Source organism: Sphingorhabdus sp. (assembly GCF_044357595.1).
Taxonomy (GTDB): domain Bacteria; phylum Pseudomonadota; class Alphaproteobacteria; order Sphingomonadales; family Sphingomonadaceae; genus Sphingorhabdus_B.
In genome coordinates this window covers 1-98,787 of record NZ_JBIKPH010000002.1, presented here as the reverse complement: position 1 = coordinate 98,787, position 98,787 = coordinate 1, and the positions used below count along the sequence as shown (strand labels likewise).

Genomic DNA, 98,787 nt, shown 5'->3' with positions numbered 1-98,787 from the left:
CTCTATCCTGAGCATCTGCGCAGCACTCAACATCGGTAAGTCACCCATCAAATCCTCCTTCATTACGGAGAGTTTGAATCAGACGTGCCGACCCAATGCAACTAATTTAACGCATCCTGAGCCTAGGTACCAATCGATAATTCTGCTTTGGATATTGGATTGCTGCAACACTGAATAAGCTATTTTACAAAACTTACTTGAATCAGCCGTTCTAGGGTACCATAGTTAAATCAATTTTTTGCAGCTATTTTGACGACACATTGACCGCTGCATTTTTACTGAGAAGAGAAGCGCGATTCCGTTATCGATTAGAAAACAAAGTTCGACAGGCCGTTTAGAAGCAGCCCGCGAACAATCTGTAGACCCCAGCCGACGTGGCCGTCCTTCCCGCAGGGAACAGATAAGACGACAAGATCTTGTTCTGGATGTTGCCTTGGCAGAATTTCTAGCCGAAGGCCTGAACGGCGCAAACATTGAGAGCATCGCGCGAAAAGCTTGCGTCGGAAAGTCCACCATATACCGCAAGTATCTCAGCAAGCAGGGGCTTTTATTAGCGGTAGCGCAGCGGCGGATGAAAGAGCTAGAAGAACGTTGGCAGGAATTTCCTTTTGACATTAAAGACCCCGAAAATACTCTCTATCGGATAGCGTTAATGAGCTACCGTGAATGGTCCGGCAAGTCGCTGCCGATTTACCGGATCATTTATACCGAGGCAGAGCGTATGCCGGAGATTGCGCGGGCAGTTGATGCAATGAGCAAACAGAGTGCCATCCGGCCAGTGCTAGATTATTTTCAGCAACTTCAGGAACACAAAGTTATCGCAGTCCGGAATGTCGCGGAGGCTGCATCCTTGTTCCTTGTCGTCTCTGCCGGAGCCATGCGCTCTTTCCTTATTCCTATCGAACTTGATGAAGAGGCAAGAAGCCAGCTTGCGCGCGACGCGGTGCAATTCTTTCTTTACGGATACGCAAAACGAAATAAGAAATCTTAGAAATTGTCGATCTAAACAAAAATCGTCAGAGGGTTTAAAAGCAAAGCCCGCAGCGCCTTGAGAAACTGCTTCGCTTTCGCTGAGCTCATACCCTGATCTTGAATAATCAGATTAACCTGCCAAAGCCTTGCGTCAACTTTGTCATGTGAGTTTACCTGGCTAAAGGATAGGCTGGCAGAAACTGTCGGGTCAATGCACAGGATCTCGTCCAACCAGTACTCCGAGTTATATGCGACAATTAGTGCAGGCGACTGAATTTCTCCGTTTTCAGTAAAGGCGAGCCGCGGTGCAATAGCTGAGACGCTCAAAGTCTCTGTACCCTCTAACGCTTGAACCGAACCATTGTCGAGCCGGTAACCGATACTGTATCCTTCGGTACCGGAATGCACAGCAGCAAGGGCAGCAGCCTTCACCAGTACGGCTGCGACTGGCGCTGGTTGATCATATACTTCGCCAAGTTCTTCCAGCAACGCAACAAGCGGCAAGGCCTCACAACACATCCGGAGCTGATAAACTAGGCCATGGGAAGCTTTGCTTGCCGCTGCCTGCTTCGATGCTAGGGGTTGAGAAGCCGTTGATAAGAAGAGGATTACATCCTCTTCTACAATCCTACCACCGGGGCCTGTTCCTTGGATGTCAGCCAAATCAATCCTACTAAGGCTAGCTGCTCGCCTTGCGCGAGGTTCTACTTGCAGTCTCTTCCCAGATTGCTCTTTCATCGCTGGATATACGGGCCGCTCTTGGGGAGGGGGAGAAATACTGACTATGGCGACGGGAGCTTCAGATGCTGAAGACAAGCGCGTAATCTCAGCGGGTGCAGCGGCTTCATCCCCGATGATCGCGATAACCGTATTGACCGGAACATTTGTTCCGGCGGAGACCAGAATCTGCTGCAGGATGCCGCTACTAGTCGCCCCAACTTCTACAGTCGTTTTCGCCGCTTCAACGTCACATAGCGTATCGCCCACTTCAACCTTGTCACCTACGGCCTTATGCCAGGCGATGATCGTACCATCGGCCATACCCATTCCGAATTGAGGAAGGACCATCTCGGTCATCTCTTCCTCTCCTCAGGCCAGTGTTTTGCGGATGGCCGCGACTATTCGATCGCGGCTGGGGTAAAGTCCCCTTTCAACCAGAGTGTTGAATGGGATATGGGTGTTCTCAGTACATACTTTCATGATTGGCGCGCGCAAATCCCAGAAACCCTCTTCAGATACCACAGCGGCTATGTGCTCCGCTGCGCTGCACCTTTCCCAAGCCACATCGACAAGGACGAGCCGTCCGGTCTTTGCCACTGATTCAAGAATAGTCGGCATATCAAGAGGCACAAGCGTTCGCGGATCAATCACCTCGACACTTACCCCTTCACCCTCCATCATCGCAGCGGCTTCCATCGCCAGCGGCACCATCGCGCCGATTGCGACCACAGTGCAATGGCTGCCAGACCGCAATGTCGCGGCCACGCCAAAAGGAATGGTGTAATCCTCATCTGGAATGTCTGACTTCATGCTCCAAAGATTAGCATCTTCGAAACTCATCACCGGATTATCGTCGCGGATCGCAGTCTTGAGCAAGCCCTTCACATCATATGGGCTAGAGGGCACCATAATCTTCAAGCCGGGCATGCTCATGAACATCGGATAAGGCCGATCAGAATGCTGTGCAGCACCTCCATTACCATAAATCATGTTTGCTCGCAGAACCAAAGGTACCTTGGCTTGCCCCCCATAAAGATATCGCGATTTTGCAACGATACTGCAAATCTGGTCCATCGCAGGATAGAGGAACGGCGCAATCGTAAAGTCGACAACGGGCCGCATCCCCACCATGGCGGCGCCAGCTGCGACCCCGGTAATCCCCGCTTCCGCAATTGGGCAATCGAGAATGCGGTCCAGCCCATATGCTTCGATGATACCAGAGGTTGTTCCGAAGAAATTGCTTCGCGCATCTTCACCCATGATGAAAACGGCGGGATCGCGACCCATTTCTTCAAAAAGGGCGTCACGAATGGCTTCTAGATAGGTTTTTTCAGCCATGGTCTGAATTCCTCAGGCAAAAACGTCGGTGAAAGCGGACTGTGCAAACGGTGCAGGACTTTTTCGCGCAAAGTCGACGGCATCCTCAACAGCATCAATCGCGGCTCGCTCGATCTTTTCCAAATCTTCTTCGGAAAAATCGAATTCTCCGGACAGGCGAGCACGAAACAGGTGCAACGGATCGCGTTTACGCCACTCGGCAATTTCTTCATCGGAACGATAGCCGAGATTGCGCCCCATGTTTACAGCATGATCCTCGTACCGATATGTCTTAGCCTCAACCAGAGTTGGCCCCTCACCTCGTCGTGCACGCTGCACCGCAGTCATTACTACCTCATAAACTGCTATCACATCTTGCCCGTCAACAATCACCCCGGGGATACCATAAGCGGCGGCTTTATTAGCGATATCGGTCACCAAGGTAACGCTGCTTAGAGCGGTTGTGATGCCGTATCCATTGTTCTCACAAAGGAAAACCACAGGCAAATGCCAAACAGCTGCCATGTTTACGCCCTCGTGAAACGCGCCTTCGCTCGTGGCGCCATCGCCGAAAAAGCAAAGGCTCACCCGGTCCAGCCCCTGCATCCGGGCGCCCAAAGCTGCACCCGCAGCAACGGGTATACCTGAGCCAACAATGCTGGTTTCACCCAGACTACCGACGCTGAAATCAGCCAGATGCATTGACCCCCCCTTGCCGCCACACACGCCTGTCGACTTAGCAAGCAACTCGGCCATTAATCCGCGAAGTGCTGCACCCTTGCCGATTGGATGACCGTGTGAACGGTGATTGCCAACCATGTAGTCATCGAGGCGGAGTGCCATGCATGCACCGACGATTTCGGCTTCCTGCCCGTGTGACGTATGCAACGGCCCCATGATCTCGCCGCTTGCGTGAATAGCCATAGCGGCATCTTCAAATGCGCGAATGCGGGACATTCTAGTATACATTTCGGCCAAATCGGCTCTAGCGACATTAACGTTCATGGCGGCCCCTTTAATAGGTCACAAAATTAAGCGGATGTCCGGGCTCGCTCCAAGGCGTACTGACCAGTTGGCCGCTCATGCTGTAAGTGATAAATGCAGTGCTGCGGTGAGTACCACCGAAGCAGATATTGGTGACATAGAAATCCGAGTGCGGCATAAAACTGCTCTCGCCTTCGGGGGTAAATGTCGTGATGCCACCCCGCACTAATGTTCCGACACAGATATTTCCGGCCGCGGTCACCGCCATGCTATCAAGTGCGGCCGCATCATCGAGGCAACCAACCAGACGAGCGGATGGCAGACCCCGATCATCTCGGGCCACTTCACCTGGTGCCACAATAGGATAAGCCCATAATCGACCACTCTTCGTGTCTGCGACGTATAACGTTTTCTCGTCAGGCGACAGGCCGATACCATTAAAGCTCAACCCATCATAAATAACTTCGCGGATTTCGCTTCCGTCGGGGCGGGCATAATAAACCCCACTCTTATCATGTGCCCGCTCAGTTTCCTTACCCAGATCGGTAAACCAGAAGCCACCCGTTCGGTCGAAGACGATGTCATTGGGACCGCGCAGCATGTGGTCGCCGACATGAGTATACAGCCGTTCGAACTTACCAGTGGCAAGATCCACACGCTCAATCCGTCCACCTTCATAGTCTTTCGGTGCCAGTGGTGTAAGCGTGCGCACCCCAGCCGCATCCACCGACCATGTAAAACCTCCATTATTGCACACATAAGCAGCACCATCCGGCCCCACCGCTGCCCCGTTTGGGCCGCCCCCCAAATCGGCGATAACTTCCGACTTCCCATCCCATACTCGGGTCAGTGTGCCCCGCAGGATTTCTACTAAAACCACAGAACCATCGGCAAAGGCCATCGGCCCTTCAGGAAAAAGCAGCCCCTCAGCTAGCTGATTGACCGGCTGGGTCATGCGCTTCGACCGATCAAAATTTCGTTTATTTGAGCTGCCTGCTCAGTCCATGCTTGCGGAAAAGCCATCATCTTCTTTACTTCCCTCTCAAAACTCCATTGACACGGAGCGTATCATTTCGTCAACAGTATACCTGACGGCAAAGTGAAGCCTCGAATTAAGAGGACAGAACCTTATGCATTGGCATTATACTGGACTTTATCATCTCAATCAGTGCAAGGTTTTCGCCAAGGTTGGAATACCGCATTCAGGGGCTAGAAAATGACGACTTCAAAATGGCAACCGCGCCTATACGCGCTAATCCTTGGGCTTATTGCGGCTCCATTGCTTCTCGGTGGAGGTCAACTCGCGTTGCTGGGTGGAAGCCTTTATTACCTCATTGCGGGCGTCGCACTGGCCGGCGTGGTTATCCTTTTGTGGCTCCAAAGAAGGGAGGCATTACCTCTCTATGCTGCGATTGTTGCGCTAACGATAATCTGGTCACTGTGGGAATCCGGCTTTGATGGCTGGGCTTTGATGCCCAGAATTGTCGCTTGGCTCGTCGTTGGAGCATGGCTCTTAACGCCAATCTTCCGCCGATCATTGAAGCCGACGGAATCTCAAACTTTGTTTGGTTTGGACTTGTTTAAATGGCGCACTCTTACATTTGCTTTCGGCGCTGCTATTTTGCTTGGCACAGCGCTCCATTCTATCAGCCCGGTGAACATCGATCCGCGTTTTCAGACCGGCATTGCGGCGCTACCTGAAAAACGGCTGTCACTTGATACTACAAAATTCTCGTCTGGATGGGCGCATTGGGGCAATGATGAGGGAGGTTCGCGGTTTAGTCCGCTTGAACAGATAACGCCTGCCAACGTCAGCAATCTGAAGCTTGAATGGTCAGCGCCGCTCTCGACCAATGCAGAAGGAAAAACTTCGGGATTACAGGTTACGCCTCTTATGATCGGCGAAACTCTTTACGCATGCAATAATCTCAATGAAACTTTCGCGCTCGACGCTGAAACAGGTGCAAGACGCTGGGTTCACCCTGCAGAAGGCGTGAGTGGTCGAAGCTGCCGAGGCGTCGCTTACTACAAGAATCCCGGCGCTACTGGGGCATGTGCTGAGCGCATTTTAACCGCAACCAACACAGCAAAGCTGGTTGCTCTTGATGCTGCCACGGGCAAGTTGTGCAAAGGATTTGGAGTAAACGGCAGAGTAAACTTACTAGAAGGCATGAGCAAAGCTCCGGAAGGATACTATCACGTTACTTCAGCGCCAGCCATTGTCCGCGGGAATATCGTGATCGGTGGCTGGGTAACCGATGGGCAGTTCTGGGGCGAGCCATCAGGCGTGATCCGAGCATTCGATGCCATCACCGGAAAACTAAGCTGGGCTTGGGATATGGGGCAGCCGGATCAGATCGGTGCACCACCTCCAGGAGAAACTTATACTCCCTCCACACCGAATAGTTGGGCGCCCATCAGTGCAGATGAAAAGCTTGGTTTAGTCTATTTGCCTATCGGAAACGCAACGCCGGACTTTTACGGCGCACAGCGAAGAGAAGTGGATGATCGTTACTCCAGTTCGGTTGTAGCTCTAGATGCGGAGACGGGTCGTTTGCGCTGGTCTTTCCAGACCGCGCGGCATGATATTTGGGATTATGACGTGGCCTCACAACCCAGCTTGGTCGATCTACCTGCGCCGGGTGGAAAAACGCAACCTGCCCTTGTGCAGTTGACGAAGCGTGGCGAGATTTTCGTTCTCAACCGCGAAACCGGCAAACCGATTCACCCCGTTACTGATGTGGCGGTTCCCCAAAGCGGCAAAGTCCCCGAAGAACGACTTGCGGCAACACAGCCATTCTCGAATTCACTGCCTTCCTTCCGCAATCCCGAAGTCCGCGAATCTGACATGTGGGGCATAACGCCGCTCGACCAACTCTGGTGCCGGATCCAATTCCAAAGCATGCGGTTTGAAGGTACCATGACGCCCCCTGGGACGACTGAATTCCTGATGTCGCCGGGCTATGTCGGGGGTATGAATTGGGGAAGCGGCTCTGTCGATCCCGAGCGTGGAGTTATTGTGTTCAATTCCACAAAGCTAGCCTTTAGAGGAAAGCTGATCCCTCGAAAAGAAGCGGATCGTGAAGGAATGAAAGCGTTAGGCGATGGCGCTACAGGCCTTGAGGTGGGCGCACATGCCCCCCAGATGAATACGCCATATGCCATCAAACGCGGCGCGTTTATGTCTCCCTTGCAGTCGCCTTGCCAGGCGCCACCATACGGATATATGAGTGCCGTCGACCTCGTCACAGGAAAATTAGTTTGGTCTCATCCTTTCGGGGAAGCAATGGGGATGACTATGGGGACACCCATTGTCGGGGGATCCGTTACGACGCGATCCGGCCTGGTTTTTATGGGCGGCAGTATCGACAAGATGTTCCGTGCATTGGACCTTAAGACTGGCAAAGAGTTGTGGCGGTCCAGTTTACCTCAGGGTGGCCATGCAGTCCCTGCTACCTATTTTTCGAATAAAAGCGGGCGCCAGTTCGTAGTCATCGCTGCTGGAGGGAGCCAAGGCCTGGGTTCGGCAAATGACGTGCGGTTATTTGCTTATGCTTTGCCTAAGTAGTTCTGCAACCCAGCCTGCCGAACCGGGTTCAAAACATATCGTCAGAGTGTCGCGTTAGCAGCCAGGCCGCGCATGCGATCAATTTCGACGAGTTCGATCGCTAATGCTGCGGCCAACGGTACCCCGCAGATTTGCCGGTTAAGTGAAACAAATATCTGCCGCTTGACAGGATCGAGTGCATTAAAGGTATTCGCCAATTCAAGACAGCGGAGCAAGATATCGCCCGACGGAACTACTTCGTTTATCAAGCCCCATTCGAAGGCGGTCTGTGCCGAGATCCGCTCGCCCGACAATTGCATCTGCGCTGCACGCCGTGCGCCAATTGCATTTGCTAGTAAGGAGACACCGCCCCATCCAGGTAAAATACCAATCTTCAGATGCGTGTCTGCAAAAGAAGAGCGATCCGAGGCTATAATGAAGGTGCAAGAAAGGGCGAGTTCGAGACCACCTGTAATACAAGGGCCGTCGATCATGGCAATCAGAGGCTTTGTCATCGAACGGCTTGCCTCGACAGGGTGCGGGCGAACCATCGGCATATTGGGCACCAGCGGGCGCTCTTTGATATCTACTCCCGCAGAAAAATAACCATGCGCTCCAGTGACGATTACACAATGGATATCGGGATCAGCGTCGGCGCGCGCAAGTTCAGCGGCATAGCTTCGTCGCATGTCCGATGACATCGCATTACGCTTCTCAGAACGATTGAATGCAAGCAGACGGACTGCCTCGCGATCGATCACCACCAACTCTTCGCTGCGACCCGCGACAAGTGCATCGATTGATGTCACCGCTTGTTCAGGCATCTCACCTCACCCCTTTGTTCATTAAGCTTCATGTCAAATCTTTGCCAATTCTAGAGCCTGCTCGGCCAAAAGCGCCGCTGACGCCATCGAAGCCACATCGCAGGCAGCAAGATATTCTTTGCGCAATCGGCTGACCAGTTCGGCAACTGTCGGAATGTCAGAGATCAAATCAATCCCTTGTCCGGCACTCCATATATTGACCCATGGCTTGGCTGTGTTCGGCAGATGGTCATGCCGCATCCCGCGGCCCAGCGGTTGCGGCAGGGCATCGGGATCTAGCCCAGCCATCCGAAGCGATTCGACTATCCAGTTCGCAGCGACCCCTGCAACTTCCGGCGTATATCTCAGCCCGCTCGACGTTTGGCTGACCAGCAGATCCTTGTAGGCCTGAGGCGCATCCGATTCCTGCGTTGCGATAAAGCGGGTCCCCATATAGGCCAGATCCGCCCCCAGAATTTCAGCAGCGCGGATCACAGCGCCGGTAGACACAGCGCCCGCCATCACGATCGGTCCGTCAAAAATGGCCCGAACCTGCGGCACAAAGGCAAGGTGGCTGAGCGTTCCTGAATGGCCGCCTCCACCCGCACCTATGCACGTCAGTCCGTCAGCGCCTGCCGAGATTGCCTTTTCGGCGAAGCGCATACTGGTGACATCGTGGAACACCTTGGCGCCGCGATCATGCACCTGCTTGACCACTTCGGTCGGATCTCCGCCGACTGTAATGAAGATTTCAACGCCATGCGCAACGCATACGTCAAGGTTCTTGCCGAAATCGTCACCGCCGTAGCGCCGCGAAATATTGACCGCAAGCGGAGCTATCCGGGCAGCGGGATTGGCCTCAGCGTGACGGTTAAGATCATCGCGGATCTGCTTCAACCAATCGGTGAATTCCTCAAATGTAAGGGCGTTTTGTTGCGGCAGCCCACCTATGACGCCTGCCTTGCAAGCCTCGGTCACCAATGCTGGCCCGGTTACCATAAACATAGGGGCGCAGATTGCCGGCAAAGTAAGACGGTTGCGAACCGCAGGGTCTAGCGACATAGAAATATCCTCCCTTGTAATCGAGCGCGAAGGTAAGTCAGTCCAACACTGCATCCATCGATCATGTGACGACCGCGGTGAGGACAATTATTGCGGAAGGCCCGGATTTCGTCGGGTGCAGTCCGGACCACAATGATCGAGCCATCAATAATGTCGTGAGTATACAAGCTAACGACAGTGGGTATCTTCTCTTCCCGGCAAGCCATTTGCCACACCCTAGGCCAAAGGTGATTTGCTTCGAGTTCTGCGAATTCTTTCGAGACGTAATCTGCCGCCGGAACATAATCTTTGCGAACTTGACCGCCTTCAGAATCGAGAGATGTTCCTAGCGTTGCCTCGTCCATATAGACTACCCTTTGCGCTGGCGACCAGTCGTCATTTCCGCCATTAATCATCTAACTTGATTATATCTAAAAGCATGTTTAACTCTACTACTGTGCAAGAAACATGTGTCTATCAAAATCGGCGTGGATCCAGTTTTGCATAGAGAAGATGAGTGGAAAACGACCCAGGGAGTTATCAAGCATGCCAATAGAATGTAACGGCTCTTACTCGGTGCAACTCAGCAGAAAAGCGATCGAGTTCGGTTTGGCAACGCGAGATCTTTCCAAGGGCTTAGCAAAACAAAAACGTTGACAATAATTAATGGACCTACATAATTGTAGAACATCCAGAGTTTTTGCGGCGACGCTCCACACGAGGAAAACAATAGAATTTAAAGTTCGCGCTTCAGAACATTGATCGACAGACTGAACGTTAACATAAAAAGTCTTTACAAATTGGCATAAAATGGGAGAGAAAGTATGAAATTGAGATCTTCAAAAATCGGTTTTTTTGTGGCTATCATGGCCTCAACGTCTTCGGCTGCTATCGCGCAGCAAGTGGAGCAGCCTTCTGCGGATACCGCGAATGAAGAAGCTAGCAACCCGAATGACATCATTGTTACGGCTCGCCGTAGTGAGGAACGTCTTCAGGATGTGCCTGTCGCCGTCTCAGTGATCATGCCCGATACTATTGATGCGAAGGGAACCTTTAACCCTATCGATCTAGTTCAGAGCACCCCAGGTCTTGCAGTCTCCGCCTCGATCGCAGACCGTGCCAACCTTACTTACACTATCCGTGGTCAGGGCTTTTCATTTGGAACCTTGTTCCCAGCGGTCATTACCTATTTCAACGAAGCTCCCGTCACCCGGCTAACCCAGGGCAGTTTCTTTGACATCGCCAACATTCAAGTCTTGCGCGGTCCGCAGGGTGTGAACTTCGGACGTGTTACCGATGGCGGAAATGTCATGGTGACAGCACAGGCCCCAAAGAACGATTTTGGCGGCTATGTGTCGACGAAATTAGGCAATTATGGCTTGCGTTCAGCTAGTGGCGCAATCAATATTCCGATAGTGGAAGATAAGGTATTGCTGCGCCTTGCCTTCGAAACCACACGTCGCAATGGTTTCACCGAGAACCTCGCTTCTGGCAAGGATCTCGACAATGTTTCCTATGAGGGATATCGTGGATCGTTAACGCTACGTCCGTTTGATGGACTTGAGAACACCACGACGGTGAATTATCTCACAACCGATGATAACGGAACTTCGACTGTAGCCACAGGGTTCAATCCGGCCGCAACTGGTTTACTTCCAACGGTCGGCCAGTTTTCGTTTGTGCTGTCTGGGGCTTATGGCATCGACAGCCGAGGCAGTGTCGTACCATTCCGTGCCGGAATGACTCCATTTACGGCACCCAATATTGCAGCTTCAATCCAGTCGCAACTCGCCGCTCAACAAGCACGCGGACCTCGGCAGGTTTCTCTGAATGATCCAATCTTCAGCAAACGCAAGAACGTCTATGTGGTTAACTCCACAACGGTTGATTTGTCAGATTCGATCGAACTCAAAAACGTGTTTGGCTACATTCGCGAGAAAGAAGACAATGCCACGACCTTCGCACCCTTTAATGGGAGCATTGTGACGCAGTGCCATTCGGCCTGCCCGTATGGCACTGGTCTGCCATACTACAACAATGAGCAATTTAGCGAGGAGCTGAGACTTTCCGGTAAAGCGATCAACAACCGACTGACCTGGTCAATCGGCGGCTATATGGATGAACAGCGTCCAGCAGGTCCATCTGAGAATGCGGGTATATCAATCGGCGTCATTCAGCGCGTGGGCGTGCTTATTGCTACAACGACCTCGCGCGCGGTGTATGGATCAGCCGAATTCGCGGTTACGGACAAACTCAAACTAAACGGCGGCTTGCGTTACACTCAGGATAAGATCCGTTCAGAACAAAACACATATCTCTCGTTGGTCGACGGCGGTCAGGCAGCGCTGCTCGCGTTTCTGACGGGACCTTTCGGTGGTAGTTTACCAGCACCCGTCGCCAATTTCGTCGTTGCATCCACCTTTGCACCGATCCCGTTCGGCAAGTGCGAACTCTATGGCGTTGGCGGCTTCTTCGGCGGGCCTACTGGCACGCCTTGCCTCACACGCAACGCAACATTTAACTCAACGACATGGCAGGTTGGCGCCAGCTACAAAACCGATGGAGGTCAACTGCTCTATGCCAAGGCCAGCAAGGGCTATCGTCCCGGAGGCGTTAACGGCACTGCCCCTCCTGGGGTCGATCCATCTTACAAACCTGAAACCGACGTTTCGCTAGAACTCGGCTTGAAGGCAGACTGGAACTTAAACGGAGTGTTGTTACGCACCAATTTGGCTGCTTACTCGGATCGCTACAAAAGCATTCAGAAGAACGTCGTGCTGTCCGGTACAGTTCCAGTCTCACTGGTCCAGAATGTCAACAATGGACGTATTAAAGGCATTGAGGCGGAGGTTTCATTGATCCCAGTCGAAGGGCTGACGCTTGGCGGCACATTCGCCTATACTGATGCCAAGTTTGACAAGAAGACGCCGCCAGTTGTAGGCAATCCCTGCGATCCAACGCAAGCTACGACTGTCGGGTTCTGCTCTAACAACCGCTACAATTCGGTTCCCAAAACGCAATTCACCGCCTCAATCGAATACAAGCTGCCGGTGTCTGAGGATATGGGTGAGATGAGCATTGGTGCCCTTCTCTACAATCAATCTTCGGTCGCACTGAATGATACTAGCGCGCTGAACTTTCGCTCTGTCGAAAAAGGCTACGCTACAATCGACTTGACGGCAAATTGGCGCGGAATAATGGGCCATCCAGTCGATCTTGGCTTCTTTGTGACAAACCTCACCGACAAACTTTATCGGATCGGAACCAATGACCTAATGCAGAATTCGTCGGTGGGCACCCTAGGGTCGATTTATGCCGCGCCGCGCATGTGGGGCTTCAACATGAAGTACCGCTTTGGTGGCGACGCCAGCTAATCATTCAAGAGGTGGTCGAAGCAATCCGGCCACCTCCTAATGATTGGAAGAGGCGAATGCCCAGAGCATTTTCACTCTTCAAATGGTCTGCCTTGGAATTTTCCGAAGCAGACCATTTTTTTATCATCGCCCGCCTCTCCCACCAAGTTACCCTGTAAGGGAACGACGATCCGTGACCGAAGATACGATTAGCCAGCCAGGGTTCCACCTTTTCCAATTGGAAGGTTCAACCTACGTCCCGACGACCTTGGCAATTGGGCCGTGGGACAAAAGAATGCAAAATGGCGTAGCGATTAACGCACTGGTCGCTCACGCCGTTGAACAAACGACCTGCCTCACGCCCATGGTTACCTGTCGCCTGGTAACGGATATTCAAAAACCGGCAAAGATGGCGCCAATAGCAGCCAAAGTGGATGTTATCCGCGAAGGTACTAAGCTGCAGCTGTTGCAGGTTGAGTTGCTTCAAGATGACAATGTGGTGGTTCGCGCCTCGGCTCTCAGGGTCCGGATTAGCGGATCCCCTGCCACTCATTTTGCCAAGCATTCTGTCGCCGTTCCCGGGCTTCCTTCGCTCAACACGCGTCGGACTGGCCTCGCACATATCACAGAGACTCGGGTAGAGGCTGGCGGAATCGAAAATATCGGACCCGGATTGCTATGGTCAAGAACGTGGGGCGAAATTCTGCCTTGCGTACCTATCTCTCCGTTTGTACATTGTGCAATGGCGGCTGACTATGGCAGCGGCTTATCAAGCTATGTTGACTGGCGCGATTGGTCTTACGCTAATGTGGACATCAGTCTCCACCTCACCCGCATGCCAGAAGAGGAATGGATCCGGATCTCTGCGGTGACAGAAAGCGCTGGCAACGGTATTGCAATCGTTGATACGCGCCTATCTGATCAACAGGGCGAGTTTGGCCATGCCCATCAGACCTTGTTCATTAACCCCATGGGCGGATGAACCGCTAGCGTTCATCAAATTCAACAGCCCATGTTTTGGCTGACCTAGCGCCAAGTCGTAAATCAACGACGCGCGTTCCGGTCCGAGTTCCACTTGGGTGCCCGCTTTTCGCCAAAGGCGGCCGGCCCTTCATCAAAATCCGGATGTCCCCAATGTAGGCGCAGTAACTGCCAGCCGCTTTCGAGCGCACGGGTATAGCCCTGCTCCATCGCGCCCCAAATTGCCTGCTTCGAATTGCGGATCGCTGCCGGAGAGTTTTCAGCGATCGCAAGCGCCAATTCACGCGAACGGGCCATCGCAGCAGCGGGATCGGGTTCCAGAATGTCGACCAGACCAAGCTGATAAGCACGCTCTGCCTCCATCCGGTAAGCTTTGCCTGCAAATGTGAGCAACATCGCTGTACCCAAAGTAGAGCGCAGTGCCAGGCCCATATTCTCCAGTGCGCCAACTTGTCCTACAGAAGTGTGCGTATCCATAAACTTGGCATTGGCGGATGACACGACGATGTCGCTGTCGACAACGAAATGCAGACCTCCACCGTTCACCAATCCGTTGACGCAGCAGATTACCGGCTTCCAGACTTTGTTCTGATATGGTGAAAGGTGGTTAAGTTCCTCCATTGTGCCCTGCTTCATCGCAGAATCTTCGCCCTCTGTAGACAGACCAGAGACAGAAGCACCGGTGCAAAAATGCCGCTCCCCGGCCCCGGTAATTATCGCCACTTTAACGAGAGGATTTTCATCAACATCACGCCATATCTTGCGCAAGCCTTTATGCATTGCCGGCGTGATCGCATTCCCTTCATGCGGACGGTTGAGGGTAATAAGGGCGATACCTTCGTCGCCAATTTCATAAAGAACGTCGTCTGGCAGGTCCATTTAAAGCTCCAATCAAAATTTCTGTCCAGCTGCGGGCTCGCTCAACTGCGCGGCAACCCGAGTACCCGTTCACCGATAATGTTGCGACGTATTTCTGCCGTGCCGCCTGCAATGGTCTGCATGATCGACAACAGATATCGCGTCGTCCAATCCTCGCCACTGCTATCAAGGTCCAATGCCGCTGGCCCCATCAGGTCAAAGGCGAGCCGGTAGATTTTCTGGATCGATTCAGTGTTGTAAAGTGCAATGATTGACCCTTCCGCTCCGGGAGTGAAATCTCTTTGTGCGCGGCTGATGGTGGCATAGCTCATTGCCTTGAGAGCCGCCACTTCCGCGCGTAGCAAAGCAAGGCGAGCGGCAAACTCGCCGTCCTGAATTGCAGGCCGCACACCATCCGGTCCAGGTCGCAACTTAGCAACGTCAATCAGATTCTCCACCACCCGGCTCATTTCGATCTGTTCGCCAAGTGCTGCAGTGCCGCGCTCGAAACCTAATGTCGCCATAGCGACAGCCCATCCGTCGTTGATCTCGCCGACAACATTTTCAAGTGGGATACGCACATCATCATAGAAAACTTCACAGAAGTCAGGCACGCCATGCATACCGCCAATTGGGCGAATGGTAACACCCGGCAACTCCATATCACCGATAACCCAAGTAATGCCGCCATAACGATTGTTTGCATCTGTGCGAACGAGCAACTCCTGATACTTCGAGTGGTGAGCAAGACTGGTCCAAATCTTCTGTCCGTTCACAACGAGATAATCGCCGTCGACTTCGGCCTTGCACCTAATTCCAGCAAGATCTGACCCCGCTCCGGGTTCAGAAAAGCCCTGACACCAAGGTGTTTCACCATTCAGAATCCGCGGCAAATAAAAGCTTTTTTGATCTTCGGTACCGCGGGCGATAATCGTCGGTCCGGCGTGGCTCAATCCAATGAAGAAGCACCCAAGATATGGCCCGTCGGCAAGTGCATATTCCTCAAACCAGATAAGCTGTTGGATCAGCGACAGCCCTGCCCCTCCGTATTCCTTGGGCCAACTGATACCGGCCCAACCTGCATCAAATTGCTTGCGTTGCCACGCTGTGTCAAAAGCGAGCATCGCATGCCCTTCCGCCGGACGGCGCTCCTTTGGTACGTTAGTCCGCAGCCAATCACGCACTTCGGCGCGGAATTCAGCTTCGTCAGGAGTAAAATCTAGGTTCATGCTGCAAACTCCGTCCCAGGCAATTCGACCTCAGGCAAAGCATCAGCGAGCAACAGCTGCTGCTGCCGGAATGAACCACCCCCAATTAGATCATAAAGATGGGCACGCTTAAGGAAGTGGTGGGCGTCGCACTCCACCGTAAAACCTATCCCGCCGTGCACCTGTATGGTCTCCTTCGCACTTAGAAGCGCATATCGCGCTGTAAGTAACTTGGCTGCAGTAGAAAGATAAGCAGCATCCTTCTGTCCTGCCGTCAATGTTACCGCTGCGAAGTTTACCAGATTAGTCGCTGCATCTGCGCGCAAAGCCATGTCCGAACATTTGTGTTTGATTGCCTGAAACGATCCTATTGGTTTACCGAACTGAACTCTAAACTTTGCATATTCTGTGGAAAGGTCGCGCGTCGCTTCGCACATGCCGGAAAGCATGGCAGCAGCAAGCAAGGACAAGCGCATATACAGGGTTGATCCCTCTCCAACGTAGGCCAACGAGGGCACTGCGTTGCACTTCGCCAATTCGAGGGTTAAACCGTCAACTGAGGAGCGTCGCGAAGAAATTTCGGACACCGCACAGCGTTCCAAAAGAGCTGCTTGACCGGCTTCACCAATCACTAGGATCAAATCTGCTCCTGATCCATCGAAAATCTGGAACGGCCCGGATACCGCATCTTTAATACTGACTTCGCCAACCGAATTGGCAAGCGCTACATGGACGCGGCCTTCTAACAACTTTTGAAGCAGGGAGGCGTTTCCAGCTTCTGCAGCAACGCGCATACCCAAAACGGTAGCAATTGAACTTGGACCAAGCAAATATCGGCCAAACTCACGAAAGATTAACACCTCTTCCGTGATTGACATGCCAAGGCCGCCAAACTTTTCGTCAAGGCCAATCATGAACCAGCCCAAGCTCGCCATTTCGGGCATGGCTTGGGCCTCTTGGCGACTTCCAGCACTGGGGCGGAGACGCCCGACTGGCAGATTTTCGGCAAGGAAGCTGACAACGCTGTCGACAATCTGCCGTTGCTCTGACGTCATTAAAAGGTCGACCATACTCACTTTCTCTTTTAAGCGCTATGCCATCCCGCACCGACACAATAGGAACAACGGCCCTTATCGAAAAGAACCAGTCGTTTATTATTGTTCTACTATATCATCCTACACACTGTGTCTACTGATCACATAGAAACCTTAGCCTCATTCACCCAGTAGCGCGGTCACTTTTGCCAGAAGCTCTGATCGTTTAACTTTACCAGAACCCGTGATCGGAATGTCTGCCTCCGTAAAAATCATTATGTGTTCCGGCACTTTATAAGAAGACAATTGAGACTTCAGCTTAGCTCTCATAGCCTGCTCATCAATCACCGATCCATGTCGCAGTTGTAGGACGGCAACCGAAATACTATCGGTTCGGTTGGCATCACGCGGCACGCCAAGTACGCAGCAGCGTTCAACTTCTTTGAAGCCGTAGAGCGCCGTTTCGACTTCAAGCGGAGCAACATTGGCTCCTTTCACCTTAAAGCCATCCCCCAGCCGACCGATCAGCGTTATATAGCCATTGGCGTCCATAGAAGCGAGATCATCGGTTCGATAATAGCCGTCATCAGTCCAGATTTCGCTGCGTTCGACCCCGTCCATGCCTAGCATCATCGAATAGCCTCGTACTTCCAATTCACCGGGAGTTCCCGCGGGCAAAATCTCATGTGTGACAGGATCGCATATCCTTGCACGGACACCCGGCACTGATCGACCACTTACTCTTGCGCGATCCATCGGCGTGTGCTCGTTCCAGCGGAGAGAGGTGTGTGCGCCTAGAAATTCCGTCATGCCGAATGTCCAAGGAAAACGGTCTGTATCGGCATGTTCGGGCTTTGGAAAACGTTGGGCCAAGTTCTGGCTAATGAACATCAAATCGTCGCGGCTATCACGACGAGCCACGCCGCAAAATTCAACGTTAATTTCAACAAATTCATATCCCGCATCACGCAGTTTCGGAGAATGACGCAACCGCTGAAACCAGGTTTCGTCGCCGGCAAGTAAGTTCATATCTCCCTGCTCTATTGCTCTCAAAAGCGCTTCGTCTGAAGGACTGTCAATTGTGACATGGCAGGCGCCAGCCTGCAGGCAATAGAATAGTTGCGCACCAAGTCCTGCAACCCAGAAAAATGGGCGCAAAGCAACCACCCGGTCGCCCGGCCCCAGTGGTGTAAAGTCCTTAGCCATCTGAAACGTATGCCGAATGAATGGCCCATGCCCGTGAACAACACCCTTGGGATGAGACGTGCTGCCCGACGTATGAATAATGCAGACTGGATCTGATGGATGCACTTGGGCTTCTGCTGCAGAAAGAAAAGCATGATCAAATTCAGGGCGCGCTGCCAGGGCAGCAACCGCATCCTCGAAAAGTGACTTTGCCCATGACCTATCACACGCCCCCACAACTAAGATAGACCGAAGAAATGGTGCATTGGGCGAGGCGATGGCACCTGCGGTTTGACCGACAAGATCGGGCAGCGCCTCCTCAAGACGTGTTAAATAGTCATGATTTCGAAAACTGGCCACCGTGACTAAGCAACGGATTGCCGCGCGTTCTAAAACCCATCGAAGTTCCGCTGCTTGATATAATGTACTTAGCGGTGCAACCACGGCTCCAATGCGCGTTGCGGCCATGAATGCCAACACGAAGTCAGTCCCATTAGGCAAAAGAATGCCGACCCTATCTCCCTTACCGATGCCCATCGCGAGTAATCCGCGCGCTAGTTCCGCAGAGCGATCTTCAAGCGCACGGAAACTAATCGTCTGGCTTGCGTCGGCAACAGCGGCATTTTCGCCAAAGCGCTCCGACACCGCTTTCAACATGCCAGGGATAGTCGCCGGGAAATCCGGTTGGGTATCGGGAACATCGTATTCCATCAAAGCCTCTCCATATAGTCGCTATGGTTATCCGGCATATTCACCTACCCCACAATAACACAAAAGGAGATAAATTTCCGCTTTTTCGTAGCACAATATTGATCTACCATTGTCACCTGTTAACGCAAGGCTGGAAAAGATGGGTCTTCTAAACTAGGCTGACGTCCCGATGCCAATTGGAGAGTATTATGTCCGACAAAGATAAAATTGCTGAACTCCGCGAACTTTATGCTATCTATTTCGACAATCGTGATGCCGAAGCATTTTTGACGATTTTTGCCGATGATGGCGTAATGGTAGTCCCGGGCGGCAAAGAAATTGTAGGCCACGAACGCCTAGCACGACTTGTCTCCAGTATACCCGCAAACGGTGGAAAACATATTCCGATAGATGCTGAAATTTCCGTCAATGGCGATGAAGCGTCCTGTAACGGCCCCTATCGTATGGAACTGGCTGGGGAAGTGCACACCGGACAATATGATGACCAGTTTGTCCGCACTTCGGCGGGATGGCGCTTTTCCAAACGGGTAATTCTGCCGAACGGTTAAACCTCCACCTTATGATTTAAGCGAGAAAAACGACTGCCATTCGGGGCAACTATCGGGCAGCGACGGCACCAATTCATAGTCGCTACCCAGCAGACGCTGGCCATCGATGTCACGGAACCAGAAGCTCAGCTTGCGGCTGGCAAAACGCCACAGTCCATCTTCCAGCACATAGCGATCATCGTAAGACATCATCAGCCGATCCCATTTACCCTCTTCAACCTGTTGTTCGCCGAGGCAGTAGACATGGCCAGTAGCAGAATCTGCACTATTCAGGTTTATTGAATGGTTACTGATCCTGTGCACGCTGCGCCGGAAACGGGACCACGCCCCGGTGTAAAATGCACGGACTCCCTCGCGCCCTTTACCCGCCGCCCCCATCGAGATACGATCTGAGAACAGCGGCAACAGGCCTTCGATGTCCTTGCGGTCCATGCAATTGGCATAACGGATCGGCAACTGCTGTATCTGCTGGTAAGCGCGCAGTTGTGTGATTTCTTCAGCCAAGTCGTTCATCATTTAGCCTTTTCCGAAACAAGAACCCGCGCAGGCGCACAGGCTAGGCCTGCAACAGGTGCGCGCAACCTGTAAACCTGTCCTACGCCATTGCCATCCTTGCCTATACCGCCCGATGTTGTAAGATATATATCTCTCAGATCCGATCCACCAAAGCACAAACTTGTCGGGTGTGAATGCACTTCATAACGGGCAACGCGTTCACCGCCCGCATAGACAGACAGGCTGCCGGGTGAACGGACCGCAACCCACAATGCTCCATTTACATCCACTGCGAGACCATCGGGTTCACCATCCCCAAACTCACCATATGATCGGCGACCATGAAGATCGCCCCGGCTATCGATATCATAGACCCAGATCATGCGTGCTGATGTATCGGCCAGATAAAGCAAGTCACCTGCTGGCGATATCGCAATGCCATTGGGTACTCCCAGGCCGTCGTCCACTTGCCGAACACTAGCATCAAGATCAACAACGAACAGCCTGCCCGGGTTGCGAGGTCTATCGGGTTGTTCCGGATCGTAGTCGAGCGCGCCTGCATAAACACGCCCTGCTGGATCGGTCGTTAAATCATTAAAGCGATTGAGCCCCCATGCGGGGTCGTTGGCAATCAATACTCCGCGATCTTCTCCCCTGCGCCATATCACGTCCTTGCCAGCCATGATGAATCCGCCTTCAGAATGCGCAGCCAGTCCACCTATGCCTTTGCGGTGCGGAACAACGCATTCATTGTTGCAGGTTGTCGGATCAATCCGCCATACGCCACCGCCAGATGCATCGGTATAGATTAGTGTGCCGCTCGTTTGATCCCAAAGTGGTCCTTCAAACAATCCGGGAGCTTCATATAGTAACTCGACATCACCGCGAGCCAGATTCTCAATCATGCATCTGGCCAGGCCAAATCGGCAGCGGCTTCTGCTTGGGCGTGGGCACCACCAATCTCCCCATCAAGCACCCGCAGACGCTGCGTCCAAAAGTGCAGTGAATGCTCAAGCGTAAAGCCAAGTGCCCCGTTGAATTGATGAGTGTCGAAAATGACCGGGATGACTGCTGCTTGCGCATGGAGCAATGCTGTAGTCGCATCGAGCGCAGAACCGCTCCATGCAGCCCGAAGGCCTGTCCAGTATGCACCTTCAGCGCGCGGAACGTCTATCGAGAGACGATGCTGGATCGCCTGAAAACTACCCAGTGGCCGACCGAATACATTTCGTGTCTTTACATAGTCGGCGGTGAAATTGACCGCGGACCGCATCGCGCCGGCTATTTCAAGCGTAAGGCCGACGCGCCATAAACGGCGGAATTCTTCGACTGCAACTCCATCCAATACCTGACCTTTGCTCAAATCCGGGGTCGAGCGATAACGGCCCATTGGATAGGCATACACAGAAAGGGCCTCCTCAACATCGCCGTCAACAATCGGCAGGGCCACAATACGATCGCCGGCATCTACCAGCACTGTTCGGGCGCGATCAAGAAAGCGGACGGCGCGCGTCAAATCTTCCAGTCGGGCGATCGCAATGGGGCGTGGTAAGTTCAAGCCGGGCCAAAGCATTGGCGCAACAAGTGCCGAGCCAACCACTTCCACTGCGTGCGGACTGCGTGCAACCTCTGCAATCATGAGGGCTGCTTCTAGCGGACCGAAGGTTTCTTCGCGCACGATGTCGAAAAAGCCATTCTCTACAAGGTCACGATCTAGGCCGTCTCCATAACTGTAATACATGGGTCGCAGAGTTTCGCCCTTACGTAGATCCGCATGCCGACTAACGACAGAACCCACAGCATCGACAAGAGCCGCCTGATCGGATGAAAGATCAAAATCCATTGCTTCAGACTCCCCGAGGTAGGCCGAGGTAGCGGCCAGAAATCATGTTAAGTTGAACTTCTGCGGCGCCCGCAGCAACACCCGATGTAATCGCGCAACCGAAAAATGCCCGAAACATGCCATCACCCGGATCGGTGAGCAAATCGGGCAGCTGCGAAGATATGAAATTGATGACGCTATGGTCTGCCATGACCATCGCGTAGCGTGCAATGAATGTGTCGGCTCCTGCGTCACGCCCTTTTGCTCGGCCATCGATGACAAGATAGGTCAGCATTCGTGCGGATTCGCATGCGGCCAAGGCACGCGCTGCCTCGCCTTTGACGGCCCCGTGAAATTGTCCACGCTCCTTCAGGTAACCGACCGCTCGGTTGAGGGCACGACGCGAATATTCATAACGCGCGGCACCAACACGCTCGTTATGAATGATCGCCGTAACAATCTCCCAGCCTTTACCTTCGCCACCAAGCCGCGCGCTATCGGGCAGATCCACATCTGTCAGGAAAACTTCGTTGAGGTCGTCCTCCATGTGGATCCCATGGATCGAACGAACTTCTACACCTGCTGTATCAAGCGGCAGCAGAAAGCAGGTTACAGCACCCTTCGAGTTGCCCGCATCGTCGATTTTGGCAAGCATGAAGCAAATGTCAGCATGCTTGGCATAAGACGTCCAGACTTTTGAGCCATTCAATCGATAGCCGGTTTCAGTCCGAACTGCCCGAGTGCTCATCGCAGCTAAATCGGTGCCTGCTGACGGTTCCGAAAACCCTTGGCACCATAATACTTCGCCGCGCGACAAAGTCAGCAGATGTTCCAACTTCTGCTCTTCCGTACCGAACTCCATAATGGCAGGGCCTGCCCAATTTGTCCCCATATAGAGTGAACTGCGGGGCTCGCCGGCGCTCCACATTTCTTCACTCGTAATGATATGCTCCCATGGTTCGGCATCGCGACCACCGTAGCGCTCTGGCCAATGCGGAACGACGAGCCCTTCTGCCGCGAGTTTCAGATTAAAGCCGCGCGCAAATTCCATGAGTTTAGGATGACATGGGCCATCAAAGGCATAATTTTCCCACCAATCCGAAGGCAACTCTCGATCAAGAATGTCAACCAACTGTTGCCGGTAAACGGTTTGCGATTCTGTCCAGCCGAAGTCCATACTAATCCCCTCGTGTCGCTACTTGCGCGATATTTCAACCAGGCTTCGGGCTCACCGTCGGCCTGTGGTCAAGCTCTATGCAATTGCTATCCGCACGCCCTAATGCTTTTGTATAGCACAGGCAGGAATGACAAACGCGTCAGAATTTTTCTGATAGGACGATATCGTAGAACATTCAAGACTACTTGATAAAACTTGCTTGGGATCAATTTTTTATAGACCGTTGGCCAGTCACAATATTATAAATGGCCACCCGATGCCGCAGTCCAATAAAAAATAACAATACAATATGCGAAAAGCGCGCTATCACGCGGTATCGGCGGTTCACCAGCGTTAGGCCAGATGGTAACACTGATGGGGGGAGTAAAAAATTGCCAACGTCATTTGCAGAAAAGAAGTTACCTTCGGCAACGCGGGAAAAAATCTTCCTCGAAATATTACGCGATCTTGAAACTCAAAACATGGTTCCGGGGCAACGGATTGCAGAAAGCGATCTCATGAAGCGATTCGGAGTTGGTCGCAATGCGGTTCGCGAAGGCATCCAATTACTAAGCGAACGCGGCGTGATAGAATTGACACCAAACAAGTCAGCGGTCATTCGTCGATTTACCCGAGAGGAAGCAGATGGCGTGATGGACTTGTGCTCCGTCCTTAATGGGCTGCTAACAAGAACGGCCGCAAAAAATTACAAGCCCAAAAATGCGGTAATACTAGACAAGGTACTTGCTGAACTGGAATCCGCTGAACTGCGCGGAGAACTAGAATTTGCACGGGCGAGACGTCACTTTTCTATTGCATTGCTCGACATATGTCAAAATGCAGAGCTACAAAGAATTTTTCCGATGGCAGGAATCGCGATCTTTAGCGCACAATTTCGTTCGCCAGACATCCATAGAATACAAGTTGGCGTTTGCAAACGCATCCACGCTGCCGTCAAAGCAAATGACACGGTTGCAGCCGCAAAAGCCGGTAAATCACTAATTGAAGATCAGCGCAAAATCATTGCTCGTTTTTTCGAAATGTAGGCGTTGTAAGCCGCAGGTTAACTCAGGAATTAGAACGAGATAAAAAAGCCTGTCATTTTTTTAAGCCGTCAACGACCAATGACCCAAAGCTGAAGGGCACCCCGCCCGCAGGTGTCGGCGGCCGTTCGTTTATCTCCCAAGCACTATAGCCGGTTTCGGACAGGCCATCGACCCGCAAATCGCCACCGCCTACATTTATTTCGCTGCCATGATGCTGGATCAGGTTGATGTTATCAATTTTGGCGCGAAACACATATTCGCGATCGGGGAATTTCATACGAACCACGCCAGCGCGATATGTGACGCTATCGAAGTCCACTTCGACTGTGACGTTTATATCGCTGGTGTGACGCACTTCGCCACGATCAACAACAAACCCCGACTTTATTACCATTCCGTCAGCACGAATCGCTACATAGGCAGAGAAGTTCAGACGATCTCCCACTGACCCCGTCACCCATCGCGATCCGTTCCCTCGTAGTGCCTTATAATCGCGATTTCCCCAAGAATGGCCCCGCTGAGAAAAGGCATCCACATCAAAAAGCTTATCACCTAGTCGCATTGTTCCGCGGACCACGCCTGGAGTTTGTATGTTATAGCTCGACGTTTGGGAGCCCACATGATTTTCTGGATTCGGAAAAACGGTTAGCCAGCGAAGGGACTTGGTTTGCGGGATGAACTCCAGATCAAGGGCAAATCCCTCATCCTTTCCCGATAAGTAAACGCGACCGTCGGTACCTGGTGTGAATATGTATTCTCCTGCGCTAAAGCGGCCCGATGCACGAGCATCTCGGTTCAAGTCATGATCGTCCTTTGCTCGACGGAATGCGAGGCCATCTGCATAACCAAGCGCAAATATATTAGACTTGCCCAGATTAACTTGTTCACCGGTATGGACAACACCGCCCAGCCCCTTTCCATTGCCAAAGTAAATCCAGTAACTCTCCTGCCAGATGCTGTCAGGGCCAGCCGGATGGGTGGTCTCATCTGAAGGTCCAAAGGGAGAGTTTGGAGATTTTAGGACCGTATTTGCGGCGACGTCAGCCGCGACTGCAGGCGCACCTGCGACAGCAGCGATCGTTGCGATGGCAGCTCTTCTTGTCAGACCATCCGCTTTGGTGATGTCTTTGCCTGCCTCTGGCAGATTACCGCTTTTTTTGTCGTCCATCTTATCTCTCCTGAATTCAAATTCTGCTTCACATATCTGGCTATGTTTAATCCGATTACGATTCGCGAATTTTTCACTTTTCAAGCACAGAGTATCTTTTTGAACGACATTCTCAACAGCTTTATCTTCTCATACCACTTTCGTGTTGAATAATAATGTTCTACGATATGTATCAATGGGGAGTTGGGTTTAGCTTTCTTGTGGCAGGATAACGATAGCAATTACCAAAAGGAAACAATTTGGAGCGAGGGCTTACAAGGGTATAACAAGTTATCGGTCCGATCCGGCAAAACTGGTTCAGTTAAGTATGTCTAAGGCAATATAAATCCATCATTTCTAGTAGGTTCTGGTAGAAATTGAGTCCCACCGAGCGAGTTTGAGTTACCAAAGATTGCAAATGCCCAAAGGCCAATCGGAAGATGGGCTTATTGTTAGGAGAACAACAATGAACATCCATCAAAAGTCGATTATCTTGGCTGCAGGGGACGCCGTCCGTCCGGACTATATTCCTGCTTCCAATTACATATCGAAGGAATTTGCCGCAAAGGAAGCTCAGTATCTTTGGCCACGGACATGGCAAATGGCCTGTCGTGAAGAAGAAATACCTACAGTTGGGAGCTTTTTTACCTACGACATTCTCGATGATTCCATCACCGTAGTCCGCACCGCACCCGATGAAATTCGTGCGTATCATAACAGCTGCCCACATCGTGGTCGCCGCCTGACCGAAGGCTGCGGAAAGTCCGCTCGGCTGCACTGTCGGTTTCATGGATGGCAGTGGTCATTAGACGGCCAAAACCTGAAAGTCGTTGATCGCGACGATTGGGGCGATGCTCTGGCTCCCGAAGATACTAACCTCTCTACCGTCAAGGTAGGGCGTTGGGGTGGCTGGATTTATATCAACATGGATCCCAATTGCGAAAGCTTGGAAGATGCCTTGTCGCCTGCAAAAGCGATCCTCGATCCATTTGCAATGGAAGGAATGCGCTATCACTGGCGCAAGTCAACGATCTTGCCCTGCAACTGGAAAGTAGCGCTCGAAGCTTTCAGCGAAGGCTATCATGTGCAGACCACACATCCGCAGATGTTGCAATTTTTCGATGACGTAACGACTAGCTATGCACATGGACGGCACGGCATGTTCGGGTATTGGGATTCTGCGCCAACGGGGCTCCGCTCGCCTCGGCTCGGCGGTCCGCGCGAAGGCGAAGACAATCGTATTGGTATGCTGGCCTATATGGAGGAAACGATCGTTACTCTGAATGCGGTCATGGCTGAACCAGGCCTTGCAGCTGCTAAACGCTTGGTCGACGAGGTGCCGGCAGGCACCGATCCATGGGTTGTCCTCGGAAAATTTAATGAACTCATGCAGGAAGTTCTGATTGACCGCGGCATTAACTGTCCGCCGATCAGCAATGAGCAGGCTATTGCCGCTGGCACCGATTGGCACCTTTTTCCCAATCAGGTCATCTTGCAATCCCCAATTGGTGTGCTTGGTTACCGTGCCCGTCCAAACGGGGATGATCCCAATTCTTGTCTTTGGGATGTCTACTCGCTTATGCGCTACCCCGAAGCTGAAGTGCCAGAGAGCAAATGGGAATGGAATGATGACCTCACCGATCTGAAATTCTGGGGTAAAATCCTTGTTCAGGACTATCAAAACATGGGAGATGTCCAGCAAGGCATGAAATCGCGCGGCTTCAAAGGTTGCAGGCCAAATCCGAAGCAGGAAGTCTCAGTTTCGAACTTTCATCGGGCGTTGTGCGAGTTTATCCACGATGGAGAAACGGCCTGATGCCCTAACACTGGCCGCGGATAAGCAGTTTTGGCCGAGAATTAGGTTTAGTTAAAGAAAAGGCATTTGATATGAACGGGACAATGCCAACAACAATAGAAACCCTTTTTGGCTTATCAGGAAGAACTGCTATCGTAACCGGCGCTGCTGGCGGTATCGGTTGGAATATTGCCAGACTGTTTGCAAATGCTGGCGCAACAGTAATCGCTGCGGACCGAGATGAAGATAGCTTACGCAGGGTTCTGGACGCGGTGCCTGCCGACAATATATCGACCGTAACGTATGATCAATCTGATCCAGATTCAATCGGCACGATGATGGCAAAGGTTATGGCAGCGCATGGCCGGATAGATGTCCTCGTCAATTGCGCCGCCGCCTTTGGTATGCAAAATTTTGACGATTTGAACCCCGAAGAATGGGACAGGATTCAGGCCGTGAATCTGAAAGGCGTCGCCTTTTGTTGCAAAGAGGCGCTAGCGTACATGGTACGTTGCAAGGCCGGGGTTATCATCAACATATCTTCAATTGCGGCAACGCGCTTCGTTTTGTACGACAATATTGCTTACGCTACTTCGAAGGCAGGAAGCATCGCCTTGACGCAATCTTTGGCACGAGAGTACGCTGATCGCGGAATTCGCATCAACGGCGTGATACCCGGTGCCATTCGTAACGAAAATCCTGACCTACACCGTCAGTCCAATATGCAATTGCGTGGTCCGCTTCTCGAACCAAATTTCATCCCGATGGGAGATTTTGGCTATCCGCAAGATATCGCCGCCGCCTGCCTTTATCTCGCTGGGGACGCTGGCCGATATATAACAGGGCAGATGGTGACGGTTGATGGAGGAATTTCCGTCCGCTGATCACTACCTTCCTTGCTTAAGCTGCATTTTGAACCGACGCATTCCCCCAGGCAAGGCGCGATACATCGGCTGCCTGCACCCGATATCCGCCCAGTTCGCCCATCAACCAACGGAGGCGGAATGTCCAAAAATGCAATTTGTGCTCTAACGTCATGCCGAGCGCACCATTGAACTGGTGGGTATCATATATCAATTGGGTGATTGCGCGCTGTGCGTGTAGCGCGGCGAGCGCGGCGTCGATTTCAGTGCCGCTCCAAGCCGCCTTCATGCACAACCAGTATACTGCACGGCATTTTTCGGCGTCCGCAGACAGACGATGCTGCACCGCCTGAAACGTCGCCAGCGGTCGGCTGAACACTTGCCGTTGCTTGACATACTCGGTGGTAAATTCAGTCGCCGCCTGCATTGCAGAGCCGATTTCCAAGGCAAGCCCAAGCCGCCATAACCGCCGCAACTTGGCCGCCGACCCAGCGCCAAGACGCCTCGCATTGGTAAAATCCGGTAACTCAGCAAGCTTTCCCAGCGGGTAAGCGTAGTTGCTGATAATCGGCTGTACGGTCAGCGATGATGCAGGCAGGATAGCAACATCGTCACCCAGATCTACGATCAGCGTTTGGGCGCGATCCAAAAACCGCACGCCGCGGGTCAGGTCTTCAAGTCGCGCGACAGCGATCGGGCGCGGCAGAGCTTCACCAGTCATTAATGGACCGATCAGCGCCGATCCCGCGACTTCCATGACCAGCGGAGAAAACCCCGTTTCGTAAACAAGAAGCGCGGCTTCAAGCGCGGTAAAACTCTCCTCGAGCGCAATCTCAAAAAAGCCGCCCACGTCCAGTTCATGTTCCATTTGCGCAGCATAATGCCAAGCGCATGGTTCAACGACATTGTCCTTGCGGGGCAGTTCCTTGTAGTCATTAACTATGCGAGCAATCGCTTCATGCAATGCACGTTGCTCGTCGGTCAGATCAAGATCCATGTCAGGCTCCCCTTGGCAGCTGCAGATAGCGGCCTGAAATCATATTCAGTTGAACTTCCGCCGCACCCGCAGCAAGGCCCGCAGTGATAGCAGAGTTGAATTGTGCACGAAGATGGCCATCGCCGCCTTGGACCAGCAGGTCCGGCAAATATGTCGATGTGAGGTTCGCCACTGCATGGTCCGCCTGTATCATCGCATAACGCGCGATGTAGGTATTGGCACCGGGATCGCGATCCTTCACTCGGCCATCAATCACCTGATAGGTCAACAGACGCGCTGCCTCAACGGCCGCAAGTGCTATGGCGCAATCCGCCTGTACAACCGGATCGTCGAAATCCCCGCGCTGTTTAAGCAGCTCAACGATGTGGTGCAGGGCACGACCGGCCTTTTCATAACGAGCCGCTCCGATCCGCTCAAAGTGGATGACCGTCTGCACAATTGTCCAGCCATTTCCTTCCTCACCGAGCAGCGCCTCACCTGGCACACGCGCGTCAGTAAAAAATACTTCATGGAAGTCATACAGCGAATGGACACCCGCAATCGGACGGATTTCCATCCCGGGTGTGTCTGTAGGGATCAAAAAGCAGCTTACCCCGCCCTTGCCTTTTCCGCCAACCCGGGCCAGCAGAAACATCATGTCTGCACGGGCGGCATAGGATGTCCACACCTTCGAACCATTGACAACAAAACCACCTTCGCCATCAGGCTCTGCCCGCGTCTTCATATTGCCGAGATCAGTGCCCGCTTCCGGCTCGGAAAAGCCCTGACACCATAATACCCTGCCCTCTGCAATGCCGCGTAAATGCTTTTGCTTCTGTGCCTCCGTACCGAAGCGCATGATCGCTGGTCCCGCCCAGTTCGACCCCATATAGAGCGATGATCGAGGTTCCCCGCTGGACCACATTTCTTCACTAATTATGATCTGCTTCCAAGCGCTGGCGTCCTTCCCGCCATAGCTTTCGGGCCAATGGCGCACAACCAGATCACGCTCAGCAAGCTTGGCGTTAAATCCACGCGCGAAGGTCATTACTTTCGGGCTGGCAGGTCCTTCAGCAGCATATTCGTCCCACCAGTCAGCGGGTAGCTCGTCCAGCATTTCGCGCAACTCTTCGCGATATGCGATGTCGGTTTCATCCCAAGCAAAGTTCATCTGAACATCCTCCATCGTCTAAATTAGTTAGATTTGTCTATGAAACTCGTAAAGGCGGCAGTCAAATCCTCAGAATTCAAAGTTCGTTCCGGTACCTTGTTGCTGACCGCCGATCCACACTCGTCCTGACTAATAGGCTGCTGTAATTCAATTCTGCTTGCGGCCCGTATATCGGTTGCGAACATCATAGGTCAGCGCGTTAGTTACCGCCGGATCGCAAATACCTTCCCATGTCCAGCCACCGGCCATAAACTGATTACGGATGAGCTCAGGTTCCTGCACCAGCGCAATTTGTGAACCGCAGATATAAACTTCACGACCGTTGATATTTTCCGACAATGGCGAGCACAACCATGCCACCGCAGCTGCCACTGAATCCGGACCGAATGGCTCGTTGTGAACAGAAAGCCACTGGTTTGACAAATGCGGAATGCCAAGAGTTTGCGTCTGGTATTCGAGTGTCTCATAAACTTCGGGAATCGCCATGGTCGACGGGCTCGACATGGGTCGCACGGCATTGCAGCGAATACCGAATTCAGCCAACTCTCGGGCGAGCGAACGGGTCATCCCGACTACCCCTTCCTTGGCTGCACTGTAATTGGCCATTCCAAGATGCCCAAAACCTGAGGGTGAACTAAAACTGATGATCGCACCGCCCTGCTTCTTCAAATGTTCAGCGCCAGCCCTGATGACAGCAAAATATCCCTTTAGATTGACGTTGAGAACCTCGTCGAAATCATATTCGCTCATTTCAGTGATCCGGCGCGGACGAATAATACCCGCATTATTGATCAAGAAATCAACCCTGCCAAAATTGTCCATCGCGCAATCAATGACGGCTTGGCCACCTGCCATAGTCGTCACGCTCGAAGTCTCGCCAACTGCGATTCCACCCGCAGCCAGAATTTCGTCCACAACGGCTTTCGCAAGAGTAGGGTCTGCGCCGCCGCCTTGAGGTCCACCACCCAGCTCATTGACGACAACTTTGGCACCTTGTGAGGCCAGAAGATGGGCAGTCGCCCTTCCAATCCCACGTCCAGCACCGGTGATAACGGCGACTTTGCCTTCAAAATAGCTCATGATCTATAATCCTCTCCAAAAATGAACTTGCATACTCGCAAACAAATTGCGGCCTAACCCAATTGGTCGTCTCATCCCTTTGGAAGTCCCAGTATCCGCTCAGAGATAATGTTGCGCATTATTTCATTTGAACCGCCTGCAATGGTCCAGCCATAGCTTTTTAGGAAATCATTGAACCGCAGTCGGCTGCTGTGAGCAGTGCCTGGGATGCCCGGCTGCCACTTCTGCGTATCGAGACCTTCAGCACGCAGCAGGAATTCGGTATATCGTTGCAGAAACGGTCCATAGGTCAACTTTATATAGGTTGGCAGGGTGGGCGAGGCCTTGTCGGGATTCGCCTCCAATTCCATCAATAATTTGCGGATCATTAAGCGAATAGTCTGTAACTCGCCGCAGAGCGCGGCATATTCGCGGCGAAACTGAACATCACGCATCCAGGTATCGCGAGCATCCTGCCCATCAAGCTGGAAAGAACGGGCAAGCCGCTCGACCTCGCCGAAGATCAACAATCCGCGCTCGGTAGATAGCGTCGATTGCGCGATATTCCAGCCATCGCCCTCGGCACCAATCCTATTCTCAACAGGAATTCTGACATCGTCCATGAACATTTCGGCGAAGTGAGCTTCGCCGTTGATCTGACGGATTGGCCGCACCTCAAGGCCCTTTGTTTTCATGTCCATGATAAAATAGGAAATGCCATCATGCTTACGCTTGCCGTTTGGATCGGTGCGCGCAAGCAGCAGGCAATAGTCCGAATTCATCGCCCCCGACGACCAGATTTTCTGGCCGTTGATGACATAATGATCCCCCTCTAGCCGAGCGCTGGTCCGCAAGCTCGCAAGATCAGAACCTGCTCCGGGTTCAGAAAAGCCTTGGCACCAAATGTCAGTGCCATGGGTGATACCACCAATATATTTTTCAATCTGCTCTTTGGTGCCATGTTCAAACAAAGTAGCAGGAGCATGAAACAGCGACATGCTAAACATTTCAAGTTCAGGCGCATCGGCTAGGGCGAGTTCTTCATAAACTACGATCTGGTAAGCGAATGGCAATCCTGGTCCGCCCCATTCCTTCGGCCAGTGAGGGGTGGCCAAACCTACTTCGCGGCGAGATATAAGCCATTTGATTATTTCGGCCTTCAGATCCGGACCGCGAAGATGCTGCCATCTTGCGCGCCAGTTTTCTGGAATTTTCTCAACCAACCATTCGCGCATTTCGTTCCGAAATGCGAGTTCATCACCAACTTTACCGAGAATATCATAAGACCGGCTCATCGCGAAGTCTCCAACCTATCGCTAATGGTTGCCATCAGTAATGCTTTCTTGACTTGAGAGTAGTTTAATCAAGCTAGATTTTTTGATCTTACCCGATCCGGTTTGCGGCATTTCTGCATCTGAAAGTGCCAGAATGCGTTTGGGAACCTTGAACGACGAAAGCTTCCGCTTCAATTCCGCCGTCACTGCCGCCGCATCCAGTTCTCTACCTGGCGCCATCAGTACCGCAGCCGTAAGGACTGTTTCTCCGTTTTCCTCAATGCCAACTACGCCGACCTTTTCAATACCCATCACCCCCAGCATTGCCAACTCGACTTCCATCGGCGCAACATTGGCGCCATGGATCTTGATCATTTCGCCCATTCGGCTCTCAAACTTCATATAGCCTTGTTCGTCGAGCATGCAGAGATCACCGGTGGCATAAAAACCATCGGCATCGAACACATCCCCTCGTTCCATCCCATTGATGCCGAGCATCATCGTGTAGCCCTTGACCATCAACTCTCCGAGTTGCCAGGGCGGCAAAATTTCACGTGTCTTGGGGTCCACAATCCGCAATTCGATACCTGGAATCGCCCTACCCTGCCAACTTGGTCGTTCATCGGGTAGCAATTCGTCCCACCGCACCGAAGTATGCGCACCCAGCGTTTCGGTCATTCCAAAAGAGCGCGCAATGCGAGCCACGGGCGGGTGCCGGGGTGGACCATAACGTTGCTCCACGCCGTCGCTCAGAAAGCGACCGTTACGGGCAAAGCCTGCCTTGTCCATGTTGAGCCGAACGACGTCGATCCCTGCCGCCTTGAACTCCGAAGAATCCCGCAGCACGTCGAACCATCCTGAATCCCCGGCAAGCCCGACACCGCCTTCTACTTCGATCAATTCCAGAACCCGTTTTGCCGAACCGTCGGTCGTTGTGATGACGCAGGCCCCAGCCTGTAAAGCGTAAGACAAAGTCGCGACCAGCCCTGCTACCCAGAACATTGCCCGATTAGAGATGACCCGATCGCCTTTTTGAAAGGGATAAAAATCATACGACATATGATAACTGTGACGAACAAATGCGCCCTGGCTGTGGATAATGCCCTTGGGATTTGCGGTGCTGCCCGAAGTATAGATAATCAACCAAGGATCGGACGGCGTCACCTGTGCTTCTATGCTGCGCAGCATTTCATCGTCAAACGCTTCATCACCGGTTGAAAGCGCGTCGGTCGACCGAGACCATGGTCGGTTATTATCGCCCAACACCCAGATCTTTCGCAGACGGGGAGCCGTATGCAGGCGGAACGGCGGCAACGCCCCAGCCAGACCCGGCAACGCCTCCTCGATCCGGGTCAAATAATCATGATTCATAAAGCTATCTGCAGTAATCAGATAATCAGCTTCGGAGTTCTCCAGCACCCACTGCAATTCGGGAGCCTGGTAGAGCGTGCTTAATGGCAGCGCGATGGCACCAATTCGGCCAATAGCAAAAAGATAGACCACATATTCGGGCCGGGGTGGCAGCAGGAGAGCGATCCGCGACCCTTTACCTGCCCCCGCGGCGAGTAAGGCTTTCGCAACAGTAGCCGAGCGCGTCTCAAGCTGGCGAAATGTTAAACGATCACCATCGCGTGCTACGGCTTCAGCGTCGCCATATTTTTCGGCTATCGCCCGAATCATGCCGACGACGGTCGGATTATAGTCTGGTAAGCGCATAAATCCTCCGACTAAAGAATTCCTGGCGTGGTCATATTGCCCGAACAAATACGCAAATCATACAACCGCCGCAGACTCAATCCTTGATCAAACCAGCCTTCTTGTTAGCGTCTTTCCAGAAATCGCCACCGACGATGCTATCGACTTCGATCACTGCAATTTCGGAAACCCGCACTAGCATCATATAAATGCCTATGACCTGAATAAGCTCAATGATCTGCCGCGCATTATAAAATTCGGCAACTGCATTATAGGCAAAGTCGTCGACTCTTACAGTTTTGACCGTTTGACGGGTGAAGCACAGCAGCGCTTGTTCCCGCTTGCTAAATATCGGATCGTTGAAGCGGTGATCGGCAATCGCTTCGACCTTTTCAGATGCGATACCCATCATTCGCGACACTTCCATATGCTGCGCGATTTCATACTCACCGTGCTCGAGGAACAGCACCGCCAGTACGCAGATCTGTCGCTCAAGCGGTGGTACGGTGATGTCATTTACCATTCCCTTGATCGTAAGACTAAGGCCCGCACCAATTGCGGGGCTATGCGCCAGCACCCGCGACATGTTGCCGCGACCGCCGGGCCGTGTCTCATGCTCTTCGCGCTGTTCGGGGGTCATATCTTCGAAAGCGAGCGGGACAATACGAACCATATCTATCAATCCTTTTTCTGGTTGCTGGCCCTATGGTGCAGACAAGTGCCTTCGGGCGCAACAATCAATTAACTTAGATAGACAATATTTGAAAAAACTGTTCTTGAATTTCCTTGCGTGCGGACGCAACAAATAATGGCATAGCTGGATGGCCACAACCGGCAGCTATGCCATTAAACTACCCAACGAAACGCATACGCTGGCACGAAAGGACACTGAGCCTGCGTAATACAAACGCTGCCCCAAACCTTACCGTAAACCCAAAATCAGCCGGAAATCCGCCAATAGAACCAGCGCCTTTGCTACCGCTGTTATCCTTACAGCTCACTTAACCCAAATTTCCAATATTGTATGCGGCTTAGGTTGAGATAACCCTTCAGCTAACTGTTTCGGCGTCGTGGGCCGCCATCAGCTGCATCACAGTTTCCATACCATGAGCTCGTTCACTGGAATTGCTGAGATCTGAAAGCTCCGGCCAGATGGCTGCTATGTCACCATCCCCAATAGGTTGGCCAGCGCTTTGCACTACAGTCGCGCGATACACCTGCCCACCGCCTGCAACAAGCAGTTCGCCACTAATTGTGCAGGCTTCGCTTGAAAGCCAGCTTACAGCCTTCGCGACATGATCGGGATCAAGCAGCTCCGCATATTTCTTATCGAGATGCTGCTCTGCCATCCGGCTCCATGCCATGGGAGAGATCAGGTTAGCCTTCACCCCAAACGGCGCAGCCTCGCCAGCCAACGCTCGGAACAGGCCTATCAAGGCCGCCTTTGCAGACGCATATGCCGCAGTGCCAGGCGATGCGAAATAGCCTGCTGAGGAAGTTGTTCCGACAATCCTGCCATAACCGGCATCATACATGCTTTGCAGAGCAGCCTGAATGGGATAAAGCGAGCCATAAAAGCTAACGTCGAAAACCTCTGCGAAAGCCTCTTTCGTGGTGTCTTGCAGAAGCTCGCCGCCACTGACACCCGCATTGCAAATCAGCACGTCGAGGCGACCAAAGTTGGCATAAGCAGTGTCAACCATCGCCTTAGCCTGATCCTCAAACTGCACCGAATGGTTATCTATGATTGCTTGACCGCCGCTAGCGACTATTTCATCAACCACAGCCTGGGCCGAGTTTGGCCTACCTGCTTCAAACCGATTATTAACAACAACGCTAGCCCCTTGTTGTGCCAAACTGAGTGCGTATGCCCGCCCCAGTCCAGCACCCGCACCCGTAACCAGCGCTACGCGACCAGAAAACACCTGTTCCGAATTTGCCATGACTTTTGCCTCAAACTGATGGATGTTAATGGGTTATGTTCTCAAATATTGTGGAACGATTTTTGAACCTGAAGTATCGCATAAGAACGATTGTTGTTTTGGTCTACCCCTAAACAATCATCCATTCCGTTGACTGCAGCTTTGGGCAAATTTCAGATAGCATTGCTTTTGCCTGATGCCCTTCAGGAGGAGGCGCGTTTCATTGGAAGTAATAAGTTAGCCGATGCCGAAATTCGCTCTGAACGTGCGAGGCAAGCAAATACCCGAATTTATCTTGACGTTTAGGAGTTCGTTCCACAATATTGTGTATCAATAATTTATTGTATAGTGTTAGAAAGCGAAAACGACGGGAAGTCCGCTTTACTCTCAGGAGATATAGTTATGACATATGCAAATGGCCGCATCTGCCACGATGCCGACGCGCATGTATTCGAAGACCCGGAATTCTATCTTCCTTACGCAGATTCTGTCACGCGCTCGAAGATGTCAGAGTCATGTCTTGTTGGCCTCACTCGTGCTCAGTTCAATGAAGCATTGGAAGCACAGCGGGAAGCAGGCTTTGTTGAACAGGCCGATGCTGAAGTTATGACGCGCAAATTGTGGCAGGCGATGGGTGCCTATCGCAAGCAAGACCGCCCCCGCGCGCTTGATTTGATGGGCTTTTCAAGCCAGATGGTTTTTGATTCTTTTATGCGATTTACACTGCGCGAAGCGGAGGAATCCGCAGACAAGGATCTGGATTTTATCTACAATCTGGCCCGCGCGCACAATCGCGCCATGGTCGACTTCTGTTCGGTTGACCCCCGATTGATGGCGGTCGGTTATGTCCCGATGATCGACATAAGCCGATCCATTGCGCTGGCCCGCGAAGCTATCGAGATGGGTTGCGCGGCCTTGCAAACAACTGCGGGATGCAATGGCACTGAGTCTCCATCACACATCGGGTACGATCCGATGTGGGATGATTTAGCGCAATCAGGTGTACCCTTGGTCTATCATCTAGGAGCCGGCAGGCTTCCTTCCGAGGTTTACACGAATAACGGCTTGCCCAAAGAACCAGCATTTCATGGCGGCGACGGTCGATTGCAGGCACATGATTATGTTGCAACCCCTCATCCAGTAATCGAGACGATCACGCCGCTGATTGTAGATGGCGTGCTGATGCGGCATCCTGAATTGCGGCTCGGGCTGGTCGAATTCGGTGGTTGCTGGCTGCCCGGCTGGCTTAGATTTCTAGACTCCGCGATGAACGCTTTTCGCAGGACGGAAACCCGCCTGCAAAAGCTAGACCTCAAGCTTAGCGAATATGTAACACGGCAGGTGCGTTGCACGATCTTTCCGCATGAAGATCTTGGCTGGTCGATTGCGCAGTCATCGCCTGACATTTTTATGTTTTCTTCCGATTTCCCTCATATGGAAGGCGGGCGCGATCCGATCGCCAAGTTCGAAGCGAGTATGGATGCTGCAGGGATTGCCGCGCCTGCGCGCGAACGTTTTTACCGCAGCAATTTTGAAGATTTCGTCGGCGGCAATGTCCCAGTCAAAGCCTAAGTAAAGGACACCTGCTGGCGATGATTTTATCTAGCAGCCTTTTCCAGCGCCGCGCGAAAACGGATCATGAACTGCTCGGGGTCGCGTGCAAAGTTTTGCAGAGATTTGGCAATTTCGGGATGAGTAAGGATCAGAAAATGCTCTTGCTCCACACCGTCAATCATCATTTGTGCGGCGTGTTCCGGTTCAAGTACGGTGCCCCAAAACTGTTTTTGCGTATTTTCTCCGGGAACGTCCTGCATCATCTGGGTTACGATTGGCCCCGGACAAGTACACGAAACCTTGATCCCGCGTCCGCTATATTCAAGAAAAAGCGACTGCGCGAAGGCCAACGCTGCATGTTTGGTGGCAGCATAAGCCGAAGTGGTTGCGCTTGCAGTCAGCGCGATCGCCGAAGCTGTCGAAACGATCGTCCCTCCACCGCTAGCAAGCATATGGGGAATGGCATATTTCGCGGCATGAACATGCGCCATGAAGTTAATACGCCACATTCGGTCCCACAGCTCGGGGGCCGAATTGAGATCGCAGAGCGGTGCTATGCCAGCGTTCGAAAACATTATATCAATGCCCCCAAAACGTTCAACCGTTCGGTCAATCAAAGCGCTGATCGCATCCTCGCTGCCAACATCACAGGTGAAGCTCTCACCGCCAATCTGTTGCGCAACAAGAGCAGCCACAGTGCCGTCGACATCGGCCACCATGACCTGAGCGCCTCTGGCTGCAAACTCAATGCACAAGGCTTTACCAATACCATTGGCACCTCCTGTAACAATTACCGATTTTCCCGCCAAAGTCATCAAAGCTCCCCCATTTACTTTATGCCACAATTTCGGTCAAAACTTTACGACTAGCGTCAAGATAATGACCAACAAGCAACCTATCTATACATCTTAATCCTATCTAAATTTTATTTAATCCTATCTAAATTTTATAAAAATCATTGGGAAGAAAAACATGACACTGAACGTAGACTCGATTCCTGAGAACGTACCGCCGGAACTGGTGGTGGATTTCGATTTCTATACAATCGACGAACTCGGAAAAGAGGATATCCAACTGGCTTGGTCCACTTTGCATGACGGACCCGACATTGTTTGGTCGCCACATCATGGCGGCCATTGGATCGCTACACGTGGTGAAGATATTGAAGCGATGCAACTCGATTATGAGCATTTTAGCCATCGGCAATTTACCGTGCCACGCAACGATATTGATCAACACGCCCTGCCCCTGGGCCTTGATCCACCCGCACATACGCCGTTCCGAAAGTCGATTATGCCGACTTTCATGCCGCAAAGCATCAAGAAACTGGAAGCCGTTGCCCGCGATACGGCACGCCAGCTAATTTCCGAAATCGCACCGCGAGGAAAGTGTGAATTTATCGGCGATTTCGCTAAAGTTCTGCCAATCAATGTATTCCTTGGCATGGTTAACTTGCCGTTTGAGCACAGCAAATTCCTGCTGCCGTGGGCGGAGGTGATGGTCCGGACATCCGATGCAGCAGCGCGCAACGAAGTGTATGTCAACATGCAAAACTATCTGACGCCTTATATCGACGAACGCATGGCGAACCCCGGCGACGATGTTATAAGCATGGTCATAACCAGCGACATTAATGGACGTCCGCCTTCACGCGAAGAGGTGTTTGGCATGTCCACCCTCTTGCTTTTTGGCGGGCTCGACACGGTCGCCTCGCAGTTGGGTTTCATCGCCCATTTTCTGGCGCGTAATCCCGGCCATCGCCGCGAACTGATTGAGCAGCCAAACCTGCGTGCTCGCGCCACCGAAGAGTTTTTACGGCGCTTCAGCCTGCCCAACACTGCAAGAGTGCTCACTGGGGATTATAGATACAAGGATATCCAGTTCCTTAAGGATGACCTGATCCTCATGCCCAAATGCCTACACGCGATGGATGACCGCAAAAACGCGAACCCCGCGATTGTTGACTTCCACCGCAAGCCGTCTGAGGTAAAGCATGTAGCCTTTGGTGGCGGCCCGCATATTTGCCCCGGCGCCGTGCTCGCTCGCCGCGAAATCATGATATTCATGGATGAGTGGTTAGCGGTCATTCCTGATTTTGAGCTTGATCCAGATAAGTCGACTGTGATGAAATCAGGACCAGTCAACGGCGTTCTGGAATTGCACCTAAAGTGGAGCGTTTAACTTGGCGCCTCGATTGCGTTAAGTGCGATCGTTTCAGATTAGAATAATCATCTCGATATTAGGACAGGAATAAAAACATGATCGTATTGCCAAAGCTTGAGGATTTATCCGATCCGACTTTTGATCCGTTTGAGATGGAAAAGCTGTCTACAGGAGATTGCCCGGACCCCTATCCGCGCATTCACGAGTTGATGGAACAAGGCAGCGTAGTTGAAGGTAGCTATCGTGACCAGTTCACCGAAATCCGTGACGTACAGACCGGCGATCTCGCGCAGGTGATGGTGCTTGGATATGATGCGGTGATGCATGTTTTGACGCATCCCGAGATCTTTACCAATCGCGAAGCCTTCCTGCCTAGCCTTGGCGTGTCTTTCGGCGAATCCATCTCAGTGATGGATGCCCCGGATCACACGCGGTATCGACGGATTTTCCAGAAAGCATTTCTGCCGCAAGTCGTAGCAAAGTGGGGCGAAACCATCGTCGATCCTGTCGTCAACGCGCTGATCGATAAATTCATCGATACCGGCAAAGCCGACCTCGTGCATCAGTTCACCCATCATTATCCGTTCCAGGTGATCTATGCGCAGATTGAGATGGAGCCAGAACAGGGGCCTGTTTTTCACAAGCTTGCAATTGCCCAGTTGCTGTCGCTGATTGGTGCACCGCAGGGCCAGGAAGCCACCCAAAAACTCGGCACATTTTTTGGCGAACTGCTCAGAATCCGACGCGAGAATCCTGGCACTGACCTTGTCAGCGACTTGGCACGAGCGGAGGTTGATGGAGACTATTTGCCGGATGAAGTGCTCATTTCCTTCCTGCGCCAGTTGATCAACGCCGGCGGCGACACAACGTTCCGGGGAACAAGCGCATTGCTAACCGCATTGCTTACACACCCCGATCAACTCGACGCCGTGCGTGCCGACCGCAGCCTGATTTCACAGGCGATTGACGAAGCATTGCGATGGGAAGTGCCTCCGACATCGACATTTCGTTATGTTATCCAGGATACAGAAATTGACGGCGTAAAGATTCCGAAGGGCACTTTTATCAATCTCGTGCTGGCTTCAGCGAACCGCGACCCGCGCAAATTTTCCAACCCCGACAAATTCGACATATTCCGCGAACGCAAACACCGTCACGTTGCTTTCGCAAGCGGGCCCCATTTGTGCATCGGTCAGCATCTTGCAAAAATGGAGATGACGCGCGCTCTGAATCAGTTGTTTGATAGACTGCCCAACCTCCGTCTGGATCCGGATATGCCGCCACCACAGTTGATCGGACATATCCTGCGGTCGCCCGAACATATCTGGGTGAAATTTGATACGTAGAATTTGGATACGGGTAGGATGCTGACATGAAGCAGTGGATGTGTATGGACTGCGGCTGGGTCTATGATCAGGCGCTCGGCGATCCGACAGGCGAGATTGCTCCTGGAACGGCATGGGAGGACGTGCCTGATGATTGGAAATGCCCCGATTGCGGATCACTGAAAGCCGAATTCGAGATGGTAGAGATATGACAACTGCACCCGCATTTTAGAACTTATCGGTCCAGACAATCCTCGATTAGTGAGAAAGCTGAAATTAATGACCTTGAAGACAGATATCCGATCCAGATCCAAAGGCGATAATCTCAGAATCGCCTATCGACACCCGCAGCCTGCAGGGATGGCGCCAGACTTTCTAGTGCCTGGTGCTCTCAATCTCGATTGCGATGAAAAGCTATGGGTTCCGCAAGCAGACGGCGTCTCTTTCCGTCCGCTTAATTTCAATCTTTCAGGTGGCGGCTTCGTCAATTTGTTGCGGGTGCGACGCAGTGGAGTGATTTCACGGCACCGTCATGGCGGAGCGGTTCATGCTTTCACTTTGCGCGGACAGTGGCATTATCTAGAGCATAGCTGGATGGCTACAACCGGCAGCTATGCCTTTGAACCACCAGGCGAAACGCATACGCTAGTCGTACCAGAAGGCGTAGATGAAATGATCACTCTGTTTCATGTTACCGGGAACTATATCTATGTCGATCCCGATGGTCAGGCGTTGGGATATGAGGATGTTTACACCAAGCTCGACGCAGCCCGCGCGCACTACACAGAAATCGGTTTGGGCGCGAGTTTTGTGGACAGCATGATCCGTTGATATAGATTTGTTGAGAAATAACGGGCCGGAAGGCCCGAACATATGGGTCAGTGCCAGTTGAATGGCCAGCGGCCGTGAACATGGGAGGAATGATATGACTAAATGGGATGAAAGCGCAGATTTTGTCATTGTGGGTAGCGGCGGAGGTTCAATGATTGCGGCATTGGCAGTTGCGGACTCCGGAAAAAAGCCCCTTATTCTTGAAAAGACCGACAAGGTGGGTGGGTCTACAGCAATGTCGGGCGGCGTGTTCTGGATCCCAAATCATCCTTTGCAGGCGCGGGACGGCATAATTGACAGCGCGGAAATGGGGCGAACATATCTTGATGAAGCGGTCGGCGATCTTGGCCCCGCAACGTCGCGTGCGCGCAAGGATATGTTCCTCAAACAGGGCCCCGAAATGGTACACTTTCTTGAAGCTAAGGGCATGCCGTTTGTGCGCTGTGACGGCTGGTCCGACTATCATGATGACCTGCCCGGCGGGGTATCCGAGAGCCGGTCCTTAGCGGTTGAGCCATTCAATGCAAAAGAGCTACCCGAACCTTGGCGGGCCAAGCTGCGGCGCGGCCTTTCCGATATTCCACTCAGAGGTTTTGAAGGCCGAGACTTGATGCTCATTAAGCGGACTTGGGCCGGTAAGTTGGCTGCTTTCAAGTTGGCGATGCGCATTATAAAAACAAAAATTCTGAGCCAGGATCTAGTCGGATCAGGCACTGCTATTCAAGGCCGTATGCTGCAGATGGCGCTGCGCCAGAATATAGATATACGCGCCGATTCTGGAGTAACCGAACTGGTTGAAGAAAATGGTCGAATTACGGGCGTGATAACGCAAAAGAATGGCAAGCCATGGCGCGTGCAAGCGCTTGACGGCGTGCTGATCAACGCCGGCGGATTCTCCCACAACGAAGCCATGCGCAAAGAATATGGCCCACAACCATCGTCTGTAGCATGGACAAATGCCAACCCGGGCGACACAGGCGAAATGATCAATATAGCTAAGGCGCATGGCGCGGCGATTGATTTGATGGACGGTGCTGTCTGGATATTGACATCCACGCCGCCCTCTGGGGATCGCTTCATGCATGTGTTCGACCTGCCGAAGCCGCATTGCATCCTAGTAAACCAAAAGGGTCAGCGGTACACCAACGAAGCGCAAAGCTATATGTCCAATGGTCAAGCGGTTTATGCTGGCGGTGATGTACCTGTATGGGCGATAATCGAATCACGGCACCGTGATCGCTATCCGTGGAGCTTCGCCGCTGGAAAAACCCCACAAGCGTGGTTTGACAGTGGTTACATGAAAAAGGCAGACACGATTGAAGGGCTTGCCGCCCAAATCAATGTTCCCGCCGACAATTTGAAAAAGACGATTGAACGCTTCAACGGCTTCGCCCGAAACGGCAAGGATGAGGATTTCGGTCGCGGGTCCAAGGCCTATGACTTGATTTACTCTGACCCGACCCATGGCCCAAATCCTGGTCTTGGGGCAATTGAGAAACCACCTTATTATGCGGTGGCCATTTATCCAGGCGATGTGGGCACTTTTGGCGGTATCTTGACGGACGAATTTGCACGCGTGATCAAGAAAGACGGCAGCATCCTGCAAGGGCTTTACGCAACGGGCAACTCGACTGCTTCCGTGATGGGCAAAACCTATCCCGGTGCGGGTGCCAGCATTTCACCGGCATTCATCTTCGGTTGGGTAGCAGCACGTCACGCGATTGGCCAAGCGCCTAATTAAACAAGAGCAAGGGAATTATATAATGGAACCCAGTTTGGAAACCATGGTTCGTGAATTGTACGACAGGCAGAAAATTCGTGAGGTCGTGACCAATTATTGTCGCGGTGTAGACCGAATGGACCGCGATTTGCTTATGTCCTGCTACCACCCCGATGCGATTGACGATCACGGCTTCTTCGTTGACGGTCGGGAAGATTTTTGGGACTGGGTCCAACATTATCATTGCAATGCGCAATCCGGTCATCAGCATATCATCACTAACCATAGTTGCGACCTTGACGGCGACATCGCCCATACCGAAACCTACTGGATTTTCGCAGGCATGGACGCAAAGGACTATTCTTTTTCCTTTGGTGGTGGTCGCTATATCGACCGGATGGAAAAGCGTGAAGGTGTCTGGCGGATAGCAGCACGAAAATGCGTATCCGAATGGGGCGGAATTCCGTCTGAATCCAAGGTCCCATCTGAATTTTATGCTATGCTCCGTGAAGGCGGGATCATTGCACGTGACCCTTCGGATGTATCCTATGAACGCCCGTTGACCGTTGATCCGAAGCGTATCGGCAGGAACATTAACATCCTGCCACCTGAATATGAACCGGGTTAGCTGAGGCGCCTTTCTTCAATGAAATGAAAAGACACTGCTGCCGCGAACTTCTTTCACGATTCTGGAGAGGCAATTAAAGAAAATGCCAGCGTCTTTGGCAGTCAGCGAATTGACAAATGAAACGACTCGTATCAATATTGATAAATTAACATGGTTGTTTTGCGGGCGACGACATGCAGTTGGCTGAAAAATGCCATAAAAGCTCGCACGGAGAGGCAAACAGAATGTCAACATTGCACACAGAAGTGCCAAAGCACGTACCAAGAGAACTGGTTGTAGATTTCGATTTTTTCGCGCTGGGTGACAGACCTGAGGGCATACAGTTGGCTTTTGCCGAACTCCACAAAGGTCCGGATATTGTTTGGACACCGCATCATGGTGGCCACTGGATTGCCACTCGCTTTGATGACATTGACGCCATTCAGCGTGACTCTGAGCATTTTAGCCACAAGAACTTCACCATACCGCGCCAAGAATATGACGCGACGTCAATTCCTCTGGGTCTTGACCCGCCGCACCACGCGCCATTTCGTAAATTGCTGATGAAGGCCTTCACACCCCAAGCGGTCAAAGTGTTGGGAGAAATCGCCAGAGAGACGGCGCATGATCTGGTGGCGCAACTCGCACCGCGCGGAAAGTGCGAATTTGTTCAGGATTTTGCCAAGGTCCTACCCATCCACGTTTTCCTGGGCATGGTAAACCTTCCCATTGAGGATAAACATTATCTCCTGCCACTAGCCGAAGTTTCGGTACGATCTTCAAATGTTCAAGAGCGGATAGAGGCGCAGGGCAAGATGCAGGCGTACCTTGGGAAATACATTGATGAAAGAATGGCTAACCCCGAAGACGATTTGCTCAGCATGATCGGTCAAGGAGATATCGACGGTCGTCCTATAACCCGCGATGAAACCATGCGTATGGCTTCGCTCGTCATGGGTGGCGGACTTGACACTGTTGCATCTTCGCTCGGGTTCATAGCGCATTTCCTCGCTACACATCCAGAGCATAGAGCTGATCTTGTGGCTAATCCCCAGTTGAACCCGGTCGCTTGCGAAGAGTTGCTCCGCAGATTTGGTCTTCCCAACACATCCCGCGCACTCACAATGGACTATGAATACAAAGGCGTTCAGTTCCGTAAGGATGACCTTATCTTGACCCCTAAATGCCTCGCGGGTCTTGATGATCGTGTGGTTGAAAATCCGGCCGAAGTCAATTTTCGGCGCAAGCCTTCCAGCATTAAGCATAGCGCCTTTGGCTCAGGCCCACATATCTGCCCAGGGGCGGTGCTCGCCCGGCGCGAGATCATGGTTTTTCTAGACGAGTGGTTGCCGGTAATTCCGAATTTTGAGCTCGATCCTGATGACAAGGTTATCATGGCGTCAGGATCGGTAAGCGGTGTCCTGCGGCTGCCTCTGCGTTGGTCGGTCTAAGCAACAATTAGAAGGAGACATTGCATGGCTAGAATCCCGCTCGTTGCACCAGAGGACTTATCGCCGGATCTCGCCGAGATCTATAGGACATCACCTGCTGGCAAACTTAACATCTTCCGCCTGCACGCTCATGCGCCAACAGTCTTTCCAGGCTATAGCGCTATGGCGCAAGCGATTTTTTCCAAACTGGACGTCCCACCGCTTGAGCGGGAACTGGTTGTACTTGTCATCGCTGTGTTGGAAGATTGCGAATATGAATGGGCGCAGCATGAACAGATCGCTTTATCGATGGGCATACCGCAAGTACAGATAGATGCAGTTCAAGCGGGCGCATTTGATAGCGATGTTTTCAATAGTCGCGAGAAGGCCTTGTTCGAATTCACCCAGCAGACCGTAAAGAATGTTAGGGTAAACGACGCTGCATATAATGCAGTCGCCGCCTTTTATTCAGATCGCCAGATCGTTGAATTACTCTTCACAATCGGTTCTTACATGATGCTGGCTCGTATCATGGAGGTTGCCCAGATTGAGCTCGATGCTGTGCATGGAGCAGAAATTGTTCAGCACGCCAATAAAATGGCGGCAGCAGGCGAGTAATTGCGCGCCACGCAATGAGCTATTTTTAGTACGCATGATTTCAGTGCTTTGAACCAAGAATGAGTAAGGAGAGAGAGATATGACTTTGGGACCCCGCCGTGTGGTAAATGGGCTTGATGCCAATGGACGCTCAGCCATCATTATCGACGATCGTCGCGAAATTGATTATCCAGGTGGGCAGTTTGTGTGGCGTTGCAAGACATCGCCTGCTGACAATAACAGCAATGAAGATGCCGGAGCTGGTCCGTTTGAAAATTCATGTATTCACGACCGCGACGGGAGTTCCTTCGCCGTATTCCACTTCAAGCCCGAAGATGGTTTGATGGGTCCGGGTATGCATACAACCGATACTATTGATTATATCGTTGTGCTAAAGGGACGGCTCGAATTCCATGCAGAGACCGGAATTGTCGAACTGGCGGCGGGCGACATTGTGGTGGATCGTGGCGTATCGCACGGTTGGCGAGCGATCGGCGACGAGCCGGCAATGACCGCTGTTGTCATGTTGCCAGCCCACCCGATAGGAAGCGGAGCTACAATTTAACGCGCTTTGAATGTTTTGCCTTCATACTCACGCTGGAATATCGTGGCTCTGAAATGGGAACGAAGATCAGTGGGAGTGCTACACTCATCACATTGCAAACACGGGAACAGTTAGCTCTTGCTAACAGGAGGTTCAAAAACAGAGGTAACGGGGGTAAATCGCGCTAAGCGTTTTTCCCGTTTCGCTGTCATGGACTCTTTGAAATCAGCGCTCTTTAGTGTCTCTTGGGTGAGTGCATGGGCATCGGTCCGGGCTGCCTCAAAATCCTGAAGGTCGGCTTCTCGCAATTGGCGCTTCATAATGGCAAAGCTAGCAGGTGCATTGGTAGCTACCATATGAGCGTACTCCGTAGCAGCAGCAATAAAACCGTCGTTTGGCAGTACCTGCGATACCAACCCTTTTGCATAGGCTTCCTGTGCACCAACACGCCGCGCAGACATAAGCATATCAGCGGCATTACCCGGCCCGATTAACCGCGATAGCGACCAAGCGAGCCCTCCCTCGGCACACAGGCCAAGACCTGCAAATGGTGCAACAAAAAATGCGTCCTCGGCCGCCAGCCTAATGTCGGCTGCGCAGGCCATAGCGAGTCCAATGCCCGCGCAGGGTCCGTGAACAGCCGCAATTACCGGCTTCGGCAGCAGCATCAGCCCGTCATAGCGCAAGCCACCTGACCCGGAGTTTGGCGTCTCCGGGTTCGCCGAAAGTTCATCCAGTACCTGCATGTCAGCGCCTGCGCAAAAACCGCGACCTGTCCCTGAAAGAAGGATTACGCGGGCGTCTGGATCAGCTGCAGCGCAGGAAAAGGCAGCGGTTAATCCACGTGACATATCCGCGTTAGACGCGTTCAACCGGTCAGGCCGGTTCAGGGTAATCCGAGCTACGCCGTCAGCGACAGCATATAGCACCGCACCTGAGGCAGGCTCTGTCACCAGCCCGCCAGATCAGCAGCGCGCAGTCGGTGGCGGGTCGGCGAACCTAACCATGCCCAGTTAATCATCGCCCGCTTCATATAGAGATGGGTATCATGCTCCCATGTAAAACCGATCCCACCATGTGCCTCGACCGTATCACGGGTCACTTGCAGATAGGTGTCGGCTAAGTGGGCCTTAGCTTGCGAGGCGGCGTGGGAGGCCTTGTCCGGAATTGCATTCCAGGCGTGCGCCGCATACCAGTAAAGTCCGCGCGAAGGTTCCGTTGCCAGTGCCATCGCAACCAACTGATAGCGCAGACCCTGAAATCCTGCGATGGGCTGGCCATATTGCTCACGCATTTTGGCATATTCCACCGACATGTTGACGCAATGTTCCGCGCCACCAAACGAGTCAGCCGCAATTAGCACCGCAGCCGCATCTATCAGTCGCGCAGTAGCATCCTTGCCCGATGGCAAAGCCTCGGCTGCAGCGCCATCAAATGTGACGGTATCTAACGGACGAGTCCGGTCCGCGCTATCAATGCGGACCGTGGTGTAATTGGCATCCTTCTCTACCAGTGCCAATCCTTCGGCTGTACCGACCACCATCAGATCGGCTTCATCCGCGTTGGGAACAAGCGATTTGATCCCAGTCAGGTTTGAACCCGTTAAAGTCCATTGGTCCGGCATCCACCCGCTCTTGCCCTCGCATAAAGCAACGGTCCCAAGTACCTCACCCGAAGCCAATAAAGGCAGCCATTTCGCCTTCTGCGTATCCGATCCGCCTATCGAAATCGCAATCGTAGCTAGCGAATGGCCAAGAAATGGTAACGGTGCAACGGCTTTGCCGAGCGCTTCTGCCACTATAGCCAGATCGACCAGTTCAAGACCAAGGCCGCCATGCTCTTCTGGCACGATAATGGCAGGCCCACCCATTTCACAGAACGCAATCCACAGCTCGACATCAAACTGAGCGTCACCGGGCGTATTGAAAATCTTATGGACGCGCAGTGCATCGCATTTGTCACGCAGCAGATTGGATACACTATCAACCAGTGCCATTTGCTCTTCGGAAAGAAGAAAGTTCATGGCGTTACTCCCGGATTTTTATCGCGCGGAAGGCCAAGGCTGCGTTCCGCGATGATGTTGCGTTGAATGTTGGATGTGCCTCCAGCAATAGACATGGACAATGAGATCATGAAGCGTTCAATCCACTTGAGCCGCTCGCCTCCCATGTTGACGAAGTCATTTTCGACAATATCACGCGCCAGTTTTGAAATCCGCCCAGCAAGATCGGTCATATACACTTTCGGCATAGTCTGGAATGCGCCGATATCACGACCGTGGACGTCATGCGACGTGGCACGATAAGTCGAATAGGTCAGGCTCATCAACTGTCCTTCGATCGCGGACAACTCCTCCCGAATGCGGGGGTTTTTGATTGCAGGCAGCCCGTCTAACTCCACTTCTTTGGCCAGCTTGACCAAGTCGCGGAACATCGAAAGGCTCCACGTCATCGACGAAATTCCCGATCTTTCACTCTTCAGTGTTGAACGCGTTACACTCCACCCTTGGCCGCGTTCACCGACAATCATGTCGACGGGCGTTTCAGCATTGTCGAAAAAGACTTCATTGAATTCTTTCTGCCGTGTCATTTGCACCAAAGGACGGACAGTCACTCCGGGTTGACGAATATCAATGAGCAAATAGGAAATCCCGCTGTGCTTGGGTGCGTCTGGTTCGGTCCGGACCAGCATAAACATGTGTGTCGCGTTGTGGGCACCGGTCGTCCATATCTTTTGGCCGTTGATAATCCACTTCGTTCCGTCCTGTGAAAGTTCTCCTTTCGTGCGGAGAGATGCGAGATCGGATCCAGCATTGGGTTCTGAAAATCCCTGAGCCCAGACAATGTCGCCACTCAGTGAGTCGGGAATAAAGCGCTGCTTCTGTTCTTCTGTACCCCATTCCAGCAAAGTGCCGACGACTAGTCCGTTGCCAGGAATACGCGCACTCGGCGCTCTCGCTTTGGAAAGTTCTTCCCGAATGATTTCCGCCTTGGCAATGTCTGAGGGCTGTTCTCCGCCACCATAGATCTTCGGAATATTCCGGTGCATATAGCCTCGCTCGGTCGCTGCGAGCACGAAAGTCCTGGCATTCTCTTGCGACTTTACATCGCCATCAGCGGGCGGCCAATTATCTTTGATGAAAGTGCGCACCTCCTCGCGGAAGGCATCATATTCGCTGCCGAAGGCCAATTCCATTGATTAATCCTCTATACTATTTCAGCTATCTGAAAACCTGTTCGGCAAACGAGTCAAGTCTTAATCCTGTAACTGATTAGTCAAAATAGTTTGTAAGGAGCAAAAATCGAAAAGTGCATCTCTCCATATTGACATATTTTGTTATTTTGTCAGATTACACATTAGGTAGGAGATTATCATGGCAATTACGAATGCTTCGTTTCCAGACAACGTTCCCCCCGAGCTGGTGGTAGATTTTGACTTTTTTGCCCTTGATCAGCTTGGCAAAGACGACATCCAGCTTGCTTGGGCAACTCTCCATGACGGCCCGGATATTGTCTGGACTCCCCACAATGGTGGGCACTGGATTGCGACCCGCGCCGATGACATCGGTGAGATGGAGGTTGACTATGAACATTTTAGCAACAAAAACTTCAACCTGCCACGCAGCGACTATGACCAACATTCGCTTCCGCTTGGCCTCGACCCCCCGTTTCACACGCCATTTCGCAAGGCCATCATGCCGGCTTTTCAGCCGCGAGTAATCAAAACACTTGAGGGCATTGCAAGGGACACAGCGCGCAGCTTGGTCGCTAAAATCGCACCACGCGGTGAATGCGAGTTCGTGGAAGATTTCGCCAAAGTTCTCCCAATAAATGTCTTTCTTGGCATGGTGGATTTGCCACTGGAACATCGTAGTTTCTTGCTCGAATGGGCAGAGATTGCGGTCCGTTCATCAGACGTAGCTTTGCGCGCTGAAGTGCACGCCAAAATGCGCGATTATTTGACGCCGTATATCGATGCGCGGATGCAAAACCCAGGTGATGACGTGCTCAGTATGGTTATCACCAGCGACATCAATGGACGGCCGCCGTCCCGTGATGAAGTGTTTGGAATGTCTACCCTCCTTCTATTTGGCGGCCTTGATACAGTAGCATCCCAGCTCGGCTTTATTGCAATGCATCTGGCGCGTAATCCCCAACAGCGGCGCGCCTTGCTGGAACAACCGCAAATGCGCGCACGCGCCACCGAAGAGCTTTTGCGCCGCTACGGCCTGCCCAATACGGCTCGCGTGCTGACGAAAGACTATCTTTATAAGGGCATTCAGTTACGTGAAGGCGATATGATACAGTTGCCGAAATGTCTGTTCGGTCTGGACGACAGAAAGAACGCCGACCCGCTGACTGTAGATTTTGATCGCAAACCGTCTGACGTCAAACACGCCGCATTTGGAAGCGGGCCGCATGTCTGCCCTGGTGCAGTGCTCGCCCGTCGCGAATTAATGGTTTTCATGGACGAATGGTTGCCAATGATCCCGGATTTCGAAATTGATCCAGACAAGCCGCTGATTATGAAATCAGGACCCGTTAACGGGGTTCTCGCCCTTCCTTTGAAGTGGAAAGTATAAAGCGATGCGCGTCATTGATGACACCCCAGTAAGAACGGCCATACGGGCAGCGATTGACAATGGGCTGGAAGAGGCTGTGCATGCCGTTGCGTACCATAAGGGAAAAATGGTCTTAAGCGTGTGGGATGGTCTAGCTGACCCCGCAAATGGCACGCCTGCCACAGCCGAAACACTTTACAATGTGTATTCGGTTACCAAGGCCGTCGCGGCGACCGCTTTGCATATTCAGGCGGAAAAGGGGTATGTGGACTATGACGCGCCGATTGCTGACTACTGGCCGGAATTTGCGCAAAATGGAAAAGCAAGCGCGACCGTTCGTCACGCATTGACGCACCGCGCGGGTGTTCCATTGATGCCCGAGGGGGTGACTCCTGAACGCATGTGCGACAGCGACTGGATGGCAAACGCTATTGCCGCAATGGAGCCGCTGGCTCCTCCTGGCGAAAAAACACTTTATCAATCCATGACCTTTGGTTGGATCATTGGTGAGATTGTAAAGCGCACGGATCCTAAGCGCCGAGACTTAAACGTTTTTGTTCAGGAAGAGATTGCTGCTCCGCTTGGGTTGACCGACCTGTGGATTGGAATTCCTGATGCGGTTGCGGACCGGGTAGCGGTGATGTCCAACCGCAACGAAAACGATCCCCCTCCCCCTGAGGCAACGCTTTACGCTCGTTCCATGCCACATGCTGTCGATCTGGTACCACGCGTATTTGGTCGTCCCGATGTGCAGCGCGCCTGCATTGCGGGCGTCGGCGGTATTTTTAACGCTCGTGACGAGGCCCGCTTTTGGGCGATGCTCGCAGGTGGCGGTGAATTAGATGGGGTCCGCTTGCTTTCGGCAGACCGTGTTGTGAATTTCTCCAACGTTCGTGACAATGGCGATGAGCCTGATCCTGTCATGTTCGGTATGCCCATTCCAATTAGCGTTGGCGGCTATTGGTTAGGTGGGCACCGAGTCAGCAGCCCGCGTGCCATCTGGCATCCCGGTGCAGGCGGTTCATTAGGCTGGGCCGACCCAGAACAAAACTTGGCCGTCGCCATTTGCCACAACCGCATGTTTAACGCACGCGATCCAAAGGACGACCCGATCCTACCAATATCTAAAGCCATAGTAACTGCACTTGGACTAGATTGGAAATCATGACAATTTTGCCAAAACTTGAAGATCTGACCGATCCAACGTTCAATGCATTCGAAATGGAAAGGATGTCGACTGGGCGCTGTCCAGATCCTTATCCGCGCATCCATGAACTCATGCAGCAAGGTAGCGTGGTTGAAGGCTGTTACCGCGAACAATTCACCGATATCAGGGACCATCAGCATGGCGGCCTTCCTCAGATGATGGTGCTTGGATATGACGCGGTCCTCCATGTTTTGACGCACCCTGAGATCTTCACCAACCGCGAAGCATTCCTGCCAAGTCTGGGGGTATCCTTTGGTGAGTCCGTTTCAGTGATGGATGCACCAGACCACACACGTTATCGCCGAATTTTTCAGAAAGCCTTTTTACCGCAAGTGGTCTCGAAATGGGGCGAAACTGTTGTCGATCCAGTGGTGCACGGTTTGATGGATGCGTTCGTTGGTACCGGCAAAGCGGATCTTATTGAACAGTTTACGCATTACTATCCATTTCAAGTCATCTATGCCCAGCTTGAGCTTGAGCCAGAGCAAGGGCCGATTTTCCATAAGCTCGCTATCGCTCAGCTTCTGTCTTCTATTGGTGCGCCGCAGGGCCGCGAAGCATCAACTAAGCTTGGGAGTTTCTTTACCGAGTTACTAGAGCAGCGTCGCGCGAAGCCTGGAAACGACCTCGTTAGCCACCTAGCCACAGTTGAATCGGATGGCGAGCGTCTTCCCGACATCGTGCTTATTTCCTTTTTGCGTCAGTTGATGAACGCGGGCGGGGACACAACATTTCGTGGCACCAGCGCTCTGTTGACCGGACTGCTAAGCAATACCGATCAACTAGATGCCGTCCGGGCGGACAGAAGTCTGATTGCACAGGCTATTGACGAGGCTCTGCGTTGGGAAGGACCGGTAACATCTACTCTTCGTTATGCAATCCAAGATACAGAAATTGATGGCATCACCATTCCCAAAGGTACATTTATCAATCTTGTTCTAGCATCTGCAAACCGCGATCCGAGCAAGTTCAGGGATCCTGATAAGTTTGATATATTCCGTGACCGTAAACACCGTTCACTTGCATTTGCCAGTGGACCGCATTTGTGCATCGGTCAGCATTTGGCCAAGGTAGAAATGACCCGCGCCCTGAATGCCCTGCTGGATAACTTACCGAATCTTCGGCTTGATCCAGACATGCCGCCGCCGCAAATGATTGGTCACATTTTGCGTTCTCCAGAGCATGTTTATGTTCGGTTCGACAACTGAGGTGCAGATATGAAGCAGTGGATGTGCATGAACTGTGGCTGGGTATATGATCAGGCCTTGGGCGATCCGATGGGCGATATCGCCCCTGGCACGGCGTGGGAAGACGTTTCCGAAGACTGGAAATGCCCTGATTGCGGATCATTGAAAGCAGAATTCGAGATGGTGGAGATTTGACGATCGCCCCATGTTTCTCCACATCTCGCCATTAGGCTCTTTTAAGCGGACAGGGAGAAAGCCGTGATGAAGAAGCGTTCAATCGTTTGTGCGTTGATGATGACAACAATGTTAGCCCTTCCAGCCAATTTGGGGGCAAAACCCGCGACAACGGATCAGCATCCTGCGTGGCCCCAGACACCTGTACCCCCCAAGGGCGCGCCCAATGTCCTCGTCATTCTGACCGACGACATCGGTTTTGCCGCATCTTCAACCTTTGGCGGCCCCATTCCAACGCCCACACTCGAGCGGCTGGCAGATAGAGGCTATCGTTATAACGCTTTCCACACCTCCGCCATTTGCTCAGCGACGCGAGCGGCCTTGCTGACCGGGCGCAATCCAACACGCGTCGGAATGGGCGGGGTTACTAACCTCGCGACATCGCATCCCGGACACACCAGCATCATTCCCGATAGCGCTGCTACCATCGCGCGGATACTTCGCGATAATGGCTACAATACCGCTATGCTTGGCAAGGCTCATCTTACGCCAAAGTGGGAAACCGGGCCAAACGGGCCGTTCAACCGTTGGCCCACCGGGCTTGGTTTCGAATATTTTTATGGTTTCCTTGATGGTGACACGGATCAATTTGCGCCGCAACTCTATCTTGGTACCGATCCGGTTGAGCCGCCCGACGACGATCCAAATTACATCCTTGATAAAGACATGGCTGATCGTGCTACCGGTTGGCTCAAGCGACAAAATGCTGTTCAGCCAGACAAGCCATTTTTCCTCTATTATGCTCCAGGAACAGCGCACTCGCCGCATCAGGCCCCGAAAGAATGGATTGACCGCTTCCGCGGTCGTTTCGACATGGGTTGGGACAAATTGCGCGAGATCACATTCGCAGAGCAGAAGCGGTCTGGCACGATCCCTGCCAACGCGGCGCTCTCTGCGCGGCCAGATGAAATTCCGGCATGGAATTCAGTTAGCCCGGAAAAGCAAAAGCTTTTTGTGCGTATGATGGAGACTTATGCGGGCGCGGTGGCCTATGCCGACGATCAGATTGGTCGGTTGATCGATGAAATCGCGCGCAGCGGCGAGCTCGACAATACACTGGTGATCTTTGTTCAAGGGGATAATGGTTCCAGCGCCGAAGGCAACGAGAACGGCTTGTTCAACGAAATGTCGGGCATCAACGAAGACATCGAGGCCGATTATCCAGCAGCGCAAGCAAACATCGACAACTTGGGCGGGCCTTTGACTTACGGACATTTCCCCGTTGGTTGGGCGCACGCAATGTCTACGCCGTTTCCTTATTTCAAACGGGTCGCCTCACATCTGGGCGCTACCCGCAACGCCATGGTGCTAAGTTGGCCAAGCCGTGCACCCGATGCGAAGGGTGAAGTCCGCCCGCAGTTTCACCATGTGATCGATATTGCCCCTACTATACTCGAAGCCACCGGCATCAAACGCCCAACGTCAGTTGCGGGTGTGAAGCAGATGCCGTTTGACGGGGTCAGCATGATCTATAGCTTGTTTGGGGCGGATAAGCCTGCGCTGCGGAAAACACAATTCTTTGAGATTTCGTCGGACGCAGCTATTTATTCGGATGGCTGGATGGCCAATACTCGGCCAAATGCTATGCCGTGGCAATTCACCGGTGTTACCAACATTCCTTTCGATAAGCGGATCTGGGAGCTCTATGATCTGAAAAATGATTTCAGCCAATCACGCGACTTGGCAGCCGAAAATCCGGAAAAACTGAAGCAGATGCAAAAACTATTCCAGCGGGAAGCCCGCGCAAACAGCGCATTGCCTATCGCCCGGATGCCACCTGGTTTGCCGTCGCCCGACATCAATCAAGGTCGCAGCAGCTTCACTTTCCCAATCGGTGTGCAGCGACTGACGCCCGCGGTGGCGCCTGATGTGCGCAATCGCTCCTTCTCGCTATTGGCAGATGTCATGGTGTCTACAGAGGGAGCGCAAGGCATGCTCGTTACGCAAGGCGGTCGGTTTGGTGGTTATGGTCTTTATCTTCGAGATGGCGTTCCGCGTTTCGTTTATAATAAGTTTGGTACGGAACGGAGCACGATAGACTGGGGTAGCAAGCTAGCCCCGGGTCGGCATCAGGTACGGCTCGACTTTGATTATGACGGTGGCGGCCTTGGGAAAGGAGGCAAGGTGAAGCTATCGGTAGATGGCGCGGATCACAAAGAATCACGGATACCTTCAACGATCCGTTTTATGTTCCCACTTTCGGAAACCTTCGACGTTGGCGAAGATACCGGCACACCCGTGGCCGAGGATTACCGCGTGCCATTTCGCTTTGACGATAAGAATCTTAAAGTGACGGTTATACTGCGCTAACCAATGATCGAGCAGCTTCTCAACCACTGACCATATTGTCATTGCCGAGACATAGCACCTGATCGCGGCAGGGCAAAGCTCGCCAGCAGAGCAAGTCCGCATCCGGCTGTAACCCAGATAAAGGTAAGCAAATACGCATCTGGTCCGGGATATACACCCTGCCCGACTTTGATTGTCGAAGTCGCCAGCGTGATCGCTGCAAGTTGCGCCCCGACCGCCATACCAATCTTGCGGGCGATCTGTGCAAGCCCAGTTGCCTCGCTCGTCCGTCCGGCGGGGGCAGCTTCGACAATGAGATTAGGGGCAGCCGACATCGCTGCGCCTAATGCGAAGCTGTTGAGGAAAAGCCATCCGGTAACGGCCCACAATGATCCATGCGCCAAAGTCAAGCCAACCCAAGCCAGAGTTGCAGATATTGTTGCAAGGATCATGGCATTGCGGCTGCCATAGCGGCTGGCATACCAGCCGCAGAGCGGGCCTGCGATTACGCCGATGATCGACCCGGGGGCATGCAAAGCGCCGGCAAGCGTGGCTGACACACCCAGCCCAATGCCCGTTTCCACCGGCTGCTGCATCATCACCATAACGATCTGACCTATATTCATTGTTCCCAGCGCGAGCAGAATGAATATCAAAGCTGTTAACCCAATCTGACGGTCACCGATCATCCGCACATCGATCATCGGGTTTTCAATACGAAGTTCATGCACTACCCATGCTACAAGCAAGGTAATTCCAACGAGAAACCAAGACATCTGAACCATGCTGCCCCAGCCATGATCTTCGCCGAGGCCAAGCGCATAAAGCAGGAAGCACAGCCCAGGAACGAACAGGATGCCGCCAAGCCAGTCAATGCGTGACGGTGTATACTGGCGGCTGCGCGGTACAAGAAACCAGACCGCGATCATCGCAGTGATTGCAAGCGCTGCCGAAGCAATAAAAATAGCACGCCAAGAACCGTAATCGACCAAAAGCCCGCCGGTCACCAAGCCAAGTCCGGCACCGCCCGAGGCCGTTGCTGAAACTATGCCAATGTTGACGGCGACGCGGACAGAGGGAAAATACTCCCGCACCATACCATAACATAAAGGTAGGATGGCTCCGGCGAAACCCTGACACGCGCGGCCAGCTATAATCCAACCCAAATCGGTGGTGGCCGCGCTGACAAGAGACCCAATCATCGCCATCGCAAGGCAAAAGAGCAACATTCGCTTTCGGCCATATATATCACCCAAACGTGCACAGATCGCAGCAGTCGCCATCGCGACCAGCATATAGCCTGTGACTAGCCATCCAATCGCGATCGGATCTCCATAAATACGGTAAAAGGAGGTGAGCGCCGCATAGATCATGCTAGCTTCGAAGCTGCTTACCAATTCGGCCAAAATCAGCGCGGCCATGATAACCCAGCCAGCCCGATCTTTTCTGTCTGCTTTTTCCCGCAATTGGCTGTTCATTTGTTCTCTCCCATCCAAATGTAGCTATTCCGCATGCTTCTGCGATTCTCCAACCGACAACAGCCCATGGCTGACCCAAAGATTGGCGTTCATGTCTGCCGCATCAGCATCGGGATGATAGTATTGCGTAAAGTCTGTCACCCCGGCATCGCGAAGGATATCATCATCCAGCATGAACCGGCCGGTAAAGCTCCTGGCATCTTGCATCAGCACATGCCAAGCAGCGTCCGCCATGATTTTTGGGCTTCGAGCGCGTGTTGCGCCTTCCTCTCCACGCAAGGCCTGCACCGCTGCCGTCCAGATGGCGGTTCGCGGCCACAACGCATTAAACGCCACTTTGCCCCGAAACTCTTCAGCCCAGGCCATGCTCAACAGGGCCATGTTCATTTTTGAGATCATGTAGGCAGGATAGGGTTTGAACTTTTCAGGATGATCAAAAATCGGCAGCGGAGCGATGGTCAGTACATGCGGGTTCTCCGCCTGCAACAGAAACGGAAGACACTTTCGCGTGACCTGATATGTCCCTCTTGTGTTAATACCGAAAAGTAGATCAAACCGCTTCATATCGGTTTCAAGCGTGGGCTTTCGGAACATAGCACTTGCGTTATTGACAACAATATCGATCCCGCCAAAATGATCGACGGCCTTAGCAATGGCAGCATCGACAGCATCATCATCCCGCAAATCAACCGGTACAGGCAAGGCTTTGCCTCCTGCAGCTTCGATTTCATCTGCTGCAGTGTAGATCGTACCCGGCAATGACGGATGAGGTTCGACAGTTTTGGCAACGATGACGACGTTGGCGCCATCTTGGGCAGCGCGTAACGCAATGGAAAGCCCAATACCTCGGCTCGCTCCGGTCACGAACAACGTTTTTCCAGCTAGATTTGTCATTGTTGTTCCTCCCTGCATAAATTTTGGCGCGTTTCTTGTTCACGGCGTACGCATCTTCACAGATAGGACTTGCCACGACAAGAATAATATCATTTATTTAACTGATTACAGCCCTTTTAAATCAACCCCGAATTTCAGGAGCAGGATATGGAGATTCCAAAGAACCAGTCCGATATTTCAGCCGAGTGGCTGACGCACCTTCTTTCGAAGACTGAACCCGGGTTGATTGTCGATTCGTTATCCATCGTTGATGTCCAGCATGGTGCGTGCACTAAGCTGCGGCTGGCGGCACGCACAAACCGCAACGATTTTCCGTCTAGCCTGATGATGAAAATCGGGTTTGAATCGCATAGCAATGATATGCGCATGATGCATGTAAACGAGTATCACGCTTATGCGGACCTGATGCCTGCGGTCGAACTGAATGCTCCAAAATGTTTAGGAGCAGCCATGGATAGTGAAGGGCACGCGCTGGTAGTGCTGGAGGATTTGTGCCTGCGCGATGTGCAGTTCCTGAAATTGCAGGAGCCCATAGGTTTTGATCTGGCCAAACGTTATCTCGAAGGCTTGGCTAAATTCCATGCGGGGTCTTGGAATGCGCCTGACCTGAATACACGTTTTGGATGGGCGCCAGATACTAGCGAAAAGTGCGTGGCCCATTATTTCCATCTGCTGACTACACCGAGCGAATTTCAGCGTTATGCCAATGCTCCGCGGGGGGCGGTCATGCCAAAAATCCTGCTTGATCCAGCGCGTGTCCGGGCGGCACATCTTGCTATGACGTTAGCGCATAAGTCCGAAAATATGGCTATGGTAGTCAATCATGGCGATATGCACTTGGGTAATCTGTATCTTGATGCAGACGGAACACCTGGATTTCTCGACATGCAACCACGACGTGGGGCATGGTCGATCGATGTTAGCTATTTCTTGATCGCGGGACTTGATGTGGCAGACCGCAGGCGTTGGGACGGCGCACTGTTGCAGCATTATCTGCACTGCTTAGGCCATGAAGGAATAGATATCCCGTCATTCGATAGTGCCTGGCTAGCCTATCGCCGCGACGTCATCTGGGGCTTGTTGATCTGGATGCTCAACAGTTCGCAATTCCAGACGGAGGCCAATAACACCGCTGCAGCATCACGCTTTGCCATGGCAATGCTTGATCTCGATACATTTGGAGTGCTGGGCGTATGACCGGCAGAGACTTTAGCCAGATCACACCCGAACTGATGCAAACGCTGCTATCTAAAAAATTTCCAACCCTAAACGTCAAAGCCGTTCATACTGATGGTTCAATCCATGGCACCGCAACCAAGGTGAAGGTCACGCTTGATGCAGACGGGGACGGCCCACGCACGATGTGGGTGAAAGCGGGGTGGGAAGAATCGAGCGAGATCCTGCGCAAAGTTGGCATTTTCTCCCGTGAGCCACGTGTGTACGCCGAGCTGTTGCCCGAACTTGGACTGGAAGTTCCTGACTTTTATGGCGCGTCCTGGGACGAAGACACATTGGATGGCATTGTCCTGCTCGAGGATTTGGCAGAGCGCAAAGCACATTTCAATAGCCCGCTTGAACACCTGTCACCCCAGGCCTTAGCAACCCTTTTGTCCGCGCTCGCTCGGATGCACAGCTTAACGCGCAGTACCGAATGGCTCGGTGCGCATGACTGGCTTCGTCCGCTCTTCTGGGATTCTGTGGAACCCGATTCCTATCTCACATATGTAAGCGCGATCCCGACGCTGGAGACATTTCTGGCAATGCCCCGCGGTGCCGCCTTGCCAGAGGTTTCGCGCAATGCCGCGAGCATCTCCGCTGCTATTGGGCGTACCGCAGCTTTTGGCCGTGAAGATAATGAGCACTGCATGCTACACGGCGACGCCCATATTGGTAACAGCTACAGCCTGCCTGATGGGAAACTTGGGTTGCTTGACTGGCAGTGCGTCTGGCGCGGAGGTTGGGCGTATGATGTCGCCTATCTTATAGGCTCTTCATTATCCCCCAAGGACCGGCGATCAGAAGAGAAAGCATTGCTACAACACTATCTCGATCAACGCGCGTGTCACGGTTGGCCTGCACCAAGCTTGGCCCATGCGCTTGACCGGTATCGCAAATATCTAGCGTATGGTCTCACCGTCTGGCTCACGAACATGCCATCATTTCAACCGGAGGAATTCAACGCAGCTGTAGCATCCCGTTTTGCCCATGCCATGATCGATCATGGTCTATTTGAGAGCTGAGTATTTTAGAAATGAGTATGTCCCGTACGATTTTGGTAACCGGTTCAGCCAGTGGTATTGGCAAGGCAACGGCGGCACTGCTGCGGGCGCGGGGCTGTAATGTGATCGGTCTGGATATTCAGGATACCGGTCGATCCGACACCGACATTATTGCAGACCTCTCGACCGTTCAAGGTCGCAGGCATGGCATCAGCAAAACACTGCAGATGTCAGGCGGCACACTAGATGGTGTGGTAGCGTGCGCAGGACTGGCAGGGGCGGACGCGAAGGCAATGGTTGCAGTCAACTATTTTGGAACCGTGTCGATAGTCGAAGGACTGCACAACGCCCTGATGTCGTCCAGCGCACCGCGTGTGGCAATTATCTCGTCCTCGGCAATCATCTTGCCCAGCCATCATCCGCTTGTAGATGCCTGCCTTTCCGGTAACGAATCTGCTGCGCTTGATGAGGCAGCGGGCAATGATGTGCTAACTTATGCTTCAACCAAACTGTCGCTTAGTCGCTGGATCCGACGTACCGCAATATTACCGGAATGGGCAGGTAACGGCATCCTGATAAACGGCATAGCCCCTGGGCCGGTTCGCACTCCGATGACGGCGCCGATCCTGGCAACCGCTGAAGGCCGCGCAATGCTTGCAGAGGTTACTCCGATAGCGCTGAACGACTATGCCGAACCGGAACATATCGCGCGGCTCCTTGCCTTTTTGGCAAGTCCAGATTGCTCCTACATGGTTGGCCAGAACATTTTTATTGATGGCGGCACCGATATCATCAGTCGCGGAGAGCAGCAGATTTGATACAACTGCAAAAAGAATTCGAGGAGCGGCGCACCGCCGCCCCTCTTAGATTGAGACTAGCCGATTTCGGCGATTACAGTTCCCACTTCGTAAGTTTCGCCGATTTCACCGATGATTTTTAGAGTACCCGTGGCAGGGCTCTCAACTTCATTGGTAGATTTCTCGCTTTCCATTGAATAGAGCGCCTGCCCTTCGACAACCTGCGCGCCATCTTCGACCAGCCACTCACTCAATACACCCTCACTCATCGAAAAACCGATTTTCGGAACGGTAACCTGAATTGCCATATTTTTAGTCCTTAACTTACCAGATCGGTGATTGCCGCAAGAATTCTGGCGGCATCGGGTGCGAAAGCACTTTCAAGCGGTCGCGAATATGGGACTGCTGAGAAATGGCCGCCCAATCGTTTGACTGGCTTTTTCAACTGGCCAAAAAGTTCCTCACTTATAACCGCAGCGATTTCGGCGCCGACGCCATGCTGCTTAACCGCTTCATGTGCAATAACAACCCGACCGGTTTTGCGTACCGACGTCAGAACCGTTTCGCGATCCCAGGGTGCAATGGTGCGCAGATCAATAACCTCGACGGAAATGCCCTGCTCTGCAGCCATATCGGCCGCCTGACGCGCTTCGATAGCCATCCGAGAATAGCTTACAACGGTGACGTCGCTACCTTCTCTCTGAATAGCGGCCTTACCCAATGGCACCCGATGGCTGCTGTCTGGCATGGCCATTGAAACTGGAGGGAAATAAGACGGCAGGTTCTCGATAAATAGCACCGGATCAGGATCATCAATTGCCGAACGCAAGAGTCCGTAAGCATCCTCAGGTGTAGAGGCCGCGCAAACCTTGATACCTGCGGTATGGGCAAACCATGCCTCAAGGTAATCGGTGTGCTGGCCACCATTACCCATTCCTAGACCGGTCATCGTGCGTATGACGATCGGAACGCTGGTCTGCCCTCCAGACATAAAGCGCAGCTTGGCAGCATGATTTACAATCATATCCATGGCCACGGTCGTGAAGTTCATAAGCATGATTTCAGCCACAGGCTTGTATCCGGCGAGACTTGCACCGATCGCCGCCCCAATAATGGCCTGTTCGGAAATCGGGGTTGAGCGAACACGGTCATCTCCAAAGGTTGTGGATAAGCCCTTTGTAATTTTGACCACACCGCCCCCTTCTGGATCCGCAAGATCTTCACCCAGGGTTATAACCTTGGGATCCTCCGCAAATGCATCTTGATAGGCCTTGGCAATTGCCGCTAGAATGGAAACTGTCGGTTTCATTTCGTTTGCTGTGTCGCTCATGCTGCCAGCTCCTTCTCAAATACGTCGAACCGCAACGAATCCGGATCCGGCCATGGTGATGCCAGAGCAAATTCAACGGCGGCTTCAATTTGGGCTTCAACATCAGCCTCGTGCGATGCCAGTTCTTCTTCGGTCGCAATGCGATCAGCAATAAGGCGAGCACGCAAGCGAGGTACCGGGTCAGCTTCGATCGCGGCTGCCTTTTGCTCGGGCGGAATGTAGCTGTCATCATCCCCCATGGCATGGCCGAAAAAGCGGAAAGTCATGCATTCAAGAAGGGTTGGCCCCTCACCAGCGCGGGCACGCGCTACCGCTTCTGCAAATGCGGAGTACATGGCTTCGGGATCATTGCCATCAACGCGTACGCCGGGCATACCATAGTTTTCAGCTCGATTTGCTATGTTATGACCGCCAGTCATTTTTTCGAAAGTCGTGTGCTCAGCGTAAAGATTGTTCTGGCACACAAAGATTGTCGGAAGTTTCCAAACTGAGGCGAGGTTCATCGCCTCATGAACGGCGCCGATATTGGAGGCACCATCACCAAATGTGCAAACCGAAACGCGATCACTCTTGTCTAGTTGGGCCGCCCAAGAAAGACCGTTCGCAATGGGTGCAGACGAGCCAACGATACCGGTGGTCACCATGATCCCCTTTGGCGGATAGGTAAGGTGCATCGGACCACCTTTTCCCTTACAAGAACCGGTTGTCCGGCCAGCAAGCTCTGCCCACAATTCACGCAAAGGGAACCCTTTACCGAGCATGTCATGGATGCCACGGTAAATCGTACAAAGCGTGTCATCATCGCGCAAAATCTGACCCATCACAGATGGGATGATTTCCTGCCCCCGATAGGAATAATACGTCATCGCAATTTGACCGGTCCGAATCGCTTTGCGTGCTCGCTCATCATTGGCCTTCAACAAAGCTGCCCGCTTGTATACTTCCAGCAAAACAGCAGAATCTGCCACAAATTGTTTATCTGCCATGAGAGGCTTTCCCTTTTCATCAACGAATATCGATAATATCCGTTATATGATTAGAATAAAGCTGTCGAGCAGCAAGATAAGATTCAATCCAGCAGATCGACCAGGCTGCTTGGTCCAATTTGCGATAACCAGACTTGTCCCGCGGCGACCATATGATCCTTCCAATGCGCTTCTGCTGCATCCCCATCCTTCGCTTCGATGAGGTCAACCAATTTGGAATGAGATTTTAATCCGAACCGCACTTGCTTTTGAGAAAATTCGGGATCGGTGACTGGACTTCTGCGCTGCGAGAGGGAGAGATGTCCTTCGACAAGTCCGCGGAGAGCTTGGGAAAACACATTGAGTGTTTTGTTACCTGAAAGCTCCATAAGCAATCTATGAAATGCGGCAATCTTCAGCGTGACTGCAAACCGGTCTGTCATGACGCTCATTTCATCTTCAATGAAATGCCGCAATATCGGAACCGCTTTTTCGCTATTCCTTTCAGCGACCAGACGAGCTGCAGGCGGCTCGATCAAAGTTCGCATCTCATAGAGGTCACCAATTGTGACCCGCTGCGACTGAAGGATAATGCCGGCCGCCCGCTCTATCATTTCGTAATTTGGGGAACTAATGCGGGCGCCGCCCCGGGCACCGCGCGCAACCGTTACCAAACCCTCTGATTCGAGGATGCGCACCGCTTCGCGTATCGTCGGACGCGAAACAGCAAACTCGGCGATAAGATGCGATTCAGCTGGCAGCGTGTCACCATCGCTCAACTCGCCCCGAATGATGGCATTTCGTATCTGCTTGGCAACAAGTTCGGCCGTTTTCGGCACTCGCACGGCAGCTGCATTGCTTTGGCTGCCGACAGGGATAGCTGCAAATCCGTTAGACAATATAAATTCCTTGATAGCTTACTTTACTTCTAGACCCAAAGGTTGCCTTAAAGCAAGTTCCTCTGTTGAGATGAATGCTTGCAAATAGCCATGTTACTTAGTTAGATGATAAAACAGAGCATTCGGTTTTTCGGTTGAGGCCTGGCCTCTTTCGCATCAAGCCGACGATATCAAGCTTAACGAGAGGGATCGATAACATGAGCCAGTGGGACGAGTGCGCAGACTTTATCGTAGTTGGAAGTGGTGGCGGATCGATAGTGGCAGCTCTGGCTGTTTCTGATTCAGGAAAAACGCCGGTTGTACTCGAAAAAACAGATAAGATTGGCGGATCAACTGCTATGTCTGGCGGGGTCTTCTGGATACCCAACCACCCATTGCAGGCGCGTGACGGCATAAACGATAGCGCCGAAAAAGGCCGAACCTATCTTGATGCTGCCGTAGGTGACCTCGGCCCGGCAACTTCACGAAGCCGCAAAGACATGTTCCTTAATCAAGGGCCAAAGCTGGTTGATTACCTTGAGGCGAAAGGTATGCCGTTCATTCGCTGCGATGGATGGTCAGATTATCATGACGATCTTCCCGGCGGCCTAGCCGAGAGCCGCTCATTGGCAGTTGAGCCATTCAACGTTAAGGAACTGCCCGCTGAATGGGCGTCCAAACTAAGGCGTGGTCTTTCAAGCCTCCCTGTCAGAGGTATCGAAGGCCGCAGGCTTATGCTTATAAAAACAACTTTAGACGGTAAACTAGCAGCGCTTTCACTCGGGATGCGTATTATCAAAGCCAAGCTGCTGGGCCGCGAGTATGTTGGCGCGGGCACCGCTATACAGGGTCGCATGCTGCAGATGGCTGTTCGCCAGAATATTGATATTCGTATCAATTCGGGCGTTTCAGAACTTGTTGAGGAAAATGGCAGGATAACGGGTGTCGTTACTCAGAAGGACGGAAAACCGTGGCGCATCGAGGCGCGCGACGGCGTCCTGATAAACGCAGGCGGATTCTCACATAATGAAGCGATGCGCAAACAATATGGACCAAAACCTTCGTCGGTCACATGGACGAATGCCAACCCCGGCGACACCGGTGAAATGATCGAAATTGCGAAGTCGCACGGCGCGGCGCTGGACTTCATGGATAGTGCTGTATGGATTTTGACATCGCTGCCTCCAACAGGCGAACGCTATCTCCATGTTCTGGACATTCCAAAGCCTCATTGCATCATCGTAAACCAAAAGGGTGAACGTTATACCAACGAAGCCCAAAGTTATATGGCCAATGGCCAAGCCCTTTACGCAGGTGGCGATGTCCCTGTTTGGGCAATCATCGAATCACGCCATCGTGACCGATACCCTTGGAGCTTCCATGCCGGCGCAACTCCGCAATCATGGTTCGACAGTGGTTACATGAAGAAGGCGGACACAATTGAAGATCTGGCCGCACTGATCAATGTTCCAGCGGATAATTTGAGGTCCACAATAACACGCTTCAATGGCTTTGCGAAAAACGGCAAAGATGAAGATTTCGGACGTGGATCAAAAGCCTACGATCTAACTTTTGCGGATCCTTCCCATGGCCCTAATCCAGGTCTTGGCGCAATCGAGAAACCCCCATATTATGCGGTAGCGATTTACCCAGGCGATGTGGGAACTTTTGGCGGTATTATGACCGACGAATTCGCGCGCGTCGTGAAAGAAGATGGCAGCATCATGCCGGGTCTCTACGCAACCGGAAACTCAACGGCATCAGTCATGGGCAAAACTTATCCGGGTGCAGGTGCCAGCATCTCTCCAGCTTTCATCTTTGGCTGGGTCGCAGCGCGCCACGCCATCGGCCAAACGCCTAACTGAGCCATGTTTGAGGATGACCGTAATGCGAAGAATGCAGGTCTATCGCCTAAAAGAAGCGGGAGCGCTGACCAATCTCTCGCTGCGCCAAGAAGCTCAACCCATTATTGGGCCAGATGAGGTACTGGTCCGGATCCATGCCGTTTCGTTAAATGCCCGCGACCTGATGATGGTCTATGGTCCACAACCCTATGGGCCAAAGACCGACATCATCCCAACATCCGATGGGGCAGGGGAAATCGTCGCTTGCGGGTCAAGCGTATCTGACGTTCAACCCGGAGAGCGCGTAGTTATACCCTTTCGTCCTGGCTGGATTGATGGGCCTTACGACCCTGTTCAAACAGGAACCGATCTCGGCGGTGCTGTGGATGGCGTGTTGGCTCAATATGTTTCGATCGCCGCCAAAGCGGTAGTCTTGCTTCCCGCAGGCATTTCTTATGAACAAGCCGCCACTTTGCCTTGTGCCGGTGTCACGGCTTGGTCGGCGCTCACTCGCGGCGCCGTTTTGCGGCCGGGATCTAATGTACTCATACTTGGATCTGGCGGCGTTTCTGTCTTCGCACTTCAGATTGCCAAGGCGATGGGTTGTACGGTCATCGCAACGACATCCAGTGATGCAAAAGTCCAAACCCTTCGGTCGCTTGGTGCCGATCATGTAGTTCATTATGCGACGGATTCCAGCTGGGGCGAGCAAATACGAGCATTAACGGGCGGGCGCGGCGTAAACCGAGTGGTTGAAGTCGGCGGCGCCGGGAGTCTTCCGAAGTCAATGGCAGCCTTGGCTCCGGAAGGGGAGATATCGCTTATCGGGCTGCTCGAAAATCCTATGAACACCATCAGTCCGATACCTCTCATGTCAACCATGGGTGTAATTCGGGGTATTTCAGTAGGATCTAGAGCTGACTTGGTAGCACTTTTAGCCTTCATGAATGGTCGGTTTGATCCAATAATCGATCGTGTTTTTGGGTTTAACGAAGCGGCGAAAGCCTTTGCTTATCTTGCGACCCGAAAGCATGTCGGTAAAATAGTCATTCGGCTTTAACCGCGATACTACTCAGGCTGAGGACAGTCCTTCAACTTTGACCTTGCTCAAAATCAACGACCAGCCTTACAACTGCCCCTTCATGCAAGCGGTCGAATCCTTCGTTTATCTGATCAAGGCCGATGGTTCCGCTCAGCAGGCGGTCGACCGGCAGACGTCCAGCGCGGTATAGCGCAATATACCGAGGAATATCGCGAACTGGCACACAGGTACCGATGTAGCTTCCTTTGACGGTACGTTCCTCTGCCACCAAACTAACGATATTTAACGCCAAATTCACGTCAGGCGGCGGGAGACCAGCGGTAACGGTTGTACCGCCCCTTTTTGTCATTTTGTAAGCGTTCTCCAACGCCGCGCCAACACCGGCAAATTCAAATACGAAATCCGCCCCACCACCTGTTAATTGGCGGACTTTCTCGATTGCGTCAGGATCACGCGCGTTAACGGTCGCAGTCGCGCCCATAGACGTTGCGAGCGCGAGCTTCTCATCAGATACATCAACCGCAATGATTTGTGACGCGCCGCACGCGATCGCACCCAAAACAGCGGCAAGGCCAACGCCGCCCAAGCCGATTACCGCAACGCTTTCGCCCGCCTGAACGCGCCCAGTGTTCACCACTGCGCCAACCCCCGTCAAAACAGCGCACCCGAACAGTGCAGCTTCCTGAAACGGCAGGTCCTTGTCGATTTTAACGAGCGACCGGCGCGAGACTACGGCATGATCAGCAAAGGCAGAGCAGCCGAGATGGTGATGCAATGCCGCGCCTTCTTGATGCAAGCGGATGCCTCCGGACAGCAATGTTCCCTTGCCATTGGCGCCTGCTCCGGGTTCGCACAACGCCGGGCGTCCCTCGGCGCAAGGAAGGCAATGCCCACAGCTTGGCATAAAAACCATCACAACATGGTCGCCCGGCAACAAATCATCTACGCCATCGCCAATAGCGACCACCTCACCTGCAGCCTCATGGCCAATGGCCATCGGCATTGGCCGCGGTCTGCTGCCGTTGATAACCGAAAGATCGGAATGGCACAGACCAGCTGCGGCAATTCTCACCAGAACCTCGCCAAAGCCGGGCGCATCAAGCTCTACTTCCTCGATGGATAAAGGCCGAGACGACGCATAGGGCGCTATTGCCCCCATTTCCCGCAAGATTGCAGCTTTTACCTTCACTTTAGAACCCTCTTTCATTACACCCGTTGAACCGACAACCCCAAATTAGGTGCCCCTGACCATTGGCGGGTTCCAGTCAATCATGGAAGCTTTTGTGAACAATAGTACAAAAATCGCTCCGGCCGCTCCTCAAAAATCTTCCAAAGAGTCCGGGATGCGGTACAACTATCCTCGCTTTCGGACGATCACCACGCGCTGGATGGACAATGACGTATATGGCCATGTCAACAACGTAGTATATTACAGTTTCTTTGACACGGCGGTCAATGCAACCTTGATTGACGAAGGTTTGCTTGATCCACAAAATGGCGATGTCATTGGCTTGGTCGTTGAAACGGGATGTAGATACGCATCTGCACTAAGCTTTCCGGAAACCGTCGACGCAGGCATTCGCGTTGCACATATTGGAAACTCCAGCGTCCGTTTTGAAGTTGGTCTGTTCAAACATGGTGAGGATATCGCGGCAGCCGAAGGCTTTTTCGTGCATGTCTATGTAGATGCCCGGACAAGGCGGCCAACATCGATTCCCACTGCGCTTCGATCCTTTCTGGAAAGCCTCACTTAAATGCCTATTTGCGGCTAAACTGCCCTGGCCGGCGCAGAGCAACAGCCTGAACGCCTTCAGCAAAGTCCTCGGTTTTCTTCAGCCTGCTTTGAACCCCTGCTTCGAAACGCATGGCCGACTGCACGCGGCCAGAGATATCCCCACGCAATGTTGCCCTTGTCGCCTCAACCGCTAGCGGAGCATTCTCCGCAATCTGAAGTGCAAAATGCATTGCAGACTTTTCCAAATCTTCGGTCGTCGCCAACATGTCTACAAGCCCCCAATCAAGGGCAGTCGCGCCGTTAACGCGTTCACCCGTCAGTAACATGCGGGCAGCATTTTGTTGGCCAATGATCTCAGGCAACCGGGTTGAGATACCAAAGCCTGCGTGAAAGCCGAGCTTTACGAAGTTGGCAGCAAAGCGACTTTGTTCAGATGCAATCCGGAAATCCGCAACCAAAGCCAGTCCAAGTCCTGCGCCAATGGCCGCGCCTTGGACGATTGCTATGACCGGTTTACGGTTGGAATAAAGGCGCGCCGCCTGCGCATAAAGCGCGAGCACTGCGGCATCATCATCGTCAGCAGCAAAATCACCGCCTTCGTTGAAGTCCGCACCCGCGCAAAAAACTTTACCTTCCGAACGCAAGATAACGACCCGGCAATCATCAACTTCGTCCAGCGCAAGAATCTGGTCTGCCATCGCACGAAGCAATTCGACGGACACATGATTATAGGGTGGGCATGAAAAACTGATTATTCCGACATGATTTTGTATGTCGGTTCGAACTATGAATTTTCCTTGCACCTCGGTCACTCGCGGGTCCCGAGCAAATCGCGGGCGACCACCCAATTGTGGATCTCGCTTGGTCCATCGTAGATGCGCATCGTCCGCAGCTTGTTTGAAAGCAGATATAGCGGCATTTCGCGTGTCATGCCCATGCCACCGAACATCTGCATCGCATGGTCGACGATGTCATATGCCGCTTCGGTACAATATGATTTGATCATCGAAATTTCCTGCCGCGTGTCGCGCCCTTCATCGATTTTCCACGCGCAGTCATAGGTCATCAAACGCATGGCATGAATGCGTGTGGCGGCATCGGCTATCCAATTTTGAACCGTCTGGCGTGAAGACAAAGGTTTCCCAAATGTGACGCGCTGTGGCGCATATTCAATCATCATGTCCAATGCGCGCTGCGCCATACCGATCGACCAGGACGCCATTTCAATACGCCGAGTACCAAGCCGCACCTGCATGGGCAAAAACCCCTGACCGCGCGTCCCGAGCAATTTCCAGCCCGGAACACGGCAATCGTCAAGCGCGATTTCATATGTCGCGGTGCCGTCAATCATCGGGATTTTACGTAACACATTGAACCCGGGCGTATCGCGGTCCACCAAAAATGCCGACATGCCATTGCGTCCATTGGCATTCTTGTCGGTTACGGCCATCAAGATCGTAAAATCGGCTTCATCCGCTTTGGTAATCCAGATTTTGCGGCCGTTAATGATCCAGTCGTCGCCATCTTGGACCGCGGTGGTTTTCATCAATTGCGGATCAGCACCAGCACCAGGCTCCGAAATGCCAATGGCAGAAATGGTTTCACCCCGCACATAGGGTGCAAGATAATGCTCGCGCTGCTTTTCGTCCGCAGCCGCCATCATCATACGCAAATTCGGAGAGTCCGGCGGAAGGGTATATGGTGTCGCGGTCCGCCCCAATTCCTCGCCCACTCCTACCATGGCCACCATTGGTAAATTCATGCCGCCGACTTCTTCGGGTGCATCCAGACCCCAAAGACCGAGATCTTTTGAAACTGCATCGACCCGTGCTTGTTCGTCCTTCGTAAGATAGCTGCCCTTACCCGCCGTATCTCGCGCCAGCACTTCGCTCTCTAGCGGCACAAGCTGTGAGTCGACGAATTTGCGGACCAGATCTTTTAGCATCCGGTGCTCTTCAGCGAGTTCGAAATTCATTAATCAACCCCTTTTGCAGTTACTTATAAAGTCAATATCGCCTAGTTCGACTGACAGACCGCTAAACGTCTTTAGGCATCATTAGGCCACTTGCCTTACCTTTCCAATCACTCGCATAGCTAAATCGCCCACCACGTCTCCACTGCTTTGCCACGGACTCTCAGGCAACATAGGGGTTTGGTAGCATCCATTCCACTCGTGCTTTCTATCTCTTCGATTACCAGCTGGGCAAAGTTAGAGCATTCTGCCATTTAGGATACCATCGCTGCGATTATTCAAAAATTAACTTCACCATTTATAACGGCAACTTCGTCGTAAAACTGGTCCAAGTCGCCCCCTTCTTGAAGCGCTTACCCAAGCGCCTTGCTTTTCGAACGTGTCATTCATATAAATCCGCTATATATTAAATCAATCGACTCGATGGAGTTTTTGCATATGGTTAGTCTGAGTTCAATCGTCCGTAATGTAATGACGATTGACCCGAGCGCTCCGGCACTGGAGTACGAAAAAACATGGACTAGCTGGGCCGAGTTGAATGGCATTATCGATGCAATCGAATTGCTGCTGAAAGAAAATGATATTGGGCCGGGCGCCAGGATTGGTGGCATATTGCGCAACAATCCGCTTATGGCCGCCGTTATCATCGGAACGATAATCAACGACCGGTGCATCGTAACGCTGAACCCAATGTTGCCGGATGCAAAGCTGGCAAATGATATTATGACACTCAAAACACCCGTCATCATTGCAGGAAGCGCTGATTTCCAACGTCCGGAAATTCGCGAAGCGGCGCGCCTATCAGGTGCGCTTTGTCTCGAAGTAACCGGTAACCCGATCAATCCGGTTCAGAAGATTTTCGACAAGACTGGAAGCGATTTTATAACCGACGCCAATGGTATCGGCATTGAAATGCTTACAAGCGGTACGACCGGCGTGCCAAAGCGAATTCCTCTACCTGCTGCAAATTTCTCAAAAATGGTACTGGATGCGGCCGTGTTTGAAAATCGTGACCTTAGTGCTGAGCCTAAGTTATCGCGCGCTGTGACTATTGCTAACACCCCCTTCGCGCACATCGGTGGAATTTTCGGGCTGTTCCTGACATTGTCGGCAGGGCGTAAAGCTTGTTTGATCGAACGGTTCCGGCTCGACGAATTTGTAGATGCAATCAAACGCCACCAGCCAAGAGTTGTAAGCGCACCACCTTCTGTTTTGCGCATGATCCTTGATGCCAAAGTGCCAAAGGAAGCGCTGTCGAGCCTAGCTGTATTTCGTACATCCATGGCTCCTCTCGATCCTGGCATGGCGGACCTTTTTTACGAAACATACGGCGTTCCCATCTTACAAAATTATGGCGCCACCGAATTTGCTGGTGGAGTTGCTGGCTGGACACTTCCTGATTTCAAAAAATATGCAGCCGAACGACGCGGGAGTGTAGGTCGGATGAATCCTGGGATTGATGGTCGCATTGTCGATACCGAAACTGGCGCCCCTCTCCCACTTGGCGAGAAGGGCGTGCTCGAACTGCGTGCTAAACATTTGGGCGATGGCAAGAGTTGGATTAGAACTACCGATCTAGCACGGATGGATGACCTCAATTTTTTATGGATACTTGGCAGGGCAGATAATGCGATTATTCGCGGTGGTTTTAAGATTATTCCTGACGATGTGGTCAAAGCCATCGAATCTCATCCTGATGTTCTGGAAGCATGTGTCGTAGCTTTGCCAGACGTCCGCCTCGGTCAAGTACCTGCGGCGGGTTATCGCGTTCGCACGGGTCATAGCCTGTCCGAACCTGACTTGCGTGCATATTTGCGTGAGAAACTGACTGCGTATCAGGTGCCTACGAAACTTCTTGAGGTTGAAGAGTTCGCTCGCACTCCGTCTCATAAGCCCAGCCAGCCGGAACTAAAGAAGATATTAGAGGCCGCGTAGTTGGCGCAGCCGAACCGCGGCAGGGAGGACCGTCGTACTTTTTGGTCTTGGCTAGAGACCGCGTTCTTATCGTATTGCCGCTTGGCAATGAAATAAAGCCGTTGACGGTCATAGAAGGCAAATTCCTCGGAGAGAAAATGAACGAAACTACCCAGCCTATGACGAACTCTGCAAAACTGGGGATGTTGTTTGCGGCCTCAGTAGCCATCGCGATCGGTGGCACCCATTCTCATGTTTTAGGTGCGATGGTTAAACCGCTGGGGGATTCCTATGGCTGGTCAAGAGGAGATATTGCCTTTGCCTTGACCATCTCAAGTTTCATGCATCCTTTTACAAATGTTGCAATCGGCCTGTTGGCCGATCGATATCCCGTTCGGCGGATCGTGTTGCCTGGCATTGTGGCTTTCGTGCTCGGCACCGCCTCACTGGGCTTGGTAACCAAGGAGATATGGACATGGTATGCCGCGTACGTCCTGTTTACGATTGCCGGCTCCGGGATTAGCGCGATCCTTTTTACCAAACTAGTTGTCGAACATTTTTCGAAGAGACGAGGCTTGGCTCTAGCGAGTGCGCTTGCAGGAGCGGGAATATTGGTCAGCACCATCCCTCACATCGTGTTGGCGATGGAGACGATGGTTGGCGTTAAAGGTGTTTACCCACTTATCGCCGCATGTGCATTTGTGTTGCTTATCATTCCCTGCTGGTTGTTCCTTCCAAGAGAAGAATCAATATCGCACCTCGCGTTACGCAACCTGCCCGCATCCGTGACCGAACCCAAGGGTGGATGGCGAGATGTTATTCTTTCCCCAGTTTTTCAACGTCTGGGCATAGCGTTTCTTTTGATTGGTTCGTGCATCGGCACTTTTATTGTTCATTTGCAGCCCATGCTTGCCGATGCCGGACTGTCTCGCGCGGAGGCTGCTTCTGTTGCCCTGTTCGTGGGGCCGGCAATGATAGTGGGGCGCCTTGGAACAGGGATGCTTTATGATATTTTTCCGACGCGACTGGTTACAGCGGTCGCGTTCTCACTTCCCGCTTTCGCGTGCCTATGGCTCATTAATTTCCCGTTGGACTTTTTATCCGCGTCGGCACTAGCGATACTCATCGGGCTTGGCATGGGAAGCGAGACGGATGCAGTCGCCTATCTGTCCAGTCGCTATTTCGGAACACGCAGATATGGTCTTGTATTTGGAACTTTGATTAGCCTCTATGGCATCGGAATCGGCTTGGCATCGTGGCTTGTCGGTAGGGCTTTTGACTCAACCGGAAGCTATGACGCGGTGCTCATCGTTCTGACCGGAGGAGTCGGCATAGCTATTCTGCTACTGCTTTCGTTAGGTAGCCCGCCCCCACTCGTCGACGATAAGCATTAAAACCGTCGTTTACCAGCCAGCCATTTTCACTGGATCGGCAGGGGTCGCCGAAAATCGCGGGGCGGGTGCTGGTTGTACAATTCCTGCATCTTCAACAAAAGTACCCCGCGCGGCCACATGAGGATGCTTAGGCGCTTCAGTAAGGCTTAGAACCGGCGCAAAGCAGATGTCGGTTCCATCCATGATCGTACACCATTCGTCGCGGGTCTTCGTAAGCATAACCTCGGCCATGCGCCCCTTCAATTCATCCCAACGCGACTGGTCCATTTGCTGCGCAAAATCGGCGTCTGCATCTAGGCCCGTTTTCTCGAGCAACAGCGCATAAAATTGCGGTTCAATTGAACCTAGCGAGACCCATTTGCCGTCCTTAGTTTCATAAGTGTCGTAAAAATGCGCACCACTATCGAGCAGGTTGACACCGCGCTCGTCTTGCCATTGGCCGTTGGCAAGGAATGTGTATGTCATAGCTGAAAGGATGGCTGCACCATCAACCATCGCGCAATCAACAACCTGTCCAATACCTCCGGAACGGACGTGCAAAATCGCCGACACAACGCCAAATGCGAGCATCATGCCACCGCCACCAAAATCGCCGACTGCGTTCGTCGCAAATGTCGGTTTTTCACCCTTGCGCCCATATGAGTGGAGGGCGCCGGACAAGGCGATATAGTTGATGTCGTGCCCGGCAAGCGGAGCCATAGGCCCCTCCTGTCCCCATCCGGTCATCCGGCCAATAACAAGCTTTGGATTTATCGCCAACAATACATCTGGCCCGATACCTAGCCGTTCAAGCACGCCGGGCCGATAACCTTCGATAAGTGCATCGGCGGATTTTGCCAGTTCCTTGATCTGCGCAATCGCTTCAGGGTTTTTAAGATCTAGCTCGATCCGCTCACGATTGCGGTTGAGAATATCGCGATTTCCACCTTCGCCGAAACGTCCGGCATTACCCGGACGCTCCACTCGAATAACGCGCGCACCGTGATCGGCCAGCATCATGCCGCAAAACGGCCCGGGACCGATTCCTGCAAGTTCGATAACGGTCACGCCATCCAAAACGCCTGGCATTTTTCTTACCCCTTTAGAGTTGCTTGCGGATGCCGCTTAGACACGTTCAATGATCATAGCTGGCGCCATACCGCCAAATGCACACATGGTAATCAGCGCGTAACGTCCGCCTGAGCGTTCCAATTCATCGAGAGCGGTTCCAATGAGGATCGCCCCCGTCGCGCCAATCGGGTGGCCCAAAGCTATTGAACCGCCGTTGATGTTCACTTTATTGCGGTCAATGCCAAGGTCACGAATCGCCTTTTCGGTCACGACAGCAAATGCCTCGTTGATCTCCCAAACGTCAATGTCTGCAACGCTTAGGTTCGCACGCTCAAGCGCCTTGCGCGCTGCAGGTGCAGGCGCATTCAGAATGAGCGTCGGGCAATCACCCACGTTTACCGAAGCGACAATGCGTGCGCGCGGTTTCCAGCCATTCTCCTTAATCGCGGCTTCCGACGCCAGCAGCAATGCCGCTGCGCCATCGACCACGCCAGAGCTGGTTCCAGCATGATGCATTGGTTCCCATTTCAGATCGGGATATTTACGCTCTATCATCTGCCGCATATTGGTGCCGTCTGGACTGGCAACCATCTGTTCTATAGCTACAAATGCTGGCTTTAATGCGGCAAGGCTTTCCTGTGTGGTTGCGGGACGGGGATATTCCTCTGTGTCTAATGCTACCGACCCGTCTGCGTTGTAGACAGGGACAACACTCTTGTCGAAACGGCCTTCATCCATCGCAACCTTAGCCTTGCGTTGGCTATCTGCGCCAAGCGCCTCAAGTTCGGCGCGGCTAATGCCTTCCATCGATGCGATGGCGTCAGCGGCAACGCCCACATGCGAGATCGGATGTTCCAAATGCAAATCTTGGTTCCCCCGCGCCCTGCCGAGAGCGACATATTCAGTGCCAACTTCCCAAGCATCACATTCAGCGTGATGGCTCATCATTTCTGTGCCGCCCGCAATGATGACATCTTCAAAGCCAGCCATGATTTGTGCCGCAGCGAAACTAACGCTGGTGATCCCGCCACCACAATAACGGTCAAGGGTAACGCCGCTGGCTTTCAGGTCGTAATCCGCCCAAAGTGCAGACAGCCGGCCGAGGTCGCCTGCTTGCTTGCCACGTTGCTGGCTTGTTGACCAGATGATGTCATCTACCTTGGAGGTATCGAGAGCATTACGGTCGCGGATTGCCCGCAACACCGTCGCCCCCAATTCTTGCGGATGCAAATGTGCAAGCGCGCCTTTGCCTTGTTTGCCGATACCACGCGGCGTGCGGCATGCATCGACTATATATGCGGTTGACATCATACTGTCCCTTCAATTGGATTTAACGGGGTGCCATCCGGATGGCGCCATCAAGACGAATGCTTTGCGCGTTGAAGTAGCTATTGCGAACAAACTCCATAACCAAGCTGCCGAATTCGGAAGGCTTGCCAAGGCGCTTTGGGAAAGGCACCGAAGCGGCCAGGCTTTCCAGCACTTGTGGCTTAGCACCCAGCATCAGCGGCGTTGAGAAAATGCCTGGCATGATACAGTTGACGCGAATTCCGAGGTCCATGAGGTCACGCGCCATTGGCAGGACCAAGCCATTTACGCCGGACTTGGCCGAACCATAAGTCACCTGACCAATTTGTCCGTCCTGTGCAGCGACAGAAGCCGTCAAGACGATTACACCGCGCTCACCATCTTCCAATGGTTCCAGCGTTGCCATACCCTCGGCGGACAAAGAAGCGATGCGGTAGCTGGCAACCAAGATACCGTGAACGCCATAAGCATAATCTTCCGTCGAAAGGCGCTTTAGCTTACCGGCCTCCTTGTCAAAGGCGAGCGTTTTCCCGCGCCGTGTCGCCATGGCGCAATGGACCGTGATACGTTCCTGCCCATGCGCAGCACGCGCTTTTTCAAAGCCAGCCACGACCGATTCTTCGTCCATGATATCAACTTTGCAGAACACGCCGCCAATAGCATTGGCGACTTCGGTGCCGGTTTCTTCATTCAAGTCAAATATGGCAACCTTGATGCCAGCTGCAGCCATTGCTTCAGCTGAGGCACGGCCAAGGCCCGATGCGCCACCAGTGACCACTGCTGCAGTTGTGTTATCGATTTTCATGTTATGAATCCTTTCAATTAATAGCTGCGGGGAAGGCCGAGAACATGCTCGGCAAGATAGCTGAGGATCAGGTTCGTGCTGATCGGGGCAACTGTGTAAAGACGTGCTTCGCGGAATTTCCGTTCAACGTCATACTCTTCGGCAAAGCCAAAGCCGCCATGCGTTTGGACGCACATGTCCGCAGCAGCCCAGCTAGCTTCTGACGCAAGAAGCTTGGCCATATTCGCCTCTGCGCCCGGGTTACCTCCAGCGTCAAAAACCTGAGCTGAATGATGCACCATCAGTTCGGCTGCGCACATTTGTGCGTAGCAGCGTGCGATCGGAAACTGCACGCCTTGGTTCTGACCAATGGCGCGACCAAAGACATTGCGTTCGCTCGCATAATCGCTGGCCTTTTTAATGAACCATTTGGCATCACCAATGCATTCGGCGGCAATGAGGATACGCTCGGCATTCATGCCCGACAGGATATAGCGGAAGCCTTTGCCTTCTTCGCCAACCAAGGCTGACGCGGGGATCCGCATATCGTCAAAGAAGACTTCGGTCGTTGAATGGTTCATCATCGTACGGATTGGCTTGATAGTCATGCCCCCACCCGCTTCGGATTTTGGGCCAACCACTTTGCGCATATCGACCAAGAAGATGGAGAGCCCTTCGGTCTTACTTGCCACCTCTTCACGTGGCGTTGTGCGCGCAAGCAACATCATCAGGTCGGAATATTCTGCACGACTGGTCCAGATCTTCTGGCCATTGATGACATATTCGTCACCGTCCCGCACAGCGACAGTCCGCAAGGAAAGCGTGTCGGTGCCGCTGGTCGGTTCAGAAACACCAAAGGCCTGCAGGCGCAGCTCGCCTGTCGCGATACGTGGCAGATATTCCTGCTTCTGTTCTTCGCTGCCATATTTCAGCAACGTGTTCATGATGTACATCTGGGCATGGGCCGACGCGCCGTTGCAGCCTGCTGCCTGAATTTCTTCCATGATCACCGCTGCGGCATCGAGCTTTAGGCCAGAACCGCCATAAACTTCCGGGATAAGCGCGGCGAGGAACCCTGCTTTCGTTAGCGCATCAACAAATTCGCCCGGATAAGCGCGTTCGCTATCTTTTTCTCGCCAATAAGCACCGGGGAATTCCGCGCATAACGCCTGCACCGCACGGCGGATTTCGCTAATGTCTTCGCTTTCAGTTATCATATCATTTCCTTTGAGCTGTTGCGGCAGTCACTTGCCGTCCATCGGCAGCAAAAGCCGCCATTTCGATTTCATTACCTGATCCGCGCATCACAAGGTGCAAAGCCTCACCGCAAATTGCAGGCGAAAGGCCCCGGTAGGTAAAATGTGTAAGCGCATTATCGCCGAACTCCCGCCCCGCCAAATCCAGTAATAATGTCGCGGTCAACGGGCCGTGGACGACAAGACCGCGATAGCGCTCTTCGCCTTGCGCATAAGGCAAATCATAATGTATCCGGTGGCTGTTGAACGTTAGCGCGGAGAAGCGGAATAACAGCGGCTCGCTTGGTGTAAGCATGCGATGGCTGCTCCAACCATCTAAATCAATGTGCCCTTGCTCCGCTTTGGGCGGCGACAAAGCTGCGTCAGGCCCGGCGCCTTCACGATAAACGATGCTCTGCACCTCACGGATAGACAGGCCGGATACGCCAAATGTTTCATGCGCCACATCGACAAAGACCAATTGGCCAGATCCGCCTGATTTTTCGGTAATAGATTCGATGTGTGACGTGCGATTAACCGCTTCACCAACCCGCAATGGCACAAAAAACTCTACTTTGCTTGATGCCCACATTCGGCGCGGCAAGGGCACGGGTGGAAGAAAACTGTTCGGGCTATCATCACGCGCCGGGTGGCCGTCAGGACCAAGTTGCGCTGTCACAGCATCCGGGACACATAGACACCAGTGCAATCCCTGTGGCACATTGCCATCACTCGACGCATCACGATCAAGGGTAGCAAGCCAGCGCGACGCCAGACCATCATCGATCCGATCTGTCCGCACCTCCTCGCGCCCGATCCATGCATCCCATGCGCTCATGAACTCCGTCCTCCGATAAGGCCCTTGGCAATGACCTGCGCCTGAATTTCCGCGGCCCCTTCGAAAATGTTCAAGATCCGCGCATCGCATAAAACGCGGCTGATTTCATATTCGAGCGCATAGCCATTGCCGCCATGAATTTGGAGCGCAGCATCTGCATTGCTCCATGCCGCACGCGCAGCCAGTAGTTTCGCCATACCCGCCTCAATATCGCAGCGTTTGCCGGAATCCTTGGCACGGGCCGCGGCATAAGTCAGTTCGCGTGTCATAACGAAATCCGCCAAGCTCATGGCAAGCTTATCGGCCACGCGTGGGAACCCGATGATAGCTTTGCCGAATTGCTTGCGGTTGGTGGCATAATCCAAACCCAGCTCCAGCGCCCTTTTCGCAACACCAACCGCCCGCGCCGCGGTTTGAATGCGCGCGCCCTCGAAGGTGCGCATCAACTGCTTGAAACCCTGCCCTTCCTCACCACCCAAAAGAGCATCATCAGGTGCAATCATACCGTCAAATTGCAGCGCATATTCACGCATGCCGCGATAACCGAGTACTTCGATTTCACTACCCGACATGCAAGCAGCCGGAAAAAGGTCAGCCTCCGTTCCCCGTGGTTTTGGCACCAACAGCATAGACAGCCCCGCATAGCCCTTTTCATCTGGGGCGGTCCGCACAAGCATGGTCATGAGGTCAGAACGGCTTGCATGGGTAATCCAGGTCTTCGCCCCGCTTATAATCCAATTGCCATTATCGCGCCGCGCCCGCGTCTGAAGCGCGCCAAGGTCGGAGCCTGTGTCTGGTTCGGTAAATACCGCGGTTGGCAGTATCTTGCCGCTTGCAATCATGGGCAACCAATGCGTTTTTTGCGCTTCCGTGCCGCCCATTGAAATCAATTCGCCCGCGATTTCTGATCGCGTGCTAAGCGAACCTGCGCCAATCCAGCCGCGCGATAGCTCTTCTGTAACAACGCACATGACCAGCTTGGATAGTCCCAAACCGCCATATTCAGCGGGGATGCACACGCCGAAAGTGCCAAGCGCGGCCATGTCGGCGATGGTTGCATCTGGAATAAGGTCATTCGCGAGATGCCATTTATGGGCATGCGGCAATATCTCGCTTGTCGTAAACCGCCGATATTGGTCACGGATAGCGTCGACTTCGGCGTCATGCAGGCTTTCGCTTGGCATCTGGCCCTCTGCCAACGCCTGCGCCACCGCCTCGCGCGTATCGGCTTGATCGGTGTGCAACCACGAAGCGCAATTTTGTGCCAGTGACTGCGCCGCGTTGTTTATCCCAAGGTCGACGGGCCGAAATATCTCGTTCTGCCCCATTGGCAGGCCGCCCGTCAGTTGGCCCAAGGTTTCCGTAAAAATAATGGAGGCAATGTGACGGTCCAACTGTGTCCCGCCGCCATTGCTATCGAGCCAAAGGTGAACGGCATCCAACGCAGCAACGCTGGTTGCCACCCATGCAAAGCCATGCGCTGCGCGCTGGTCTGCTTCAATCGACCGCTCCGATAGGCGCGCGGCCAACGCGGCTTTCGCCGCATCGCGGTAGCCCTCGGCAGCGTCCAGTGCGGCAGTAAAGTTCATGCCCGCTCGAACACCGCCGCGATTCCCTGACCGCCGCCAATGCACATCGTTTCAAGCCCGAAACGGACGTCCCTGCGATGCATTTCACGGGTCAGGTTCGCCAATATACGACCACCCGTTGCACCAATGGGGTGACCAAGCGAAATACCGGAACCGTTGACGTTAAGCATGTCATGGCGGCTGTCATCATCCGACCAGCCCCAGCCCTTGAGACAGGCGAGCACTTGCGGCGCAAACGCCTCGTTCAATTCAACCAGACCGATGTCGTCCCAGGAAAGGCCATTGCGCGCAAAGAGACGCTCAGTCGCTGGAACGGGACCAAAGCCCATGCGTGATGGCTCGCAACCGGCTGCGGCCCAGCTATGAAAATAGGCTATGGGTTCCAGCCCAAGCTCTTCAAGCTTGTCTTCAGCGACAACCAGGCAGGCTGCGCCAGCGTCATTTTGTTGGCTGGCATTGCCCGCAGTAACAACGCCGCCCTCGAGCGGCCGTAACGCAGCCATTGTCTCAAGCGTCGCGTCCGCGCGATAGCCTTCGTCATGATCAAAGACGATGGGATCGCCTTTCCTTTGCGCGATGCGCACGGGAACCAATTCATCGTCAAACAGACCATTTGCCCATGCCGCAGCCGCGCGCTGATGCGATCGGGCCGCATATGCGTCACACGCTTCGCGGCTGATGTCATGGTCCTTGGCCAGATTTTCGGCTGTTTCGATCATACCGGTGATAACACCAAAGCGCTCAACCGGCTGGCTCATGACGCGTCCGCGGGTCAACCGGTCATGCAAGGTCAGATTGCCTGCCCGAACGCCTTTGCGAATATCGGTTGTGTAATGCTCGACGTTGGACATGCTTTCGCACCCGCCCACAACCACCACATCGCTAACGCCGGTTTGGACCATCATTGCAGCATTCACAATTGCTTGCAGGCCAGATCCACAACGACGGTCGACTTGATAGCCAGGCACCTCAATCGGAAGGCCCGCCGCAAGCCACGCCCAATGTCCAATGCAGGGCGCTTCTCCATTGCCATAGCCTTGGGCAAATACCACGTCGTCCACGCGGGTCGGATCAATCTTTGTCCGCTCGATCAGTGCCTTGAGGATGATACCGCCCAAGTCACCTGCGTTGAGTGAGGATAAAGCACCACCAAATTTACCGACGGGCGTGCGGATGGGAGCGACGATAGCGGCACGGCGAAGCTTATTCATGTGGCAATTCCTAATATTCCAGAGTCGATAAGACGGGCGATTTCCCCCGAGGACAGGCCGAGCGAAGTACTCAATATTTCCTCACTATGCTCCCCATTTCGCGGGGCGGCCTTCGCGTCACCACGCTGCATTTGGGGAATACTGCCAAATGCACCAGCGGCAGGATAATTGAAGCCAGATGGGTTTGCGCCAAAGTCGCTAAACATCGGGTTATTGCCGACCAAGCGTGGATCATGCGCGGCATCCAGCATGGTTCGATAGGCCGAATGAACAATTCCGGCCTCATCAAGCGTCGCAGCCATCACCGCGTGGTCGAGCGAACCAATCGCCCTTTCAAACAATGGATAGAGCGCATCACGATGCTCAAAGCGAAGCCCATCGTCTTTGGCAAAACTAACGCCGCGCTCGGCCTCTATTGCTTGCACTTGCGCCTTTAAATCAAGCGCACCGATTAGATTTGCCCATTGGCGATGGGTTACAACGACGATCATCGTGCGCACATTGTTTTTGGTGACAAAATCACGCCCGAACAAACCATAGACCGCGTTGCCGAGCCGAGGACGATTGGCATTATTGTGCAACACTTCTGCGACACCGCCCAGATTGGCAACGGTGCCTATGGCGACGTCCGACAGTGGAATGCGAACCTCACTGCCCTCGCCCGTCTGTTCGCGCCTACGAATAGCCGCCAGCATTGCAAATGCAGCATAGGCGCCGCTGATGACATCCCAAGCAGGCAACACATGATTGACGGGTTCAGGGCCAGCGCCAGTCATCATGGGATAGCCAACCGCATTATTCACCGTGTAATCAAGCGCAGGCGCCCCGTCGGCCCAGCCCATGACACGCACGGTTACAAGATCGGCACATCCTTCAGCCAATTTTGCATGCGAAAGAAAACCCTCTGCGGGGAAATTGGTGATGAACTGACCAGTGACGCGCACCAGTTCCTGCAACAACTCGCGCCCCTGCGGGCTGGATAGATCAAGCGCGACTGATTTTTTGGCGCGGTTTAGATTTTCCCAGTACAGCGAGTCATTCGCCTCAGTCACTGGCCAGCGATGGTAATCTGGGCCGCCACCAACCTGATCGACACGGATCACCTCTGCCCCAAATTGCGCGCAATACAGACCAGCTGTCGGCGATGCCACAAAGGACGACGCCTCGATAATCTTGAGACCATCCAGCAAATTATACATGCATTAGACCTTGGGAATTACGCACGTGTCATCAGCCCTGAGCCGCCCATTCGCGCAGCATATGCTTGGCAATCTGAAGCTGCAGGATCTGGGTTGTGCCTTCATAAATCCGGTAAATGCGTGCGTCGCGGTAGAAACGTTCCGCATCATATTCTGCAAGATAACCAGCGCCCCCGTAAATCTGGACCACGCGGTCAACCACACGGCCGCACATTTCGGTAGCAAACACCTTTGCAGCGGCGGCCTTCCGCAGGACATTTTCGCCTGCATCTGCGCGACGTGCAGCGTCATCGAGCATGCACTCGGCAGCATAGATTTCGATGTCGCTGTCGGCGAGCATTTGCTGGATCAGCTGGAAATTGGCAATCGGTTCGCCGAAAGCCTTACGTTCATTGGCATAGCGCAGCGCGCTATCGAGCGCACGGCGGGCATAACCCGTTGCTGCCGCCCCCACTGAAAGCCGCCCATTATCGAGGCTCTGCATGGCAAAAGCAAAGCCTTTACCTTCCTCGCCGCCCAAGATGGCATCAGCAGGCAATTTTACATCTTCCATGATGATATCGGCAATATGGCTTCCCGCCTGCCCCATTTTTTTGTCGGATTTACCAACGGTGATCCCAGCGGTGTCCATAGGAACGATAAAGGCTGATACATGCGCATTTTTGGGAAGCGCTTCTTTGCTGGTACGGGCCATGATAAGCGCGACCTTCGCGAAAGGCGCATTGGTAATATAGCGCTTTGTCCCGTTCAATACCCAGCCATTGCCGGACTTTACGGCAATGGTCTGCATAGCGGCGGAATCGGAACCGGATCCAGGCTCGGTAAGGCCAAAAGAGGCAACTTCACCCGCTGCCAATCGCGGCAACCATTCTGATTTCTGCGCGTCAGTGCCGCCATTTTTAAACGCCGAACAAATCATCCCAATGTTGATTGACGTGATCGAGCGATAGCATGGCATGGCATAGCTCATTTCGCGGATCGTGCGGATATATTGCTGAATATTCATTCCCGCTCCGCCATATTCTTCAGGCATCGTCAGGCCAAAAAGGCCCATATCCCGCATCTCGGCCATAATTGAATCCGGAATTATATCTGTTTGGAGGATTTCCTTTTCCGCAGGAATTAACCGTTCACGAACATAACGCTGAAGCTGCTCGATAAACTGTTCAAAAATATCATTATCCATAATGTTCCCTTTCCCTGCGATACAAAAAACGAATTTTTCTTTTCGCTATTCATGACTGGCTTTTATGCCGTAAATTCAAAATATCCATTCGACAGAACCGTGACATTGCGTTCAATACTTGTCGACTGAAATGCTGCTTTTCCATCACTCTCAATCCAGATGTCCGTCCGAATTGTTTCACCTGGTTCAACGGGTCGCGAAAAACGGACGTCCATCCGGCGCACACGCGATGGATCATTATCCACTAACGCCGAAAGCAACGCACGGCCAACAACCCCATATGTAGCAAGGCCATGCAAAATTGGGCGCTCAAAACCGCCATCCCGCGCAACATCTGGATCAATGTGCAGCGGGTTAAGGTCCCCGGAAAGGCGGTAAATCATAGCACTATTTTTGGCAGTTGGCATATCGACAGATAAATCGGGTCCCCTTTCACTTGGAACCTTGTGCGGTACTGGCGCACCATCTGGCGAACCACCAAATCCACCATCGCCACGCAAGAATATAGTCGCAATAACGTCGGCGTAATGTTTGCCGTCGCCGCCCACAATTTGACGCCCGACCATGGCGATAGCACCTTTTTCGGCACCTTTATCGATCAATTTCGTAATTCGTGTTTCACCGATGAAATGCCCTTTGGCCGGCAATGGCGCATGAATGATGATTGACTGTTCGCCATGCAGAACTTTTTTCCAGTCAACATTCCATTCAGGATTCTGCCAGATAAAGCCTGGATAACCGAGAACGACGGCCATCATGGGCAGTGCTTTCAGGCCATCTTCATATACAAAATCCAAGTCTTCACTGCCTACACCCAATGCATAGAGAATGCTGTCCCGCTCTTGCCAATTTTGTTCAACGCGAATTGGTGGGGAGCCAAGCAGCGTTTCCGGGTTCATTACCATGATACCAATTACTTAAATCGGATCATGGGCAAAAACATGTGCTGAAACCTCATCCGCCCGGGCAAAGCTTGGAGCGAAGGATGGGATAAGCTCCGCTGCGATTGTCTCCGGCGTCCATCCTTCAACTTTCGTCATCGAACGGATGGGACGTGGTTTTCCGAAAAGCACAATCTCATTCTTGCGAACCGAGAAAATCTGGTTTGTAACGTCTTTGGAGGCATCCGAAGCAAGATAGACCACCATTGGAGCAATCTTATCGGCGCTCATCGATTTGAACTTTTCGACACGCGCCTGTTGTTCGGGTGTTTCGGCAGGAATCGACGCTATCATCCGGCTCCAAGCAAATGGCGCGATACAGTTTGACCGCACCCCAGCGCGGGCCATGTCGAGTGCAATGGATTGGGAAAGACCGACAATGCCCAACTTTGCGGCAGAATAATTTGCCTGCCCGATATTACCCACCAAACCGCTTGTAGAGGTGAAATGGATAAAACTGCCCGACTGCTGCTCGCGAAAATAGGGCGTTGCAGCTTTTGACACGTTAAAGCTGCCGTTGAGATGCACATCGATCACGGCGCGCCAATCTTCATAACTCATCTTATGCCAAATGGTATCACGCAATATCCCTGCATTGTTCACCACGGCATCAATCCGCCCAAAGCGTTGAACAGCATCTTCTATGATTGATGTCGCACCAACAGGATCAGCGACACTCGCCATATTGGCATGCGCCTTTCCACCAGCGACAGTGATATCATTCACCGTTTCTTGGGCAGGCCCAGCGTCGCCGCCTTCTCCGCCCTCTCCGACACCAGGATCATTCACAACAACGGACGCTCCATGTGCGGCACATAGCAATGCTATTTCACGACCCACACCACGTCCGGCACCGGTGACCGCTACAACTTTACCTTCAAGCATTCCCATAAATTAACCCTTTAAAACTTCGACCAATGTCTTGCCGAGCAAGGAAGGCGATGGCGATACGCGGATGCCCGCTGCTTCCATGGCAGCAATCTTGCTTTCGGCGTCGCCTTTGCCACCCGACACGATTGCACCAGCATGGCCCATACGGCGGCCCGGAGGCGCCGTGCGTCCAGCGATGAAACCGGCCATTGGCTTTTTGCGGCCCTTTTTGGCTTCGTCGATCAGGAACTGCGCCGCTTCTTCTTCTGCGCTGCCGCCGATTTCACCGATCATGATGATCGACTTGGTGGCATCATCGGCGAGGAACAGCTCAAGGCAATCAATGAAGTTGGTGCCGTTGACTGGGTCGCCCCCAATGCCGACCGCAGTCGTCTGGCCAAGGCCTTCTGCTGTTGTTTGGAACACGGCTTCATAAGTGAGCGTACCTGAGCGCGAGACAACGCCGACTGAGCCCGCCGAGAAAATACTGCCGGGCATGATGCCGATCTTGCATTCGTTTGGTGTCAATACGCCCGGACAATTTGGACCGATTAGGCGGGATTTCGAGCCCGAAAGCGCACGCTTTACCTTCACCATGTCAAGCACCGGAATGCCTTCAGTGATACAAACGATCAGCGGGATTTCAGCATCGATGGCTTCAAGGATCGAGTCGGCTGCAAAGGGGGGCGGTACATATACAACCGAGGCGTCTGCGCCTGTCACTTGCTTGGCCTCAAGCACAGTGTCGAACATCGGCAAGCCGATATGCGTCGTTCCGCCCTTGCCGGGTGTAACACCACCCACCATTTGTGAGCCATAAGCCAGCGCCTGTTCGGTATGAAAAGTCCCAGTTGCGCCGGTCATGCCCTGCGTGATGATCTTAGTATGTTTATTGACGAGGATGCTCACAAACGTCTCCTGAAATCTTGAGGTGCGCTTAGGTAAGCGACGGGTCGATGGCCTTGCACGCGACCAGCAATTCTTTAACGGCATCCACGCTGACGGCGAGGTTGGATTTGGCTTCATCATCAAGTGCAATCTCGACAATTTTCTCAACGCCGCCAGCACCGATCATCACGGGCACGCCGACATAGAGATTATCGACGCCATATTGGCCGGTGAGGTGGGCCGCTGCGGGAAGAACGCGCTTTTGATCGTAAAGATAGGCTTCGGCCATTGCGATGCCGCTCGTGGCTGGCGCGTAATAAGCCGAACCAGTCTTGAGCAATGCGACGATTTCGCCACCACCGCTGCGGGTGCGCTGAACGATCCCGTCGATGCGATCCTGCGTCGACATGCCCATCGCGATAAGGTCTGGTACCGGAATGCCTGAAACGGTCGAATATTGAATGACTGGAACCATCGTGTCGCCATGACCGCCCAGCACAAAGCTGGTGACGTCTTTGACCGAAACTTGGAATTCATCGGCCAAGAAATGGCTGAAGCGTGCCGAGTCCAGCACGCCGGCCATGCCGACGACCATATGATGTGGGAGGCCGGAGAATTCACGCAACGCCCATACCATCGCATCGAGCGGGTTAGTGATGCAGATGACAAATGCATTTGGTGCGTTGGCCGCGATGCCTTCGCCGACGGCCTTCATGACCTTTAAATTTATACCGAGCAAATCATCGCGGCTCATGCCGGGCTTGCGCGCGACGCCAGCGGTTACGATGATGACATCCGCGCCTGCGATGTCGGCATAATCATTGGTGCCGGTAATCTTTGAATCAAAACCCTCAACCGGGCCGCATTGCGACAGGTCAAGCGCCTTACCTTGGGGGATGCCTTCGACAACGTCGAAAAGGACGATGTCGCCAAGGCCCTTTAATGCTGCGAGATGGGCGAGGGTGCCGCCGATATTACCGGCGCCGATGAGTGCAATTTTCTTGCGAGCCATGAAAAAACTGTCCTTCCCTAGGGGCTTTGAGCGGAATTACGGCGGCGTTACGCCGATTCCCGCTCAATAACAACCCAATAAAGGCACGAAGCAACGCTTTTTTTGATAACAGTTCGCAATAGCGATAGAGGGTGGAAGTTTGGCCGTCAGGTGCCAGCTACCCGCCGCAGCATCTCCATCCAGATGGGCACTTGACCGTGAAATCCTTCGGCCCAGACGCGTTCATCTAGACCATGTGCACCTTCCCGCTGGCCGACTATGCCCCATAGGCCGCCGAAGCCATAAACGGGAATACCGGCGGCGCGTAAGAATGCACCATCGGTTGCGCCAGCGGACTGAAACGGCAGAACGGGCGCATTGGGGAAGCGTGTGGCAACCGCAGCCCGATAGGCCTGCGTTATGTCGTCGCGCATGGGCGACGGTGCGGTTTCGGGGGTTTGCGATCCTTCCACCGCAGTAACAGTGACATCTGGTCCCGACAGCGCCTGCAATTGCTGCCGGACCTCTTCAATCTTCACACTGGGAAAAATGCGGCAGTTTACATTGGCTTCGGCCTTTTGCGGTAGGGCATTTGGTGCATGCCCGCCCGATAGCATCGTTGCAACGCATCGGGTGCGCGTACTGCCGGGGTCCATAGCTTCCAAGAGGTCTGCGGTTTCGCGGTCCTGAGGGTCGGCAAGAAATCGACGGACTAGTTCACCATATTGGCCGCTGTCACCCTTTGCTAGTATCTCATAACTGGCACGCGTGGCGTCGTTGATCATGGCGGGGAAACGGTGCCGTTCAATCGCCGTCAAGGCGCTGGCGAGCGCGTAGATAGCATTATCAGGACGCGGCGTGCTGCTGTGTCCGCCGCGATTGACCGCCGTAAGCCGGAAATCGGCATAGGTTTTTTCCGCAATCTGAATGCCAAAACCTTCAACGCGCCCATCGGGAAACACCGACCCACCACCTGCATCACCGTTCAACGCATATTCGGCGTCAATTAGGCCGCGCCATTCACTCGCCGCCCGCCGGGCGCCATTGCCAATGGTTTCTTCGTCCCCGGTAAACAAAACGATGATATCCCGCGTTGGCGCAAATTTTTCGGCGTGCAAATACTGCAGGGCGAGGACAATACCCGTCAACGCGGCCTTATTATCATTCGAACCACGACCCAGATAATAGCCGCCTTCTTCGCGGAACTGGAACGGCGGATATTTCCAATCGCTTGCCTTGGCCGCAACGACATCCATATGTGCCATCAGCAATATAGGCTTTTTGCCCGACGGCTTGGCTGCGGGCCAGCGCGCGATCAATGTCTGGGTATTATCATGATCTTTGACGATGACATTTGTGATACCACCTTTGCGGAATTCTGACGTCAATAGGCTGGTCAGCTTTTTGAATTCCGCAGGCTGCCCCTCTACCGTCGGAATTTCGACAATCTTTGCAAACAGGTCACGCTCGGCTGTTTGCTGCGCACTTGTCGCTTGCGCGTTAGCAGCAGTGGTCAGCGCCAATAAGCCAGCCAATAATAACGTCTTCCGTCCCATCACATCTCTCCCTTGTGCGCCATGCTAACGCGGGCCATGCCCTTCCGCCAGATAATCCTCCGACTGCATTTCCATCAGGCGGGATACGGTGCGATCAAACTCAAACCGCCCATCGCCTTGCGGATACAAATGATCTGGCTCCGCATCAGCGCTTGCAAGCAGCTTTACGCGATACTCGTATAGCGCATCGATTAACGTCACAAACCGCGCCGCTTCATTACGATTATGCGGACCCAAAACGGGGATTCCAACTATGAGAACTGTGTGAAAACGCCGAGCAATGGCGAGGTAATCCGCAGCCCCGCGTGCTTCGACGCACAGCCGCTTGAATGAGAACACCGCAACGCCTTTCAGCGCTTTGGGCACATGCAGCATGCGCCCGCCACCCAAGTCCATTTCCAACGCTGGCACATGCGCGCGGTCCTCGGGCGGATAATCCGTCATACGGAAAAATGTCTCAGAAAGCGCGGCCGTTGCCCCCGGGCCATTGGATACAAGCCAGATTTTAGCGCTCCCCAAACGGTCCCGCCTATAATCCGTCGGCCCATCAAGCGTGACGATATCGAGCCTGTCCTTGATTAAAGCGATGAAGGGCAGAAACAATTGTCGGTTGAGGCCATCTTTGTACAGGTCATCGGGATGACGGTTTGATGTTGTGACAACGGTAACACCCGCGGCGATGAGGCCAGCAAAAAGTCGCGACATGATTGCCGCGTCTGCCATATTATTCACCACCATTTCGTCAAAGCACAACACATGCGCTTCGTCCGCCAATGCGGCGACGATTGGCGGGATTGGGTCACCCTCTTCCTTCACACGCTCGGCCTTAAGCCTAGCATGGATCTCAAGCATAAACTCATGGAAATGCGCACGCCGTTTGCGCTTGATCTGAACGCTGTCGAAAAACAGGTCCATCAGCATGGATTTACCGCGCCCAACGCCGCCCCAAAGATATAGTCCGCGTGCAGGGTCGGGTTTACGTCCCAAGAAACGCCAAAAATTGCCGCCGCGCGGTGGAGCTGCCTCAAGCTCGCCTTGCACTTTGGCCAGTGCGGCTACCGCGGTTGCCTGGTCGGTGTCAGGCCTTAGCTCGCTTGCTGCTACCAGTGCGTCATATCGGCCAGTGACGCTAAGCATTAGTGGCTTCATTTTTTCGTCGGTTTGCGGATGGTGCCGGAAAATGCGGCAATCCGGTCTTCTTTTTGTGTTACGACGCCGCGGAGAAAAAGCAGCCTGCCTGTTTCTTTCAGAAGCTCAACCTCTGCTTCAAGCGGTGTTCCAATGACGCCCGCTCCCATGAACTGCACCGACAGGTCCAAGGTTACAGCGGTACCAGACTCGATCAGTCCAAACATCCGCGAAGCTGCAAACATTGCCACATCGATGAAGCCAAGCGTGACGCCGCCGTGCACAGAGTTTTGAAGGTTAGTGTGCCGATGCTCCGGAAACATCTGTAACCGGACATCATTGTCACCTACCCGCCGCACCAGCATTTTGCCAAGCACTGTACCGTTGTAGCGGCTGGCATCTGTCATCTGCCATTTCAGCCACCCAGGATTATCTGGGTCAGGGCTGCTGTCAAAGGCGGGTTTATCCAACGGCAATCCTAAACGATCAAAGGCCTTTGATGTAATCTACGCGCCTAAAGGTGACGTTCGGCTACCATCTTCTTCGTTTCCGCAATGGCCTTGGCTGGGTTCAATCCTTTGGGGCACGCGTTCGCGCAGTTCATGATCGTGTGGCAGCGATACAGACGGAATGGATCTTCCAGTTCATCCAAGCGCTCGCCGGCCATCTCGTCACGGCTGTCCGCTAACCAGCGATAGGCTTGAAGCAAAATAGCAGGACCCAAAAACTTATCGCTGTTCCACCAATAAGATGGGCAACTGGTCGAGCAGCAAGCGCACAATATGCACTCGTACAAGCCGTCGAGTTTAGCGCGATCCTCTGGCGACTGAAGCCGCTCCTTGCCAGATGGTTCAGGCGTTACAGTTTGGAGCCACGGCTTGATAGAGGCATATTGCGCATAGAAATGTGTGAAGTCGGGGACGAGGTCCTTGATGACTTCCATATGCGGCAAGGGGGTAAGCGTGACTTCGCTTTTACAATCTTCAATGGCGGTGGTGCAGGCAAGGCCATTCTTGCCGTCAATATTCATCGAGCAAGAGCCACAGATACCTTCGCGGCATGAGCGACGGAAGGTGAGCGACGCATCCTGTTCGCCCTTCATCTTGATCAGCGCGTCGAGCACCATTGGTCCGCAATTTTCGGTATCGACTTCAAACGTATCGTAACGCGGGTTCTGCCCGCTATCAGGATCGTAGCGATAGACCTTGAATGTCTTGGTCTTGCCACCGGTTTTGGCAGCATGCGCATTGCCCTTTTGGACTTTGCTGTTCTTTGGGAGGAAGAAATCGGCCATATCAATATCCTGTGGACTCTAAAGTCATGCAATTTCGTATCAGAATGTTACTCTAACCAAGCAGTTAAGCAATCACAAGCCCTCAACTGCGTCTGCTTTAGCGGCCTTTTCTGCAAGTCGGACACGCAGCTTGTCGATTTTGCGTCCATCCATGTCGACAACCTCGAAATGCCAGCCTTGATCAGTGAACGCCTCGCCTTCTTCAGGCAGGTGCCGCAATATGTGCAGGACATGGCCCGCAGCGGTAGCATAATCGCGATCATCGGGCAGGTCGATTGACAATGCTTCTGCCATGGCATCGGCCGACATCGCGCCAGACACAAGCATCGAACCGTCGTCTAAAGTGATGATGTTAGGCGCACTGCCTTGTGCCTGATCCGAAGCAAATTCACCTGCAATTGCCGCCAAAAGATCGTTCGGCGTAACAATGCCCTCGAAATGGCCATACTCGTCATGCACCAACAGCATCGGGACATCGGACGAACGCAATATCTCTAGCGCGTCCATAGCATCCAGCTGATCGGGAATGATCTCGGCGCGGCGCATCAACTTGCGAATGTCGAGCACCTCACCGCGGATCTGCGCCGCAACGATGTCGCGTGATTGCACGACACCAATGATATCGTCGCCATCGCCGCCAGTTACAGGCAAGCGGGTATGGAGCGAATTCAAAAGCGAATCGCGCACGGTGTCTTCGGACGCGTCGGCAGAAATACGGTCGACATCGGTACGTGGTGTCATGACTTCCCGTACTGGCCGGTCGGCAAGCCGGACCACGCCCGCAATGACCTTATGTTCATGTTCTTCAATGATGCCGGCATGGGTGGCTTCGGCAAAGACCATCCGCAATTCTTCGGCACTCAATGCGTCGCGGCTATCCCGACGCAGCCCAAGCGCGCGAAAAATGGTCGCGCTTGATTTGTCGAGTGTCCACACGATTGGCGCAGTAATGCTGGCCAGCAGCTCCATAGGGCCCGCCATGAAAACGGCGATTCTTTCGGGTGCAATCAGCGCAAATTGCTTTGGCACCAGCTCTCCGACGACCAATGACGCATAGGTCGTGATGCTGATAACGATGCCAAAGCCGAGCGTTTCGGACCATTCAGGGCCGATGCCCAATAAGGCGATGCGATCAGCAACCGGGCCGCCCAATGTCGATCCCGAATATGCACCTGCAATAATACCAATGAGCGTGATGCCTATTTGCACTGTGGACAAGAATTTACCGGGGTCGCGCCCAAGCCTAAGTGCGGCCGCCGCCCCGCGTTTGCCGTCTTCGGCCATTGCTTTAAGCTTCGCTGTGCGCGCGGACACAATAGCAAGCTCCGACATCGCAAACACGCCATTCAAGGCGATAAGCGCTAGGATGATGGCGGCATCAAGCCACGGGAAAGGAAGAAGAGGCTCCATAAGGACGCGAGAGCCATAGAACCAAAAAGGGGCATTTGGCAACAAAATGCGTAGCACCGCGTTATGGGGAAAGGATGCAACCGATTGAAATCATAATCACAGGTTCATCGCAGGTGTCGTTTAAACGATGCCCATGTTGAAAGGGAAGATAATGAAAAAGAACCAAATGATTACGCTAGCACTTGTTGCAGCAATGCTTCCATTGTCGGCCTGCGTCACTGATCCTACGACCGGAAAGCGCACGATTTCTAAAGCGGCAATTGGTGGTATAGGCGGAGCACTGGGCGGATATCTTCTTGGCGACTTAATCGGCGGCAAGCGCGATCGTACAGAAAAGATCGTCGGAGCTGGTATTGGTGCCTTGGCGGGTGCGGGCGCCGGATATTATATGGATGAGCAGGAAAAGAAACTGCGGCAGCAAACGGCCGGCACAGGTGTTAACATCACTCGTGAAGGCGATAATCTTGTGCTCGATATGCCATCGGAAGTGACCTTCGGCGTCGACAGCACGAATATTGACGCTGGTTTCCGCAACACGCTTGACCAAGTCGCATCGACGCTGACTCAATATGAAAAAACCTATGTCGATGTGATGGGCCACACCGATTCCACAGGGTCAGATGCCTATAACCAGACATTGTCGGAACGCCGGGCCTCGGCAGTTGCCGATTATCTGTCGATACGCGGCGTTCAGTCAGCGCGCCTTGCAACGCGTGGTTATGGCGAAAGCCAGCCAAAGGCGAGCAATCTTGACCCCGCCGGTCGTTCGGCGAACCGCCGCGTGGAAATTCGCCTTGTGCCGGTCATGCAGGGGTAATCAGGCTTTAGAGCGACACCCCTTGAAGCAATTTGGGCAGCGCACCGCTTTCCCCCCGCGCCTCGGCCATGAAAAAGGCCTTCGCCGGCGCGGCGCGCTGCACCATTGCCATTCCAAAACGTCGCACCGCCGATGCCGTTTTTCCGGGAATCGAGAACAACCGGTTCAGCCCGTCTGTCGAAACCGCGATCAGCAATGTATCGATACTGCGCCACCGGCCATAGCGATCAAGTAACTGCGCATCGCCGAGACCAAGGCCCAAACGCATGCCGTCGACCAAGACCTCAGTTAGCGCCGCTACGTCCCGAAGACCCAGATTGAGCCCCTGACCTGCAATCGGGTGAATGCCGTGTGCACTGTCGCCAATCAGCACCATCCGTTCTGCGGTAATCGACGCAGCATGGTGAAAACCCAATTTGTAGGACGACAACGGCGCGGACAATTCGACTTTGCCTAACAATCCGCCCATGCCCTTCTCAAGCTCGGCCGTGTACCCACGCGGGGATAGCTTCAAATAGCCTGCAGCGTCCTCGGATTTGACTGACCAGACAAGCGCTGAACGATGGCGCCCATCCTCTGCATCCAGCATGGGCAGCACTGCAAACGGTCCCGTGGGGTAAAAGATTTCATATGCGATATTGTTATGCGGCAACTCGTGATAAATCGCGCCGACAATCGCATGATGCGCATATTGCCAGTGCGCGATGTGAATTCCGGCCTCTTCACGCGTTTCGCTCCTTCGGCCTTCGGCAACGATCATCAGGTCTGCCGTTAGCACCCGACCGCTTTCCAGGGTCACGGTTGCTGCGCCTGAATCGCGCGATTTGTTGATGATATTGGCGGGCATGTGCAACTGGATTGCGGCATGTTCCTGTGCGGCTCGGTACAATACGCCGCGCAAATAGCGACTTTCGAACATTTGGCCCAAAAATCCGTCATCCTCGGCTGGCGCGAAATCGAGCGATCCCGGTTTCAGGCTATCGCTGACCCAGATTTTCTCAATCGGGCAGCCTCTTCCCGCCAAGGCATCGCTAAGCCCGACTGCGTCGAATAATTTGTAGCTTGAGCTCGATATTGCAAAAGTGCGTCCATCATAAGCAGCGTCAAGCATGTTCGCTTGATCCGCGCGGTCAATGACATGGCTGGTGATGCCCTGCGCAGCGAGTGCCAGAGCCTGCGTAAGGCCAATAAGGCCACCGCCGATGATGATTACGTCTGCCTTGTTTTCCATGTCCCGCTTATGCCGTAAGGACGCGCCGGATTCAAAGGGGGATTTTGACTGTAGCTTTCGTGCATGCGTTCCCCTTTTGCCCTGTAATACTTGACGGGGAGTCCGACGAAGGCGAAAAGGGGGTATTCGGTCCTTTGCGACCTCCTACATACTGGCAATACCGACATGGCCTCGCGCGTTTCTAAATTTACCTCGAAATCGAATATGGCCAATTGGCGTCAGATGTTGCGCGCGTCATTGACCCGCAGCGGCGCGTTGCTCGGCGCCGCAGCTTTGGGGCTGTTTGCGCTATTTTATGGGTTGGCGGTGCTCAGTTATTCGGCCGCAGACGCCGCGTTTAACAGCGCAGCAGCGGACGTGCAGCATAACTGGATGGGTCAGGGCGGCGCGTATGTGTCCGATGCAATGTTGTTTGTCTTTGGTGTGCCAGCGATTTTTCTTTTTCCGCTGCTGTTGGTGTTTGCCCGACGTCTGTGGCGCGATGTGCCACAGCCTCAGTGGAGGCGCCAATTGGTCTTGTGCCTTATCGGAATGCTGCTGATCGGGTTTGGCATGGCCTATTGGCAACACAACAGCGACATCGGACTGCCCGCCGGATGGGGTGGAACAATTGCGCTCTTGTTAGACAATGGGACCAGTGCGCTTGTTGGCCAAATCAAGGGCGTATTCGGTACCTTATTGCGCGTTCTCATCATTCTCGGCACGTTGGCGGGCGGTGCTACGCTAGTTATTCGCTCGCTTCAGCTTGAACGACCGCTGTTGCGCATTCCAACGCTTGCCATGCCGAAATTCGGCAGCGTTATGGGGGACGCCCACGCCTTGATGGGCGATGATTTGGCTCCGCCACAGATTGTCGAGCCTAAACCACCGCGCAAGTCGGTGGAGCCCGATCAACGCAAGCCGCCGGTTATTGAAGATCGCACGCTTGCACCGAAAAAAGCGGCATTTGCGACGGGCGCACGACAAGGCGACTTTTTTGGCAGCTTTGTTTTGCCATCGCTTGAGTTGCTCGATCCGCCACCGGCCATCTCCGTGCCTAAACTTGACAAAGCGGCGCTTGAAGCAAATGCGCGGCTGCTTGAATCGGTTCTCGATGATTTCCACGTCAAAGGGCAGATTGTTGCGGTGCGGCCAGGCCCAGTGGTCACAATGTACGAACTTGAACCCGCGGCTGGTATTAAATCAAGCCGTGTCATTCAATTGGCCGAAGATATTGCGCGCAACATGTCAGCCTTATCGGCGCGTGTTTCGACAATTCCCGGACGGACGGTCATGGGTATTGAGCTTCCCAATGCGCACCGTGAGGCTGTGGTTTTTCAGGAAATGGTGGGGTCAGATGCTTTTGCTGAGCAGAAGGGTGCATTGCCAATAATCTTGGGCAAGAACATTTCGGGTGACCCTGTCATTGCCGATCTTGCCCCAATGCCCCACCTTTTGGTCGCGGGAACCACTGGGTCAGGTAAATCTGTCGGCTTAAACTGTATGATTTTGTCGTTGCTGTACCGCCTAACACCGGACCAGTGCCGGATGATCATGATCGATCCCAAGATGCTTGAGCTGAGCAGCTATGACGATATTCCACATCTGCTGTCGCCCGTTGTAACGGAGCCTGCAAAAGCCATTCGCGCACTGAAATGGGCGGTGGAGCAGATGGAGGAGCGTTATCGGATGATGTCCTCGCTTGGCGTGCGCAACCTTGCGAACTTTAATGAAAAGGTTCGCAACGCAGCGGCAAAAGGCGCGCCATTGGGACGCAAGGTGCAGATCGGTTACGACCCGATGACTGGCCAGCCACAATATGAGGAAGAGAGCCTCGCTTACGAGCCTATGCCGCAGATTGTGGTTATCGTCGATGAGCTTGCGGACCTCATGATGACTGCAGGCAAGGAGGTTGAATTCCTTATTCAACGCCTAGCACAAAAGGCGCGCGCGGCGGGTATCCACCTGATTATGGCAACGCAGCGACCTTCGGTAGATGTCATCACGGGCGTCATTAAGGCAAACTTGCCCACGCGTATCTCGTTCCATGTCACATCGAAAATCGACAGCCGGACGATTTTAGGGGAGCAAGGGGCAGAGCAACTGCTGGGTAAGGGCGACATGCTATATATGGCGAGTGGCCGAGGGCTGACGCGCATTCACGGCCCATTTGTGTCCGATGATGAAGTGCGGCGCGTGGCGGACCATTGGCGTGGCCAAGGTCAGCCTGATTATATCCAGGCCGTGACGGAAGAACCTGAAGAGGGCGGCTTTGATTTTGGCGGTATGGGCGGTGACGATAGCGAAGAAGATTCACAATATCGCAAGGCGTGCCAAATTGTGTTCGAAAGCCAGAAGGCATCCACAAGCTGGATACAGCGCCAATTGCGCATTGGCTATAACAGCGCAGCGCGGCTGATTGACCGGATGGAGGAGGATGGTTTCATCGGCGCTCCGAACCATATCGGCCGCCGTGAAGTGCTGCGTGACCGGAACGGCGACCCAATGTAGGCGTTAAGACGGGGTTCAAGGCAAGGGCGATAATGGTCGCCGCACCCTGTCCAAGGAAATAAAGATGACATATCTGAAATATGCCCTGTTTTTCGCGCCGATGGCGCTGGTTGCGACCGTGCCAACAACTGCACAATCCTCGTCTGCGCGTTTGGCACGCGTCGTGGCGCACATGAAAGCGGTTGGCACGATGTCGGCTGACTTCACCCAGGCGGATCGAAACGGAAGGGTATTAACGGGTAAGCTACTACTAAAACGCCCGGGCCAAGTGCGTTTTGAATATCAAAAGGACGTGCCGTTGCTAATCGTGGCCGATGGCCGCGCGCTAACCATGGTGGATTACGAGGTAAAACAAGTGCAGCGTTGGCCAATCCGCA

Annotated in this window: 89 protein-coding genes; 34 read left to right on the top strand and 55 right to left on the bottom strand. The window is 53.1% G+C overall.

Annotated features, from left to right (window positions below; all coding sequences use genetic code 11):
- Positions 1-433: 433 nt before the first annotated feature.
- Positions 434-991, top strand: a complete 558-nt coding sequence (locus ACIQ2T_RS00925) for a TetR/AcrR family transcriptional regulator (protein ID WP_397589166.1) — start codon at positions 434-436, stop codon at positions 989-991.
- Positions 992-1,002: 11 nt separating this feature from the next.
- Here ACIQ2T_RS00925 and ACIQ2T_RS00920 read toward each other — a convergent pair whose 3' ends face one another.
- Genes ACIQ2T_RS00920 through ACIQ2T_RS00905 form a run of 4 tightly spaced genes read right to left on the bottom strand, consistent with a single transcriptional unit; the run spans position 1,003 to position 4,948 of the window.
- Complete coding sequence (locus ACIQ2T_RS00920) at positions 1,003-2,049, bottom strand: biotin/lipoyl-containing protein (protein WP_397589165.1); 1,047 nt, start codon at positions 2,047-2,049, stop codon at positions 1,003-1,005.
- 12 nt (positions 2,050-2,061) lie between these two features.
- Positions 2,062-3,030 (bottom strand): alpha-ketoacid dehydrogenase subunit beta, encoded by a 969-nt coding sequence (locus ACIQ2T_RS00915; RefSeq protein ID WP_397589164.1) that lies wholly within the window; start codon positions 3,028-3,030, stop codon positions 2,062-2,064.
- Positions 3,031-3,042: 12 nt separating this feature from the next.
- Positions 3,043-4,014 carry a thiamine pyrophosphate-dependent dehydrogenase E1 component subunit alpha gene (locus ACIQ2T_RS00910; RefSeq protein WP_397589163.1) on the bottom strand — a complete coding sequence of 324 codons (972 nt, stop codon included), beginning with the start codon at positions 4,012-4,014 and terminating at the stop codon, positions 3,043-3,045.
- 10 nt (positions 4,015-4,024) lie between these two features.
- Positions 4,025-4,948 carry an SMP-30/gluconolactonase/LRE family protein gene (locus ACIQ2T_RS00905; protein WP_397589162.1) on the bottom strand — a complete coding sequence of 308 codons (924 nt, stop codon included), beginning with the start codon at positions 4,946-4,948 and terminating at the stop codon, positions 4,025-4,027.
- A 261-nt stretch (positions 4,949-5,209) separates the two neighbouring features.
- On the opposite strand from ACIQ2T_RS00905, the gene ACIQ2T_RS00900 reads away from it, so the two are divergent.
- Positions 5,210-7,561: a membrane-bound PQQ-dependent dehydrogenase, glucose/quinate/shikimate family gene (locus tag ACIQ2T_RS00900; RefSeq protein ID WP_397589161.1), complete on the top strand. Its 2,352-nt coding sequence runs from the start codon at positions 5,210-5,212 to the stop codon at positions 7,559-7,561.
- A 41-nt stretch (positions 7,562-7,602) separates the two neighbouring features.
- On the opposite strand, the gene ACIQ2T_RS00895 is transcribed toward ACIQ2T_RS00900, so the two are convergent.
- Genes ACIQ2T_RS00895 through ACIQ2T_RS00885 form a run of 3 tightly spaced genes read right to left on the bottom strand, consistent with a single transcriptional unit; the run spans position 7,603 to position 9,611 of the window.
- A complete protein-coding gene (locus ACIQ2T_RS00895) occupies positions 7,603-8,364 on the bottom strand; it encodes an enoyl-CoA hydratase-related protein (RefSeq protein WP_397589160.1) in 762 nt (253 codons plus the stop codon).
- 33 nt (positions 8,365-8,397) lie between these two features.
- Positions 8,398-9,405, bottom strand: coding sequence for an NAD(P)H-dependent flavin oxidoreductase (locus ACIQ2T_RS00890; RefSeq protein ID WP_397589159.1), 1,008 nt, complete (start codon positions 9,403-9,405; stop codon positions 8,398-8,400).
- Positions 9,396-9,611 carry a Rieske 2Fe-2S domain-containing protein gene (locus tag ACIQ2T_RS00885; RefSeq protein ID WP_397589172.1) on the bottom strand — a complete coding sequence of 72 codons (216 nt, stop codon included), beginning with the start codon at positions 9,609-9,611 and terminating at the stop codon, positions 9,396-9,398. The genes ACIQ2T_RS00890 and ACIQ2T_RS00885 overlap by 10 nt, the downstream gene beginning before the upstream one ends.
- 597 nt (positions 9,612-10,208) lie before the next feature.
- Between ACIQ2T_RS00885 and ACIQ2T_RS00880 the strand changes: the two genes are divergently transcribed.
- The gene (locus ACIQ2T_RS00880; protein WP_397589158.1) at positions 10,209-12,758 is read left to right on the top strand and encodes a TonB-dependent receptor; all 2,550 of its coding nucleotides are present in this window, start codon (positions 10,209-10,211) and stop codon (positions 12,756-12,758) included.
- Between the two features lie 172 nt (positions 12,759-12,930).
- Positions 12,931-13,719, top strand: coding sequence for an acyl-CoA thioesterase domain-containing protein (locus tag ACIQ2T_RS00875; protein ID WP_397589157.1), 789 nt, complete (start codon positions 12,931-12,933; stop codon positions 13,717-13,719).
- A gap of 62 nt (positions 13,720-13,781) precedes the next feature.
- Here ACIQ2T_RS00875 and ACIQ2T_RS00870 read toward each other — a convergent pair whose 3' ends face one another.
- From ACIQ2T_RS00870 to ACIQ2T_RS00855, 4 genes are all read right to left on the bottom strand, one after another.
- Complete coding sequence (locus ACIQ2T_RS00870) at positions 13,782-14,597, bottom strand: enoyl-CoA hydratase/isomerase family protein (RefSeq protein ID WP_397589156.1); 816 nt, start codon at positions 14,595-14,597, stop codon at positions 13,782-13,784.
- Between the two features lie 41 nt (positions 14,598-14,638).
- Positions 14,639-15,805, bottom strand: coding sequence for an acyl-CoA dehydrogenase family protein (locus ACIQ2T_RS00865; protein WP_397589155.1), 1,167 nt, complete (start codon positions 15,803-15,805; stop codon positions 14,639-14,641).
- Positions 15,802-16,854: an acyl-CoA dehydrogenase family protein gene (locus tag ACIQ2T_RS00860; protein WP_397589154.1), complete on the bottom strand. Its 1,053-nt coding sequence runs from the start codon at positions 16,852-16,854 to the stop codon at positions 15,802-15,804. Before ACIQ2T_RS00860 ends, ACIQ2T_RS00865 begins: the two co-directional genes overlap by 4 nt.
- A gap of 144 nt (positions 16,855-16,998) precedes the next feature.
- Positions 16,999-18,660, bottom strand: a complete 1,662-nt coding sequence (locus ACIQ2T_RS00855; RefSeq protein ID WP_397589171.1) for a class I adenylate-forming enzyme family protein — start codon at positions 18,658-18,660, stop codon at positions 16,999-17,001.
- 242 nt (positions 18,661-18,902) lie between these two features.
- Between ACIQ2T_RS00855 and ACIQ2T_RS00850 the strand changes: the two genes are divergently transcribed.
- Positions 18,903-19,262, top strand: a complete 360-nt coding sequence (locus ACIQ2T_RS00850; protein WP_397589153.1) for a nuclear transport factor 2 family protein — start codon at positions 18,903-18,905, stop codon at positions 19,260-19,262.
- A gap of 9 nt (positions 19,263-19,271) precedes the next feature.
- Here the strand turns inward: ACIQ2T_RS00850 and ACIQ2T_RS00845 are convergent, their stop codons facing one another.
- The 4 genes from ACIQ2T_RS00845 to ACIQ2T_RS00830 are packed head-to-tail and all read right to left on the bottom strand — an operon-like array spanning position 19,272 to position 22,756.
- Positions 19,272-19,778, bottom strand: coding sequence for a nuclear transport factor 2 family protein (locus ACIQ2T_RS00845; protein WP_397589152.1), 507 nt, complete (start codon positions 19,776-19,778; stop codon positions 19,272-19,274).
- Positions 19,775-20,662 carry an SMP-30/gluconolactonase/LRE family protein gene (locus ACIQ2T_RS00840; RefSeq protein WP_397589151.1) on the bottom strand — a complete coding sequence of 296 codons (888 nt, stop codon included), beginning with the start codon at positions 20,660-20,662 and terminating at the stop codon, positions 19,775-19,777. The genes ACIQ2T_RS00845 and ACIQ2T_RS00840 overlap by 4 nt, the downstream gene beginning before the upstream one ends.
- Complete coding sequence (locus tag ACIQ2T_RS00835) at positions 20,659-21,600, bottom strand: acyl-CoA dehydrogenase family protein (RefSeq protein WP_397589150.1); 942 nt, start codon at positions 21,598-21,600, stop codon at positions 20,659-20,661. Before ACIQ2T_RS00835 ends, ACIQ2T_RS00840 begins: the two co-directional genes overlap by 4 nt.
- 4 nt (positions 21,601-21,604) lie before the next feature.
- The gene (locus ACIQ2T_RS00830; protein ID WP_397589149.1) at positions 21,605-22,756 is read right to left on the bottom strand and encodes an acyl-CoA dehydrogenase family protein; all 1,152 of its coding nucleotides are present in this window, start codon (positions 22,754-22,756) and stop codon (positions 21,605-21,607) included.
- 371 nt (positions 22,757-23,127) lie between these two features.
- On the opposite strand from ACIQ2T_RS00830, the gene ACIQ2T_RS00825 reads away from it, so the two are divergent.
- Entirely contained in the window at positions 23,128-23,781 is a 654-nt protein-coding gene (locus tag ACIQ2T_RS00825; RefSeq protein ID WP_397589148.1) for a GntR family transcriptional regulator, read from the top strand.
- A gap of 52 nt (positions 23,782-23,833) precedes the next feature.
- On the opposite strand, the gene ACIQ2T_RS00820 is transcribed toward ACIQ2T_RS00825, so the two are convergent.
- The gene (locus ACIQ2T_RS00820) at positions 23,834-24,949 is read right to left on the bottom strand and encodes a hypothetical protein (RefSeq protein ID WP_397589147.1); all 1,116 of its coding nucleotides are present in this window, start codon (positions 24,947-24,949) and stop codon (positions 23,834-23,836) included.
- A gap of 445 nt (positions 24,950-25,394) precedes the next feature.
- Here ACIQ2T_RS00820 and ACIQ2T_RS00815 point away from each other — a divergent pair, with 445 nt between their 5' ends.
- Positions 25,395-26,744, top strand: a complete 1,350-nt coding sequence (locus tag ACIQ2T_RS00815) for an SRPBCC family protein (RefSeq protein ID WP_397589146.1) — start codon at positions 25,395-25,397, stop codon at positions 26,742-26,744.
- 71 nt (positions 26,745-26,815) lie between these two features.
- Positions 26,816-27,607 (top strand): SDR family NAD(P)-dependent oxidoreductase, encoded by a 792-nt coding sequence (locus ACIQ2T_RS00810; protein ID WP_397589145.1) that lies wholly within the window; start codon positions 26,816-26,818, stop codon positions 27,605-27,607.
- A 16-nt stretch (positions 27,608-27,623) separates the two neighbouring features.
- Here ACIQ2T_RS00810 and ACIQ2T_RS00805 read toward each other — a convergent pair whose 3' ends face one another.
- From ACIQ2T_RS00805 to ACIQ2T_RS00775, 7 genes are all read right to left on the bottom strand, one after another.
- On the bottom strand, positions 27,624-28,583 hold the full coding sequence (locus tag ACIQ2T_RS00805; RefSeq protein ID WP_397589144.1) for an acyl-CoA dehydrogenase family protein: 960 nt from the start codon (positions 28,581-28,583) through the stop codon (positions 27,624-27,626).
- 1 nt (position 28,584) lies between these two features.
- Positions 28,585-29,733, bottom strand: a complete 1,149-nt coding sequence (locus ACIQ2T_RS00800; protein ID WP_397589143.1) for an acyl-CoA dehydrogenase family protein — start codon at positions 29,731-29,733, stop codon at positions 28,585-28,587.
- A gap of 147 nt (positions 29,734-29,880) precedes the next feature.
- Entirely contained in the window at positions 29,881-30,813 is a 933-nt protein-coding gene (locus ACIQ2T_RS00795) for an SDR family NAD(P)-dependent oxidoreductase (protein ID WP_397589142.1), read from the bottom strand.
- Positions 30,814-30,884: 71 nt separating this feature from the next.
- On the bottom strand, positions 30,885-32,087 hold the full coding sequence (locus ACIQ2T_RS00790; RefSeq protein ID WP_397589141.1) for an acyl-CoA dehydrogenase family protein: 1,203 nt from the start codon (positions 32,085-32,087) through the stop codon (positions 30,885-30,887).
- 21 nt (positions 32,088-32,108) lie between these two features.
- Positions 32,109-33,782: an AMP-binding protein gene (locus ACIQ2T_RS00785; RefSeq protein ID WP_397589140.1), complete on the bottom strand. Its 1,674-nt coding sequence runs from the start codon at positions 33,780-33,782 to the stop codon at positions 32,109-32,111.
- A 76-nt stretch (positions 33,783-33,858) separates the two neighbouring features.
- Positions 33,859-34,434, bottom strand: coding sequence for a carboxymuconolactone decarboxylase family protein (locus tag ACIQ2T_RS00780; protein WP_397589139.1), 576 nt, complete (start codon positions 34,432-34,434; stop codon positions 33,859-33,861).
- A 376-nt stretch (positions 34,435-34,810) separates the two neighbouring features.
- Positions 34,811-35,704, bottom strand: a complete 894-nt coding sequence (locus ACIQ2T_RS00775) for an SDR family NAD(P)-dependent oxidoreductase (RefSeq protein ID WP_397589138.1) — start codon at positions 35,702-35,704, stop codon at positions 34,811-34,813.
- Between the two features lie 381 nt (positions 35,705-36,085).
- Between ACIQ2T_RS00775 and ACIQ2T_RS00770 the strand changes: the two genes are divergently transcribed.
- On the top strand, positions 36,086-37,255 hold the full coding sequence (locus tag ACIQ2T_RS00770; RefSeq protein ID WP_397589137.1) for an amidohydrolase family protein: 1,170 nt from the start codon (positions 36,086-36,088) through the stop codon (positions 37,253-37,255).
- Positions 37,256-37,281: 26 nt separating this feature from the next.
- On the opposite strand, the gene ACIQ2T_RS00765 is transcribed toward ACIQ2T_RS00770, so the two are convergent.
- A complete protein-coding gene (locus ACIQ2T_RS00765) occupies positions 37,282-38,052 on the bottom strand; it encodes an SDR family oxidoreductase (RefSeq protein ID WP_397589136.1) in 771 nt (256 codons plus the stop codon).
- Between the two features lie 157 nt (positions 38,053-38,209).
- On the opposite strand from ACIQ2T_RS00765, the gene ACIQ2T_RS00760 reads away from it, so the two are divergent.
- From ACIQ2T_RS00760 to ACIQ2T_RS00720, 9 genes are all read left to right on the top strand, one after another.
- Entirely contained in the window at positions 38,210-39,418 is a 1,209-nt protein-coding gene (locus ACIQ2T_RS00760) for a cytochrome P450 (RefSeq protein ID WP_397589135.1), read from the top strand.
- A gap of 77 nt (positions 39,419-39,495) precedes the next feature.
- Entirely contained in the window at positions 39,496-40,746 is a 1,251-nt protein-coding gene (locus ACIQ2T_RS00755; protein WP_397589134.1) for a cytochrome P450, read from the top strand.
- A 26-nt stretch (positions 40,747-40,772) separates the two neighbouring features.
- Positions 40,773-40,937 carry a rubredoxin gene (locus tag ACIQ2T_RS00750; RefSeq protein WP_397589133.1) on the top strand — a complete coding sequence of 55 codons (165 nt, stop codon included), beginning with the start codon at positions 40,773-40,775 and terminating at the stop codon, positions 40,935-40,937.
- Positions 40,938-41,004: 67 nt separating this feature from the next.
- Positions 41,005-41,556 (top strand): 2,4'-dihydroxyacetophenone dioxygenase family protein, encoded by a 552-nt coding sequence (locus ACIQ2T_RS00745; RefSeq protein ID WP_397589132.1) that lies wholly within the window; start codon positions 41,005-41,007, stop codon positions 41,554-41,556.
- 94 nt (positions 41,557-41,650) lie between these two features.
- A complete protein-coding gene (locus tag ACIQ2T_RS00740) occupies positions 41,651-43,297 on the top strand; it encodes an FAD-binding protein (protein WP_397589131.1) in 1,647 nt (548 codons plus the stop codon).
- A 22-nt stretch (positions 43,298-43,319) separates the two neighbouring features.
- The gene (locus ACIQ2T_RS00735) at positions 43,320-43,904 is read left to right on the top strand and encodes a nuclear transport factor 2 family protein (protein ID WP_397589130.1); all 585 of its coding nucleotides are present in this window, start codon (positions 43,320-43,322) and stop codon (positions 43,902-43,904) included.
- 224 nt (positions 43,905-44,128) lie between these two features.
- Positions 44,129-45,334: a cytochrome P450 gene (locus ACIQ2T_RS00730; protein ID WP_397589129.1), complete on the top strand. Its 1,206-nt coding sequence runs from the start codon at positions 44,129-44,131 to the stop codon at positions 45,332-45,334.
- Positions 45,335-45,358: 24 nt separating this feature from the next.
- A complete protein-coding gene (locus ACIQ2T_RS00725; protein WP_397589128.1) occupies positions 45,359-45,931 on the top strand; it encodes a carboxymuconolactone decarboxylase family protein in 573 nt (190 codons plus the stop codon).
- A gap of 79 nt (positions 45,932-46,010) precedes the next feature.
- Entirely contained in the window at positions 46,011-46,475 is a 465-nt protein-coding gene (locus ACIQ2T_RS00720) for a cupin domain-containing protein (protein ID WP_397589127.1), read from the top strand.
- 110 nt (positions 46,476-46,585) lie between these two features.
- Here ACIQ2T_RS00720 and ACIQ2T_RS00715 read toward each other — a convergent pair whose 3' ends face one another.
- Genes ACIQ2T_RS00715 through ACIQ2T_RS00705 form a run of 3 tightly spaced genes read right to left on the bottom strand, consistent with a single transcriptional unit; the run spans position 46,586 to position 49,649 of the window.
- The gene (locus ACIQ2T_RS00715) at positions 46,586-47,407 is read right to left on the bottom strand and encodes an enoyl-CoA hydratase-related protein (protein ID WP_397589126.1); all 822 of its coding nucleotides are present in this window, start codon (positions 47,405-47,407) and stop codon (positions 46,586-46,588) included.
- Entirely contained in the window at positions 47,404-48,477 is a 1,074-nt protein-coding gene (locus ACIQ2T_RS00710; RefSeq protein ID WP_397589125.1) for an acyl-CoA dehydrogenase family protein, read from the bottom strand. Before ACIQ2T_RS00710 ends, ACIQ2T_RS00715 begins: the two co-directional genes overlap by 4 nt.
- A complete protein-coding gene (locus ACIQ2T_RS00705) occupies positions 48,474-49,649 on the bottom strand; it encodes an acyl-CoA dehydrogenase family protein (protein ID WP_397589124.1) in 1,176 nt (391 codons plus the stop codon). Before ACIQ2T_RS00705 ends, ACIQ2T_RS00710 begins: the two co-directional genes overlap by 4 nt.
- 178 nt (positions 49,650-49,827) lie before the next feature.
- Here ACIQ2T_RS00705 and ACIQ2T_RS00700 point away from each other — a divergent pair, with 178 nt between their 5' ends.
- From ACIQ2T_RS00700 to ACIQ2T_RS00680, 5 genes are all read left to right on the top strand, one after another.
- A complete protein-coding gene (locus ACIQ2T_RS00700; protein ID WP_397589123.1) occupies positions 49,828-51,036 on the top strand; it encodes a cytochrome P450 in 1,209 nt (402 codons plus the stop codon).
- 4 nt (positions 51,037-51,040) lie between these two features.
- Positions 51,041-52,183, top strand: a complete 1,143-nt coding sequence (locus ACIQ2T_RS00695) for a serine hydrolase domain-containing protein (RefSeq protein ID WP_397589122.1) — start codon at positions 51,041-51,043, stop codon at positions 52,181-52,183.
- The gene (locus ACIQ2T_RS00690) at positions 52,180-53,430 is read left to right on the top strand and encodes a cytochrome P450 (protein WP_397589121.1); all 1,251 of its coding nucleotides are present in this window, start codon (positions 52,180-52,182) and stop codon (positions 53,428-53,430) included. Before ACIQ2T_RS00695 ends, ACIQ2T_RS00690 begins: the two co-directional genes overlap by 4 nt.
- Before the next feature lie 9 nt (positions 53,431-53,439).
- A complete protein-coding gene (locus tag ACIQ2T_RS00685) occupies positions 53,440-53,604 on the top strand; it encodes a rubredoxin (protein ID WP_397589120.1) in 165 nt (54 codons plus the stop codon).
- Positions 53,605-53,670: 66 nt separating this feature from the next.
- Positions 53,671-55,953 (top strand): arylsulfatase, encoded by a 2,283-nt coding sequence (locus ACIQ2T_RS00680; RefSeq protein WP_397589119.1) that lies wholly within the window; start codon positions 53,671-53,673, stop codon positions 55,951-55,953.
- 38 nt (positions 55,954-55,991) lie between these two features.
- Here the strand turns inward: ACIQ2T_RS00680 and ACIQ2T_RS00675 are convergent, their stop codons facing one another.
- Together ACIQ2T_RS00675 and ACIQ2T_RS00670 are read right to left on the bottom strand one after the other, a co-directional pair.
- Positions 55,992-57,410, bottom strand: coding sequence for an MFS transporter (locus ACIQ2T_RS00675; RefSeq protein ID WP_397589118.1), 1,419 nt, complete (start codon positions 57,408-57,410; stop codon positions 55,992-55,994).
- 24 nt (positions 57,411-57,434) lie between these two features.
- Positions 57,435-58,304, bottom strand: coding sequence for an SDR family oxidoreductase (locus ACIQ2T_RS00670; RefSeq protein WP_397589117.1), 870 nt, complete (start codon positions 58,302-58,304; stop codon positions 57,435-57,437).
- A gap of 147 nt (positions 58,305-58,451) precedes the next feature.
- Between ACIQ2T_RS00670 and ACIQ2T_RS00665 the strand changes: the two genes are divergently transcribed.
- Genes ACIQ2T_RS00665 through ACIQ2T_RS00655 form a run of 3 tightly spaced genes read left to right on the top strand, consistent with a single transcriptional unit; the run spans position 58,452 to position 61,341 of the window.
- On the top strand, positions 58,452-59,501 hold the full coding sequence (locus tag ACIQ2T_RS00665; protein ID WP_397589116.1) for a hypothetical protein: 1,050 nt from the start codon (positions 58,452-58,454) through the stop codon (positions 59,499-59,501).
- Positions 59,498-60,544 carry a phosphotransferase gene (locus ACIQ2T_RS00660; RefSeq protein WP_397589115.1) on the top strand — a complete coding sequence of 349 codons (1,047 nt, stop codon included), beginning with the start codon at positions 59,498-59,500 and terminating at the stop codon, positions 60,542-60,544. Before ACIQ2T_RS00665 ends, ACIQ2T_RS00660 begins: the two co-directional genes overlap by 4 nt.
- Positions 60,545-60,561: 17 nt before the next feature.
- The gene (locus tag ACIQ2T_RS00655; protein WP_397589114.1) at positions 60,562-61,341 is read left to right on the top strand and encodes an SDR family oxidoreductase; all 780 of its coding nucleotides are present in this window, start codon (positions 60,562-60,564) and stop codon (positions 61,339-61,341) included.
- 56 nt (positions 61,342-61,397) lie between these two features.
- On the opposite strand, the gene ACIQ2T_RS00650 is transcribed toward ACIQ2T_RS00655, so the two are convergent.
- The 4 genes from ACIQ2T_RS00650 to ACIQ2T_RS00635 form a co-directional block, all read right to left on the bottom strand.
- The gene (locus ACIQ2T_RS00650; protein WP_397589113.1) at positions 61,398-61,628 is read right to left on the bottom strand and encodes a biotin/lipoyl-containing protein; all 231 of its coding nucleotides are present in this window, start codon (positions 61,626-61,628) and stop codon (positions 61,398-61,400) included.
- An 11-nt stretch (positions 61,629-61,639) separates the two neighbouring features.
- Complete coding sequence (locus ACIQ2T_RS00645) at positions 61,640-62,650, bottom strand: alpha-ketoacid dehydrogenase subunit beta (protein WP_397589112.1); 1,011 nt, start codon at positions 62,648-62,650, stop codon at positions 61,640-61,642.
- The gene (locus ACIQ2T_RS00640) at positions 62,647-63,636 is read right to left on the bottom strand and encodes a thiamine pyrophosphate-dependent dehydrogenase E1 component subunit alpha (RefSeq protein WP_397589111.1); all 990 of its coding nucleotides are present in this window, start codon (positions 63,634-63,636) and stop codon (positions 62,647-62,649) included. Before ACIQ2T_RS00640 ends, ACIQ2T_RS00645 begins: the two co-directional genes overlap by 4 nt.
- 83 nt (positions 63,637-63,719) lie before the next feature.
- Positions 63,720-64,514: a FadR/GntR family transcriptional regulator gene (locus tag ACIQ2T_RS00635; protein WP_397589110.1), complete on the bottom strand. Its 795-nt coding sequence runs from the start codon at positions 64,512-64,514 to the stop codon at positions 63,720-63,722.
- Positions 64,515-64,711: 197 nt separating this feature from the next.
- Here ACIQ2T_RS00635 and ACIQ2T_RS00630 point away from each other — a divergent pair, with 197 nt between their 5' ends.
- Positions 64,712-66,358 (top strand): FAD-binding protein, encoded by a 1,647-nt coding sequence (locus tag ACIQ2T_RS00630; protein ID WP_397589109.1) that lies wholly within the window; start codon positions 64,712-64,714, stop codon positions 66,356-66,358.
- 22 nt (positions 66,359-66,380) lie between these two features.
- Complete coding sequence (locus tag ACIQ2T_RS00625) at positions 66,381-67,397, top strand: NAD(P)-dependent alcohol dehydrogenase (protein ID WP_397589108.1); 1,017 nt, start codon at positions 66,381-66,383, stop codon at positions 67,395-67,397.
- Between the two features lie 31 nt (positions 67,398-67,428).
- Here the strand turns inward: ACIQ2T_RS00625 and ACIQ2T_RS00620 are convergent, their stop codons facing one another.
- Positions 67,429-68,568 (bottom strand): zinc-dependent alcohol dehydrogenase family protein, encoded by a 1,140-nt coding sequence (locus ACIQ2T_RS00620; protein WP_397589107.1) that lies wholly within the window; start codon positions 68,566-68,568, stop codon positions 67,429-67,431.
- Positions 68,569-68,662: 94 nt separating this feature from the next.
- On the opposite strand from ACIQ2T_RS00620, the gene ACIQ2T_RS00615 reads away from it, so the two are divergent.
- The gene (locus ACIQ2T_RS00615; protein ID WP_397589106.1) at positions 68,663-69,133 is read left to right on the top strand and encodes an acyl-CoA thioesterase; all 471 of its coding nucleotides are present in this window, start codon (positions 68,663-68,665) and stop codon (positions 69,131-69,133) included.
- Between the two features lie 4 nt (positions 69,134-69,137).
- Here the strand turns inward: ACIQ2T_RS00615 and ACIQ2T_RS00610 are convergent, their stop codons facing one another.
- The gene (locus ACIQ2T_RS00610; protein WP_397589170.1) at positions 69,138-69,917 is read right to left on the bottom strand and encodes an enoyl-CoA hydratase/isomerase family protein; all 780 of its coding nucleotides are present in this window, start codon (positions 69,915-69,917) and stop codon (positions 69,138-69,140) included.
- A gap of 5 nt (positions 69,918-69,922) precedes the next feature.
- Entirely contained in the window at positions 69,923-71,089 is a 1,167-nt protein-coding gene (locus tag ACIQ2T_RS00605; RefSeq protein WP_397589105.1) for an acyl-CoA dehydrogenase family protein, read from the bottom strand.
- Positions 71,090-71,524: 435 nt separating this feature from the next.
- Between ACIQ2T_RS00605 and ACIQ2T_RS00600 the strand changes: the two genes are divergently transcribed.
- A complete protein-coding gene (locus ACIQ2T_RS00600; protein ID WP_397589104.1) occupies positions 71,525-73,021 on the top strand; it encodes a class I adenylate-forming enzyme family protein in 1,497 nt (498 codons plus the stop codon).
- A 137-nt stretch (positions 73,022-73,158) separates the two neighbouring features.
- Positions 73,159-74,394 carry an MFS transporter gene (locus ACIQ2T_RS00595; RefSeq protein WP_397589103.1) on the top strand — a complete coding sequence of 412 codons (1,236 nt, stop codon included), beginning with the start codon at positions 73,159-73,161 and terminating at the stop codon, positions 74,392-74,394.
- A gap of 9 nt (positions 74,395-74,403) precedes the next feature.
- On the opposite strand, the gene ACIQ2T_RS00590 is transcribed toward ACIQ2T_RS00595, so the two are convergent.
- From ACIQ2T_RS00590 to ACIQ2T_RS00505, 18 genes are all read right to left on the bottom strand, one after another.
- On the bottom strand, positions 74,404-75,462 hold the full coding sequence (locus ACIQ2T_RS00590; protein ID WP_397589102.1) for a CaiB/BaiF CoA transferase family protein: 1,059 nt from the start codon (positions 75,460-75,462) through the stop codon (positions 74,404-74,406).
- A 36-nt stretch (positions 75,463-75,498) separates the two neighbouring features.
- Positions 75,499-76,752 (bottom strand): acetyl-CoA C-acetyltransferase, encoded by a 1,254-nt coding sequence (locus tag ACIQ2T_RS00585; RefSeq protein WP_397589169.1) that lies wholly within the window; start codon positions 76,750-76,752, stop codon positions 75,499-75,501.
- Between the two features lie 22 nt (positions 76,753-76,774).
- Complete coding sequence (locus ACIQ2T_RS00580) at positions 76,775-77,557, bottom strand: SDR family NAD(P)-dependent oxidoreductase (protein WP_397589101.1); 783 nt, start codon at positions 77,555-77,557, stop codon at positions 76,775-76,777.
- Between the two features lie 17 nt (positions 77,558-77,574).
- Positions 77,575-78,753 (bottom strand): acyl-CoA dehydrogenase family protein, encoded by a 1,179-nt coding sequence (locus tag ACIQ2T_RS00575; protein ID WP_397589100.1) that lies wholly within the window; start codon positions 78,751-78,753, stop codon positions 77,575-77,577.
- Position 78,754: 1 nt separating this feature from the next.
- A complete protein-coding gene (locus tag ACIQ2T_RS00570; RefSeq protein ID WP_397589099.1) occupies positions 78,755-79,609 on the bottom strand; it encodes a MaoC family dehydratase N-terminal domain-containing protein in 855 nt (284 codons plus the stop codon).
- Positions 79,606-81,198 carry an acyl-CoA dehydrogenase family protein gene (locus ACIQ2T_RS00565; RefSeq protein WP_397589098.1) on the bottom strand — a complete coding sequence of 531 codons (1,593 nt, stop codon included), beginning with the start codon at positions 81,196-81,198 and terminating at the stop codon, positions 79,606-79,608. The genes ACIQ2T_RS00570 and ACIQ2T_RS00565 overlap by 4 nt, the downstream gene beginning before the upstream one ends.
- Positions 81,195-82,409, bottom strand: a complete 1,215-nt coding sequence (locus ACIQ2T_RS00560; protein ID WP_397589097.1) for an acetyl-CoA C-acetyltransferase — start codon at positions 82,407-82,409, stop codon at positions 81,195-81,197. Before ACIQ2T_RS00560 ends, ACIQ2T_RS00565 begins: the two co-directional genes overlap by 4 nt.
- Complete coding sequence (locus ACIQ2T_RS00555) at positions 82,406-83,608, bottom strand: CoA transferase (protein ID WP_397589096.1); 1,203 nt, start codon at positions 83,606-83,608, stop codon at positions 82,406-82,408. Before ACIQ2T_RS00555 ends, ACIQ2T_RS00560 begins: the two co-directional genes overlap by 4 nt.
- 31 nt (positions 83,609-83,639) lie before the next feature.
- Entirely contained in the window at positions 83,640-84,794 is a 1,155-nt protein-coding gene (locus tag ACIQ2T_RS00550; RefSeq protein WP_397589095.1) for an acyl-CoA dehydrogenase family protein, read from the bottom strand.
- A 62-nt stretch (positions 84,795-84,856) separates the two neighbouring features.
- Positions 84,857-85,693, bottom strand: coding sequence for a MaoC/PaaZ C-terminal domain-containing protein (locus ACIQ2T_RS00545; RefSeq protein ID WP_397589094.1), 837 nt, complete (start codon positions 85,691-85,693; stop codon positions 84,857-84,859).
- Between the two features lie 18 nt (positions 85,694-85,711).
- The gene (locus ACIQ2T_RS00540) at positions 85,712-86,620 is read right to left on the bottom strand and encodes an SDR family NAD(P)-dependent oxidoreductase (protein ID WP_397589168.1); all 909 of its coding nucleotides are present in this window, start codon (positions 86,618-86,620) and stop codon (positions 85,712-85,714) included.
- Between the two features lie 9 nt (positions 86,621-86,629).
- A complete protein-coding gene (sucD, locus tag ACIQ2T_RS00535; RefSeq protein WP_353209556.1) occupies positions 86,630-87,514 on the bottom strand; it encodes a succinate--CoA ligase subunit alpha in 885 nt (294 codons plus the stop codon).
- 28 nt (positions 87,515-87,542) lie between these two features.
- Entirely contained in the window at positions 87,543-88,505 is a 963-nt protein-coding gene (gene mdh / locus ACIQ2T_RS00530) for a malate dehydrogenase (RefSeq protein WP_397589093.1), read from the bottom strand.
- Positions 88,506-88,651: 146 nt separating this feature from the next.
- Positions 88,652-90,040, bottom strand: a complete 1,389-nt coding sequence (locus ACIQ2T_RS00525) for a M20/M25/M40 family metallo-hydrolase (protein WP_397589092.1) — start codon at positions 90,038-90,040, stop codon at positions 88,652-88,654.
- Between the two features lie 24 nt (positions 90,041-90,064).
- The gene (zapE, locus tag ACIQ2T_RS00520; RefSeq protein ID WP_397589167.1) at positions 90,065-91,177 is read right to left on the bottom strand and encodes a cell division protein ZapE; all 1,113 of its coding nucleotides are present in this window, start codon (positions 91,175-91,177) and stop codon (positions 90,065-90,067) included.
- 8 nt (positions 91,178-91,185) lie between these two features.
- Complete coding sequence (locus ACIQ2T_RS00515; RefSeq protein WP_397589091.1) at positions 91,186-91,638, bottom strand: PaaI family thioesterase; 453 nt, start codon at positions 91,636-91,638, stop codon at positions 91,186-91,188.
- A gap of 44 nt (positions 91,639-91,682) precedes the next feature.
- Positions 91,683-92,462 (bottom strand): succinate dehydrogenase iron-sulfur subunit, encoded by a 780-nt coding sequence (locus ACIQ2T_RS00510; protein WP_315470978.1) that lies wholly within the window; start codon positions 92,460-92,462, stop codon positions 91,683-91,685.
- Between the two features lie 72 nt (positions 92,463-92,534).
- Positions 92,535-93,872, bottom strand: coding sequence for a hemolysin family protein (locus ACIQ2T_RS00505; RefSeq protein ID WP_397589090.1), 1,338 nt, complete (start codon positions 93,870-93,872; stop codon positions 92,535-92,537).
- A 151-nt stretch (positions 93,873-94,023) separates the two neighbouring features.
- On the opposite strand from ACIQ2T_RS00505, the gene ACIQ2T_RS00500 reads away from it, so the two are divergent.
- Entirely contained in the window at positions 94,024-94,689 is a 666-nt protein-coding gene (locus ACIQ2T_RS00500; protein WP_397589089.1) for an OmpA family protein, read from the top strand.
- Positions 94,690-94,696: 7 nt separating this feature from the next.
- Here the strand turns inward: ACIQ2T_RS00500 and ACIQ2T_RS00495 are convergent, their stop codons facing one another.
- Entirely contained in the window at positions 94,697-95,920 is a 1,224-nt protein-coding gene (locus ACIQ2T_RS00495) for an FAD-dependent monooxygenase (RefSeq protein ID WP_397589088.1), read from the bottom strand.
- A gap of 204 nt (positions 95,921-96,124) precedes the next feature.
- Here ACIQ2T_RS00495 and ACIQ2T_RS00490 point away from each other — a divergent pair, with 204 nt between their 5' ends.
- Positions 96,125-98,410, top strand: a complete 2,286-nt coding sequence (locus ACIQ2T_RS00490) for a DNA translocase FtsK 4TM domain-containing protein (protein ID WP_397589087.1) — start codon at positions 96,125-96,127, stop codon at positions 98,408-98,410.
- A 64-nt stretch (positions 98,411-98,474) separates the two neighbouring features.
- On the top strand, positions 98,475-98,787 hold a 313-nt coding region (locus ACIQ2T_RS00485; protein ID WP_397589086.1), incomplete at its 3' end, for an outer membrane lipoprotein carrier protein LolA.

Coding starts and splice junctions, on each gene's coding strand:
- ACIQ2T_RS00920 (WP_397589165.1), bottom strand. CDS start 2,049: ATGACCGAGATGGTCCTTCCTCAATTCGGAATGGGTATGGCCGATGGT.
- ACIQ2T_RS00915 (WP_397589164.1), bottom strand. CDS start 3,030: ATGGCTGAAAAAACCTATCTAGAAGCCATTCGTGACGCCCTTTTTGAA.
- ACIQ2T_RS00910 (WP_397589163.1), bottom strand. CDS start 4,014: ATGAACGTTAATGTCGCTAGAGCCGATTTGGCCGAAATGTATACTAGA.
- ACIQ2T_RS00905 (WP_397589162.1), bottom strand. CDS start 4,948: ATGACCCAGCCGGTCAATCAGCTAGCTGAGGGGCTGCTTTTTCCTGAA.
- ACIQ2T_RS00900 (WP_397589161.1), top strand. CDS start 5,210: ATGACGACTTCAAAATGGCAACCGCGCCTATACGCGCTAATCCTTGGG.
- ACIQ2T_RS00895 (WP_397589160.1), bottom strand. CDS start 8,364: ATGCCTGAACAAGCGGTGACATCAATCGATGCACTTGTCGCGGGTCGC.
- ACIQ2T_RS00890 (WP_397589159.1), bottom strand. CDS start 9,405: ATGTCGCTAGACCCTGCGGTTCGCAACCGTCTTACTTTGCCGGCAATC.
- ACIQ2T_RS00885 (WP_397589172.1), bottom strand. CDS start 9,611: ATGGCTTGCCGGGAAGAGAAGATACCCACTGTCGTTAGCTTGTATACT.
- ACIQ2T_RS00880 (WP_397589158.1), top strand. CDS start 10,209: ATGAAATTGAGATCTTCAAAAATCGGTTTTTTTGTGGCTATCATGGCC.
- ACIQ2T_RS00870 (WP_397589156.1), bottom strand. CDS start 14,597: ATGGACCTGCCAGACGACGTTCTTTATGAAATTGGCGACGAAGGTATC.
- ACIQ2T_RS00865 (WP_397589155.1), bottom strand. CDS start 15,805: ATGAACCTAGATTTTACTCCTGACGAAGCTGAATTCCGCGCCGAAGTG.
- ACIQ2T_RS00860 (WP_397589154.1), bottom strand. CDS start 16,854: ATGGTCGACCTTTTAATGACGTCAGAGCAACGGCAGATTGTCGACAGC.
- ACIQ2T_RS00855 (WP_397589171.1), bottom strand. CDS start 18,660: ATGTTGAAAGCGGTGTCGGAGCGCTTTGGCGAAAATGCCGCTGTTGCC.
- ACIQ2T_RS00850 (WP_397589153.1), top strand. CDS start 18,903: ATGTCCGACAAAGATAAAATTGCTGAACTCCGCGAACTTTATGCTATC.
- ACIQ2T_RS00845 (WP_397589152.1), bottom strand. CDS start 19,778: ATGATGAACGACTTGGCTGAAGAAATCACACAACTGCGCGCTTACCAG.
- ACIQ2T_RS00840 (WP_397589151.1), bottom strand. CDS start 20,662: ATGATTGAGAATCTGGCTCGCGGTGATGTCGAGTTACTATATGAAGCT.
- ACIQ2T_RS00835 (WP_397589150.1), bottom strand. CDS start 21,600: ATGGATTTTGATCTTTCATCCGATCAGGCGGCTCTTGTCGATGCTGTG.
- ACIQ2T_RS00830 (WP_397589149.1), bottom strand. CDS start 22,756: ATGGACTTCGGCTGGACAGAATCGCAAACCGTTTACCGGCAACAGTTG.
- ACIQ2T_RS00820 (WP_397589147.1), bottom strand. CDS start 24,949: ATGGACGACAAAAAAAGCGGTAATCTGCCAGAGGCAGGCAAAGACATC.
- ACIQ2T_RS00815 (WP_397589146.1), top strand. CDS start 25,395: ATGAACATCCATCAAAAGTCGATTATCTTGGCTGCAGGGGACGCCGTC.
- ACIQ2T_RS00810 (WP_397589145.1), top strand. CDS start 26,816: ATGAACGGGACAATGCCAACAACAATAGAAACCCTTTTTGGCTTATCA.
- ACIQ2T_RS00805 (WP_397589144.1), bottom strand. CDS start 28,583: ATGGATCTTGATCTGACCGACGAGCAACGTGCATTGCATGAAGCGATT.
- ACIQ2T_RS00800 (WP_397589143.1), bottom strand. CDS start 29,733: ATGAACTTTGCTTGGGATGAAACCGACATCGCATATCGCGAAGAGTTG.
- ACIQ2T_RS00795 (WP_397589142.1), bottom strand. CDS start 30,813: ATGAGCTATTTTGAAGGCAAAGTCGCCGTTATCACCGGTGCTGGACGT.
- ACIQ2T_RS00790 (WP_397589141.1), bottom strand. CDS start 32,087: ATGAGCCGGTCTTATGATATTCTCGGTAAAGTTGGTGATGAACTCGCA.
- ACIQ2T_RS00785 (WP_397589140.1), bottom strand. CDS start 33,782: ATGCGCTTACCAGACTATAATCCGACCGTCGTCGGCATGATTCGGGCG.
- ACIQ2T_RS00780 (WP_397589139.1), bottom strand. CDS start 34,434: ATGGTTCGTATTGTCCCGCTCGCTTTCGAAGATATGACCCCCGAACAG.
- ACIQ2T_RS00775 (WP_397589138.1), bottom strand. CDS start 35,704: ATGGCAAATTCGGAACAGGTGTTTTCTGGTCGCGTAGCGCTGGTTACG.
- ACIQ2T_RS00770 (WP_397589137.1), top strand. CDS start 36,086: ATGACATATGCAAATGGCCGCATCTGCCACGATGCCGACGCGCATGTA.
- ACIQ2T_RS00765 (WP_397589136.1), bottom strand. CDS start 38,052: ATGACTTTGGCGGGAAAATCGGTAATTGTTACAGGAGGTGCCAATGGT.
- ACIQ2T_RS00760 (WP_397589135.1), top strand. CDS start 38,210: ATGACACTGAACGTAGACTCGATTCCTGAGAACGTACCGCCGGAACTG.
- ACIQ2T_RS00755 (WP_397589134.1), top strand. CDS start 39,496: ATGATCGTATTGCCAAAGCTTGAGGATTTATCCGATCCGACTTTTGAT.
- ACIQ2T_RS00750 (WP_397589133.1), top strand. CDS start 40,773: ATGAAGCAGTGGATGTGTATGGACTGCGGCTGGGTCTATGATCAGGCG.
- ACIQ2T_RS00745 (WP_397589132.1), top strand. CDS start 41,005: ATGACCTTGAAGACAGATATCCGATCCAGATCCAAAGGCGATAATCTC.
- ACIQ2T_RS00740 (WP_397589131.1), top strand. CDS start 41,651: ATGACTAAATGGGATGAAAGCGCAGATTTTGTCATTGTGGGTAGCGGC.
- ACIQ2T_RS00735 (WP_397589130.1), top strand. CDS start 43,320: ATGGAACCCAGTTTGGAAACCATGGTTCGTGAATTGTACGACAGGCAG.
- ACIQ2T_RS00730 (WP_397589129.1), top strand. CDS start 44,129: ATGTCAACATTGCACACAGAAGTGCCAAAGCACGTACCAAGAGAACTG.
- ACIQ2T_RS00725 (WP_397589128.1), top strand. CDS start 45,359: ATGGCTAGAATCCCGCTCGTTGCACCAGAGGACTTATCGCCGGATCTC.
- ACIQ2T_RS00720 (WP_397589127.1), top strand. CDS start 46,011: ATGACTTTGGGACCCCGCCGTGTGGTAAATGGGCTTGATGCCAATGGA.
- ACIQ2T_RS00710 (WP_397589125.1), bottom strand. CDS start 48,477: ATGAACTTTCTTCTTTCCGAAGAGCAAATGGCACTGGTTGATAGTGTA.
- ACIQ2T_RS00705 (WP_397589124.1), bottom strand. CDS start 49,649: ATGGAATTGGCCTTCGGCAGCGAATATGATGCCTTCCGCGAGGAGGTG.
- ACIQ2T_RS00700 (WP_397589123.1), top strand. CDS start 49,828: ATGGCAATTACGAATGCTTCGTTTCCAGACAACGTTCCCCCCGAGCTG.
- ACIQ2T_RS00695 (WP_397589122.1), top strand. CDS start 51,041: ATGCGCGTCATTGATGACACCCCAGTAAGAACGGCCATACGGGCAGCG.
- ACIQ2T_RS00690 (WP_397589121.1), top strand. CDS start 52,180: ATGACAATTTTGCCAAAACTTGAAGATCTGACCGATCCAACGTTCAAT.
- ACIQ2T_RS00685 (WP_397589120.1), top strand. CDS start 53,440: ATGAAGCAGTGGATGTGCATGAACTGTGGCTGGGTATATGATCAGGCC.
- ACIQ2T_RS00680 (WP_397589119.1), top strand. CDS start 53,671: ATGAAGAAGCGTTCAATCGTTTGTGCGTTGATGATGACAACAATGTTA.
- ACIQ2T_RS00675 (WP_397589118.1), bottom strand. CDS start 57,410: ATGAACAGCCAATTGCGGGAAAAAGCAGACAGAAAAGATCGGGCTGGC.
- ACIQ2T_RS00670 (WP_397589117.1), bottom strand. CDS start 58,304: ATGACAAATCTAGCTGGAAAAACGTTGTTCGTGACCGGAGCGAGCCGA.
- ACIQ2T_RS00665 (WP_397589116.1), top strand. CDS start 58,452: ATGGAGATTCCAAAGAACCAGTCCGATATTTCAGCCGAGTGGCTGACG.
- ACIQ2T_RS00660 (WP_397589115.1), top strand. CDS start 59,498: ATGACCGGCAGAGACTTTAGCCAGATCACACCCGAACTGATGCAAACG.
- ACIQ2T_RS00655 (WP_397589114.1), top strand. CDS start 60,562: ATGTCCCGTACGATTTTGGTAACCGGTTCAGCCAGTGGTATTGGCAAG.
- ACIQ2T_RS00650 (WP_397589113.1), bottom strand. CDS start 61,628: ATGGCAATTCAGGTTACCGTTCCGAAAATCGGTTTTTCGATGAGTGAG.
- ACIQ2T_RS00645 (WP_397589112.1), bottom strand. CDS start 62,650: ATGAGCGACACAGCAAACGAAATGAAACCGACAGTTTCCATTCTAGCG.
- ACIQ2T_RS00640 (WP_397589111.1), bottom strand. CDS start 63,636: ATGGCAGATAAACAATTTGTGGCAGATTCTGCTGTTTTGCTGGAAGTA.
- ACIQ2T_RS00630 (WP_397589109.1), top strand. CDS start 64,712: ATGAGCCAGTGGGACGAGTGCGCAGACTTTATCGTAGTTGGAAGTGGT.
- ACIQ2T_RS00625 (WP_397589108.1), top strand. CDS start 66,381: ATGCGAAGAATGCAGGTCTATCGCCTAAAAGAAGCGGGAGCGCTGACC.
- ACIQ2T_RS00605 (WP_397589105.1), bottom strand. CDS start 71,089: ATGAATTTCGAACTCGCTGAAGAGCACCGGATGCTAAAAGATCTGGTC.
- ACIQ2T_RS00600 (WP_397589104.1), top strand. CDS start 71,525: ATGGTTAGTCTGAGTTCAATCGTCCGTAATGTAATGACGATTGACCCG.
- ACIQ2T_RS00595 (WP_397589103.1), top strand. CDS start 73,159: ATGAACGAAACTACCCAGCCTATGACGAACTCTGCAAAACTGGGGATG.
- ACIQ2T_RS00590 (WP_397589102.1), bottom strand. CDS start 75,462: ATGCCAGGCGTTTTGGATGGCGTGACCGTTATCGAACTTGCAGGAATC.
- ACIQ2T_RS00585 (WP_397589169.1), bottom strand. CDS start 76,752: ATGTCAACCGCATATATAGTCGATGCATGCCGCACGCCGCGTGGTATC.
- ACIQ2T_RS00580 (WP_397589101.1), bottom strand. CDS start 77,557: ATGAAAATCGATAACACAACTGCAGCAGTGGTCACTGGTGGCGCATCG.
- ACIQ2T_RS00575 (WP_397589100.1), bottom strand. CDS start 78,753: ATGATAACTGAAAGCGAAGACATTAGCGAAATCCGCCGTGCGGTGCAG.
- ACIQ2T_RS00570 (WP_397589099.1), bottom strand. CDS start 79,609: ATGAGCGCATGGGATGCATGGATCGGGCGCGAGGAGGTGCGGACAGAT.
- ACIQ2T_RS00565 (WP_397589098.1), bottom strand. CDS start 81,198: ATGAACTTTACTGCCGCACTGGACGCTGCCGAGGGCTACCGCGATGCG.
- ACIQ2T_RS00560 (WP_397589097.1), bottom strand. CDS start 82,409: ATGAATAAGCTTCGCCGTGCCGCTATCGTCGCTCCCATCCGCACGCCC.
- ACIQ2T_RS00555 (WP_397589096.1), bottom strand. CDS start 83,608: ATGTATAATTTGCTGGATGGTCTCAAGATTATCGAGGCGTCGTCCTTT.
- ACIQ2T_RS00550 (WP_397589095.1), bottom strand. CDS start 84,794: ATGGATAATGATATTTTTGAACAGTTTATCGAGCAGCTTCAGCGTTAT.
- ACIQ2T_RS00545 (WP_397589094.1), bottom strand. CDS start 85,693: ATGAACCCGGAAACGCTGCTTGGCTCCCCACCAATTCGCGTTGAACAA.
- ACIQ2T_RS00540 (WP_397589168.1), bottom strand. CDS start 86,620: ATGCTTGAAGGTAAAGTTGTAGCGGTCACCGGTGCCGGACGTGGTGTG.
- mdh (WP_397589093.1), bottom strand. CDS start 88,505: ATGGCTCGCAAGAAAATTGCACTCATCGGCGCCGGTAATATCGGCGGC.
- ACIQ2T_RS00525 (WP_397589092.1), bottom strand. CDS start 90,040: ATGGGACGGAAGACGTTATTATTGGCTGGCTTATTGGCGCTGACCACT.
- zapE (WP_397589167.1), bottom strand. CDS start 91,177: ATGCTTAGCGTCACTGGCCGATATGACGCACTGGTAGCAGCAAGCGAG.
- ACIQ2T_RS00510 (WP_315470978.1), bottom strand. CDS start 92,462: ATGGCCGATTTCTTCCTCCCAAAGAACAGCAAAGTCCAAAAGGGCAAT.
- ACIQ2T_RS00505 (WP_397589090.1), bottom strand. CDS start 93,872: ATGGAGCCTCTTCTTCCTTTCCCGTGGCTTGATGCCGCCATCATCCTA.
- ACIQ2T_RS00500 (WP_397589089.1), top strand. CDS start 94,024: ATGAAAAAGAACCAAATGATTACGCTAGCACTTGTTGCAGCAATGCTT.
- ACIQ2T_RS00495 (WP_397589088.1), bottom strand. CDS start 95,920: ATGGAAAACAAGGCAGACGTAATCATCATCGGCGGTGGCCTTATTGGC.
- ACIQ2T_RS00490 (WP_397589087.1), top strand. CDS start 96,125: ATGGCCAATTGGCGTCAGATGTTGCGCGCGTCATTGACCCGCAGCGGC.